Origin of the sequence: Citrobacter sp. Cs237 (genome assembly GCF_030332325.1) — a bacterium.
Lineage (GTDB): Bacteria > Pseudomonadota > Gammaproteobacteria > Enterobacterales > Enterobacteriaceae > Citrobacter_A > Citrobacter_A sedlakii.
Genome location: NZ_JAOWIB010000106.1, coordinates 578,752 through 694,094, shown reverse-complemented (window position 1 = coordinate 694,094; position 115,343 = coordinate 578,752). Strand labels below are relative to the sequence as shown.

The following is a 115,343-nucleotide window of genomic DNA, read 5'->3' as shown; positions in this document are numbered from 1 at the left end:
AGCGCCGACATCACGCTCGTTGCCAAACTCCCCCACAAGCGCCGCGTAAAGCCCGCCGTTTGAGTTACTCATCGCCGCAATGATTGCCACGCCGCTTAAGCCGAAGATCCCCTCCGCACCGAACAGATGCTCAACGCCCAGGCCAATCGCAATGGCGACCAGCAGTTTGGTCAGGGTTATCGTACCGCCCTGCAACAGCGCCTGAGGTGCGGCTTTCACGCTAATCCCCGCCCCCATACAGAGCAGGAAGGCGCCAATCAGCGGCGCCGCGCCGTTTTTGAACAGCGCGGTGGTGAACCCGCCGATCTCCAGCGCCTGTGGGGCAAAGGTATTGATAATGGCGCCGATCACCAGAGGCACAACCATCATGCCGCCGGGTACGCGTTCTATTGCCTTTTTGATGTTCATGGTCTTCCCGCCTGTTGTTATGTTGTGATTAAATAAAATCATAAAGATTATATTTAATCAAATCTAAAGCACAAACGCGCCAGATCACAGATTCAAAATGATTAATAAAAATCAATAAGGACTTTTACGGTTAAAAAAAAGCCGGACACTGGCGTCCGGCCTTGTGGATGATTGAATTCACTCAGGATTGCGCTAAAAAATCCCGATAAGCCCGCACCACCTGAAGAAAATCCTCCACGCCGCACAGCGACAGGCTCTCTTCATCGTAGTAGTTCATGCCTTCTTCCATCTCATCGCCCGTAAACTCCAGCTGGTTTGCGCGGATCATCACCTCCTCGCCGTCCATCAAGAGCGTGTATTCATGACCCGCCCGCTGCCAGGAACGTTCACTGCCTTTTACCGCGCGTGCGGCCTGTTCCACTTCATCGAGCAACGCCAGGTTATCCTTCACTTCTTCATTAAACCAGTGCCCGACCACTTCGTGGCCCATCGACATACGCACTTTTACCCCACCGGTAACATCGCGCAGAAATTCGTAATCCATAAGGTGTTCCTCTGCAAAGCCCTTGAGCTAATTATCGCAGCAGAGAGGAAGAAAAAAAGCGTGAGAGGCGGGAGGAATGAAAATAAAAAAACCCACCGCCGTTGCGATGGGTTGTCTCAGCCTGTGGGCCTGATAAGCGCAGCCGTCAGATTAACCCGTACCGGATGGCGGCGTAACGCCTGTCCGGCACGGGAAAACCATCAAAACTACACTGCCGTCTGGAAGATCACCCCGTCAGCTTTCTCGGTATACTGAGATAACTGGTCGAAGTTCAGGTAGCGGTAAGTATCGACAGCGGTTTTATCCACCTGCGCCACATAGGTCTGATACTCTTCCGGCGTCGGCAGTTTACCGATCAGCGCCGCAACCGCCGCCAGCTCCGCAGAAGCCAGGAAGACGTTCGCCCCGGTCCCCAGACGATTCGGGAAGTTACGCGTAGAGGTGGAGACCACCGTCGCGCCGTCAGCCACGCGCGCCTGGTTACCCATGCACAGCGAACAGCCCGGAATTTCGATACGCGCACCGCTCTTACCGAAGACGCTGTAATAGCCCTCTTCCGTGAGCTGCGCGGCATCCATGCGGGTTGGCGGCGCGACCCACAGACGGGTCGGCAACTGGCCTTTGTGCGCATCCAGCAGCTTACCGGCCGCACGGAAGTGACCGATGTTGGTCATACAGGAACCGATAAACACTTCGTCGATCTTCTCGCCCTGTACGTCGGAAAGCAGACGCGCATCGTCCGGATCGTTTGGCGCACACAGGATCGGCTCTTTGATATCCGCCAGATCGATGTCGATTACCGCCGCGTACTCTGCGTCAGCATCGGCTTCCAGCAACTGCGGATCCGCCAGCCATTTTTCCATGCCCTGAATACGGCGTTCCAAAGTGCGACGATCGCCGTAGCCTTCCGCAATCATCCACTTCAGCAGGACGATGTTGGAGTTCAGATACTCAATGATCGGCTCTTTGTTCAGCTTGATGGTGCAACCGGCAGCAGAACGCTCGGCAGAGGCGTCTGTCAGCTCGAACGCCTGCTCGACTTTCAGATCCGGCAGACCTTCGATTTCCAGGATGCGGCCAGAGAAGATGTTTTTCTTACCTTTCTTCTCAACGGTCAGCAGACCCTGTTTGATGGCATACAGCGGGATCGCATGAACCAGATCGCGCAGGGTGATGCCCGGCTGCATTTTGCCCTTAAAGCGCACCAGCACGGACTCAGGCATGTCGAGAGGCATCACGCCGGTCGCCGCGGCGAACGCCACCAGGCCGGAGCCCGCCGGGAAGGAGATGCCGATCGGGAAACGGGTATGGGAGTCACCGCCGGTGCCCACGGTATCCGGCAACAGCATACGGTTGAGCCAGGAGTGGATCACGCCATCGCCCGGACGCAGCGACACGCCGCCACGGTTCATGATGAAGTCCGGCAGCGTGTGGTGCGTGGTGACGTCGACCGGCTTCGGATACGCCGCAGTGTGGCAGAAGGACTGCATGACCAGATCCGAGGAGAAGCCCAGGCACGCCAGGTCTTTCAGTTCATCACGTGTCATTGGGCCGGTGGTGTCCTGAGAACCAACGGAAGTCATCTTCGGCTCGCAGTACGCGCCAGGACGGACACCGGTTACGCCGCAGGCGCGGCCAACCATTTTCTGCGCCAGCGAGAAGCCGCGGCTGCTTTCCGCTACATCTTTCGCCTGACGGAACACGTCTGAATGCGGCAGGCCCAGCGCTTCGCGCGCTTTGGTGGTCAGGCCACGACCGATGATCAGCGGGATACGGCCGCCGGCGCGCACTTCGTCGATCAGCACGTCCGTTTTTAACTCAAACGTGGCCAGCAGTTCATTGGTTTCATGGTTACGCACTTCCCCCTTGTACGGGTAAACGTCAATCACGTCGCCCATGTTCAGGTTGCCCACATCCACTTCAATTGGCAGCGCGCCCGCGTCTTCCATGGTGTTAAAGAAGATAGGAGCAATTTTACCGCCGAGGCACAGGCCGCCGCCGCGCTTGTTTGGCACGTGCGGAATGTCATCGCCCATGAACCACAACACAGAGTTGGTGGCGGATTTACGGGAAGAGCCGGTCCCCACGACGTCGCCGACGTAGGCCAACGGGAAGCCTTTTTGCTGCAGGGCTTCGATTTGTTTGATCGGGCCGACCACGCCAGGCTGATCCGGTTCGATACCTTCACGGGCGTTTTTCAGCATCGCTAACGCATGCAACGGGATATCCGGGCGGGACCAGGCGTCCGGCGCCGGGGACAGATCGTCGGTGTTAGTTTCACCGGTGACTTTAAACACGGTAACGGTCATTTTTTCGGCCAGCGGCGGACGGTTCAGGAACCATTCGGCATCCGCCCACGACTGCATCACCTGTTTTGCAAATACGTTACCCGCTTTGGCTTTTTCTTCCACATCGTAGAAGTTATCGAACATCAGCAGGGTATGGGACAGCGCTTTGGCGGCAATCGGCGCCAGCGTGTCGTTGTCGAGCGCGTCGATCAGCGGATGGATGTTGTAACCACCCTGCATGGTGCCAAGCAGTTCGATGGCTTTTTCTGGCGTAACCAGCGGGGAGGTCGTTTCGCCTTTGGCGACGGCAGCGAGAAAACCCGCTTTAACGTAGGCGGCTTCATCGACGCCAGGGGGAACACGGTTGATTAACAGGTCTAACAGGAATTCTTCTTCACCCGCAGGCGGGTTTTTCAGCAGCTCGACGAGCGCGGCCATTTGGGTTGCATCTAAGGGTTTGGGCACAATCCCCTCGGCGGCACGTTCAGCTACGTGCTTACGGTATTCTTCTAGCACGACGGTTCTCCTCGCTCTCATTGTCATAGTGCGGCGCTTTTATCGATGGGCGATTTTCTTCACGCTCCTGTGAGACAGCAGTTAGTAGGGTAAATGCCCGGTACCGCAACGGGCAGAATAACAGGATTTTAGTGGGGTGTTAATCTGTTTACAAAAAAGCAACATAAAAAAGTGGCTGAATCGTTAAGGATGGTCTAATGCGCTTTTCGGTATCCCTTAAAGGGCAGGAAGCACTGTTACGAATGGACACATTATTTTCGATTTTAATAATCACTCAGCTGTAACGATCCCAAGATTAGTCAAAAATTAAACTATCGTCTCTTTATACTCACGCAACACTGCACCTGCGGGTGGCAGCAATTCGACCATAGCGATTTCTTCAGGAATCGGGAGTAAGAAAATGACGTTGCCCTTCAAACCCCACGTGCTGGCGCTGGTCTGTAGCGCTGGGTTATTCGCCGCATCCGGCGTGATGTATGTAAAAAGCCGGACGCCAGAAGCCCCCACTCAGCCGGTTCCTGTCACCGCGCCTGCTCCCGCCGCGCCGGTGGCGAAACCCACATTTACCACCGCACAAATCGATCAATGGGTCGCCCCCGTGGCGCTGTATCCCGATCCGCTGCTGTCTCAGGTGTTAATGGCCGCCACCTACCCGGCAAACGTGGTGCAGGCGGTACAATGGTCGCGTGATAATCCCACATTGCAGGGCGATGCTGCGATTCAGGCCGTTTCCGGACAACCCTGGGACCCGAGCGTGAAATCACTGGTGGCGTTTCCGCAACTGATGGCATTGATGGGAGAAAACCCGGAATGGGTGCAAAATCTGGGCGACGCCTTTCTGGCGCAACCGCAGGATGTGATGGATGCGGTACAGCGACTGCGTCAACTGGCGCAGCAGACGGGTTCACTGAAATCCACGCCGCAGCAAACCGTCACCAGTACGCCAAAGAAAAACGTCGCCACACAGGCCTCGTCAACGTCCCAGACCACGAACGTGCAGTCGACCACGCCGACGGTCATTAAAATTGAACCGGCAGACCCGCAGGTCGTCTACGTACCCAACTACAACCCCACAACGGTGTACGGCGCCTGGCCAAATACGGCTTATCCGCCCGTCTACCTGCCGCCGCCTCCGGGAGAGCAGTTCGCCAGCAGCTTTGTACGAGGCTTCGGTTACAGCCTCGGCGTTGCCACCACTTACGCGCTGTTCAGCAATATTGACTGGGACGACGACGATGACCACCACCATGATGACGATCATCACCATCATGATGATGGTGACTCTCATCATGACGGTTATCAGCATAACGGCGATAACATCAACATTAACGTTAACAACTTCAACCGTATCACCGGGCAGAACCTGAAAGAACAGAATCTGACCTGGCGCCATAATCCGGCATACCGTGACGGCGTTCCCTACCGCAACAGCGCCACCGCACAGCGTTTTCATCAGACCAGCGTCAGCGGTGGGTTAAGCGCAACGCCGCAGCCCGCTCCAGCCAGCCGTGACAGCCAGCGCCAGGCGGCAATGGCGCAGTTGCAACAGCGTCAGACATCTTCACGTGACGTCCAGCGTAACGCCGCCTCGCAGCAGTTAAACCAGATTGCCCAGCGCAATAATTACCGCGGCTACGATACGGATCGCGCCAGCGCTCATCACCAGACGGTACATAAACCGACAGTTGGGCAGCAGCAACAGCACCGTGAAGCGCGTAAAACGAAGGTACAGCAGCACCCGCTTTCAGAACAGCAGAGGGACAACGCGCGTCAGCGAATCGCCTCCGCCACGCCTGAGCAGCGCCAGACGTTCCGGCAACATCATGCCAATGTGTTTAGCGGCAACGACAGCCGTTCGCCAGACTGGCAATCGCAGCAGCGACGCGGTCAGGAAAGCCGTCGTATCAGCCACTTAAGCGATGAGCAGCGCGCCACCGCGCGTGAACATATATCTGAGCATCATGAATTTCGTCGTCGTTGATCGGAGCCGATAATGAAAAATATCTTGTTTAGCGCCCTTCTGTTCTCCCTGCCGCTGATGGGCTATGCGCAGCAGAACTTCGCCTCGCCGGACGAGGCGGCCAACGCCTTCGCCTCCGCAATCGCCAGTAAAAACGACACGCAGCTCACCGCGCTTTTAGGGGATAACTGGCGGCAATTTCTCCCGCCGGAGGGCGCCGACCCGGAAGCGGTCGCGCGTTTTAACCGCGACTGGAAAATCAGCCATCAGGTGGTGCAAAACGACGACGTTGCGCATCTGAACGTGGGGAAAGAAGGCTGGCAGCTTCCTGTTCCTGTCGTGAGGTCCGCAGCGGGATGGCATTTCGATATGGCCGCCGCGCAGGAAGAGATCCTCACGCGCGCCATTGGCCGTAATGAGCTATCGGCTATTCAGGCCATGCGCGCCTATGTGGATGCCCAGTATGATTACTGGCAGCGCAAGCAGATGTTCGCGACCAGACTGATCAGCAGCGAAGGTCAGCAGGATGGGCTTTACTGGCCAACGCGGCCAGGCGAAAGGCCCAGCCCGTTAGGCCCGGCGTTCAGTTCCGATCGTCACGCCGAGGGTTACCATGGTTATCGGTTCCGCGTAATTGCCAACGACAACGACAAAGGTTTTGCCCTTCTGGCCTGGCCCGTCTCGTGGGGAGAGACAGGGGTCATGAGCTTTATGGTGAATCAGGATGATCGGGTGTATCAGGCTGATTTAGGGAAAGAGACGGAGAAGCGCGTTACGGCAATAAATCAATACAGTGAAGATGAACCGTGGAAGCCTGTTAACTAGCAGACACAAAAAAGCGGCTTACAAGCCGCTTTTTATTTGCCCGACGGCACGTTGCTTATCGGGCTTACAATCGAACCGGGAAGATTATTTCTTCTTCGCTTTCGGGTTCGGCAGGTCGGTGATGCTGCCTTCAAACACCTCAGCCGCCAGCCCCACGGATTCGTGCAGCGTCGGGTGAGCATGGATGGTCAACGCGATGTCTTCCGCGTCGCAACCCATTTCGATCGCCAGACCGATTTCACCCAGCAGCTCGCCGCCGTTAGTACCGACAATCGCACCACCAATGACACGATGAGACTCTTTGTCGAAAATCAGCTTGGTCATGCCGTCCGCGCAGTCGGAAGCGATAGCACGGCCAGAAGCAGCCCACGGGAAGGTGGCGGTTTCGTAGCTGATGCCTTTCTCTTTCGCTTCTTTCTCGGTCAGACCGACCCACGCCACTTCTGGTTCAGTGTAGGCGATGGACGGAATCACTTTCGGGTCGAAGTAGTGTTTCTTGCCGGCGATAACTTCAGCGGCAACATGGCCTTCATGGACGCCTTTATGCGCCAGCATCGGCTGACCGACAATATCGCCGATAGCGAAGATGTGCGGCACGTTGGTGCGCAACTGTTTGTCAACGCGGATAAAGCCACGGTCGTCCACTTCCACGCCCGCTTTACCGGCGTCGAGGTTTTTACCGTTCGGCACGCGACCGATCGCTACCAGCACCGCGTCGTAACGCTGGGCTTCAGCAGGCGCTTTTTTGCCTTCCATGGAAACGTAGATACCGTCTTCTTTCGCTTCAACGGCAGTCACTTTGGTTTCCAGCATCAGGTTGAATTTCTTGCTGATGCGCTTGGTGAAGACTTTAACGATATCTTTATCAGCCGCCGGGATCACCTGGTCGAACATTTCAACCACGTCAATCTCTGAACCCAGCGCATGGTACACGGTTCCCATTTCCAGGCCGATGATACCGCCGCCCATAACCAGCAGGCGCTTAGGAACGGTTTTCAGTTCCAGAGCGTCAGTGGAATCCCAGACGCGTGGATCTTCATGCGGAATAAACGGCAGTTGGATCGGACGGGAACCCGCCGCGATGATCGCGTTGTCGAAGTTGATTACGGTTTTGCCGTTTTCACCTTCCACTTCCAGGGTGTTCGCCCCGGTAAATTTACCCAGACCGTTTACCACTTTCACTTTACGGCCTTTGGCCATACCTGCCAGACCACCGGTCAGCTGTGTGATAACTTTCTCTTTCCAGGTACGAATCTTGTCGATATCGGTTTTCGGCTCACCGAAGACGATACCGTGTTCAGCCAGCGCTTTGGCTTCTTCGATCACTTTCGCAACGTGCAGCAGCGCTTTAGAAGGGATACAGCCGACGTTCAGACAGACACCACCGAGGGTGTTGTAACGTTCTACGATTACGGTTTCCAGACCTAAATCAGCGCAACGGAAGGCTGCAGAGTAACCTGCCGGGCCTGCCCCAAGTACCACGACCTGAGTTTTGATTTCAGTACTCATCATGACCTCTTAATTGATTTCCGGCGATCCCTGGTCTTGTCGCCCATCGTCCACCGGGTCGTTCTATCCGCCCGTATTTTACAAAATTGTTAACAATTTTGAAACAACAAAACGGCAACGATTTATCTTTAGCACCAATAACCCCAATGACAACATGAGATTACCAGAAAAAAGCCGGCCGTCGGGCCGGCTTTTTTGCTTACATCACCAGACGGCGAATGTCAGACAGCATATTGTTAATGATGGTAATGAAACGCGCACCATCAGCACCGTCGATCACACGGTGGTCGAAGGAGAGAGAGATCGGCATCATCAGACGCGGCACAAACTCTTTACCGTTCCAGACCGGCTCCATCGCAGACTTGGAAACGCCAAGGATAGCGACTTCCGGCGCGTTGACGATCGGCGCGAAATGGGTGGTGCCCAGGCCGCCGATGCTGGAGATGGTGAAGCAACCGCCCTGCATTTCGCCCGCAGTCAGTTTGCCGTCACGCGCTTTCTTCGAGATCGTGGTCAGTTCACGAGAAAGCTCAGTCACGCTCTTCTTGTTCACGTCTTTAAAGACCGGAACCACCAGACCGTTCGGGGTATCAACCGCAACACCGATGTTGATGTATTTCTTCAGCGTCAGGCGCTGACCGTCTTCAGACAGTGAGCTGTTGAAGCGTGGCATCTGCTCAAGCGCAGCAGCAACGGCTTTCATGATGAACACAACCGGCGTGTATTTGACGTCCAGTTTGCGTTTTTCAGCTTCAGCGTTTTGCTGTTTACGGAACGCTTCCAGATCGGTGATATCGGTCTTGTCGAAGTGCGTAACGTGCGGGATCATCACCCAGTTACGGCTCAGGTTCGCACCAGAGATTTTCTGGATACGACCCAGTTCCACTTCTTCGATCTCGCCGAACTTGCTGAAGTCCACTTTCGGCCATGGCAGCATGCCCGGGATACCGCCGCCAGCGGCTGCAGCAGGTGCAGCTTCAGCGCGTTTCACCGCGTCTTTCACGTACGCCTGAACGTCTTCGCGCAGGATACGACCTTTACGGCCTGTACCCTTCACTTTCGCCAGGTTCACGCCGAATTCGCGCGCCAGGCGGCGAATCAGCGGGGTGGCATGGACGTAAGCGTCGTTCTCAGCGAACTCGGATTTGCCTTCCGCTTTTGCCGCAGGCGCCGCAGCAGGGGCTTCAGCTTTCGCCGCCGGCGCTGCCGCTTCCTGCTTAGCCGGAGCCGCAGCAGGCGCCGCGCCTTCCACTTCGAAGACCATAATCAGAGAACCGGTTTTGACTTTGTCGCCGGTGCTGATTTTGATTTCTTTAACGGTACCCGCGAACGGCGCCGGTACTTCCATCGAAGCCTTGTCACCTTCTACGGTGATCAGGGACTGCTCGGCTTCAACCTTGTCGCCGACCTTGACCATCACTTCGGTCACTTCAACTTCGTCACCGCCGATGTCCGGTACGTTAACGTCTTTCGCGCCGCCAGCCGCAGCCGGCGCAGCAGCCGGAGCCGCTTCCGCTTTTGCTGGCGCCGCAGCGCCTTCAGCACCCGCCACCTCGAAGACCATGATCAGAGAGCCAGTGGACACTTTGTCACCGGTGTTGATCTTGATCTCTTTCACGGTACCTGCGAACGGCGCCGGTACCTCCATCGAAGCTTTGTCGCCTTCAACGGTGATCAGAGACTGTTCCGCCGCAACGGTGTCGCCCACTTTGACCATGATTTCGGTGACTTCAACTTCATCACCGCCGATGTCCGGCACGTGAACGTCTTTCGCAGCCGCAGCAGCAGGCGCCGCCGGGGCCGCTTCTTTCTTCTCTTCTGCCGGAGCAGGCGCAGCGTCAGCTGCACCGTCGGCGGAATCGAAAATCATGATCAGTTTGCCGGTCTCGGTTTTGTCGCCAACGGAGACTTTGATCTCTTTGACGATGCCAGCCTGCGGAGACGGAACTTCCATAGAGGCTTTGTCGCCTTCTACGGTGATCAGCGACTGTTCAGCTTCAACTTTGTCGCCAACCTTGACCAGGATCTCGGTGATTTCAACTTCATCTGCCCCGATGTCCGGTACTTTGATTTCGATAGCCATTATTCTTTTACCTCTTACGCCAGACGCGGGTTAACTTTTTCTGCATCGATGTTGAATTTGGTAATTGCATCCGCAACCACTTTCTTATCGATTTCGCCACGTTTAGCCAGTTCGCCCAGTGCCGCTACCACCACGTAGGACGCATCCACTTCGAAGTGATGACGCAGGTTTTCACGGCTGTCAGAGCGACCGAAACCGTCGGTACCCAGTACGCGGTAATCATCTGCCGGTACATAAGTACGAACCTGTTCAGCAAACAGTTTCATATAGTCAGTTGATGCGACAGCCGGTGCGTCGTTCATCACCTGAGCGATATACGGTACGCGCGGGGTTTCCAGCGGGTGCAGCATGTTCCAGCGCTCACAATCCTGGCCGTCACGCGCCAGTTCGGTGAAGGAGGTCACGCTGTATACATCAGAACCCACGCCGTAATCTTTCGCCAGGATCTCTGCCGCTTCACGGACGTGACGCAGGATAGAACCCGAGCCTAAGAGCTGAACTTTACCTTTGCTACCTTCGAGGGTGTCGAGTTTATAGATACCTTTGCGGATACCTTCCTCAGCGCCTTCCGGCATAGCCGGCATGTGGTAGTTTTCGTTCAGCGTGGTGATGTAATAGTAAACGTTCTCTTGTTTTTCACCGTACATGCGCTCCAGACCGTCATGCATGATGACCGCCACTTCGTATGCGTAAGCCGGATCGTAAGAGATACAGTTCGGGATAGTCAGAGACTGAATATGGCTGTGACCATCTTCATGCTGCAAACCTTCGCCGTTCAGGGTCGTACGACCGGAAGTACCGCCAATCAGGAAGCCGCGCGCCTGCTGGTCGCCCGCTGCCCAGCACAGGTCGCCGATACGCTGGAACCCGAACATGGAGTAATAGATGTAGAACGGGATCATCGGCAGATCGTTAGTGCTGTAAGAGGTCGCAGCAGCCAGCCAGGAAGAACCTGCGCCCAGCTCGTTGATACCTTCCTGCAGGATCTGACCTTTCTCGTCTTCTTTGTAGTACGCAACCTGCTCACGGTCCTGCGGGGTGTACTGCTGGCCGTTCGGGCTGTAAATACCGATCTGACGGAACAGACCTTCCATACCAAAGGTACGCGCTTCGTCGGCGATGATCGGAACCAGACGATCTTTGATCGACTTGTTCTTCAGCATCACGTTCAGGGCGCGAACGAAAGCGATAGTGGTGGAGATCTCTTTGTTCTGCTCTTCCAGCAGCGCGCCAAAATCTTCCAGGGTCGGCAGTTCCAGCTTCTCGGTGAAGTTCGGCTGGCGGCTCGGCAGGTAGCCGTGCAGCGCCTGACGACGTTCGTGCAGGTACTTGTGCTCTTCAGAACCTTCCGGGAAGGTGATGTACGGCAGTTTTTCAATGTCAGCATCGGATACCGGCACGTTGAAACGATCGCGGACGTAGCGAACGCCGTCCATGTTCATTTTCTTCACCTGGTGGGCGATGTTTTTACCTTCGGCAGAGTCGCCCATGCCGTAACCCTTAATGGTGTGGGCGAGGATGACAGTCGCTTTGCCTTTGGTTTCCTGCGCTTTTTTCAGTGCAGCGTAGACTTTCTTCGGATCGTGGCCGCCACGGTTCAGGGCCCAGATCTGCTCATCAGTCCAGTCTGCCACCAGCGCGGCGGTTTCCGGATACTTGCCGAAGAAGTGCTCACGCACGTACGCGCCGTCTTTTGATTTGAAGGTCTGGTAGTCGCCGTCAACGGTTTCGTTCATCAGTTGGATCAGCTTACCGCTGGTATCTTTACGCAGCAGCTCATCCCAACGACCGCCCCACATGACTTTAATCACGTTCCAGCCCGCGCCGTCGAAGATGCCTTCCAGTTCGTTAACGATTTTGCCGTTACCGGTGACCGGGCCGTCCAGACGCTGCAGGTTACAGTTGATGATGAAGACCAGGTTGTCCAGTTTTTCGCGGGTCGCGATGGTGATAGCGCCTTTGGATTCCGGCTCGTCCATTTCACCGTCGCCCAGGAAGGCGTAAACGGTCTGTTTGGAGGTGTCTTTCAGGCCACGGTGTTCCAGATATTTCAGGAATTTAGCCTGGTAAATAGCGCCGATTGGACCCAGCCCCATAGAGACGGTCGGGAACTGCCAGAATTCCGGCATCAGTTTCGGGTGCGGGTAGGAAGACAGGCCGTTGCCATGCACTTCCTGACGGAAGTTATCCATCTGCTCTTCGGTCAGACGGCCTTCCAGGAATGCGCGTGCGTAAACGCCCGGCGAGATGTGGCCCTGGAAATACACCAGGTCGCCGCCATCCTGCTCGTTGCGGGCGCGGAAGAAGTGGTTGAAGCAAACGTCATATACGGTTGCGGAAGACTGGAAGGATGCCATGTGGCCGCCCAGCTCGAGGTCTTTTTTAGACGCACGCAGTACCGTCATGATGGCGTTCCAGCGGATAGCAGAACGAATACGACGCTCCAGCTCCAGATTGCCCGGGTATTCCGGTTCATCTTCAACGGCAATAGTGTTGATGTAATTGCTTGCCCCTGCACCTGCCGCCACTTTCACGCCGCCTTTGCGGGCTTCGGAAAGCAGTTGGTCGATCAGATACTGAGCGCGCTCAACACCTTCTTCACGGATGACCGATTCGATCGCCTGTAGCCAGTCGCGAGTTTCGATCGGATCCACGTCATTTGGGAAACGTTCTGACATGGGTTATTCCTTATCTATCTAATACGTTGAGTTATCTGGAACCTGTCCCATTAAACTTTCGTCGGAAAGCTTAATAAGACAGGTTCTGCGTTTAGTTGCCGCGCACATTTTTGCGCTTTATTAACAACATCTTCTGGTAAACGAGCTGCCAGAAAAAACTAATTCTTGCGCTGTTCCAGACGGCGTAAGGCGCGTTCACGACGACTTTCCTCACGGCTTCTGTCCAGCAATATCTCTTCGATAAACGCCAGGTGGCGATGCGATGCTTCGCGCGCCTCCTCGGGGTTACCGGCCATGATCGCTTCGAAAATACGGGTGCGGTGACTGCTCACCAGCGGAAGCATCTCGCGACGCGAATAGAGTAATTCGAAGTTTTGCCGGACATTCTGGGCCAACATCGGCTCCATACACCTTAGCAGATGGAGCAAAACCACATTGTGTGCCGCTTCGGTGACAGCAATTTGATATTGCAGAACCGCATCGGACTCAGCGTCCAGGTCACCCGACTCCTGCGCCAGCTCAATCGCATGGTGCAGTTCGCGAATCCGCGTTTTGTCTTCGTCCGTGCTGCGCAGCGCCGCGTAATAGGCCGCAATGCCTTCCAGCGCGTGGCGCGTCTCGAGCAGGTCAAACTGGGATTCAGGATGATCGGAGAGCAATTCTACCAGTGGGTCGCTGAAGCTCTGCCACAGGCTGCTCTGAACAAAAGTGCCGCCGCCCTGGCGACGAAGCAACAGGCCCTTCGCTTCGAGACGTTGGATCGCCTCACGCAGGGAGGGACGGGAGACGTCGAACTGTTTCGCCAGTTCGCGTTCCGGTGGGAGTTTTTCGCCGGGGCGCAAGGTGCCCTCAAGAATCAAAAACTCCAGCTGTTGCTCAATCACATCGGATAATTTTGGTTGGCGGATTTTGCTGTAGGCCATGATGTCCTGTCTTAAGCCATTTGCCCGGAGTCAATTGGTCTTACCAATTTCATGTCTGTGACGCTAAAGTAACAAAGTATTCACCTTCTGTCCATACAGGTTTTGATTGAAATCAGGAAACCACGCACATTTTAACAACATTACAGAAATAACGTTTCAAACATGTAACTATGCACAAATGTTAAATTTACCGACCCCGCGCCAGTTTTAACCTTATTGAAACGAAATAAAATCCAAATTGAACCGATTCACTCGCATATTCATGCAAATAAAATAAATCATTACGCAATTTGTTGGGCTGAGATATGGCGTGTGAGATTAACGAAGGGCTGTTACATCTGCTTTCTTTTTATGCACCTCGTCATCAACCATTCATAAAGCAGGTGCATTCGCCTGCGCATACCATTATTCTTATCCAGACAAAAGAGTTCCGGCGACATTTCATTAAACACAACTGTAAACAAAAAAATACAACAAACGGAATTGTTAACTTACACACGCATCCTGCGTCGTTACTACATAAACGCTCATCACAGAAAGAGCGCACCACACACGAGGTTTCATGATGGACAGTCAGCAGCACGGCGAGCAGCTTAAGCGCGGGCTAAAAAACCGCCATATCCAGCTAATCGCGCTGGGCGGCGCAATCGGGACAGGCCTGTTCCTGGGAAGCGCCTCCGTTATCCAGTCAGCCGGTCCCGGTATCATTCTGGGTTATGCGATCGCAGGGTTTATCGCTTTTCTGATCATGCGTCAGTTAGGGGAAATGGTAGTGGAGGAGCCGGTTGCCGGTTCGTTCAGCCACTTTGCCTATAAGTACTGGGGCAGTTTTGCCGGTTTTGCCTCCGGCTGGAATTACTGGGTGTTGTATGTGCTGGTCGCGATGGCGGAACTGACCGCCGTCGGTAAATACATCCAGTTCTGGTATCCGGAGATCCCGACCTGGGTCTCGGCGGCGGCCTTCTTTGTGCTGATCAACGCGATCAACCTGACCAACGTGAAAGTGTTCGGTGAAATGGAGTTCTGGTTCGCCATTATTAAAGTGATCGCCGTGGTGGCGATGATTCTGTTCGGCGGCTGGCTGCTGTTCAGCGGCAACGGCGGCCCGCAGGCTACCGTGCGCAACCTGTGGGAACAGGGCGGCTTCCTGCCGCATGGCTGGACCGGGCTGGTCATGATGATGGCGATCATTATGTTCTCCTTTGGAGGGCTTGAGCTGGTGGGGATCACCGCGGCGGAAGCCGATAACCCGGAGCAAAGCATTCCGAAAGCGACCAACCAGGTTATCTACCGTATTCTGATCTTCTATGTTGGCTCACTGGCAGTGCTGCTTTCCCTGCTGCCGTGGACGCGCGTAACCGCTGACACCAGCCCATTTGTCCTTATCTTCCACGAGCTGGGCGACACCTTTGTGGCGAATGCGCTGAACATCGTGGTGCTGACCGCGGCGCTGTCGGTGTATAACAGTTGCGTCTACTGCAACAGCCGAATGTTGTTTGGCCTTGCGCAGCAGGGCAACGCGCCAAAAGCGCTGCTTTCCGTCGACAAACGCGGCGTGCCGGTCAATACCATTCTGGTTTCTGCGCTGGTCACCGCACTGTGCGTACTCATTAACTATATGGCGCCGGAGTCGGCGTTTGGCCTGCTGATGGCACTGGTGGTTTCCGCACTGGTCATTAACTGGGCGATGATTAGTCTGGCGCACATCAAGTTCCGTCGCGCGAAACAGCAACAGGGCGTTAAAACGCGCTTCCCGGCTCTGCTCTATCCGCTCGGAAACTGGGTTTGCCTGCTGTTTATGGCTGCGGTACTGGTAATTATGTTAATCACGCCGGGAATGGCTATCTCAGTCTATTTGATCCCCGTATGGCTGCTGCTCCTGGGCGTCGGTTATCTGTGCAAGCAGAAAACGGCGAAGACCGCCAAAGCGCATTAATTCTCTTCCCCTCGCCCGCCCGCCGGGTGAGGGGTGTTATCTGCTTCACACTTTCCTGCCAATAGCTATTTCGTCCATATCAGCGGCGCTATCCTGCAACGCAATTATTCACTCGCAGACGAATAATTCACTCCATCACCTGATGGGGAGACGTCTCAATGGAAAAGGGTAAACTTTCGGTACGAGAGAAGATTGGTTATGGCATGGGCGACGCCGGATGTAACATCATCTTTGGCGCCATCATGTTGTTTGTTAACTATTTTTATACGGATATTTTTGGTCTGGCACCCGCATTGGTGGGCGTACTGTTACTGTCTGTGCGCGTCATTGACGCGGTCACCGACCCGGTGATGGGCGCCATCGCCGATCGCACCCAAAGTCAATATGGTCGTTTCCGCCCCTGGCTGCTGTGGATCGCTTTCCCCTATGCGCTGTTCAGTATCCTGATGTTCACCACCCCAGACTGGACGTATAACAGCAAGGTTATCTATGCGTTTGTCACCTATTTCCTGCTGTCGATCACTTATACCGCTATCAATATCCCCTATTGCTCGCTAGGCGGCGTGATCACCAACGATCCTAAAGAACGCGTGGCCTGCCAGTCTTATCGCTTTGTGTTAGTCGGTATCGCGACGTTGCTGCTGTCGCTTACGCTGCTGCCAATGGTCGACTGGTTTGGTGGCGGCGACAAAGCCAAAGGCTACCAGATGGCGATGACCGTGCTGGCGATTATCGGCATGTGCATGTTCCTGTTCTGCTTTGCCACCGTTCGCGAACGCGTCCGCCCTGCCGTTCCCACCCACGATGACATGAAAAACGATTTTAAAGACGTGTGGAAAAACGATCAGTGGGTGCGCATTTTGTTGCTGACGCTGTGCAATGTCTGCCCGGGCTTCATTCGGATGGCGGCGACCATGTACTACGTGACCTGGGTGATGGGACAAAGCACCCACTTCGCCACGCTGTTTATCAGCCTGGGCGTGGTTGGCATGATGATCGGCAGTATGCTGGCGAAAGTGCTGACCGACCGCTGGTGCAAGCTGAAAGTGTTCTTCTGGACCAACATCGCGCTGGCCCTCTTCTCCTGCGCGTTTTACTTCTTCGACCCGAAAGCCACCACGTTGATTGTCGTGCTCTATTTCCTGCTGAATATTCTGCATCAGATCCCGTCGCCGCTGCACTGGTCGCTGATGGCGGACGTTGACGACTACGGCGAATGGAAAACCGGCAAGCGTATCACCGGCATCAGCTTCTCCGGTAATCTCTTCTTCCTGAAGCTGGGCCTGGCGATCGCCGGGGCGATGGTAGGCTTTCTGCTCTCCTGGTACGGCTATGACGCTGGCGCGAAAACCCAGAGCGACACGGCAATCAACGGCATCGTACTGCTGTTTACGGTGATCCCAGGCGTCGGTTATCTCATTACCGCGGGCGTGGTTCGTCTGCTGAAAGTCGACCGTGAACTGATGAAACACATACAGGACGATCTGGAAAAGCGCCGCACCAATTACCGCGAGCTTAACGAATATCAGGAACTGAAAGCCGCTGAAAGCGTAAGGAAAGCCTAATGCAAGACTGGCCAAACCCCTTTATTGAGCAACGCGCCGATCCGTTTATTCTGCGAGACGGCTGCGACTACTACTTTATTGCCTCGGTGCCGGAATATGATCGGCTGGAAATCCGACGGGCGAACCCCCTGGAGGGCCTGCGCAGCGCGGAACCGGTTATCGTCTGGCGTAAACCGGAAACCGGCCCGATGTGCGAGCTGATCTGGGCGCCGGAAATTCACCGCATCAACGGTAAGTGGTATATCTATTTCGCCGCTGCCCATACCCAGGCGCTCGACAAACTGGGGATGTTCCAGCACCGGATGTACGCGCTGGAATGTGCGGATGCCGACCCGCTCACTGGCGTCTGGTACGAAAAAGGCCAGATCAAAACGCCGTTTGACACGTTTGCGCTCGATGCCACTACCTTTCATCATCAGGGAAAACAGTGGTATCTGTGGGCGCAAAAATCCCCGCATATCGCCGGTAACTCCAACATTTACCTTGCCGAGCTGGAAAACCCGTGGACGCTCAAGGGCGAGCCGGTGATGCTCAGCAAACCGGAATATGACTGGGAGTGTCGGGGCTTTTGGGTCAACGAAGGTCCGGCGGTGCTCACGCATGGCGACAGATTGTTCATTAGCTACTCCGCCAGCGCAACGGACGAGAACTACTGCATGGGGCTTCTGTGGATTGATATGAACGCCGATCCGAAAAACCCGGCGAACTGGCATAAATCGCCGCGTCCGGTCTTTGCCACCAGCTATGAAAATCGTCAATACGGGCCGGGGCATAACAGCTTTACGCAAACGCCGGAAGGGGAAGATGTGCTGGTATATCACGCGCGCAACTACACCGAAATCGAGGGCGATCCGCTCTACGATCCCAACCGTCATACCCGTCTGAAGCTGGTTCGCTGGGACGAAAACGGAATGCCGGATTTTGGTATTCCGCCCGCGGATACTCTCTGACACGCAGCCCGGCGGCGCTACGCTGTCGGGCAATGTAGGCCGGATAAGCGCAGCGCCATCCGGCAAAATCTGACGCTACACCAGCGCCCCGTAAATGGTCAGGAAAGCGATCGCCACTACCACCACCAGCGACGTTTTCTTGGCCATCGATACCGCCGCTTTCGGCGTCTCGACCTTATCGGTATGCGGTTCCCGCGCCAACGAGAACTGCGCCAGTCGGGTTAACACCTGGTACTGCGCGGTATGCATGTCGGCCAGCGAGGCAAACCACGCAGGAAGCGCTTTCTCTCCGTGCCCGATCAAGGCGTAAACCACGCCTGCCAGACGCACCGGGATCCAGTCCAGCACGTGAAGAATGGCGTCAATACCCGACTGCAAACGCTCATGCGGCGTCAGGTAACGCGCCAGCCACGACTGCCATGAGCGCAGAAAAGCATAGCCCACCAGCAGCACCGGCCCCCACTGACCGCCGACGATCAGCCAAAACAGAGGCGCGAGATAGAAACGGAAGTTAATCCACAGCAGCGCGTTTTGCAGTTCACGTAAAAACTCGCGCTCATCGCAATCCGGCGGGACGCCGTGGATCAGGGTGAGCTCACTGGCCATTGCCTTACGGGCGTGGGCGTCATCGCGCGAAGCCGCCTGGAGATAGGCGTGGTAATGCATCCGCACTTTCCCGGCGCCAATGCACAGCAGCCCCAGCAGGATCCACGCCAAAATCGTCGGCACATTGAACAACAGCCCCTGAAGCGCGCGTAAAAGCAGGAATGCGACCGCCATCGCAATAAACGTCATCCCCAGCGTGCGCGCCATCGAAAAACGCGTAATGCGCCGAAATAACGCTTCCAGGCGGTGATCGAGCTGCCAGTGCTCACCCAGTTTGAACAGGCGCTCAACAAACAGCACCAGTAGAGTCGTAAACAGCGTCATGTCATCTCCTTATCTGACGAGGGGGTGACCAGAGCGCGAAACCTCGCCCAGTCAAAAGCGGGGCCGGGATCGGTCTTGCGATCAGGCGCAATATCACAATGTCCGGTTATGTTATCGGCAATCGCCGGGTAATACGTTATCAGCGTGCGCGTAATGGCCGCCAGCTGTTGGTACTGCGCATCGGTGTAAGCCAGCGTATCGGTGCCTTCCAGCTCAATGCCAATCGAAAAATCATTGCAGCGCTCGCGACCACGGTAACGGGAAACGCCAGCGTGCCACGCGCGTTTATCGAAAGGAACATACTGAACGATTTCACCGTCACGGCGAATCAGACAATGTGCGGAAACACGAAGATGCGCGATTTCCGCAAAAAAGGGGTGAGCGGTGGGATCAATTGTTCCAGTGAATAGCGCATCGATCCACGGGCCGCCAAATTCGCCGGGCGGCAGGCTGATATTGTGCACCACCAGCAGAGAAGGATGATCGTCATCCGGGCGGCAATCATAATGAGGAGAAGGGACGCGCCGCGCCTCTGCCAGCCAGCCCTTGTCTAACAACATGCAGGATCTCCTTTTGAGTGGTGCTTATAGCCGCTTCAGAGTAGCATGTTTCTACCTTATGATTCGTTAGCAATTTGGAGTTTTATCATGCCGCCTCGCCGTTATAACCCTGACTACCGACGTGACGCGCTGTTGGAACGCATTAATCTGGATATCCCTGCCACTGTCTCCCAGGCGCTGCGCGAAGATTTAGGTGGAGAAGTGGATGCCGGCAACGACATTACGGCACAACTTTTGCCGGAAAATACCCGCTCTCACGCGACCGTTATCACGCGTGAAAATGGCGTTTTTTGTGGCAAACGCTGGGTGGAAGAAGTGTTTATTCAACTGGCTGGCGATGATGTCACTGTTACCTGGCACGTCGATGACGGCGACAGCATCCTCGCGAATCAACCGCTGTTCGAGCTGGACGGTCCTTCCCGGGTATTGCTCACGGGTGAGCGTACCGCGCTGAACTTCGTACAAACCCTTTCCGGCGTCGCGAGCGAAGTGCGTAAATATGTCGAACTGCTGGCGGGGACCAAAACTCAACTGCTGGACACACGTAAAACGCTGCCAGGACTGCGCACCGCATTGAAATACGCCGTGCTGTGCGGCGGCGGCGCCAATCACCGCCTGGGCCTTTCCGATGCCTTTTTAATCAAAGAAAACCACATTATTGCTTCCGGATCCGTTCGTCAGGCGGTGGAAAAAGCCTTCTGGCTGCACCCGGATGTGCCGGTGGAAGTCGAAGTTGAAAATCTTGATGAGCTGGATGAAGCGCTGAAAGCGGGCGCAGACATCATCATGCTGGATAATTTTGAAACCGAGCAGATGCGTGAAGCGGTTAAACGCGCCCACGGGCAAGCGCGACTGGAAGTTTCCGGCAACGTGACGGACAAAACGCTGCGCGAATTTGCGCAAACCGGTGTCGATTTCATTTCCGTCGGCGCGCTCACTAAGCACGTGCGCGCGCTGGACCTTTCGATGCGTTTCCGTTAACCCTCTTTGCCCGGTGACGCTGTCGCTCACCGGGCCTGTCTGGCGCTTTTCTCGAGCCGCCTCGTAAATCCCTTGTCCTGTGATGAAACGCTGACAACTTCCTCTGAACCCTGATTCCCGTTTCTCTTTTTGATGCTCGCGTGTCTTTATCCCGTTTGCCAAAGTGACCGCCACTGACTCAAGGAGCGAACAATGGATAAACAACGTGGATTTACCCTGATCGAACTGATGGTGGTCATCGGCATTATCGCCATTCTCAGCGCCATCGGCATTCCGGCGTACCAGAACTATCTGCGCAAGGCTGCACTCACAGACATGCTGCAAACCTTCGTTCCCTACCGCACCGCCGTTGAACTCTGCGCGCTGGAGCATGGCGGCGTCGCGACCTGCGATGCCGGGAGTCACGGCATTCCCTCACCCACTACAACGCGCTATGTCTCAGGAATGAGCGTGGCGAAGGGCGTGGTATCACTCAGTGGTCAGGAGAGCCTGAACGGTCTGAGCGTCACGATGACGCCGAACTGGGATAACGCAAACGGCATTACGGGCTGGACGCGTAACTGCACTATTCAGAATGACGGTGCGTTACAGCAGGCTTGTGAAGATGTTTTTCGTTTTGACGGCAACTAAGGAGCAGCGATGAATACCACTCAACTTACCGCCCTTTGTCAGCGTCATAACAGCATCTTACTTGATGCAGACAGTGACGTGGTACACGTCGCCGTCGTGGACACGCCGTCTCATGAACTGCTCGACGCTTTGCATTTTGCGACGACAAAACGCATTGAGATCGCCTGCTGGACACGCCAGCAAATGGAAGGGCATTTGCATCATCCGCCACAAACGCTGCCTGCGGTCGTACCGGAAGCCAGCCTCAGCGCGGCAGCATTGCTGGATAAAACCCTTCAGGCGGCGATGACTAAACGCGCATCCGACATCCACATTGAGCCTGCGGAACACCATTTCCGCATTCGACTGCGTGTTGACGGGGTGTTATACAACCTGCCCACTGTCGCCAAAGAAACGGGATTAGCCCTGACGGCCCGCCTGAAGGTGTTAGGTCAACTGGATATTGCTGAACACCGCCTGCCGCAGGATGGGCAGTTCACCGTCGGGCTGGCCGGTTCCACCGTCTCGTTTCGTATCGCTACGTTACCCTGTCGTCATGGCGAAAAGGTTGTTTTGCGTTTGTTGCACCAGGTTAGTCAGGCGCTGGATGTCACCGCCCTGGGGATGCACGACTCGCAGCTTTCGGCGTTCATTCATGCCTTGCAACAACCCCAGGGGCTGGTGCTGGTGACCGGACCGACGGGCAGCGGAAAGACGGTGACACTGTACAGCGCTCTCCAGATGCGAAACGCCACGGAGGTGAATCTGTGCAGCGTTGAAGATCCAGTGGAAATCCCGCTGGACGGCATCAACCAGACGCAGATCCATCCGCGTGCGGGGCTCACCTTTCAGGGCGTCTTACGGGCGCTGTTACGCCAGGATCCCGATGTCATTATGGTCGGAGAGATCCGCGACGGCGAAACAGCCGAAATCGCCATTAAAGCCGCGCAAACGGGTCATCTGGTGCTTTCCACGCTGCACACCAACTCCAGCTGCGAGGCACTGATCCGCTTGCAGCAAATGGGAGTGGCGCGCTGGATGCTCTCCTCCGCCTTAAATCTTGTGGCGGCGCAACGGCTGGTCAGAAAGCTCTGCCCTCACTGTCGACGGCTGACTAACGACCCGATCCGTTTGCCGCAGACATTATGCCCAACCGCGTTGCCGCGCTGGCAGGCGGTAGGCTGCGAGCACTGTTATCACGGCTTTTATGGGCGTACGGCGCTGTTTGAAGTCCTACCCGTTACCGCTGAACTGCGCCAGCACATCGCCAGTGGCGCGCCCGTTGAAGCACTGGAAGGTTATGCCCGACAAGCCGGTATGCTCACGCTTTTTGAAAGCGGCTGCCGCGCCGTCGACCAGGGGTTAACGACCTTTGAAGAACTGGTACGCATTCTGGGGATGCCCAATGAGCAGTAAAACGCTTTGGCGATGGCAAGGCATTGACAGCGATGGCTTACCTGGCGAGGGCGCATTATGGGCCGAAAGCCAGGCTTTACTGCTGCTGGCGCTCGAACAGCGCAAGATAACGCCACTGCGCGTGAAGCCGCTGCGCGTTAACCGCGCGCTGTGGCGCGCCGGGAAATGTTCGGAAGTGATTCATCAACTCGCCACGCTGCTGAAGGCGGGCCTGACGCTCTCCGACGGGCTGGCGCTTCTCGCCGGACAACAACCGGGAAAACAGTGGCAAGCGCTGTTGCAGAGCCTGGCGCACGAACTGGAGCAGGGTACGCCCCTCTCCAGCGCGCTGGCGCAATGGCCAGATGTTTTTCCTCCGCTGTATCAGGCGATGATTCGCACCGGTGAACTGACCGGAAAGCTCGACGAATGCTGCTTCGAACTGGCCCGGCAGCAAAACGCCCACAAACAGTTAAGCGATAAGATCAAGAAAGCGTTGCGTTATCCCTTTATCATTTTGGCGATGGCTTTCTTTGTGGTGTTGGCCATGTTGCACTTTGTCTTACCCGAGTTTGCCGCCATTTACCGGACCTTCAACACGCCCCTACCGGCGCTGACGCAGGGGATCATCACGTTCGCCGACTGGAGTGCAAACCAGGGCTGGTTGATTTTACTGCTGAGCGGCGGAGTCATTGCGGCAAACAGCGCGGTGAAGCACCGTTCCTCATGGCTGATAACGCGCCAGCGCTGGCTGCTGCGCATACCGGTAATGGGTCGCCTGCTCAGGGGGCAAAAACTCACGCAGATTTTTACCATTCTCGCGTTAACACAACGCGCAGGGATCGCATTTTTACCGGCGCTGGAGAGCGTACGGGAAAGCCTGCAATGTCCCTACTGGTCCCAGCGACTGGCGCAAGTCCAACGTGATATCAGTCACGGTCTTCCGGTCTGGCAGGCATTTCAAAATGCGCAAGTCTTCAGCCCGCTGTGCCTGCAACTGATTAGAACAGGTGAAGTTTCCGGTTCACTGGACACGATGCTGCATAATCTTGCCCGGCATCATAGTGAGAACACGCTGGCGCTGGCCGACAGTCTCGCCGCATTGCTGGAACCTGCTTTGCTGGTCATTACAGGGTTAATTATTGGCACGCTGGTGGTTGCCATGTATCTGCCGATATTCCGTCTGGGGGATGCGATGAGCACAGTAGGCTGAAGCGGTTGGAGAGCGGGAACAGAACTCAAAGCCGGATTAGGCATTCATGCCTAATCCGGCAAACGGAAAGGATTACAGGCTGTTGAAAATGCGGTTTTCCTGTTCCTGTACGCGGATAAAGGTCGTGCGTTTGGTCAGTTCTTTAAGACGCGATGCGCCAACGTAAGTACAGGCAGAACGCAGGCCGCCGAGGATATCACGGGCAGTGTTTTCCACCGGGCCACGCAGAGGAAGCTTAACGGTTTTGCCTTCCGCTGCACGGTACTGTGCAACGCCGCCAACGTGACGGGTCATGGCCGATTCGGAACTCATCCCGTAAAACAGCATGAACTTCTCGCCATTTTCTTCAACGATCTTGCCGCCGCTCTCTTCATGCCCTGCCAGCATACCGCCAAGCATCACGAAGTCAGCGCCGCCGCCAAAGGCTTTAGCCACATCACCCGGCATAGTGCAACCGCCGTCACTGACAATCATTCCGCCCAGACCGTGCGCCGCATCAGCGCATTCGATCACCGCAGAAAGCTGCGGATAACCAACACCGGTTTTGACGCGCGTGGTGCAGACAGACCCCGGCCCGATCCCGACTTTGACGATATCGGCGCCGGAGAGGATCAGTTCTTCGCACATCTCGCCCGTCACAACGTTACCGGCGCAGATCGTTTTCGTCGGCCAGGCTTCACGCGCTTTTGACACGAACTGAACGAAGTGCTCAGAGTAACCATTAGCCACATCAATGCAGACAAAGTTCAGCGCCGGGCTTAATGCCAGAATCTGTTTGGTTTTCTCAAAGTCCGCGTCAGAAGTACCGGTAGAGACCATCACGTGTTTCAGCACGTTGGCAGGCGCTTCACCGATAAACGCGGACCACTCTTCAACGGAGTAATGCTTATGGACGGCGGTCAGAATATCGAATGAGGCAAGCGCGGTCGCCATCTCGAACGTCCCGACGGTATCCATATTGGCGGCAATGACAGGTACGCCAGACCAGGTCTGACCTGAGTGTTTGAAGGTAAACTGACGTTCCAGCTCAACATCGGAACGGCTTTTAAGAGTAGAACGCTTAGGGCGGATAAGAACGTCTTTAAAACCTAACTTCAGATCTTCTTCAATACGCATGTGCGGATTCCTGGGGTTAAGGGCTATAAGTATGAGAGCGCAACTCCAGTGACGCTATCATACGCACTAATCAGTGCCGCGCAAGACTGCGAAATTCTCTTTTTTTACGCTACAATCCCATAAATTTACCTGGTGAAAGGCGGGACAGCTTTAGCGCCATTTCACTCTGATGCGATCAATATTCAACCAATTGATTATTAAAATAAATGACCGGGAACTGAGCTTATGAGGTATACAGTGGCCTTAACGGGCGGCATTGGCAGCGGCAAGAGTACCGTCGCCAACGCGTTCGCTGACCTCGGAATTCAGATTGTTGATGCAGATATAATTGCCCGCCAGGTCGTCGAGCCTGGCCAGCCCGCGCTGGCCGCTATTGCCGACCACTTCGGTCAGGCGTTACTCGACGCAGACGGTAGGCTACAGCGTCGTCTGCTACGCGAGCGGATCTTCGCCAATCCGCACGAGAAAGTCTGGCTAAATGCCCTGCTGCACCCGCTTATTCAGCAGGAGACGCAGCGCCAGTTTCAGCAGGCGACATCCCCTTATGTACTTTGGGTTGTTCCTCTGCTGGTTGAAAATGGCCTGACGACCAAAGCGAACCGCGTTCTCGTGGTCGACGTGACGCCCGAGACGCAGCTTTTACGCACCATGCAGCGCGACGATGTTACCCGCGCACATGCCGAACAGATTCTCGCCGCCCAGGCAACACGTGAAGCGCGCCTTGCCGCGGCAGACGATGTTATTGATAATAACGGCGCACCAGAGTCCATCAGGTCGGATGTCGCCCGCCTGCACGCGCTGTATTTACAGCTTGCGTCGCAGTTTGTCTCACAGGAAAAACCGTAATGCACACCCACGTCCTTTTTGAACACCCGCTCAATGAAAAAATGCGTACATGGCTGCGCATTGAGTTTTTAATTCAACAACTTTCGGTTAATCTCCCCATCGCCACCCATGCGGACGCACTGCATTTTTTTCGCAATGTCGGGGATTTGCTGGACGTGTTCGAACGCGGGGAAGTGCGTACAGAATTGCTGAAAGAGCTTGAACGCCAGCAGCGTAAACTTCAGGCATGGATAGAAGTACCCGGCGTCGATCAAAGCCGTATTGAAGCACTGCGCCAGCAGCTAAAAACGACGGGAACTGTTTTGATTTCCGCGCCGCGTATCGGGCAGTTTTTACGCGAAGATCGGTTAATTGCGCTGGTTCGCCAGCGCCTGAGCATTCCTGGCGGCTGCTGCAGTTTTGATTTACCCACGCTGCACATGTGGCTGCATTTGCCACAGGCTCAGCGTGACGCACAAGTGGATGCCTGGCTTGCCAGCCTGAATCCGCTAAACCAGGCGCTGACGCTGATCCTCGATCTCATTCGCAACTCCGCGCCGTTCCGCAAACAGACCAGCCTGAACGGTTTTTATCAGGATAACGGCGAAGATGCTGATTTATTGCGTCTCAATTTGCCGTTCGAATCTCTGCTTTATCCGCAAATTTCCGGTCACAAGAGCCGTTTTGCCATTCGTTTTATGCCGCTTGATAGCGAACACGGCGTGGTACCTGAGCGCCTCGATTTTGAGCTGGCCTGCTGTTAAGGAGTAAAAATGTCAGAAACGATCACCGTCAACTGCCCTACCTGCGGTAAAACGGTCGTCTGGGGTGAGATTAGCCCGTTTCGCCCGTTCTGTAGTAAACGCTGTCAGTTAATCGATCTGGGAGAATGGGCCGCCGAGGAAAAACGCATTCCGAGCAGCGGCGATTTGTCAGACAGCGACGACTGGAGCGAAGAAAAACAGTAACCGTTGCCTGGAGGTCGGATGGCGCAATTCAGTGTGCTTATCCGGCCTACAAAAGTGTTTAACTCTGAAAAGCGTGTTTTAGCTTCGCAATGACCGGTTCGTTAGCGGGTGGAAAATCATCTTCCCTGAGCGCCTCAATGGCAACCCACTTGCCTGGTTGACCTTCCTTGCCCCACGGCTCTCCCTGCCAGGCTTCCACCAGCCAGAACCACAGGGTGACATGCCGGTCCGGAAATTGATATTCCAGCTTTTCAAACAGCGTGACGGTCGTCGGGGTAATCCCCACTTCTTCCTGTAACTCCCGGCTCAGGGCTTGTTCCGGCGTTTCACCCGTTTCAAACTTTCCTCCGGGAAATTCCAGCTTATTCGCCATATGCGCATCAGCGGCGCGCTGGGTGATAAAAATTTCATTTTGCGGATTACGGATAATCCCGACCGCGATGTGCAGTGTTTTCATCTTGTCGCATCCATAAAAAAGGCGCAGTCTCCCGCGCCTTTTTGTTGGTCACTTACCGTTAACCGGATAAACGTAGCGTTACCCGGCAATGATGCCTGGGCTCAGCTCAGGCGGCCATGGCACTGTTTGTATTTCTTGCCGGAACCGCACGGGCACGGATCGTTACGGCCAACTTTGCGTTCGCCGGTTTGCGCTGCCAGATCAGCCGCCGCCGCGCTATCGTCGTCCTGATGGCTCAGCTGTTGCATCTGCGCCAGACGTTCCGCTTCTTCGCGACGCTGCTGCTCCATCGCTTCCACTTCTTCCGGCATACGTACCTGGACCTTACTCAGCGTGCTGATCACTTCATACTTCAGCGATTCCAGCATCGCGGCGAACATCGCAAAGGACTCACGCTTATATTCCTGCTTCGGATCTTTCTGTGCATAGCCGCGCAGGTGGATACCCTGACGCAGATAGTCCATCGCCGCCAGGTGTTCTTTCCACAGGGAGTCGAGCGTCTGCAACATCACGCCTTTTTCGAAGTGACGCATCATCTCAGCGCCGACCACTTCTTCTTTACGCTGATACACCTCGATAGCCTGCGCAAGAATACGCTCGCGCAGGGTCTCTTCGTGCAGTTCCGGCTCTTTATCCAGCCACTCCGCGATCGGCATGTCCAGGTCGAAGTCATTTTTCAGACGTTCCTGCAGGCCAGGGATATCCCACATTTCTTCCAGCGACTGCGGCGGAATGTAAGCATCGATGGTTGCTTTAAACACATCCTCGCGAATGCTGTTAATGGTTTCGCTCACATCAGAGACATCCAGCAGTTCGTTACGCTGGGTGTAGATCGCGCGACGCTGATCGTTAGCAACGTCATCGTATTCCAGTAACTGTTTACGAATGTCGAAGTTACGGCTTTCCACTTTGCGCTGGGCGTTAGCAATAGCTTTGGTTACCCACGGATGCTCGATGGCTTCACCCGGTTTCATGCCGAGCTTACGCATCATGCCGGACACGCGGTCAGAGGCGAAGATACGCATCAGCGCATCTTCCATTGACAGGTAGAAACGGGAAGAACCCGCATCCCCCTGACGGCCCGAACGACCGCGCAACTGGTTATCGATACGACGGGATTCATGACGCTCTGTACCAATAATATGCAGACCGCCCGCAGCCAGTACGGCATCATGACGCACCTGCCAGTCTGCTTTGATCTGCGCAATTTGTTCTGGCGTCGGATTTTCCAGCGCGGCGAGTTCCGCCTGCCAGCTGCCGCCCAGCATGATATCCGTACCACGACCCGCCATGTTGGTCGCGATGGTCACGGCTGCCGGATACCCCGCCTGGGCAACGATAGCCGCTTCGTTGGCGTGGAACTTGGCGTTCAGGACGTTATGTTTGATGCCCGCTTTCGTCAGTTCATTAGACACCACTTCCGATTTCTCAATCGAGATGGTCCCCACCAACACCGGCTGGCCTTTTGCGGTACGCTCTTTAATATCTTCAATGATGGCCTGAATTTTTTCCGCTTCGGTCATGTAGACCAGATCCGGCATATCTTTACGGATCATCGGACGGTTGGTCGGCACCACCACGGTGTCCAGCTTGTAAATGGAGCTGAATTCGAACGCTTCGGTATCTGCCGTACCGGTCATACCGGCCAGTTTTTCATACAGACGGAAGTAGTTCTGGAAGGTAATCGAAGCCAGCGTCTGGTTCTCGTTCTGAATGTCCACGCCTTCTTTGGCTTCAACCGCCTGGTGCAGACCATCAGACCAGCGACGCCCCTGCATAGTACGCCCGGTGTGTTCGTCAACGATAATGACTTCACCGTCTTTAACGATGTAATCAACGTCGCGGGTAAACAGCGCGTGCGCGCGCAGCGCGGCGGTAACGTGATGCATCAGCATGATGTTGCCCGGAGAGTACAGCGACTCGCCTTCATCCATAATGCCTTCTTTTACCAGCAGTTCTTCAATCAGCACCAGACCGCGTTCGGTCAGGTTAACCTGGCGCGCTTTTTCATCCACCGAGAAGTGTCCCTCACCCTGGAAGGTGTCGGAATCCTCTTTTTCCTGACGAATCAGGTGTGGGATGATTTTGTTCACTTTCTTGTACATTTCCGAGCTGTCTTCAGCCGGACCGGAAATGATCAGCGGAGTACGCGCTTCGTCGATCAGGATGGAGTCAACCTCATCCACCAGCGCATAGTGCAGTTTGCGTTGGACGCGTTCTTCAGGGCTGAACGCCATGTTGTCACGCAGGTAGTCAAAACCGTATTCGTTATTGGTGCCGTAGGTGATGTCAGCGGCGTAGGCTTCGCGCTTGGCGGGCGCAGGCATACCCGGCAGGTTAATGCCGACGGTCATGCCGAGGAATTCAAACAGCGGACGGTTGTTTTCGGCGTCACGCTGCGCCAGATAATCGTTCACTGTCACCACGTGTACGCCCTTTCCGCTCAGCGCGTTCAGGTAGGCGGGCAGCGTCGCGGTCAGGGTTTTACCCTCGCCGGTACGCATTTCTGCGATGCAGCGATCGTTCAGAACCATACCACCGAGCAACTGCACGTCGAAGTGACGCATACCGAATACGCGCTTGCTCGCTTCACGCACCACGGCGAACGCTTCCGGGATCAAGCTTTCCACGCTAGCGCCTTTCTCGAGACGCGCACGGAACTCTCCGGTCTTGGCTTTCAGCTCTTCGTCGGTGAGTTTTTCCATTTCCGGTTCCATGGCGTTGATCACGCCGACCACTTTACGCATACGACGCAGCGTGCGATCGTTACGGCTACCGAATACTTTAGTTAACAATTTGATTAGCATATTAAAATCTCAAACGCCCCGCACAGCGGAGTCATAATTATCAGAGGAAGGTTTTCTGTTTTTAGCTGAGGCGTTGAGGACCGGCACGAATACCCTGCGCCTGGCTTATCCAGGCAGGAACAGTAAAGACGGCCAGCGGCATGAAATGGGCGTACGCGACGCGCTGCGGAGCCGCAGCGGGCGTGCCTTCCTGAGTCAGCAGCGCGCTGAGCGTGTTCAGTAAGGCTAAATGATGCGCCTGAAGCGGCGACGGCTCTTCGACCACGGGCAATGCCTGCGGCGCCATGGCGAAGGAGAGATGGCGGATAACGGTGCGGATGGCGTGCTGATGCCAGTAATCGACAGTAAAATTAGGCCGACGGTTGGAGGCTTCCAGCAAAGCAAGCTGGCTGAAATTAACGCTGACCTGTTGATCGTGGCGACTGGCCGCCGCTTTAGCTGGCGTGTTGGGTTCCGCGGCATTGCTGAGCGCAGGCAGGCCAAGACTCGCCGCGACCATCCCTAATAAGAGATGCGGCCAGAAATAGCGTCTACCTAACTGTCGCCAACGCGTCAGTATTCCACTCACGTTAAAGCCATCCCATAAATGTTATTCAAACGTTTTTTGCGCACAAATCTTATCATTAATGCTCAGGTACTACAGCAGTATTGATGAGAAGATACGGTTAAAAACGCTTAAGAAACCAGCGTTCGCACAGCATTTTAGTGCAGAATGAGTTTTGACATTGAAGAAAGTCTGTTACCCATACCGGCCCGCTCAACGAGCAAAAAAAAACGACTGGCTTACCTGGCCGGAGAGAGTGCCAGATTTACCAGTCGAATTTATGCGACAACGCGTGTCGTTATGCCAGTACGGTCGATGGTGCTTTGAAAGCCAACGGCAGTTCTGCGTCGTCTTCGAAGGTCACATATTCCCAGGCTTCCTGTTTTGCCAGAACAGCCTGCAACAATTTGTTATTCAATGCATGACCGGACTTATACGCGGTAAATGCACCAATAATGTTGTGACCACACATGAACAAGTCACCAATCGCGTCAAGCATTTTGTGACGAACGAATTCGTCTTCAAAACGCAGGCCGTCTTCGTTCAGTACGCGATAATCGTCAACAACGATGGCACAATCGAAGCTGCCGCCCAGGCACAGGCCGCGGGACTGCAGATATTCGATATCACGCATGAAGCCGAAAGTACGCGCGCGGCTGATCTGACGCATAAACGCGTCAGCAGAGAAGTTCATCGCATAGCGCTGCGTGCTGGAGTCGATCGCCGGATGGTTAAAGTCGATGGTGAAATCCAACGTAAAACCATTGTATGGCTTGAACTCAGCCCACTTGTCGCCATCTTCGACGCGAACGGTCTCTTTGATGCGAACAAATTTCTTCGCGCTTTTCAGTTCTTCGATACCGGCGTCAAGGAGCAGGTAGACGAACGGCGCAGCGCTGCCATCCATGATCGGGATTTCCGGAGCATCGACTTCAATAACGATGTTATCGATACCTAAACCCGCCAGCGCCGCATTCAGGTGCTCAACGGTTGAAATCCGTACATCATGCTCGTTGACCAGACACGTACAGAGCATGGTATCACGCACAGATTTGGCATCGGCCGGAAAATCTACCGGTGGATTCAAGTCGGTGCGACGATAGATGACCCCGGTGTTGGCCGGCGCAGGGCGTAAGGTCAGGGTGACTTTCTTGCCGGTATGTAAACCGACGCCAGTCGCCTGAACGATACGTTTAAGTGTCCTTTGTTTGATCATCGTATAATCTCGCCAAATTACCTATCCAACCGAAGTGTACTATACATTCGGTGGGCCAGTTTAGCACAAAGAGCCGCGAATCCCAACTTCCAGCTAATTCTTAATCAGCTTGCTTACGCAGGAAGGCAGGAATATCCAGATAATCCGGCTCTTTCGCGGTCTGCGGCGTATTGTCGTTTACCACTTTTGCGGCTGGCTTCTGCTCCTGGGTCAGCGGCGCCATGCCGTGCTGCTGGTAACGATCCAGTACCGGCTGCTGTACCTGTTTGTTGGTCACCAGCGTGATTTCCGGACGTTTGTCCATACCAATTCCGGTCGCCACGACGGTAACGCGCAGTTCGTCGTTCATATCCGGGTCCAGAGAAGTACCGATAACCACGGTCGCGTTATCCGAAGCAAACGCACGGATGGTGTTCCCCACGGTTTCAAACTCATCCAGACGCAGGTCGAAGCCCGCGGTGATGTTAACCAGCACGCCGCGCGCGCCAGACAGATCGATATCTTCCAGCAGTGGAGAAGAAATCGCCATTTCAGCCGCTTCTTCCGCGCGGTCTTCACCGCTTGCCACGCCGGAGCCCATCATCGCGTAGCCCATTTCGGACATCACCGTGCGCACATCCGCAAAGTCGACGTTCATCAGACCCGGACGGGTGATCAGCTCTGCGATACCCTGCACCGCGCCTTTCAGCACGTCGTTCGCCGCGCCAAACGCGTCAAGCAGAGAAATACCGCGACCCAGCACTTTCAGCAGCTTGTCGTTCGGAATGGTGATCAGCGAGTCCACATGCTTGGACAGCTCAGTGATCCCCTGCTCCGCAAAGGCCATGCGCTTTTTGCCTTCAAAGTTGAAAGGCTTGGTCACCACGGCAACGGTCAGAATGCCTAAATCTTTTGCGACTTCAGCAACCACTGGCGCGGCGCCGGTACCGGTACCGCCGCCCATGCCCGCGGCGATAAACACCATGTCTGCGCCATCCAGCGCGGCACGCAAGGCTTCACGGTCTTCATCCGCAGCGTTGCGCCCCACTTCCGGGTTTGCGCCGGCGCCCAGACCTTTGGTAATTCCGCTACCAATCTGAATGGTCTGGCCAACCGCAGTTTTACGTAACGCTTGCGCGTCAGTGTTCACTGCGAAGAATTCGACACCCTCAATGCGCTCGCGCACCATGTGCTCAACGGCATTACCACCGCCGCCACCGACGCCGATGACTTTAATCACCGCGTCGTTGGTTAATTCCATTGGTTCAAACATAATCTCTCTCTCCGTTGTGCCTGTCGCCTGAGACCGTAATTTTCGCCGGTCTCATAAAAAAATTAAAACTCTTTACGCAGCCAGCTGTTGATACGCTTGATCCACGAGCCGACCGAAGCTGTTACGCGTTTTTCAACTTCAGCTTCACCATTTAAGTGGGACTCTTTCCCGTAGTGAAGCAGCCCCACCGCCGTCGAGTAATACGGCTCCTGAGCGTAATCCGTCAGACCAGTAATATTCAGCGGCGCACCGATACGCACCTGCGTATGGAACACGCGCTGGGCGCAGGCAGCAAGACCTTCGATCTGCGCTGCGCCACCGGTTAACACAATCCCCGCCGCAAGATGATGTTTCACCCCCTGCTGGCGAAGCTGTTCCTGTAATTGCAATATTTCTTCGTTGACCAGGTTGAGCAGCTCGGTGTAGCGCGGCTCAATAACCTCCGCCAGCGTTTGTCGTTGCAGACTGCGCGGCGGACGACCGCCCACGCTCGGCACTTCAACGCTTTCGTCTTTACCGACGATGGAACCCAACGCGCAGCCATGGCGAACTTTGATCGCTTCGGCGTCGCTTGGCGGCGTACCGAAAGCGTAGGCAATGTCGCTGGTGACCACGTTACCTGCATAAGGTATCACCTTGGTATGGCGCAACGCCCCGCCAGTATAAACGGCGATATCCATTGTACCACCCCCGATATCCACGACGCAGACGCCCAGTTCACGTTCATCTTCCGTCAATACGGAATAGCTGGCCGCCAGGCCGGCAAATATCAGTTGGTCAACTTTCAGGCCACAACGTTCAACGGCTTTCACAATGTTTTTTGCCATATCGTTGTGGCAGGTGATCAAATGCACTTTCGCCTGCATTCGCACCCCGGAAAGACCGACAGGATTTTTGATGCCTTCCTGATAGTCAATCGCATATTCCTGCGGAATCACGTGCAGCACACGGTGCTCATCGCGTACGCGCACCGACTTCGCGGTATGCACGACGTTTTCCACGTCTTCCTGCGTCACTTCTTCTTCGGAAATCGGCACCATGCCGATTTCATTCTGACAGCTAATGTGCTTGCCGGAAAGCGCCAGATACACAGAAGAAATCTGGCAATCCGCCATCAGTTCTGCCTGGTCGATAGCGCGCTGTACGCACTTCACTACCGACTCAAGGTCATTAACCCCGCCTTTATCCATACCGCGCGACGGGCAACTGCCCACGCCAATGATATTGACCATACCGTCGGGCAGAACTTCCCCTACTAAAGCGGCAACCTTCGCGGTGCCAATCTCCAGTCCAACTACCAGTTTTCTGTCCGTCGCCTTGATCATTGTTGTTCTGCCTGTGCCTGATTCTGTTGCTGAGTAGATTCCTCAGGCGGTAAGGGCGCCCACCCTACTGCCGCACCTGAGTCATAACGCAAATCAACGTAGCTAATCCGTTTGCCATCGGTTTGCGCCTGCTGCTGTAAAACCGGATAGAGTTCTACAAAGCGAGCCAAACGTTTCATCGTGTCGCCCCTGCCAAGGTTGAGCTTAATATCGTTATTCAGCGTCAACTGCCAGGAACGACGTGCGGTCATCGCCGCTTCCTTCAGAGTAAATCTGTCTTTCGCCAGTATCTGTTCCATCTCGCGATAGCCCTGCAACACTTCACTTGCGCTGCCTTCCGGGCCATACAGCATCGGCAGGACCTGTTTGCTGGTACGTTCTGACGGCACGCTGAAAGCATTTCCTTCGGCGTCCACCATATGCTGATCATTCCAACGCGCTATCGGCACATATTCAACCAGATGAATCTTCAATTCATCGGGCCATTGCTTTCTGACGCTGGCCTGCTTGATCCACGGCAGGCGTTCAATCTGGTTCTGAATGATATTGACATCCTGCGTCATGAAGGTGCCGGGCGCGCCCAGCGCCAGAATTGACTGCCGGATATCATCATTTTTCGTGTAGTGCCGCTCGCCGGTTAACACCAGTTTTGACAGCGGTAAACGCTGCGCGTCTTCCATCCAGCCCAACACCACCCAGCCGCTGACAAACACGGTACACAGCACCGTCAGCAGAAATAAAATTCCTGCAAGACGCGTTCCATTATTGCGACGTGATGAAGACACCTCTTCGTCACTGTTTCGCGTGTTCAGCGCCGCCTGCGACATATCAGTCCGCCAACTCCAGAATACGTACCACTAACTGCGAGAAGCTCATCCCGGCCTGTCGCGCCGCCATCGGCACCAGACTGTGGCTGGTCATACCCGGTGAGGTATTCGCTTCCAGCAGATAAAACTGCCCATCGCTATCCAGCATGGCGTCAATACGCCCCCAACCTTCGCAACCTAACGTTGACCATGCTTTTTGCACTAAAGCGCGCAAATGGGTCTCCTGATCGGATTCCAGACCCGCCGGGCAGAAATATTGTGTCTCATCAGACAGATACTTCGCCTCATAATCATAGAAGGTTCCGGCGGGTTGGATACGTATCGACGGTAAAATTTCTTCACCCAGTATCGCGACGGTAAATTCCGGTCCGCTAAGCCATTTTTCAATCAATACTTCTTCATCATGCTGAAATGCCAGCGCTAAGGCGCTATGTAAACCATCATATTCCGAAACCTTCGACATGCCGACGCTGGAACCTTCGCGGCTGGGCTTCACGATCAGCGGTAAACCGAGCGCAGAAATTTCCGTGACGACCGCCTCGCTGAGGCCTTTCTCAAACTGGGCGCGAGTCAGCGCCACCCATGGCGCAACGGGTAACCCCGCGCCCTGCCACAGCAATTTACTGCGCAATTTATCCATGGAGATGGCAGAAGCCATCACGCCGCTGCCGGTATACGGCAGGCCGATCAACTCCAACAATCCCTGTAACGTACCGTCTTCGCCTCCACGACCGTGCAGCGCGATAAAGACTTTCTGAAACCCCATCGCTTTCAGTTGCGTCACGTCGGTCTCTTTCGGATCGACAGGATGCGCATCCACGCCGCCTTCACGCAGCCCGGCGAGCACCGCCGCGCCGGAATTCAGCGACACGTCACGTTCAGCGGATGTCCCTCCCAGCAGGACCGCGATTTTATCAGCCATGATGCTCGTCCTCCTGAATTTGCGGCTTCAGTTTGATTTCAGCTAAGGAACGCGCGATTTTGCCGATATTTCCCGCACCCTGCACCAGAATTAAATCATTGCCGGTTAAGACCGGCGCCAGCATTTCAGCGACCTGCGCCGGATCGGGAACCAGAATCGGGTCGATCTTACCGCGCCCGCGAATCGTGCGGCACAGCGAACGGCTGTCAGCGCCCGGAATCGGCGTTTCCCCGGCGGCATACACATCCAGCATCAACAGTGCGTCAACCTGAGTCAGCACGTTGGCAAAGTCGTCGTACAGATCGCGGGTACGCGTAAAGCGGTGCGGCTGAAACAGCATCACCAGGTTTTTATCCGGCCAGCCCGCGCGAGCGGCTTTGATAGTCGCGTCCACTTCCGTCGGGTGATGACCGTAATCATCCACCAACATCGCCGTTCCGGCCTTGCCATTTACTGGCTCAAGCGGGAATTCCCCGAGGAAGTCGAAGCGGCGACCGGTGCCCTGGAAACTTTCCAGCGCACGTAAAATAGCGTCGTCGGCAATGCCCTCTTCCGTCGCCACCGCCACGGCAGCCGCGGCGTTCAACGCATTATGACGCCCCGGAGCGTTCAGGGTTACACGCAGCTCAGGCATCCCCTGACGCAGCAACGTAAAATGCCCCTGCGGACCGATCTGCTGATAATCTTCCACGCGAACGTCAGCATCATCGCTAAAGCCGTAAGTCGTGGTCTGACGCCCGACGCGCGGCAACAGCTCGCGGATCACCGGGTCGTCAACGCACATCACCGCACGACCATAAAACGGCAGGTTATGCAGGAAATTAATGAACGTCTGCTTTAAATTTTCGAAGTCGCCATGGTAGGTATCCATATGATCGGCTTCGATGTTAGTGACAATCGCCACCATCGGTTGCAGGTGCAGGAACGATGCGTCGCTCTCATCTGCTTCCGCAATCAGATAACGGCTATGCCCGAGACGCGCATGCACGCCCGCCGCTTTCACCAGACCGCCGTTGACAAAGGTGGGGTCCAGGCCCGCTTCCGCGTATATGCTGGAAACCATCGCGGTGGTGGTCGTTTTGCCGTGCGTCCCGGCAATTGCGATACCATGACGAAAACGCATCAGCTCCGCCAGCATCTCCGCGCGGCGGATCACCGGTATGCGCGCTTCATGCGCCGCCACGATCTCCGGGTTATCGGCGGAGATCGCGCTGGAGACCACCACCACGCTGGCGTCGAGCACGTTTTCCGGACGATGGTTAAAGTAAATCGTCGCTCCCAGGTTGGTAAGCTGCTGCGTCACCGGGTTTGGCGCTAAGTCGGAACCACTGATCTGATAACCTTCGTTAGCCAGAACTTCGGCAATACCGCCCATACCGGCACCACCGATGCCGACAAAGTGAATGTGCCGAACGCGACGCATTTCGGGCACGATGGAACGCAGTTTTGCCAGTTGTTGTGTATTCATTCTTTACGCCATTAACTACTTCAAAAAATTCGTGCAGCGCAACACGCGCTGCGAGGGTTAAGCCCGGGCTGCCAGGCTGACTTCTTTCGCCACCCGTTCAGTGGCATCCGGGATGGCCGTCGCGCGCGCGCGTTGCGCCATCTCCAGTAATACGCCCCGATCCCACCCGGACAGGGTGTTCACAACGGCATCCACGGTAAACTGCGGCTGCTCAAGGATTTTAGCGGCGCCCGCTTTTTCCAGCGGTAGCGCATTCCAGTACTGCTGTCGGTCTTTGTGCTGGAAAGGCACAAACAGCGCGGGTAAACCGGCTGCGGCGATCTCACTGACCGTCAGGGCGCCTGAACGACATACCACCACATCGGCCCATGCGTAAGCGGCGGCCATATCATCTATAAATTCAGTCACTTTATGCTGCGGTTGCCCGGCGCTGGCGTAAGCCTGTTCGACCGTCTGCTGCCCACCTTTTCCGCTTTGATGCCAGATGGTCACGGCATTACCGAGTTTCGCGGCAACCTGCGGCAGCGTTTGATTCAGTACGCGCGCCCCCTGGGAACCACCGACCACCAGTATGCGAATCGGGCCAACACGCCCTGAAAGGCGATCCTGCGGCAGCGGTAACGCCAGCACGTCAGTCCGAACCGGGTTCCCTACCACTTCCGCATTCGGGAACGCGCCCGGGAAAGCCTGCATAACCTTGGTGGCAATTTTCGCCAGCCATTTATTGGTTAGCCCGGCAATGCCGTTTTGTTCGTGCAGCACCACCGGAATACCCAATGACCACGCGGCAAGGCCGCCGGGGCCGGAAACATAGCCGCCCATCCCCAGCACCACGTCAGGCTTAAATGACTTCATGATCGCGCGCGCCTGACGCCACGCATTGAAAATACGCAGCGGCGCGGCCAGCAGCGCGTTGACGCCTTTCCCGCGCAGCCCGGAGATGCGGATGAAATCAATGTCAATTCCGTGCTTTGGAACTAAATCCGCTTCCATACGGTCTGCGGTGCCCAGCCAGCGAACATCCCAGCCCTGAGCCATTAAATGGTGCGCGACCGCCAGCCCCGGGAACACATGTCCGCCGGTACCGCCCGCCATCACCATCAACCGCTTCGCCTGACCCCTCATCGTAAACCTCGTGTAAACGCCTGGGCTTTTTCCAGACGTGTTTCATAATCAATTCGCAGCAACATCATGATTGCCGTCGACATAATCAACAGACTCGAGCCACCGTAGCTGATAAGCGGCAGCGTCAGACCTTTGGTTGGCAGCATCCCCGCCGCGGCCCCCACGTTAACCAGCGCCTGGAAACTAAACCAGATCCCGATAGAGCAAGCCAAAAAGCCGGAAAAGCGGTGGTCAATCTGTAACGCCTTACGGCCAATCGACATCGCGCGAAAAGCGACGAAGAATACCATTAAAAGTGCCAGTACCACACCGATATAACCCAGCTCTTCCCCAATAATGGCGAAGATGAAGTCGGTATGCGCTTCCGGCAAATACTCCAGTTTCTGTACTGAGTTACCCAGCCCTTGTCCCCAAACTTCCCCGCGACCGAACGCCATCAGAGACTGAGTGAGCTGATAACCGCTACCGAATGGGTCTTCCCACGGGTTCCAGAAAGAAGTCACGCGGCGAATACGATACGGTTCTGCGAGGATCAGCAGCACGACCGCCGAAATCCCCATGCCGATGATGGCGATGAACTGCCACAGCTTCGCCCCGGCCAGAAACAGCATCGCCAGCGTGGTGACGAACAGCACCACAACGGTGCCGAGGTCAGGCTGCGCCAGCAGCAAAACCGCCAGTACGAGGATCACGCCCATCGGCTTTAAAAAGCCGCGCAGGTTGTTCCGCACTTCGTCGACCTTGCGCACCAGATAGTTCGCCAGGTAACAGAACAACGACAGCTTGGTGAATTCCGCCGGCTGAATACGCAGCGGCCCGAGCGCAATCCAGCGCGATGCCCCGTTCACCGAGCTGCCGACCACCAGTACGATCAACAGCATGATGATCGAGGCGATCAGCATCGTGGTGCTGTAGCGCTGCCAGAACTCCATCGGCAGGCGTAGCGTGATCATCGCCAGACAAAATGCCAGTAAAATATAGAGCGCGTCACGTTTGGCAAACAGGAACGGATCGCCCGCCAGACGCTGGCCTACCGGCATAGATGCCGAAGTCACCATCACGAAACCGATCGCCGCCAGGCCAAAAGTCAGCCACAGCAGCATACGGTCGTACATCACCAGGCTGTCGGTGTCTTTATCCCGCGAGCCCATCACCCAGCCTTTCAGCGCCGCAAAGATCCAGCCCAGGATGCCAAATCCCGGCAGGCGCGGCAGTCTCAGGCGAGGGAGAGATAAACGCATCAACCTAACTCCTTCGCCAGACGGGTAAAGACATCACCCCGTTGCTCAAAATTCTTAAACTGGTCGAGGCTGGCGCAGGCCGGAGAGAGCAGAACCATATCACCCGACTTCACGCGCGGCGCCAGCAGGCGCATTGCTTCTTCCAGGGTTTCTGTCTGTTCGGCGATCTCCGGACGCAGCGCGGCAAGCTGCGCCCCATCGCGACCAAAGCAGTACAGCCGCACGCGATCGCCGTCGAGGTAGCGCGCAAGCGACGAAAAATCCGCCGACTTGCCGTCGCCGCCCAGCAGCAGATGCAGTGTGCCATCAACGTGCAGCCCGTTCAGCGCCGCCTCGGTACTGCCCACGTTGGTGGCTTTCGAATCGTTGATCCAGCGCACCCCGTTGTGCTCCAATGCCAGCTGGAAGCGATGCGCCAGGCCGGTAAAGGTGGTCAGGGCTTTCAGGCTGCTGGCGCGCGGTAAACCTGCGGCGTCCGCCAGCGCCAGCGCCGCCAGGGCATTGGTATAATTGTGCTGCCCGCTGAGTTTCATCTCTTTCACGTTCAGCACTTTTTCGCCTTTCACCCGCAGCCAGGTTTCGCCCTGCTGGCGGTTAAGGTGGTAGTCACCCATGTTTACGCCGAAGCTGACGCAACGCGCATCGGCGCCGCGCACCGGCATAGTCAGCGCATCGTCAGCATTGACGACGCACACTTTGGCGTTCTCATAGACGCGCAGTTTCGCCGCGCGGTACTGCTGCAGACCAAACGGGTAGCGATCCATATGATCTTCAGTCACGTTGAGGATCGTCGCCGCCACCGCCTGCAGACTGGAGGTGGTTTCCAGTTGGAAACTGGACAATTCCAGAACGTACAGTTCGCGCTCGGCATCCAGCAGCATCAACGCGGGCAGGCCGATATTGCCGCCGACGCCGACGTTTACGCCTGCCGCTTTCGCCATCTCGCCCACCAGCGTGGTGACCGTACTTTTACCGTTCGAGCCGGTAATCGCCACAATCGGCGCCTGCGCTTCACGGCAGAACAGTTCAATATCGCCGACAATTTCCACGCCTGCGTCGGCGGCGGCGCTCAGCGCCGGGTGCGCCAGGGCAATACCAGGGCTGGCGACAATCAGATCCGCCGCCAGCAGCCAGTCTTCATTCAGGCTGCCAATGTGGCGCTCAACCGCTTCGGGTAGTTTATCCAGCCCCGGCGGCGTCGCCCGGGTGTCCATCACGCGAGGAGTCACGCCGCGGGCAAGAAAAAAGTCCACGCAAGAGAGTCCGGTAAGCCCCAGACCGATAATGACGACGTTTTTGCCCTGGTAATCAGCCATGATTAACGTACCTTCAGCGTTGCCAGGCCAATCAGCACCAGCATCAGCGAAATAATCCAGAAGCGCACAATCACGCGCGGTTCCGGCCAGCCTTTCAGTTCATAATGGTGATGAATCGGCGCCATGCGGAAAATACGCTGTCCGCGCAGTTTAAAGGAGCCGACCTGCAGGATCACCGACAGGGTTTCCACGACAAACACGCCGCCCATAATCACCAGCAGGAACTCCTGACGCAGCAGCACAGCAATAATCCCCAGCGCGCCGCCCAGCGCCAGCGAACCGACATCGCCCATAAAGACCTGCGCCGGATAAGTATTGAACCACAGGAAACCTAATCCCGCGCCGACTATCGCCGTACAGACGATTACCAGTTCCCCCGCATGACGCAGATACGGAATATGCAGATAGTTAGCGAAATTCATGTTACCGGTCGCCCACGCCACCAGGGCAAATCCCGCGGCGACGAAGACGGTAGGCATAATGGCTAAGCCATCCAGACCGTCGGTCAGGTTCACCGCATTCCCCGTCCCCACAATCACGAAATACGCCAGCAGGACGTAGAACAGGCCCAACTGCGGCATGACGTCTTTAAAGAACGGCACCACCAGCTCGGTGGCAGGCGTATCTTTTCCGGCGAGATACAGGGCGAAAGCCACACCCAGCGCAATCACCGACATCCAGAAATACTTCCAGCGGGCAATCAGCCCTTTGGTGTCTTTACGCACCACTTTGCGGTAGTCGTCAACAAAACCAATAATGCCGTAGCCAATCAGCACAACCAGTACACACCAGACGTACGGGTTGGACGGATAAGCCCACAGCAGCACGGAAATCACAATCGCCGTCAGGATCATAATGCCGCCCATCGTCGGCGTCCCACGCTTGCTGAAGTGAGATTCCGGACCGTCGTTACGCACGACCTGACCGAAGGAGAGCTTTTGCAAACGGGCAATCATGCGCGGGCCCATCCATAAGGAGATGAACAGCGCGGTCAGCAGGCTGACGATGGCGCGAAACGTCAGATAGGAAAAGACGTTGAAGCCGGAATAATATTTGACCAAATGTTCGGCCAGCCAAACTAACATGTTCCATTCTCCTGTAATGCGCGTACTACCTCTTCCATGGCGGCACTACGTGAACCCTTCACTAAAATGGTAATGATCTGTTGCTCTGCAATCAGCGCCTTCAAACGGGCGATCAGCGCGGATTTGTCCGCGAAATGCTCGCCTGTGCCGCTGGCCTCGCTGATGGCATGGCTCAGTTTTCCTGTACTCAGTACACTGTCGATCCCCGCCGCGCGCGCGGCAGTGCCGACCTGCACATGGCACGCTTCGCTTTCTGCGCCCAGCTCCGCCATATCGCCCACCACCAGTACGCGGTAGCCCGGCATTTCGGCCAGGACCTGTACGGCGGCGGTCATCGATCCGACGTTAGCGTTGTAGGAATCATCCAGCAGCAGCTTGTTTTCTGCCAACTGAACCGGGAACAAACGTCCCGGCACCGCTTTCAGATCCGCGAGGCCGGATTTGATCGCCTCAAGCGGCGCGCCGACAGCCATCGCCAGCGACGCTGCCGCCAGCGCATTGGCGATGTTGTGACGCCCCGGCAGCGGCAACAGCACATCAATGCCCCCCACCGGCGTCTGGAGGGTGAACTCCGTACCGTGCGAGGTCACATGGATGTTGGTCGCGGTAAAATCGCTGTTGGCGGCATTCGGGGAAAAGCGCCAGACTTTACGGTCGCCAATCACGCTTTGCCAGTTCAGCCAGTCGTTGTTATCGGCGTTCATAATGGCAATGCCGTTTTCCGGCAGGCCGGTATAGATTTCGCCTTTCGCCTTCGCCACGCCCGCCAGAGAGCCGAAGCCTTCAAGATGCGCGGCTGCCAGATTATTCACCAGCGCCGCTTCTGGTCGCGTCAGGCTGACGGTCCACGCAATTTCGCCCTGGTGATTGGCGCCTAATTCAATAACGGCAAAGTCATATTCTTCGGTTAACCGCAGCAGCGTCATCGGTACGCCGATATCATTATTAAGATTGCCTGCGGTGTATAAGGTTTTGCCACACTGGCTCAGAATAGCGGCGGTCATCTCTTTGACGGAGGTTTTGCCGGAGGAACCGGTCAGCGCGACTACGCGAGCCGGTACCTGCGCGCGAACCCATGCGGCCAGTTCGCCAAACGCCAGACGGGTGTCCTGAACGATAAGCTGCGGCAAGTCACAGTCCAGCGGACGGCTGACCAGCAGCGCCCCCGCTCTGCCCTCTTTCGCCTGGGCGGCAAAATCATGGGCGTCAAAGCGTTCGCCTTTCAGCGCCACAAACAGGCAGCCCGGCGTCAGTTTGCGGGTATCGGTGGTCACGGCGTCGAGGGTCAGATCGTCCCCTTTCAGTTTGCCGTTAAGGATGCCGGCAAGTTGACTGAGCGTTACGCTAATCATGCGATAACCCCCAGCAGCCGCGCTGCGGTTACGCGGTCAGAATAGTCGAGACGCTGCGTGCCGATGATTTGGTAATCTTCATGACCTTTACCCGCTACCAGCACCACGTCGTTTTCTTTCGCCTGCATAATGGCGTTCGTGACCGCCTCGGCGCGGCCTTCCATTACCCGGGCGTGTCCGGCATCGAGCATTCCCGCCAGAATGTCATCGATAATAGCGCGCGGTTCTTCGGTACGTGGATTGTCGTCGGTAACGACAACCACATCGGCAAACTCTTCCGCGATCGCCCCCATCAGCGGACGCTTACCTTTGTCGCGATCGCCGCCACAGCCAAAGACGCACCAGAGCTGACCGGTACAGTGCAGACGCGCCGCCTGTAACGCTTTTTCCAGCGCATCCGGGGTGTGGGCGTAGTCAACCACCACGGTGGTTTTACCCGGCGCGCTGAACACTTCCATGCGACCGCAAACCGGCTGCAAACGCGCGGCGGTTTTCAGCAGTTCGCTCAGTGGATAGCCCAGCGCCAGCAGCGTCGCCAGCGCCAACAGCAGATTACTGACATTAAAGGCGCCCATCAGACGGCTTTCGATTTCGCCTTCACCCCAGCTTGAAGCAAAGCGAATCGTCGCGCCGCTATCGTGATAGTTCACGTCGACTGCCTTCAGCCAACGGCCATGGCAGTTCGGGTTGATGTGGTCCTCCATCGAGACGGCAACCGCGTCCGGCAGATTTGCCAGCCAGCGGCGACCCACTTCGTCATCCGCGTTGATAATGGCCTGACCATAATGATGCGTGGAGAAAAGCAGCCATTTTGCCGCTTCGTACTGTTCCATGTCACCGTGATAGTCCAGGTGATCGCGGCTGAGATTGGTAAAGACGCTCGCGGCGAATTTCAGCGCCGCCACGCGATGCTGAACCAGACCGTGCGAAGAGACTTCCATTGCGCCAAAGGTGGCGCCTTCATCGACCAGTCCCGCCAGGACATGCTGCACATCTACCGCCGACCCGGTGGTATTTTCAGTCGGGATCACTTTCCCCAGCAGGCCATTGCCGACGGTGCCCATCACCGCGCTGGTTTCGCCCAACAGTTGGCTCCACTGCGCCAGCAATTGCGTGGTGGTGGTTTTACCGTTGGTGCCGGTCACGCCAACCAGACGCATGTTTTCAGAGGGTTCGTGATAAAAGCGACCAGCCAGTGCAGATAAACGTTCGTTCAGTTGGCTCAGATAGATGACCGGTACGCCGTGCATTTCACGAACTTCGCCGTCGGTCGCCTCTTCTTTCGCTTCTGCAATAATGGCAGCCACACCTTGCGCTATCGCCTGCGGGATATATCGACGCCCGTCCGCCTGATGACCTTTCACTGCCACAAAGAGATCGCCCGAAGCAGCCACGCGGCTGTCGAGTGTCATCTCTCGCAGTTCTCTCGCAGGTAAACCTGGTACCCACGGAGCAAGAAGGTCGCGCAAATTACGATCTGCCACCTGTTCCCTCGCCTTGATTAATTACGAATTCACTTTTTTCGCCCGTGGCCAGCGCATCCGGCTCGATGTTCATGGTGCGCAGTACGCCGCCCATGATGGCACCAAAGACCGGCGCGGACACGGCGCCGCCGTAGTATTTACCCGCCTGCGGATCGTTGATAACAACAACCAGCGCAAAGCGCGGCTGACTCGCAGGCGCAACGCCCGCGGTATAAGCAATGTATTTGTTGATGTAGCGGCCATCCGGTCCGACTTTTTTCGCCGTCCCGGTTTTAATCGCGATGCGATAACCTTTAATTGCCGCTTTCACGCCGCCACCGCCCGGCAGGGCCACGCTTTCCATCATATGTACGACGGTGCGCACGATGGATTCCGGGAAGATGCGTTCTCCCGGAACAGGGGGATCAACTTTGGTGATCGACAGCGGACGGTAAACCCCGTAGCTGCCGATGGTTGCGTAGACTCGCGCTAACTGTAACGGCGTTACCATTAGCCCGTAGCCGAAAGAGAAGGTGGCCCTCTCTATGTCAGACCACCGTTGTTTTTGAGGATATAAGCCACTGCGTTCTCCGACCAACCCCAAATTGGTCGCTTTTCCCAGCCCAAAACGTGAGTAAGTGTCTACTAACGCTGAGGACGGCATCGCTAACGCCAGCTTAGAAACACCGACGTTACTCGACTTCTGTAGAACCCCGGTCAGGGTCAATTCGCTGTAGCGCGCCACGTCTTTGATTTCGTGACCGTTAATTCGATAGGGAATGGTGTTGAGCACCGTGTTCTCGTTGACGATACCCCGCTGGAGCGCCGTCATGACCACCATCGGTTTGACGGTGGAACCCGGTTCAAAAACGTCGGTAATGGTCCGGTTACGCATCGCGTCTTTCGGCGTACCGCTGAGGTTGTTCGGGTTGTAGGACGGGCTGTTAGCCATCGCCAGGACTTCGCCGGTGTTTACATCCACCAACACCGCGCTGCCGGATTCCGCTTTGTTAAACGCCACCGCGTTGTTCAGCTCGCGATAAACCAGCGCCTGCAGGCGCTCATCAATACTCAGCGCCAGGTTGTGCGCCGCCTGGCTGTCGGTGGAGGAGATATCCTCAATCACGCGGCCATAGCGGTCTTTACGCACCACACGTTCGCCAGGCTGGCCGGTCAGCCATTTGTCGAAGCTTTTTTCGACGCCTTCGATACCCTGGCTGTCAACGTTGGTGAACCCGATGAGGTGAGCGGTCACTTCGCCGGAAGGGTAGTAGCGACGTGATTCTTCACGCAAATGAATGCCCGGTAGCTTCAGCTTTTTGATGTAGTCGGCCATATCCGGGTTGAGCTGACGCGCCAGATAGATAAAGCGCCCTTTCGGGTTGGCGTTAATGCGGGCAGCCAGCTGATCGAGCGGGATATTAAGCGCGGTGGAGAGCGCTTTCCAGCGATCCCCGACGCTGACGCCACCCGCGTCATGCACTTCTTTCGGGTCCGCCCAAATCGCTTTCACCGGCACGCTGACCGCCAGCGGACGCCCGGAGCGGTCAGTGATCATACCGCGGGAAGTGGCGACTTCCTGGACGCGCAGCGAACGCATGTCGCCCTGACGCACCAGCATATCCGGGGCGATAATCTGCAACCAGGCCACGCGGCCCAGCAGAAAACCCAGCGCCAATAAAATGCAGCCGCAAAGCAACGCAAAACGCCAACTGATAAAGTTGGTTTGTTCTTCCTGGCGTTTCGCTTTTATACGCGTCATGCTTCAAGCTGCCTCTGCGTTGGCTGCGCACACGTCTCCTGGTCGCTTACGTGTGTAAGCGCCTGGAGATTCATGTGCTTGCTGCCTTGATGCATCATGAATGCTTTTGCGTAGCGTGTTTCCTGCATTGCTTTCATGCGTCGCGCTGTTCCTTATTTTTGGACTACGATATTTTCTTGTGAGGGATCAACATGCTGCATTTGCAGCTTTTCCGTTGCGATCCGTTCCACCCGGCTATGGTCGCCGAGCGCGTTTTCTTCAAGGATCAGGTTGCGCCATTCAATATCCAGCGCATCACGCTCCAGAACCAGTTGTTCACGCTGCGCGGTCAGTAACCGCGTATGGTGAGCGGTCGTTACCACCGTCACCGCCGTCACAATGATGCAAATGAACAGGCAGAGTGGCAGCTTCCCGAATCGCAAAAGATCGTCACCGATCACGCCAGGCAAGGCATGGCGCTCGTTGCTTCCTATCGATCCCTTCACTTTGCTAAGGGCTTCTGTCACTCTGCTGATCATGCGTTCGTCCTCTCTGCAATGCGCAGAACTGAACTACGGGCACGAGGATTTTCTGCGACCTCTTTTTCACCCGGCATCAACTTGCCTAACGCTCTTAACTCACGGCCGCCCAGTTTACTGAGCTGCGCTTCCGTCATCGGGATCCCGGCGGGCACTTTCGGACCGCGGCTTTGCTCGCGCATAAAGCGTTTCACAATGCGATCTTCCAGCGAGTGGAAGCTGATGACAGAAAGCCGCCCACCCGGGGCCAGCACGCTGAGCGAGCTTTTTAGCGCCTGCTCTATCTCCTCCAGTTCACTGTTTACCCAGATGCGCACCGCCTGGAAGGTACGGGTCGCGGGATGTTTGAATTTGTCCTTCACCGGTGTTGCCGCCGCGACCACCTCCGCCAGCTCTTTGGTACGGGTCATCGGCTGCTCGCGGTTACGTTCAACGATGGCGCGAGCGATGCGCTTCGCAAAACGCTCTTCGCCAAAGGTTTTCAGTACCCAGGCAATATCCGCTTCTTCCGCGGTTTGCAGCCACTCGGCGGCGGACTGGCCGCGCGTCGGGTCCATCCGCATGTCCAGCGGGCCGTCGCGCATAAAGGAAAAGCCACGTTCAGCATCGTCGAGCTGCGGTGAAGAGACGCCAAGATCGAGAAGAATCCCGTCGATCTTGCCGGTAAGATCGCGCTCGCCGACATAGTCAGCCAGCGCCGAAAAAGGTCCATGAATGATGGAGAAGCGCGGATCATTGATGGTTTGCGCAACGGCGATCGCCTGCGGATCGCGATCGATTGCCAGCAAGCGCCCTTCTTCGCCAAGCTGCGAGAGAATGAGGCGCGAGTGGCCACCGCGACCAAATGTCCCATCAATGTAGATGCCATCTGGACGAATGTTCAGGCCGTTGACGGCCTCGTCGAGCAGCACCGTGGTGTGTTTAAAGTTTTCCATCATCTTATAGAGACAAGTCCTGCAGGCGTTCCGACAACGTCCCGGTAGCGCTCTGCTCTGCGTCGATATCTTCCTTGACCTGTTGATACCAGGTCGTTTCATCCCACAGTTCAAATTTGTTGAACTGTCCAACCAGCATCACTTCTTTCGTCAGACCGGCATGTTGCCGGAGAACAGGCGCTATCAGCAGGCGACCGGCGCTGTCCATCTGACATTCGCTGGCATGACCCAACAGCAGGCGCTGCACGCGGCGTTCTACCGGGTTCATGCTCGACAGACGCGATAATTTTTGCTCGATAATTTCCCATTCAGGCAGGGGGTAAAGCAGCAGGCATGGGTGATGGATGTCAATGGTGCAAACCATTTGACCGGTAGCGTTCTCGATCAGTTGATCCCGGTAACGGGTGGGCACGGCTAAGCGCCCTTTACTGTCGAGATTGACTAACGTTGCTCCCCGGAACATGCCAGCTCAACCCCTTATCACCACTTTGCCCCACAAATTCCCACTGAAAGGAGTTTACGGAGCGGAGGAAAAGCTTGTCAAGCGAGTCACAACGCTTACCAGAGTAAAAAACCCAATGTTTACGGCTAATATCAGCGTTGATTAAATTCTGTCCAACGAGCGAAGCAAATTAACGTCATGAATATTTGTAAGAAAAAATCCAAATACCCCTCCTCGTTTTTAAACGAACTTCTCTTCTCCTAAAGAAAATATAAAGTGTCAGTTTGCGACGCGAGCGGCATTTTAGGACATATTGCACTGCGAATACAGTCCCTGTTTAGCGCGGTTAACGCCGCGCGCCATCAAGCCAGCCGAGACTTTCGTAAAGAAGAAAAGGAAAGTGTCTGTTAATTCGGCAATTCGCGACAAACCTGTAACAAAAAAATACAAAACGGGCCGCGGTAAACGCTGTAATTACCCTTCGGGCCCGCACATGCGTTTAAAAAATCGTTTATTTGCCGTCGGGTGAGATAATACTAAGGAATAATCTTAATTCTGCTGGGGGTATTGTCTGGAAGGCATATTTCCCGCAGACCAGATTAACGCGAACGCCACCTGGACTGCGGTAAGGTTATCAGTTGCGGCTGAGAACGCCGCGACGGTACAGGTTACGTTTGATTCGCGTTAAGCCAGGCTTCGGTTTGCGCGGTTCGTCGAGACTCGCCAGCACGATCTCCAGCACGCGTTCCGCCACGTCGCGATGACGCTGCGCTACCGCCAGTACCGGGCACTGCAGGAAATCCAGCAGCTCATTATCGCCAAAGGTTGCAATGGCCAGATCGGAAGGCAGCTTGCCGTCGCGACGCAACGTCACATCCATCACGCCCTGCAGCAGAGCGAAGGACGTGGTGAACAGCGCCTGCGGCATCGGGTGTGTTTCCAGCCATTTTTCAAACAGCTGCGCAGCCGCTTCACGCTCGTAGCTATTGGCGTACAGAAAGTGAACCTCACGCGGATCGTCTTTCCAGGCGCTGCGAAAACCCTGCTCCCGCAGGAAACTCACGGACAGCTCCGGCAACGCGCCGAGATAAAGTACCGTTTCAGCGGGGAATTTACGCAACTCTTGCGCCAGCATTTCCGCATCGTCCTGGTCGGCGCCGACGACACTGGTGAAATGTTCACGATCCAGCGCGCGATCCAACGCCACAATCGGGAAGGAGTCATTCGCCCAGCGTTGATAGAACGGATGCTCCGGCGGCAGCGAGGTGGACACGATGATCGCGTCAACCTGACGCTGCAAGAGATGTTCGATGCAGCGCATTTCATTGTCCGGCTGATCTTCCGAACAAGCAATCAGCAGTTGATAGCCGCGCTGACGCGCCTGGCGCTCAAGATAGTTTGCAATGCGGGTGTAGCTTGTGTTCTCAAGATCGGGGATCACCAGCCCGATTGAGCGCGTGCGTCCAGCGCGCAGCCCGGCAGCCACGGCGTTCGGGTGGTAATTATGCTCGCGTACCACTGCCATGACTTTTTCGACAGTCTTGTCGCTCACGCGGTATTGCTTTGCTTTTCCGTTTATCACGTAGCTTGCAGTCGTTCGCGAGACACCGGCCAGCCGAGCGATTTCATCCAGTTTCACAATTGCCCCTTGCATAAAAAGTACAAACCATAACCATTGTAACGGCATGGATTAGTTTCATTAACATTCAAGCGCAGAATAATGACTGCGGCAACCGCTTTTGTTCCGGGTTTCCGCTGATTTCGCAAAAAAAAGCCCAACTTTAACCGTTGGGCTTGCGGATCAAGAATAAAGGTAGAGCGGTTAAACGTTAACGTCACGCTTCCACCCAGGCGTTAGCGCATGATTTTATCGCCGCGCGACAACCCCACGACGCCGGAGCGGGCCACCTCGACAATTTTAGCCACTTCGCGCAGCGTCGCCAGAAACGCGTCCAGCTTATCGCTGGTTCCTGCCAGTTGCACTGTGTAAAGGGTGGGCGTGACGTCAATAATCTGTCCGCGGAAGATTTCCGTGTTGCGCTTCACTTCCTCCCGGCCATAGCCGCTGGCCTGAAGCTTCACCAACATAATTTCCCGTTCAACGTGCGCCCCCTGCCCCAGTTCACTCACCCGCAGGACATCGACCAGCTTGTGCAGTTGTTTTTCGATCTGCTCCAGCACTTTTTCATCGCCTACCGTCTGGATGGTCATGCGGGAAAGCGTAGGATCGTCCGTTGGCGCAACGGTCAGGCTTTCAATGTTGTATCCGCGCTGGGCAAAGAGGCCAATAACGCGCGACAGCGCGCCGGACTCGTTTTCCAGCAGTACTGATAATATCCGGCGCATAATCAGGTTCTCTCCGTTTTGCTTAACCACATTTCGTCCATCCCGCCGCCGCGAATCTGCATCGGATAAACGTGCTCGCTGCCATCGACGTTAACGTCGACAAACACCAGACGGCCGCTCTGCACCTGGGCCAGCGCCTCGCTTAGCGTGTCCTCCAGCTCTTCAGGACGGGAAATCCGAATTCCGACATGCCCGTAGGCTTCCGCCAGACGGACAAAATCGGGTAGCGACTGCATATAAGACTGAGAATGGCGACCGGAGTAAATCATGTCCTGCCACTGTTTCACCATTCCCAGATAGCGGTTATTCAGGTTGAGCACCAGCACCGGAAGTTCATACTGAAGCGCGGTCGACAGTTCCTGGATATTCATCTGGATACTGCCGTCGCCGGTAACGCACACGACCGTTTCGTCCGGCAGCGCCATTTTTACGCCCAGCGCGGCTGGCAGTCCAAAGCCCATCGTGCCGAGGCCGCCAGAATTGATCCAGCGACGCGGTTTGTCGAAAGGATAATACAGGGCGGCGAACATCTGGTGTTGTCCGACATCAGAAGTGACGAACGCATCGCCACGGGTCAGACGCCAGATAGCCTCAATGACCGCCTGCGGCTTGATGCTTTCGCTGTGGGTATCATATTTCAGGCACTGGCGGGCGCGCCAGCGCTCAATCTGCTGCCACCAGTCACGAATATCATCCAGCGGTTGTTGCGCGGTTTCCTGAGGCAGGAGTTCCAGCATCTGCTCCAGCACCAGACGCGCATCCCCCACGATAGGAATGTCTGCCGTCACCGTCTTGGAGATAGACGTCGGGTCGATATCGATGTGCAATACCGTTGCATTCGGGCAATATTTCGCCAGATTATTGGTGGTGCGATCGTCGAAACGGACGCCAACGGCAAAAATCACATCGGCATTATGCATCGTCATGTTGGCTTCGTAAGTGCCATGCATGCCGAGCATCCCCAGCGCCTGACGATGGGTCGCCGGGAAAGCGCCCAGCCCCATTAATGAGGAAACGACCGGCAGATTGAGTGTTTCGACAGCCTGACGAAGCGGCGCATAGCAGCCCGCCGTCACCGCCCCGCCGCCGACATACACCACCGGTTTTTTCGCCGCGACGAGCGTTTGCAGCGCGCGTTTGATCTGTCCCTTATGGCCGCCGGTGGTGGGGTTATAAGAACGCATACTGACCGAATCAGGCCAGCTATACGGCAGTTTATTTGCCGGATTGAGAATGTCTTTGGGTAAGTCGACCACCACTGGCCCTGGTCGGCCGCTCGCTGCCAGCCAGAAGGCTTTTTTCAGCACCTGAGGGATATCTTCTGTCTGCTTAACCAAAAAGCTGTGCTTCACTACCGGGCGGGAGATCCCCACCATGTCGCACTCCTGGAAGGCGTCGTAGCCGATTAGCGAGGTCGCCACCTGGCCGGAAAGAATGACCAACGGAATGGAATCCATATAGGCCGTGGCGATGCCGGTAATGGCATTGGTGGCGCCCGGACCTGAGGTCACCAGTACGACTCCCACTTCTCCCGTCGCCCGCGCCAGGCCATCAGCCATATGCACAGCAGCCTGTTCATGGCGGACCAGCACGTGATCGATGCCGCCAACCGTATGCAATGCATCATAAATATCGAGGACTGCGCCCCCGGGATAACCGAATACCTGCTTAACGCCCTGATCGATGAGCGATCGGACGACCATCTCGGCTCCAGACAACATCTCCATGGCCTGCCTCACTGAATGACGAATAACGCGTGTTATTAAGTACAAAACACATTAACCGCTCGTTACTGCGCAGGCAATTCACTATCGGTTTTCTGACAGAAGGGAAATAAGAACAAACGAAACGAAAGCGCCAAAGAAACGGGAAATTACACCAAATATGATTCTTTCGTTAATGAATAATCGCTTAAACCGGAAGGCTTGCAGAGAATCATCAATTTTTTGATCGATATGCCACCGCGCGCGCCAATCAATTCAGCATATAATTTCACAAAGAATGAAATAAAAAGAATAAACCGGATGTCTACACCCGGTTTATTTTGCCTACGCTTAGCGCTTGCAAACAGACGCCAGCAGTTCTTCCATCCATTGATGGCCCTTGTCCCGGCCTGCCGCTTCATGCCAGGAGAGATAACAGGTTCGACTATTGAGTTTTAACGGCAGCGGCAGCACTTGCAGATCCAGCGAATCAGCAAACTCATCCGCCAGCCAGCGCGGCGCAATCGCCACTAACTGAGTCTGCGAAACCACATTAAGCACGCTAATTAATGCCATTCCCTGATAGGCAATGCAGGATTGTTTATCCGCAGTGTCATACCAAGGCTGGCTGAACGAGGCAAAACGGTCCAGAGACACAACGGCATGCTGTTCATTATAAACATCGCTTTCCAGTAATGGACCGCTAATACGCGGGTGCTTACGGCTGGCGACGAGAACCATTTCATCTTTAAACAGAGGGATACTGGTAAATTCAGGGCGACGGAATTCCTCATAACTAATAACGAATTCGGTTTCCTGATAACGTAATTGATGCTCTGTATTTTGATTTAATGAAGATTTGAAAACGACATGAATATTCGGCGCAATCTGCTCAACACGATTATAAATCAGGGAGGTAAGCACATTGTCCAGCGGGCTGCAGACGCAAAGATTAAACACGCGTTCACTGCTGGCCGGTTCGAAACCGGAACCCGGTAATTCATTTTGCACTAATTGCAACGCCTGGCGAACCGCGCCAAAAAGCTGGAAGGCGCGTGCGGTCGGTTGGATCCCACGGCCATAGCGCACAAACAGTTCGTCGTTGAACATCACTTTCAGACGCGCAACCGCGTTGCTTACCGCGGGCTGCGACATCCCAAGGGCATGAGCGGCGCGCGTAATATTTTGTTCCTGCATCACCGCATCGAAGACTGTCAACAGATTAAGATCAACCATACGAAGCTGCGGCTTTTCCATCTCTATAAGAGGTGTATGAGGTTTATCATTTTTTACTTCTGGCATACTTAACTCCACTGTCACGCTTACTCCCTTTTCCAGCCGGAATGCAGAGAAATAATCTCAGAAAATATGATTTACCATGCATATAAAATAAGAAAAAGGGTACGGATAAAAATTAGGAAAACATAAAGATGCAAAAACAAAACACGAATAAACAGCGCAGGCGCGATGTGGCATCCTTCACGACACGACGAATCAATAAGTTTTAATGACGCGTGCAATATAAACATAAGCCAGACAAATAAACAATCATGTGTTTTATGAATAATACTTTAAGTATTAATTAAATGTTTATATTACTCTGTCGTTAATTCTTAACATTAGCTTATCAATAAACGGTTTTCAGTAAATGTTAATTTATTCATTGTCGTTATAACAGCCTAAAAATCATAGAGATAACCAATCTTTTTCGAACGGTGCACATCCCGTATTTCTCTCACTAATTGAAAAAAAATATGCTTAAGTATGACAAAAGATGAAAATTATGTACGCGCGCTACGCGTTTATTCCAGAAGAGGGGCAAAAGTTCAGCACAATTAGCTAAAGCAACGGGTGAGATTTCTTCTCGCCGTGGCGGCCTTTTTGGCAAACGGGGTTGACATCAGCAGCGGTATCCAGTACCACTAAAAGCATATCGCATTCGCCTGGAGTTAAACTTAATGATACGTATTGCCCGCTTTAACGGTCTACTACTACTAAACGCATTTTCGTTGCGCGGTAGACTGGTGAGCGGCATTCAGCATTAAGTCAGCATCCAGTTAGAAAAAAAACCCGCGCCGTTGCGCGGGTTTTTTTATGCTCGAAGCAAGGCGCCCTCAAGACCAAGGACCTAAACCATGAGCCAGCAAGTCATTATTTTCGATACCACTTTACGCGACGGAGAACAGGCGTTACAGGCAAGCCTGAGTGTGAAAGAAAAACTGCAAATTGCGCTGGCCCTCGAGCGCATGGGCGTAGACGTAATGGAAGTTGGCTTTCCGGTTTCCTCACCAGGCGACTTTGAGTCTGTGCAGACCATCGCCCGCCAGGTGAAGAACAGTCGGGTTTGCGCCTTAGCCCGCTGTGTGGAAAAGGACATCGACGTTGCGGCAGAGTCGCTGAAAGTGGCCGAGGCCTTCCGGATTCATACCTTTATCGCCACCTCGCCAATGCATATCGCCACCAAGCTGCGCAGTACGCTGGATGAGGTGATCGAACGCGCGGTGTACATGGTGAAACGCGCACGTAATTACACCGACGACGTTGAGTTCTCCTGTGAAGACGCGGGCCGTACGCCTGTCGCCGATCTGGCGCGGGTGGTGGAAGCCGCCATCAACGCAGGCGCCAGAACCATCAATATTCCCGACACCGTTGGCTATACCATGCCCTTCGAGTTTGCCAACATTATTTCCGGTCTGTATGAACGCGTGCCCAATATCGATAAAGCCATTATCTCCGTCCATACACACGACGATTTAGGTTTAGGGGTTGGCAACGCGCTGGCCGCCGTGCATGCGGGCGCTCGCCAGGTGGAAGGCGCAATGAACGGCATTGGTGAACGCGCCGGCAACTGCTCTTTGGAAGAAGTGATCATGGCGATCAAAGTGCGCAAGGATATTCTGAACGTCCACACCCGCATTAATCATCAGGAGATCTGGCGCACCAGCCAGTTGGTCAGTCAAATCTGCAATATGCCCATCCCGGCGAACAAAGCGATTGTCGGTAGCGGCGCCTTCGCCCACTCCTCCGGTATTCACCAGGACGGCGTACTGAAAAATCGTGAAAACTACGAAATCATGACGCCGGAATCGATCGGCCTGAATCAGGTGCAGTTGAACCTGACGTCCCGTTCCGGACGCGCGGCGGTAAAACACCGCATGGATGAGATGGGTTATAAAGAAAGCGAGTACAGCCTGGACGATCTGTACGACGCGTTCCTGAAACTGGCGGATAAAAAAGGCCAGGTATTCGATTACGACCTGGAAGCGCTGGCATTCATCAATAAACAGCAGGAAGAACCTGAACATTTCCGCCTGGACTACTTCAGCGTGCAGTCTGGCTCAAACGATATCGCGACCGCCTCGGTGAAACTGGCTTGCGGTAATACTGTAAAAGCTGAAGCGGCAAACGGTAACGGCCCGGTCGACGCCATTTACCAGGCGATCAACCGTATTACCGATTACCACATTGAACTGGTGAAATACGGCCTGTCCGCTAAAGGACACGGTAAAGACGCGCTGGGCCAGGTGGATATCGTCGCTCACTATAACGGTCGCCGCTTCCATGGCGTCGGTCTGGCGACAGACATCGTAGAATCCTCCGCCAAGGCGATGGTGCACGTACTGAATAACATCTGGCGCGCCGCTGAAGTCGAAAAAGAATTGCAACGCAAAGCTCAGAACAACGAGAACAACAAGGAAACCGTGTGATGTCGAAGAATTACCATATTGCTGTTTTGCCGGGTGATGGAATTGGCCCGGAAGTGATGGCGCAAGCCCTGAAAGTCCTGGAAGCGGTTCGCGGCCGGTTTGATATGCGTATTACCACCAGCCACTACGATGTCGGCGGAGCCGCCATTGATAATCACGGTCAACCGCTGCCAAAAGCGACCGTAGAAGGCTGCGAGCAGGCCGACGCCGTGTTGTTCGGCTCCGTGGGTGGCCCAAAATGGGAACATTTGCCGCCAGATCAACAGCCGGAGCGCGGCGCCCTGCTGCCGTTGCGTAAACACTTCAAATTATTCAGCAATCTGCGTCCGGCGAAACTGTATCAGGGGCTGGAAGCGTTCTGTCCTCTGCGCGCCGACATCACGGCAAATGGCTTTGACATCCTGTGCGTACGTGAACTGACTGGCGGCATTTACTTCGGCCAGCCGAAAGGCCGCGAAGGTAGCGGTCAGCATGAAAAAGCGTTCGATACCGAGGTGTATCACCGTTTTGAAATTGAGCGTATTGCGCGCATCGCCTTTGAATCCGCCCGCAAGCGCCGCCGTAAGGTAACGTCTGTTGACAAAGCCAACGTCCTGCAAACGTCTATTTTGTGGCGCGAAATCGTCAACGACGTCGCTAAAGCGTATCCGGACGTTGAGTTGGCGCACATGTATATTGATAACGCCACCATGCAGTTGATTAAAGACCCGTCTCAGTTCGACGTATTGCTGTGTTCCAACCTGTTTGGCGACATCCTGTCTGACGAGTGCGCAATGATCACCGGCTCCATGGGAATGTTGCCGTCCGCCAGCCTGAACGAGCAGGGCTTTGGTCTGTATGAGCCAGCAGGCGGCTCCGCGCCGGATATCGCCGGAAAAAATATCGCGAACCCTATCGCGCAGATTTTGTCGCTGGCGCTGCTGCTGCGCTACAGCCTGGATGCGGATGAGGCGGCAACCGCCATTGAACGCGCTATCAACCGCGCATTAGAAGAAGGCATCCGCACCGGCGATTTAGCCCGTGGCGCCGCTGCCGTTGGTACCGATGAGATGGGCGACATCATTGCACGCTATGTCGCGGAAGGGGTGTAATCATGGCTAAAACGTTATACGAAAAATTATTTGATGCGCACGTGGTGTACGAGGCGCAAAACGAAACCCCGCTGTTATACATCGACCGCCATCTGGTGCATGAAGTAACCTCCCCGCAGGCGTTCGATGGCCTGCGCGCGCATGGTCGTCCGGTTCGTCAACCGGGTAAAACCTTCGCGACGATGGACCATAACGTCTCGACGCAGACGAAAGACATCAACGCCTCCGGTGAAATGGCCCGTATCCAGATGCAGGAACTGATCAAAAACTGCAACGAGTTCGGCGTTGAGCTGTACGATCTGAATCACCCGTATCAGGGCATCGTTCACGTGATGGGGCCGGAACAGGGCGTTACCTTACCGGGCATGACCATCGTCTGCGGCGACTCCCATACCGCCACGCACGGCGCGTTTGGCGCGCTGGCGTTCGGCATCGGCACCTCGGAAGTTGAACACGTACTGGCGACGCAGACCCTGAAGCAGGGGCGCGCGAAAACCATGAAGATTGAGGTCAAGGGCCGCGCGGCGCCGGGTATCACGGCGAAAGACATCGTGCTGGCGATTATCGGTAAAACTGGCAGCGCAGGCGGCACCGGCCACGTCGTGGAGTTCTGCGGCGACGCGATCCGCGCCCTGAGCATGGAAGGCCGTATGACCTTGTGCAACATGGCGATTGAGATGGGCGCGAAAGCGGGTTTGGTCGCCCCGGATGAAACCACCTTCAACTATGTGAAAGGCCGTTTGCACGCCCCGAAAGGCAAGGATTTTAATGATGCGGTTGCGTACTGGAAAACGCTGCAAACCGATCCGGACGCCCGCTTCGATACAGTTATCACCTTACAGGCTGAAGAGATTGCGCCACAGGTCACCTGGGGCACCAATCCGGGCCAGGTGATGTCGGTAACCGACATGATCCCCGATCCGGCTTCTTTCGCCGATCCGGTTGAGCGGGCAAGCGCAGAAAAGGCGTTGGCCTATATGGGGCTGAAGCCTGGCGTGCCGTTAACGGAAGTAGAGATCGATAAAGTATTTATCGGCTCCTGTACCAATTCACGTATTGAAGATTTACGCGCCGCCGCGGAAGTGGCGAAAGGACGGAAAGTGGCGCCAGGCGTTCAGGCGCTGGTGGTGCCAGGGTCCGGTCCGGTAAAAGCGCAGGCGGAAGCGGAAGGTCTGGATAAGATCTTCATTGAAGCGGGCTTTGAGTGGCGTTTACCGGGCTGCTCAATGTGTCTGGCGATGAACAATGACCGTCTGAATCCGGGCGAGCGCTGCGCCTCAACCAGCAACCGTAACTTTGAAGGCCGTCAGGGCCGCGGCGGACGTACCCATCTGGTCAGCCCGGCAATGGCCGCCGCTGCCGCCGTCACCGGCCATTTCGCCGACATTCGCAGCATTAAATAAGGAGACCACCATGGCAGAGAAATTTACCCAACATACCGGCCTGGTTGTCCCCCTGGATGCCGCCAACGTCGATACCGACGCCATCATTCCTAAACAGTTCTTACAGAAGGTTACCCGCACCGGTTTTGGCGCGCACCTGTTTAACGACTGGCGCTTTCTCGATGACAAAGGCGAGCAGCCGAATCCGGCGTTTGTGCTCAACTTCCCGGAATATCAGGGCGCGTCTATTCTGCTGGCGCGGGAAAACTTCGGCTGCGGTTCATCCCGTGAACACGCCCCCTGGGCGCTGACCGACTATGGCTTCAAAGTGGTGATCGCACCGAGCTTCGCCGATATCTTTTACGGCAACAGCTTTAACAACCAGCTGCTGCCGGTGAAGCTGAGCGATGAAGAGGTCGATGAGCTGTTCACACTGGTGCAGGCGAATCCGGGGATTTATTTTGAGGTGGATCTGGAAGCGCAGGTCGTTAAGGCGGGCGAAAAGCGCTACAGCTTTACTCTTGATGCCTTCCGCCGTCACTGCATGCTGAACGGTCTGGACAGCATCGGTCTGACGTTACAGCACGAGACGGCTATCGCCGCTTACGAAGACAAGCAGCCCGTGTTTATGCGCTGATTGTCCTCCTGCGATACGCTTTTAGTTCACAGCGGCTTCGCGCTATCCGGCCCACAAACGCCCTTCCTGTGGGCCGGATACTCTCTCCTCAGACATCCTTCACCTGGCTGGTCATATACAGCGTTACCACAGAGATCGCCGCAATCACCCAGTAAACGGCATAATGCCCGACGCTCTGCGCCACCGCCCCCTGAATCACTCCCGCGAGGATCACGCCGGTTGAGATGCTGTTGGTGAAGAGCGTCGTCGCCGACCCCGCCCTGCCCGGCATCAGATCCTGAAACCAGAGCATCCCAATTCCGGCGACGATCCCGATGAACACCGCGTTGAACACCTGGAGAATCAATAGCGCCGCGTGGCTGTGAAAGACAATCAGACCGAGATAAAACAGCACGCCCGCCGCTACTGCAGTCACCATCATCCGGCGCTTGCCAAAGCGTTTGACATAAAAACCAGCGAGGATCATCGCGGGAATTTCCAGCCCTGCCGCGGTCCCCATCAGGATCCCGGCAAGCTTATCCGGCAACCCCAGCTCAGCGCTGATCCATAGCGGCATATCAATGATGTACATGGTGTTGCAGGTCCACATTAGCGTGGAGGCGATAAACAGCATGCGAACGTTGTTGTCCTGCCAGCCGCTAACCCGGGTGACAGGTACATCGGCCGGTTGTTCAACCCGCGCCACCGATGGCAGCATAAAGGCGATCAGGACAAAGCTCAGCGCAAAAATTCCGGCAGCAATAGAAAACATCACCGTAAAGCCGTAGTTAAGCGCCAGCATAAACGCCAGCGGCGGGCCGATCACCCAGGCCAGGGAAAGCTGCGCACGCATCACCGAACTGAACATCACCACTTCCCGCGCCGAACTGTCGGCGTATTCCCGCGCCAACGCAAACAGCTGCGGCATCGCGGTATTCGCCAGCGACGCCAGCAATACGCCGCAGGTGATCAGCGTCAGGTAATGACGGTTAAAAGCAAACAACAGGGCGTTGCCAATGGCCATCAGGCAACAAAACAGAATCAGTCTGCGCCGGTCGCCCTGGCTGTCGGAGCGCTTTGCCAGCGCGAGACTGACGCCAATCCCGGCGATGGCGTTGACGGTGTAAAACAGCCCCACCCAGAACGGCTGCGCCCCCACTTCACGGCTCAGGAAAAGGCTCAACGTCGGCGCCTGTAGCGCGCCCGCGATGCCCATCATAAAGGCGACCAGCATAAATGCCGCATAAACACCGTTGAGACGTCGTCCCATCGTCATGATCCAGAGCATAAACCTTTCCTTAGCGCGCAGCGGAAACGAAAAAAGCCAGCAGATAATACCTGCTGGCGGGGTGAATAACACCAATACTCAGTCACACATGATGTCTGCCAATCCGGGGTCGCGATGTCACTCCCACTGCATCAGTTCTTCCAGCATCTTTAAGCGCTGCGGTGCGCTCAGGCAAGCCAACCAGGACAACTTTTCTGTCGCGGAAAAATACTTCAGATAGAACTGGCGCATTGTTGACCCCTTCATCGTGCTTCATCGGGATTCATTATTGGCCTAATATAGGGATAATAAAATTGCTGAGTTTTTCGCTGGAGTTCCCCTTTTATGTCTTCTGGTCGTCTGCAACAACAATTTATCCGTTTGTGGCAATGCTGCGACGGCAAAACCCAGGACACCACGCTCAACGAGCTGGCGGAACTGTTGAACTGCTCGCGTCGCCATATGCGCACCCTGCTGAACACGATGCAGTCGCGCGGCTGGCTGACGTGGGAAGCGGAAGTGGGCCGTGGCAAACGCTCTCGTCTGACGTTCCTCTACACCGGACTTGCCCTCCAGCAGCAGCGCGCGGAAGATCTGCTTGAACAGGATCGGATCGATCAACTGGTGCAACTGGTGGGCGACAAAACCGCCGTTCGCCAGATGCTGGTGTCACATCTTGGACGCAGCTTCCGCCAGGGGCGTCACATCCTGCGCGTCCTGTATTATCGTCCTTTGCAAAACCTGCTGCCGGGTACGGCGCTGCGGCGCTCAGAAACGCATATCGCCCGTCAAATCTTTAGCGCCTTAACCCGGGTAAATGAGGAAAATGGGGAACTGGAAGCCGATATTGCGCATCACTGGCAGCAAATTTCCCCGTTACACTGGCGTTTTTTTCTGCGTCCGGGCATTCATTTTCACCACGGTCGCGAACTGGAAATGGACGACGTGATCGCTTCGCTCATACGAATTAACACCTTGCCACTGTACTCGCACATTTCCCGCATCAATTCGCCAACGCCATGGACGCTGGATATTCACCTGTCGCAGCCTGACCGCTGGCTTCCCTTACTGCTGGCGCAGGTGCCCGCGATGATCCTGCCGCGCGAATGGGAAACGCTGAACCATTTCGCCAGTCATCCTATTGGCACCGGCCCCTATGCGGTAATGCGCAACACGCGTAATCAGTTAAAAATTCATGCTTTTGATGATTTCTTTGGCTATCGGGCGCTAATCGATGAAGTTAACGTCTGGGTGCTGCCGGATATCGGCGATGAACCGACCGGCGCGCTGACGCTGGAAGGCCCCACTAACGATGAAAAGGCCATTGAAAGCCGGCTGGAAGAAGGCTGCTATTACCTGCTGTTTGACGCCCGCACCCACCGTGGCGCAAATCAGGAGGTCCGGGGGTGGATCAGTCGCGTCCTGTCGCCGAGTAATCTGCTCTACTATGCCGACGAGCACTATCAGCGCCACTGGTTTCCCGCTTATGGCCTGCTACCTCGCTGGCATCATGCCCGTCCGGGCCACGGCGAAAAACCTGCCGGGCTGGAGTCCCTCACCCTGACCTATTACCACGATCATATCGAACACCGGGTCATTGCGCAGATCATGAGCCAACTGCTGGCGGAACATCAGGTAAAGCTGAATATACAGGAGATCGACTACGATCAGTGGCACACCGGAGACATTGAAAGCGATATCTGGCTGAACAGCGCCAACTTCACCCTTCCACTCGACTTTTCGCTGTTCGCGTATCTCTGTGAAGTTCCGCTGTTGCAGCACTGCATTCCGCTGGACTGGGAGGCGGACGCCGCCCGTTGGCGCACCGGTGAGATGAACCTGGCGGCCTGGTGTCAGCAACTGTTAGCCAGTAAAGCGATCGTCCCGTTGATTCACCACTGGCTGATCATCCAGGGACAGCGCAGCATGCGCGGTTTACGTATGAACACGCTTGGCTGGTTCGACTTTAAATCGGCATGGTTTGCGCCACCAGACCCGTGATTGCTGCATAGCAACAAAATCATTACACTAACGGCGTTCTCAACGGGGTGCTGATAAACATACACAACGTCATTCAGGATGAGGTGTACAGGCTGAGAAAATACCCGTCGAACCTGATCCGGATAACGCCGGCGAAGGGATTTGAGGCTACCGCTCAAAATCCTTTGCCACCCATCTATTGAGGTGCAAAGTGCTTAAAAAATGTCTTCCCCTGCTGCTCCTGTGCGCAGCGCCCGTGTTCGCCAAACCTGTGCTTACCGTTTATACCTATGATTCGTTTGCCGCCGACTGGGGTCCCGGCCCGGCGGTCAAAAAAGCGTTCGAGGCTCACTGCGATTGCGAACTGAAATACGTGGCGCTGGAAGATGGCGTATCGCTGCTCAATCGCCTGCGTATGGAAGGGAAAAACAGCAAAGCCGACGTGGTGTTGGGGCTGGACAACAACCTGCTGGAAGCCGCCACGCAGACCGGGCTGTTCGCTAAAACCCCGATCCATACCGATGCCGTAAACGTCCCTTTCACCTGGAATAACGACACGTTTATTCCTTACGATTACGGTTGGTTTGCCTTCGTCTATAACAAGACAACGCTAAAAAATCCGCCAAAAAGTTTGAAAGAGTTGGTAGAAAGTCCGGAAAAATGGCGTGTGATCTATGAAGACCCCCGCACCAGTACGCCGGGTCTTGGCATGCTGCTGTGGATGCAGAAAGTGTATGGCGATAAAGCGCCGGAAGCCTGGCAAAAGCTGGCGGCGAAAACGGTCACCGTCACCAAAGGCTGGAGCGAAGCGTACGGTCTGTTCCTGAAGGGAGAAAGCGATTTGGTGCTGAGCTATACCACCTCTCCCGCGTATCACCTCATCGAAGAGAAAAAGGATAACTACGCGGCGGCAAATTTCAGCGAAGGGCATTACGTGCAGGTGGAAGTGGCGGCGCGCACCGTCGCCAGCAAGCAGCCTGAGCTGGCGACGACATTCCTGCGCTTCATTCTCACGCCTGCCTTCCAGAGCGCCATCCCGACCGGCAACTGGATGTATCCGGTTACCACCACCCCACTGCCCGCCGGGTTTGAGACGTTAACCAAACCAACCACCACGCTGGAATTCACGCCAGCTGAAGTGGCAAACCACCGTCAGGCCTGGATTAGCGAATGGCAACGCGCCGTCAGCCGCTAATTCCCGGCTGGCTTCTGCCCGGTCTTAGCGCCGCCACGCTGATGGTGGCGGTCGCGCTGGCCGCATTTCTGGCGCTGTGGTTTAACGCGCCGCAGGGGGAATGGTCCTCGCTCTGGCAGGACAGTTATCTGTGGCACGTGGTGCGCTTTTCCTTCTGGCAGGCGTTTTTGTCAGCTGTGCTGTCGGTCTTCCCGGCGATATGGCTTGCCCGCGCGCTCTACCGGCGTCGTTTTCCCGGCCGTCTGGCGCTGCTGCGCCTGTGCGCGATGACCCTGATCCTCCCGGTGCTGGTGGCGGTATTTGGTATCCTTAGCGTCTATGGACGACAGGGTTGGCTGGCTTCGCTCTGGCAGACGTTCGGGCTGGAATGGACCTTCTCTCCTTACGGTTTGCAAGGTATCCTGCTGGCCCACGTTTTTTTCAATATGCCTATGGCAAGCCGACTTCTGCTGCAGTCGCTGGAAAATATTCCCGGCGAACAGCGTCAGCTCGCCGCCCAACTTGGTCTTCGCGGCTGGCATTTTTTTCGTTTCGTCGAGTGGCCGTGGTTGCGCCGTCAAATCCCGCCGGTCGCCGCCCTTATCTTTATGCTCTGTTTCGCCAGCTTTGCCACCGTGCTATCGCTCGGCGGCGGGCCACAGGCGACCACTATCGAGCTGGCGATTTATCAGGCGCTGAGCTATGACTACGATCCGGCGCGCGCGGCGATGCTGGCGTTGATCCAGATGGTCTGCTGCCTGGCGTTGGTGCTGCTGAGCCAGCGCTTAAGTAAAGCCATCGTTCCCGGAACCACGCTGGTGCAGGGGTGGCGCGATCCGGACGACCGCCTGCACAGTCGGATTAGCGATACGCTGCTTATTCTCCTCGCGTTACTGTTGTTACTGCCGCCGCTGCTGGCGGTGATTGTTGATGGCCTCAACCGCCATCTGTGGGACGTACTGGCGCAACCGATCCTGTGGCAGGCAATGTGGACCTCGCTGCGCATCGCCCTGGCGGCAGGCCTGCTGTGCGTGATCCTCACCATGATGCTCCTGTGGAGTAGCCGCGAACTGCGGGCCCGTCAGCATGTGCTGGCAGGGCAAACGCTGGAACTGAGCGGAATGCTGATCCTCGCCATGCCCGGCATTGTGCTGGCGACCGGTTTCTTTTTGCTGCTCAATAACAGCATTGGTCTGCCGGCGTCGGCGGACGGCATCGTGATCTTCACCAATGCGCTGATGGCGATCCCTTATGCGTTAAAGGTGCTGGAAAACCCCATGCGTGACGCCGCCTCCCGCTACTCAATGCTGTGCCAGTCGCTGGGGATTGAAGGCTGGCGGCGGCTCAAGGTCGTGGAGTTACGCGCTCTGAAACGCCCGCTTGCCCAGGCGCTGGCTTTCGCCTGTGTGCTTTCCATCGGTGATTTTGGCGTGGTGGCGCTGTTCGGTAATGACGATTTTCGGACGCTGCCGTTTTATCTGTACCAACAAATCGGCTCGTACCGCAGTCAGGACGGCGCCGTGACCGCACTGTTACTGCTGTTGCTGTGCTTTATGCTTTTTACCGCTATCGAGAAATTACCAGGACGACATGCTAAAACTGACTGATATAACCTGGCTTTATCATCATCTGCCAATGCGCTTTACGCTTTCCGTGGCCCGGGGCGAGCAGGTAGCCGTTCTGGGGCCTAGCGGGGCGGGGAAAAGTACGCTGCTGAACCTGATCGCCGGTTTTCTTACTCCTGCCAGCGGCACGTTGATGATTGAGGGCGACGATCATACCGCTACTCCCCCTTCTCGTCGTCCGGTGTCGATGCTATTTCAGGAAAATAACCTGTTCAGCCATCTGAACGTGCAGCAAAACATTGGGCTGGGGCTGGATCCGGGGTTGAAGCTCAGCGCCCTACAGCGCGAGAAACTGATGCATATCGCGCGGCAAATGGGCATCGACAACCTGATGCGCCGCCTGCCCGGCGAACTGTCCGGCGGTCAACGTCAGCGCGTTGCGCTGGCGCGCTGTCTGGTACGCGATCAGCCCGTGCTGCTCCTTGATGAGCCGTTTTCCGCTCTCGACCCCGCCCTGCGTCAGGAGATGCTGGCATTAGTCAGCGATGTCTGTCACAACCGACAGTTAACGCTGCTGATGGTTTCACACAGTGTGGAGGACGCCGCCCGTATCGCCCCCCGCTCCGTTGTCGTGGCCGATGGGCGAATCGCCTGGCAAGGCAAAACCGATGAACTGGTCAGTGGGAAAGCCAGCGCCTCGGCATTGCTGGGAATTAAAGGGTGATGGTTGTCATGGACGCTTCGCTTTCCCGGCCTACAGTGAAACACATCTGTAGGCCAGATTACGCGAAGCCATCCTTCAGCCAGAATCAGACGCCGACCACCTTCAGCAGGATATCCACGTAGACTGGCATTAGCGGATGACGAATCAGCATCACCAGCGCAACAATCCCCAGCGCCAGCACGCCAGGCGCGAGCCACAGCAAACGCGCTTTTGGGAGAAACGCAGTTAACCGGTCGGTTGCCGCTTTTCCACTTCGCCACAGGCGCCAACACAGCCAGCCGCCAACCCATAACAGGAGCGCCGTTGCCAGCAGTAGCCATTTAAACTCGCCGCTCTGCATTCCCGCAGGAATATCGATCGCCGCACCCGCCAGTATCCCCGGCAGAAAGTAAAACGGCGGCCAGAGCAGACAGCCGATGATATTGGGGGTGATAAATTTCGAGACCGGCAGATCCAGCATTCCTGCCACCATCGGCACCAGCGGACGCGTCGGCCCGACAAACCGTCCGACCAGGATCGTAAACATACTATGTTGATGCAGCGCATGTTCGGTTTTATCCAGCAGCGCCTTGTTTTTCTTAAGGAATGACCAGCGATGCAGCGGCTTTTTAAAGCGCCATCCCAGCCAGAATGAGATCCAGTCGCCGAGCAGGCAACCCACAATCCCCGCCAGCCACGCGTGCCAGAAATTAAGCTCGCCGCTACCGATTAGCGCGCCCAATCCGGCCATCAGTACGGTGCCGGGTAAAATCAGACCGACCAGCGCCAGCGATTCCAGAAAGGCCACCAACACCACGGCTATCAAAGCGTACATGGCGGACTGCAGAATGAAGTGTTCCAGAAATGCTTGCATAGTTCGTCCGTCAGTTTTACGAAACAGGGATTCTGCAAACCCCTCGCTGCTTCGTCAAGCCATCAATTGTCTGAATAGTTACAGCTTATGACACCTTCACTGACACATCATTCACTTTTTCCTCACATCCCGCGCGGAACTCACTCGGGCTGGCGCCGGTGCATTTTTTAAAGACCCGGGAGAAATAAAGCTGGTCGTCAAAACCTACGTTACGTCCGACGGTGGCTATTGGCATACGCGTAGTGCTGAGCAGCAGTTTCGCCTGGCTGATACGCTGGTCCTCGCGCCAGCTCAGCACGCTGATCCCCAACTGCTGGCGGAACAGATGCGAGAGACGCGACGGCGACAGGCAAACATGCTGGGCAACGCTGGCGATATCAAAATGGCTGTCGGCGAGATGGTCGCTAATATACTGGCAGGCGTCGCGCACGCGGTTGTCCATTGGCGGATGCAGCGAGGCGTTTATCGCCTCCATACGGCGTAACAGGAGCTGTTCCAGCAGGTTAATCGCCAACAGTTCGGAATAGCGTCCTTCCCCCTGCCCGGCGCTGATGATCTGACCGAACAGTTCATTGAAGTGTGGCTGATGGGCTTCGTCCGGGCGGAAAAAACCGGTCTGGGCGAAAATCGGCGGCCAGGCCAGCCATTCTTGCCAGTAGGCGCGCGGACGGAAGTAAACCCACTGGTGATACCACTGGCTGGCATCCGGGTGACGTCCATAGTGATGAATTTCACCCGGTGGAAACAACAAAATATCGCCGGGGCGGCAAACAAACTGCTTCCCCTGATTATTAATCACACCCTCTCCACGAATGGTGAGATTGAGAATATAGCCTTTCATCCCCAGCGGGCGATCGATGAAGAAATCGAGATAGCCGTTGGCGTCGATGGGCGTTAACCCCGCCACCAGATGCGCGTTAAACGAGTAGCCGGGCAGGAGGGGATCATTTTGCGGTTCAGCCATAATTTCACGACTCCCGAAGTTCGGTGAGGAAACAAATTGTCCATATTACGTAAAAGGGTGTTATCTGCGCCCTGCTTTGCCCTGGCGTTGTTGCTGGCAGAGCATCAACTCCGCTTTTTCACAGCATTTTGTAACAAAACTGCGCGGTCAGAGCGATAAAATCTGATAACAAAAGTGTCTATAACTACGGCAGAAATGTCCACATTGAATATTTGCACGGCGTCACACTTTGCAATGCTATAGCATTTTTATCCATAAGATTAGCGGATCCTGCCTGACGGTTTTTATCTCCACTCACTACTGTTTCTCCATACCCGTATTTCTGGATGGAGTAAGACGATGGCGATTGCAATAGGCCTCGATTTTGGCAGTGATTCAGTGCGAGCGCTGGCGGTGGATTGCGCCACCGGCAGCGAAGTGGCAACCAGCGTTGAATGGTATCCCCGCTGGCAAGAAGGGCGCTACTGCGATGGCCCGAACAACCGGTTTCGCCATCATCCGCGTGACTACATTGAATCAATGGAAGCCGCGCTAAAAAGCGTTCTCGCTGAACTGAGCGCCGCGCAACGCGCAGAGGTGGTCGGAATTGGCGTCGACAGCACAGGTTCCACCCCTGCCCCGATTGACGCCGACGGCAATGTCCTGGCCCTACGTCCGGAGTTTGCTGAAAACCCAAACGCGATGTTCGTTTTGTGGAAGGACCACACCGCGGTGGAAGAGGCGGAGGCCATTACCCGTCTGTGCCATACGCCGGGCAAAGCGGACTATTCCCGTTATATCGGCGGTATTTATTCCAGCGAATGGTTCTGGGCGAAAATCCTCCACGTCACCCGCGAGGACAGTGCCGTCGCACAGGCCGCCGTGTCGTGGATAGAGCTTTGCGACTGGGTGCCCGCCCTGCTTTCTGGCACTACCCGTCCGCAGGATATCCGCCGCGGGCGCTGTAGCGCCGGACATAAATCGCTGTGGCATGAAAGCTGGGGCGGCCTGCCGCCCGCCAGCTTCTTTGACGAGCTTGATCCCCTCATTAACCAGCATTTGCCCTACCCGTTATTCAGCGAAACCTTCACAGCCGACCTGCCGGTTGGCACGCTGTGCGCGGAATGGGCGCAGCGTCTCGGCCTGCCGCAGAGCGTGGTGATCTCCGGCGGCGCGTTCGATTGCCATATGGGCGCTGTGGGCGCAGGCGCGCAGCCGAACGCGCTGGTAAAAGTGATCGGCACGTCAACCTGCGACATTCTGATTGCCGATAAGCAAAGCGTGGGCGATCGCGCGGTGAAAGGGATCTGTGGTCAGGTTGACGGGAGCGTCGTCCCCAATTTCATCGGGCTCGAAGCCGGACAGTCCGCCTTTGGCGATATCTATGCCTGGTTTGGCCGCATTCTCGGCTGGCCGCTTGAGCAGCTTGCCGCCCAGCATCCTGAGCTAAAAACGCAGATCAAAGCCAGCCAGAAGCAACTGCTGCCCGCGCTCACCGAAGCGTGGGCCAACAATCCTTCGCTCGATCACCTGCCGGTGGTACTCGACTGGTTCAATGGACGCCGTACGCCAAACGCCAATCAGCGTCTGAAAGGGGTCATTAGCGACCTGAATCTGGCGACGGACGCCCCGGCGCTGTTCGGCGGTCTGATTGCCGCCACCGCCTTCGGCGCGCGCGCCATTATGGAGTGCTTCACTGAACAAGGCATTGCGGTGAATAACGTCATGGCGCTGGGCGGTATCGCCCGTAAAAACAAGGTCATTATGCAGGCCTGCTGCGACGTCCTGAATCGCCCGTTGCAGATCGTCGCCTCCGATCAGTGCTGCGCGCTGGGCGCGGCGATCTTTGCCGCCGTGGCGGCAAAGGTGCATGCCGACATCCCTGCCGCTCAACAAAAGATGGCGAGTGCGGTGGAAAACACGCTGCAACCCCGCCCTGAACAGGCGCAGCGCTTCGAACAGCTTTATCGCCGCTACCAGCAGTGGGCGGTGAGCGCCGAGCAACATTATCTTCCGACTGCCGCCCCGGTCATCAACGCACCGGCTCACCAGGCAACCCTGACTCATTAAGGACACGACAATGACAATTTTTGATAACTATGAAGTGTGGTTTGTAATCGGTAGCCAGCACCTTTACGGGCCAGAAACGCTGCGTCAGGTCACTCAGCACGCCGAACACGTCGTTAATGCTTTGAACAGCGAAGCCAAACTGCCGTGCAAACTGGTATTGAAGCCGCTGGGCACCACGCCGGATGAGATCACCGCCATTTGCCGCGATGCAAATTACGACGATCGCTGCGCGGGTTTGGTGGTCTGGCTGCATACGTTCTCTCCTGCGAAAATGTGGATCAATGGACTGACGACGCTTAATAAGCCGCTGCTTCAGTTCCACACTCAGTTCAACGCCGCCCTGCCGTGGGACAGTATTGATATGGACTTTATGAACCTGAACCAGACCGCACACGGCGGTCGCGAGTTCGGTTTCATCGGCGCGCGTATGCGTCAGCAGCATGCCGTAGTCACCGGTCACTGGCAGGATAAGACGGCACAGGATCGTATCGGCTCGTGGATGCGTCACGCGGTCTCAAAACAGGATACGCGTCATCTGAAGGTCTGCCGTTTCGGCGATAACATGCGCGAAGTGGCGGTCACTGACGGCGATAAGGTCGCCGCACAGATCAAGTTCGGCTTCTCGGTGAATACCTGGGCGGTGGGCGATCTGGTGCAGGTGGTTAATTCCATCAGCGACGGCGATATCAACGCGCTGATCGACGAGTATGAAAGCCGCTATACCCTGACGCCTGCTACGCAGATCCACGGCGAAAAACGGCAGAACGTGCTGGAAGCGGCGCGGATTGAGCTGGGAATGAAGCGTTTCCTCGAACAGGGCGGCTTTCACGCGTTTACCACCACTTTTGAAGATTTGCACGGCCTGAAACAGCTCCCGGGACTGGCCGTACAGCGTCTGATGCAGCAGGGCTACGGCTTTGCGGGCGAAGGCGACTGGAAAACCGCCGCTCTGCTTCGCATCATGAAGGTGATGTCAACCGGTCTGCAGGGCGGCACCTCATTTATGGAGGACTACACCTACCACTTCGAGAAAGGCAACGATCTGGTGCTTGGCTCGCACATGCTGGAAGTGTGTCCGACCATCGCGGTGGAAGAAAAACCGATCCTCGACGTGCAGCATCTCGGCATTGGCGGTAAAGACGATCCCGCGCGTCTGATCTTCAACACCCAAACCGGTCCGGCGATTGTCGCCAGCCTGATCGACCTGGGCGATCGCTACCGCCTGCTGGTGAACTGCATCGACACCGTCAAAACGCCGCACTCGCTGCCGAAACTGCCGGTCGCCAATGCGCTGTGGAAAGCGCAGCCGGACCTGCCTACCGCCTCTGAAGCGTGGATCCTGGCGGGCGGCGCCCACCATACCGTCTTCAGCCACGCGCTGGATCTGAACGATATGCGCCAGTTTGCTGAAATGCACGATATCGAAATCGCCGTTATTGATAACGAAACCCGCCTGCCCGCCTTTAAAGACGCGCTGCGCTGGAATGAAGTGTATTACGGATTCAAACGTTAACCAGGTAATTGCCTGATACGCCTCACTTATCCGGCCTGCTCAAGGTATAGGCCGGATAAGGCGTTTACGCCGCCATCAGGCAAGGAGACAAACATGTTAGACGATCTTAAACGCCAGGTGCTGGAAGCGAATCTGGCTTTGCCGCAGCATAATCTGGTGACGCTCACCTGGGGGAATGTCAGCGCCGTTGACCGCGAGCGCGGCGTGTTCATCATCAAACCGTCCGGCGTTGAATACAACGCGATGACCGCCGGGGATATGGTGGTGGTCAGCCTTGCGACAGGTGAAGTCGTGGAAGGAACGAAAAAACCGTCTTCCGATACCCCCACACACCGCCTGTTGTATCAGGCTTTTCCATCAATTGGCGGTATCGTACACACGCATTCCCGCCACGCAACCATCTGGGCACAGGCCGGACAGCCGATCCCTGCCACCGGTACCACCCACGCCGACTATTTCTACGGTACGATCCCCTGCACGCGTAAAATGACCGATGCGGAAATTAACGGCGAGTATGAATGGGAAACCGGCAATGTGATCGTGGAAACCTTCGAAAAACAGGGCATTGATGCCGCCCAGATGCCGGGCGTACTGGTACATTCTCACGGCCCCTTCGCCTGGGGTAAGAATGCTGAAGATGCGGTGCATAACGCCATAGTGCTGGAAGAGGTCGCCTACATGGGGATTTTCTGTCGCCAGCTTGCCCCGCAGCTACCCGATATGCAACAAACCCTGCTTGATAAACATTATCTGCGCAAGCATGGCGCAAAAGCCTATTACGGCCAGTAACACGCCGTTGCGCGTCCAGACAGAGACGCGCAACTTATTTATTCGGGAAGATATTCGGCGAATCGACTTTTGAATAAACAATTATTCGCGCTGATATATTCTATCGCATTATCAAAATAACCGCGTATTTCCTCCCCTTCCAGAGAATGAAAAAAGACGTAATCAACGATCGTTGACTGCCACCGTTGCCCGTGTAAAAAATAATTAATCACCGTATCGCGATGGCCATTTCGACGATCGTGACCTTGCCAATGGAAAAACGCATTTCCATCTTCAATAGTTTCAGTACGCCAAATCTGCCCTGTCCATGTTTTATACTCAATATATTTACTGACGGTGTTCACCGACGGCCTTGAAACCAGCGTATTTACAAAAACATAGTTATGATAATTATTCTGATGTATTCGAGTAAATTCATTCATATACCCACTCCATGAAAAAGAAAACGCCCGTTCCCTAAGCTGAACAATAATCATCCACTTAAAACAAAATGATAACAGAGAGATATTCCCGACGAAATCGAACCGCATCCTTTTTATTTAGCAATAGATAAATTTAAATATATATTATATTTTATCGATAGGTTACCCAAATATATATTATATTCAGTCAAAGCAATCGGGCATTTCAAAAGAAAGTTTTACACTTACGTTTAATGAAAACAAATAAAAATTGCTAAATTTTGCTATTCCGAGAAACAAGTAACAAAATCAAACAGGCACTAATCTGAATTATATATAATGTCCTCATTCAGACTTTATAACGGTTGCATTCGTCAATTACTGTACAAAATAACAGTATTCTTTTTCAAACCAGGTTATACTGAAGACACATAAGCGAACAGGTATACAGCGTGGCGCAGGCAGGTTTTATTTTAACCCGACACTGGCGGGATACGTCGCAGGGAACAGAGGTCTCATTCTGGCTGGCTACAGACAGCGGACCTTTGCAGGTGACGCTTGCCCCTCAGGAATCCGTCGCCTTTTTCCCAGAACAGCAGACGCCACGGGTAAAATCACTTCTGGCCGCCGAAAACGGCTATCGCCTGGCGCCGCTTCGTCTCAGAGATTTTCATCGCCAACCGGTGTCTGGTCTTTACTGCCGTTCGCACCGACAGCTAATGCGTCTGGAAAAGCTGCTGCGGGAAAATGGCGTCACGGTGTACGAAGGCGATGTGCGTCCGCCAGAGCGTTACCTGATGGAACGGTTTATCACCTCCCCGGTGTGGGTAGAAGGCGAAGCGCGTCACGGCGCAATCGTCAATGCGCGTCTCAAGCCGCATCCTGACTATCGTCCGCCGCTGAAATGGCTCTCACTGGATATCGAAACCACCCGCCACGGCGAACTGTATTGTATTGGCCTGGAAGGCTGCGGCCAGCGCACCGTGTATATGCTTGGCCCGGCGAACGGCGACGCTTCCACGCTCGACTTCCAGCTTGAGTACGTCGCCAGCCGCCCACAGCTTCTGGAAAAGTTGAATGAATGGATTGCCCGCTATGACCCGGACGTCATCATCGGCTGGAATGTCGTGCAGTTCGATCTGCGCATGCTGCAAAAGCACGCCGAGCGCTACCGCGTTCCGCTGCGCTTTGGCCGCGACAACAGCGAACTGGAATGGCGCGAGCACGGGTTTAAAAATGGCGTATTCTTCGCTCAGGCCAGAGGTCGACTCATTATCGATGGCATAGAAGCGCTGAAGTCAGCCTTCTGGAACTTCTCGTCATTTTCCCTTGAGTCCGTCTCGCAGGAATTACTCGGCGAAGGCAAGTCGATTGATAACCCGTGGGATCGTATGGATGAAATCGACCGCCGGTTCGCTGAAGACAAACCCGCGCTCGCCACCTACAACCTGAAAGACTGCGAGCTGGTCACCCGGATCTTCCATAAAACCGAGATTATGCCGTTTCTGTTGGAACGCGCCACGGTCAATGGTTTACCTGCCGATCGCCACGGCGGTTCGGTCGCTGCCTTTGGACACCTCTATTTCCCGCGAATGCATCGGGCAGGTTATGTTGCGCCCAATCTCGGCGAGGTTCCCCCGCACGCCAGTCCAGGCGGCTACGTGATGGATTCACGCCCCGGTTTGTACGACTCTGTGCTGGTGCTGGATTACAAAAGCCTGTATCCGTCAATTATCCGCACCTTTTTGATCGACCCGGTGGGTCTGGTCGAAGGGATGGCGCACCCGGATCCCGCGCACAGCACCGAAGGTTTCCTTGACGCCTGGTTTTCACGGGAAAAACACTGTCTGCCAGAGATCGTGACAACGATCTGGCAAAGTCGCGACGAAGCCAAACGTCAGGGGAATAAACCGCTTTCCCAGGCGCTCAAAATCATTATGAATGCCTTTTACGGCGTGCTCGGCACCACCGCCTGTCGATTCTTCGATCCCCGGCTGGCCTCGTCAATTACCATGCGTGGCCATGCGATCATGCGCCAGACCAAAGCGCTGATTGAAGCGCAAGGTTATAATGTGATCTATGGCGACACAGACTCCACGTTTGTCTGGCTGAAACGCGCCCACAGTGAAGCAGACGCGGCGGAAATTGGCCGCTCGCTGGTTGATCACGTCAACGCCTGGTGGAAGCAGGAACTGCAGCGGCAAAACCTCAACAGCGCGCTTGAGCTGGAGTACGAGACGCATTTTTGCCGCTTTTTGATGCCGACCATTCGCGGTGCGGATACCGGCAGTAAAAAGCGCTATGCCGGGCTTATCCAGGAAGGCGATGCGCAACGGATGATCTTTAAAGGGCTGGAGACCGTGCGTACCGACTGGACGCCGCTCGCGCAGCAGTTCCAGCAGGATCTGTACCTGCGAATTTTCCGTCATGAACCCTATCAGGACTACGTGCGGGAGACGATCGCTAAACTGATGGCCGGTGAGCTTGACGATCGGCTGGTTTACCGCAAGCGGCTGCGTCGTCCGTTGAGCGAATACCAGCGCAACGTTCCGCCGCATGTCCGCGCGGCGCGGCTGGCGGATGAAGAAAACCTGAAGCGGGGTCGTCCAGCGCAATACCAGAACCGTGGCACCATAAAGTACGTCTGGACGATTAACGGCCCGGAGCCGCACGATTACCAACGTTCGCCGCTGGATTACGAGCATTACCTGACGCGCCAGCTGCAGCCCGTCGCTGAAGGTATCCTGCCTTTCATCGACGATAATTTTGCTACACTACTGACAGGACAATTAGGGTTATTTTGACGCGTGACGAATCCGCCGCCATCCATTACCATAGCGCCCTTTCCATTCCTGGACCCAAATAATCTTGCTGCCCACTTAGCGACTATCCCGGTAGGCGCCAGGCATGGCGGCAGGGTCGTTATACTCACCATAATTCGAGTGACGGGCTGGCGACGACGCCGCAAATCCGCAGACGCTTCCTGAGGGTAAGTGACGGGAGTGAGCGAGTCGCGCCAACGCATCTGCAGCCTGAAGTATGTCGAGTATTGCCTGCAATTAAAGATATAGAGCCGAACAAAATATGCCTTTTACACTTGGTCAACGCTGGATCAGCGATACAGAAAGCGAACTGGGACTTGGAACCGTTGTCGCCATGGATGCGCGTACCGTCACCCTGCTTTTCCCTTCTACCGGCGAAAACCGTTTGTATGCGCGCAGTGACTCCCCTGTAACCCGCGTGATGTTCAACCCTGGCGATACCATTACCAGCCACGAAGGCTGGCAGCTGCAAATCGATGAAGTAAAAGAAGAAAAGGGTTTGCTCGCCTACATTGGCACCCGTCTGGACACCGAAGAAAGCGGCGTAATGCTGCGCGAAGTCCTGCTGGACAGCAAACTGGTGTTCAGTAAACCCCAGGATCGCCTGTTTGCCGGACAAATCGATCGCATGGACCGCTTTGCGTTGCGCTACCGCGCGCGTAAATTTCAGAGCGAGCAGTACCGCATGCCGTGGAGCGGCCTGCGCGGTCAGCGTACCAGCCTGATTCCACACCAGCTAAACATCGCCCATGACGTGGGTCGCCGCCACGCGCCACGCGTTCTGCTGGCGGATGAAGTCGGTTTAGGCAAAACCATTGAAGCCGGCATGATCCTTCATCAACAACTGCTGTCCGGCGCGGCGGAGCGCGTACTTATTATCGTACCCGAAACCTTACAGCATCAGTGGCTGGTTGAAATGCTGCGCCGTTTCAACCTGCGCTTCGCCCTGTTCGATGATGAGCGTTACGCCGAAGCACAGCACGACGCTTACAACCCGTTTGAAACGGAACAGTTAGTGATCTGCTCGCTCGATTTCGCCCGCCGTAACAAACAGCGCCTGGAGCATCTGTGCGACGCCGAATGGGATCTCATGGTCGTTGACGAAGCGCACCATCTGGTCTGGAGCGAAGACGCGCCAAGCCGCGAGTATCTGGCGATTGAGCAACTGGCAGAACGCGTGCCTGGCGTTCTGCTGCTGACCGCCACCCCGGAGCAACTGGGGATGGAAAGCCACTTTGCCCGTTTACGTTTACTCGATCCGAGCCGCTTCCACGACTTCGCCCAATTTGTCGAAGAACAGAAGAACTACCGCCCGGTCGCCGACGCCGTCGCCATGCTGCTGGCAGGTAACAAACTCAGCAATGACGAACTGAATATGTTGGGCGAGCTTATCGGCGAGCAGGATATTGAGCCGCTGCTGCAAACGGCAAACAGCGACCGCGACGGCGCGCAAAGTGCCCGACAGGAACTGGTCTCCATGCTGATGGACCGCCACGGCACCAGCCGCGTCCTGTTCCGTAACACCCGTAACGGCGTGAAAGGTTTTCCGAAACGCGAGCTGCATACCATTAAGTTGCCGCTGCCGACGCAGTACCAGACGGCGATTAAAGTGTCCGGCATCATGGGCGCCCGCAAAAACGCGGAAGACAGAGCGCGCGACATGCTGTATCCGGAACAAATTTATCAGGAGTTTGAAGGCGATACCGGCACCTGGTGGAACTTCGACCCGCGCGTAGAATGGCTGATGGGCTATCTGACCAGCCATCGCTCGCAAAAAGTACTGGTCATCTGCGCCAAAGCGACCACCGCGCTGCAACTGGAACAGGTGCTGCGTGAACGCGAAGGCATCCGCGCCGCCGTGTTCCACGAAGGCATGTCGATTATTGAACGCGACCGCGCCGCCGCCTGGTTTGGCGAAGAAGACAGCGGCGCCCAGGTGCTGCTGTGCTCTGAAATCGGTTCTGAAGGTCGTAACTTCCAGTTTGCCAGCAACCTGGTGATGTTTGATCTACCGTTTAACCCGGACCTGCTTGAACAGCGTATTGGTCGTCTCGACCGTATTGGTCAGGCCCACGATATTCAGATCCACGTGCCTTTCCTGGAAAAAACCGCCCAGTCGGTGCTGGTACGCTGGTATCACGAAGGACTGGACGCGTTTGAACATACCTGCCCGACCGGTCGCGCCATTTACGATGCGGTCTACAACAACCTGATTGGTTACCTGGCGGCGCCGGAAGAGACGGACGGATTCGACGATCTGATCAAAACCTGCCGCGAGCAGCATGAGGCGCTAAAAGCACAGCTGGAACAGGGGCGCGACCGCCTGCTGGAGATCCATTCCAACGGTGGCGAGAAAGCGCAGCAACTTGCCGAAAGCATTGAAGAGCAGGATGACGACACCAGTCTGATCGCCTTTGCCATGAACCTGTTTGATATCGTCGGCATTAACCAGGACGATCGAGGCGAAAACCTGATTGTGCTGACGCCGTCCGACCATATGCTGGTGCCGGACTTCCCGGGCCTGCCGGAAGATGGCTGCACCATCACCTTTGAACGTGATGTGGCGCTGTCGCGGGAAGACGCGCAGTTTATTACCTGGGAGCATCCGCTGATTCGTAACGGCCTGGATCTGATCCTCTCCGGCGATACCGGTAGCAGCACCATTTCGCTGCTGAAGAACAAGGCGCTGCCGGTCGGCACGCTGTTGCTGGAACTGGTATACGTCGTCGAGGCGCAGGCACCGAAGCAGCTTCAGCTTAACCGCTTCCTGCCGCCGACGCCGGTGCGCCTGTTGCTGGATAAAAACGGTAATAACCTGGCCGCGCAGGTGGAGTTCGAAACCTTTAACCGTCAGCTGAGCGCCGTTAACCGTCACACCGGCAGCAAACTGGTTAATGCGGTGCAGCAGGATGTGCATGCGATTCTGCAACAGGGCGAAGCGCAGGTTGAGAAATCTGCCCGTGCGCTGATTGACGCCGCGCGTCATGAAGCCGATGAAAAACTGTCGGCAGAGCTTTCGCGTCTGGAAGCGCTGCGCGCCGTCAATCCAAACATCCGCGACGATGAGCTGGCGGCGATTGAGAGCAACCGTCAGCAGGTGCTGGAAAGCCTGAACCAGGCCGGATGGCGACTTGATGCGTTACGTCTGATTGTCGTTACGCATCAGTAACGGAGCTGAAGATGGGAATGGAGAACTACAATCCGCCGCAGGATCCCTGGCTGGTGATTCTGTACCAGGATGAACACATTATGGTGGTCAACAAGCCGAGCGGCTTGTTGTCCGTGCCGGGGCGTCTTGACGAGCATAAAGACAGCATCATGACGCGCATCCAGCGCGACTATCCACAGGCAGAGTCGGTGCACCGACTGGATATGGCCACCAGCGGCGTGATTGTCGTTGCGTTAACCAAAGCGGCGGAACGTGAACTGAAGCGCCAGTTTCGCGAGCGCGAGCCAAAAAAACAGTACGTCGCGCGGGTGTGGGGACATCCTCAGCCCGCCGAGGGGCTGATTGATCTACCGCTTATTTGCGACTGGCCAAACCGGCCAAAGCAGAAGGTCTGCTACGAGACCGGTAAAGCGGCGCAAACCGGGTATGAAGTGGTGGACTATGCGGCGGATAACAGCGCCCGCGTGGTGCTCAAACCCATTACCGGACGCTCGCATCAGCTTCGCGTCCATATGCTGGCGCTCGGTCATCCGATCCTCGGCGATCGCTTTTACGCCACCCCGGAAGCGCTGGCAATGGCGCCGCGACTGCTGTTGCACGCCGAAACGCTCACCATTACCCATCCCGCTTACGGCAACAGCATGACGTTTAAAGCGCCTGCCGATTTTTAACTGTGCTTATGTGCTTACCGGATGGCGCAGCTCCATCCGGTAAACGACTCACTTAAATCCTTTCTGGTCTTTGATTAATTCATATGCTTTCTGAATTTCCTGCGCTTTCTGCTTCGCCATCTCCATCATTTCTGGCGGTAACCCTTTAGCGACCAGTTTGTCCGGGTGATGTTCGCTCATGAGCTTACGGTAGGCGCGTTTGATGGTGGTTGCATCATCAGAGGGCTTCACCCCCAGCACGTTACAGGCGTCCTCCAGCGTCGGACCGCGCTGCGTCTGCTGCCAGCCACCGCCGGATTGCTGCTGGTAACCACCGCCAAACTGCGCGCCGCCCTGCATCATACGCAGGAATTGCTCAAACTGAACGCGGGAAATGCCCAGCTCTTCGGCAATCACATACAGCACTTCGCGTTCGTTCGGGTGCAGCGAGCCGTCGGCAAATGCCGCCTGGATTTGAATCTCCAGAAACATACGAATCAGGTCGAAACGACCAAAACAGACGCTACGAAACTGACGCATTTTTTCACGCAGTGGGTAATTGTCTGATTTTCCGACGCGGAACGCGTTTTGCGCCGCAGATCGCGATTCGCCATGTAAATTCATTCGATCCATAAGCACATTTGCCACATGGATATCCGCTTCGGTCACCCGTCCTTTTGATTTCGTTAAGTGCCCCATCACCTCAAAGGTAGTGGCAAAAAACAGCGCCTGACGCTCACGCTGGTTGGCAAACCACGCCATTTTTCGGCTGCGGGCTTTGTCAAACATATGGCCGATTAACAGCCCGAGAACCACGCCCCAGAAGCCGCCGCCCATCATCAGAGCCACGGCCACGCCAATAATTTTTCCCCAGTACTGCATAAACTCCCCAATTTGTCTCACGCCTGGTGAGGTTATGTCCCGCAAAATAAGCCGCTTTTTACCGTTTCACGGCAACGGTCAATTGTGGGACATCGCCTATAATTTGCATTATCATACCTGTCATTCACAGCCGTGACTAACACCACAGACGCTATCCCGGCAGGATTAACACTAGCACTACGAACATGAGTAAGTTAGGCTGTGGCGGTTTGTCACGCGCGACGCTACTGATGATGGAACAATAAAATACAACGTATGAAAAAACGTATTCCCACCCTCCTGGCCACCATGATTGCCACCGCCCTGTACAGTCAGCAGGGTCTGGCAGCCAGCCTCGCCTCACAATGTATGTTGGGCGTGCCAAGCTATGACCGTCCTCTGGTACAGGGCGAGACGAATGAACTCCCTGTCACCATTAATGCCGATCATGCGAAAGGAAATTATCCCGATGACGCGGTGTTTAGCGGCAATGTGGACATCATGCAGGGCAACAGCCGTCTGCAGGCCGATGAGGTGCAGTTGCATCAGAAAGCCGCGCCAGGCCAGCCTGAGCCAGTACGCACCGTCGATGCGCTCGGTAACGTCCATTACGACGACAACCAGGTGATCCTCAAAGGGCCGAAGGGCTGGGCAAACCTGAACACAAAAGATACCAACGTCTGGGAAGGTGATTACCAGATGGTGGGCCGTCAGGGCCGCGGTAAAGCCGACCTGATGAAACAGCGCGGGGAAAACCGCTATACCATTCTTGAGAACGGCAGCTTCACCTCCTGTCTGCCGGGTTCTGATACCTGGAGCGTGGTCGGTAGCGAAGTGATCCACGACCGTGAAGAACAGGTTGCGGAAATCTGGAACGCCCGCTTTAAAGTGGGTCCGGTTCCGATTTTTTACAGCCCGTACCTGCAATTGCCGGTGGGGGATAAGCGTCGCTCAGGTTTCCTGATCCCGAACGCGAAGTACACGTCGAAAAACTATTTCGAGTTCTATCTTCCTTATTACTGGAACATCGCGCCAAATATGGACGCGACGATCACGCCGCACTACATGCACCGTCGCGGCGGGATAATGTGGGAGAACGAATTCCGCTATCTGACGCAAGCGGGCGCAGGCCTGATGGAGTTTGACTATCTGAACTCTGACCGCGTCTATGACGATGAGCATCCCAAAGACGATAACTCGCGCCGCTGGCTGTTTTACTGGCAGCATTCCGGGGTGATGGATCAGGTGTGGCGCTTCAATGTCGACTACACCAAAGTCAGCGATCCTACCTACTTTAACGATTTCGATAACAAATACGGTTCCAGTACCGACGGTTACGCCACGCAGAAATTCAGCGTCGGTTACGCGGTGCAGAACTTTGATGCTACCGTGTCGACCAAGCAGTTCCAGGTTTTCGATACACAAAACAGCGACAGCTATTCTGCGCAACCGCAGTTAGACGTTAACTATTACCATAACGATCTGGGTCCCTTCGATACGCGTATTTATGGTCAGGCGGTGCATTTTGTGAACACCAACGACAACATGCCGGAAGCGACACGTTTGCACCTGGAGCCAACCATCAATCTGCCGCTGTCAAACAAGTGGGGAAGCCTCAACACCGAAGCGAAACTGATGGCGACGCACTACCAGCAAAAGAACCTCGAGAATTATCCGCAATATGATGATTCGGTGAACCGCGTTATGCCGCAGTTCAAGGTTGACGGCAAAATGGTATTCGAACGTGATATGAACATGCTCGCGCCGGGATACACCCAGACGCTGGAGCCGCGCGCGCAGTATCTGTACGTGCCGTATCGCGATCAGAGCAAAATTTACAACTACGACTCCTCTTTGCTGCAGTCTGACTATACCGGCCTGTTCCGCGATCGCACCTATGGCGGCCTGGACCGTATCGCCTCGGCGAACCAAGTCACGACCGGCGTCACATCCCGCGTATATGATGACGCGGCGGTTGAACGTTTTAACGTTTCTGTTGGTCAAATCTACTATTTCACCGAGTCTCGCACCGGCGATGACAACATTAAGTGGGAGAATGACGACCAAACCGGCTCTCTGGTATGGGCAGGCGACACATACTGGCGTATTTCTGAGCGCTGGGGACTGCGTGGCGGTATTCAGTACGATACCCGTCTGGACAGCGTCGCGACCAGCAGTTCCAGTATCGAATACCGTCGCGACGAAGACCGCCTGATACAGTTGAACTACCGTTACGCCAGCCCGGAATATATTCAGGCGACGTTACCGAGAGACAGTGAGGATAAGCGCTGGGAATCTGCGCAGTACAAAAACGGTATCAACCAGGTGGGCGCTGTCGCCAGTTGGCCGATCGCCGACCGCTGGTCTGTCGTTGGCGCTTACTACTACGATACCAACGTGAATAAACCTGCCGACCAGATGTTGGGTCTGCAATACAACTCCTGCTGTTACGCGATCCGCGTCGGTTACGAGCGTAAGCTGAACGGCTGGGAAAACGAAAAAGAACACGCGGTATATGACAATATTATTGGATTCAACATCGAACTTCGCGGTCTGAGCTCCAACTACGGTCTCGGCACGAAAGAGATGCTGCGCTCCAACATATTGCCGTATCAAAGCACTCTGTAATAGATTGATTTACCACGTAATCCGCAGTGCGGTTAATTGAAATGGAAAAAGTATGAAGAACTGGAAAACGCTGCTTCTCGGTATCGCCATGATCGCGAATACCAGTTTCGCTGCCCCGCAGGTGGTCGATAAAGTCGCAGCCGTTGTAAATAACGGTGTGGTGCTGGAAAGCGACGTTGATGGCTTAATGCAGTCTGTCAAACTGAACGCGAGTCAGGCCGGTCAACAGCTTCCGGACGACGCCACGCTGCGTCACCAGATCCTGGAACGTCTGATTATGGACCAGATCGTCCTGCAGATGGGTCAGAAGATGGGCGTAAAAATCTCTGATGAGCAGCTTGATCAGGCGATTGCCAATATCGCCAAACAGAACAACATGACGCTGGATCAAATGCGTAGCCGCCTGGCCTACGACGGGTTGAACTATTCGACCTACCGTAACCAGATCCGTAAAGAGATGATCATTTCTGAAGTGCGCAACAACGAAGTGCGCCGTCGTGTCACTATTCTGCCGCAGGAAGTCGAGGCGCTTGCGCAGCAGGTGGGCAACCAGAACGATGCCAACACCGAGCTGAACCTCAGCCATATCCTGATCCCGCTGCCGGAAAATCCGACCTCTGATCAGGTGAATGAAGCGGAAGCGCAGGCGCGCTCGATTGTCGATCAGGCGCGTAACGGCAATGACTTCGGCAAACTGGCGATCACCTACTCTGCTGACCAGCAGGCGCTGAAAGGCGGCCAGATGGGCTGGGGTCGTATTCAGGAACTGCCAGGCATTTTCGCTCAGGCGCTGAGCACTGCGAAGAAAGGCGACGTGGTTGGCCCGATTCGCTCCGGGGTAGGTTTCCACATCCTGAAAGTGAACGATATGCGTGGTCAGAACCAGAGCATTTCGGTGACCGAAGTTCATGCCCGTCACATTCTGCTGAAGCCGTCGCCAATCATGACCGATCAGCAGGCTCGCCAGAAACTTGAGCAGATTGCGGCAGACATTAAGAGCGGGAAAACCACCTTTGCCGCCGCAGCGAAAGAGTTCTCCCAGGATCCGGGTTCCGCCAACCAGGGCGGCGATTTGGGCTGGGCTGCGGCAGATATTTTCGATCCGGCCTTCCGCGATGCGTTAACCCGTCTGAACAAAGGCCAGATGAGCACGCCGGTACACTCTTCCTTCGGCTGGCATCTGATCGAACTGCTGGATACGCGTAACGTCGATAAAACCGACGCCGCGCAAAAAGATCGCGCTTACCGCATGCTGATGAACCGTAAGTTCTCGGAAGAAGCGGCAACCTGGATGCAGGAACAGCGCGCCAGCGCCTACGTTAAAATCCTGAGCAATTAATGACGGTTGCTCAACGCGTTGTCATTACTCCCGGCGAACCCGCCGGGATCGGCCCGGATCTGGTGGTTCAACTGGCGCAACGCGACTGGCCGGTTGAACTGGTCGTTTGCGCCGACGCCGCGATGTTAACAGACCGGGCAAACCAGCTCGGTCTACCGCTTTCCCTCCTCCCTTATTCTCCCGATACGCCAGCCAAAGCTCAGACCGCCGGTACGCTGACATTGCTGCCGGTGGCGTTGCGCGCGCCGGTCATCGCAGGACAGCTCACCGTGGAAAACGGTGAATATGTTGTGCAGACGTTGGCGCGCGCCTGTGACGGCTGCGTGGAGGGAGAATTCGCCGCGCTGATTACCGGCCCGGTGCACAAGGGCGTTATTAACGATGCGGGCATCCCGTTTACCGGGCACACCGAGTTTTTTGAAGCACGTTCGCAGACACAAAAAGTCGTGATGATGCTGGCCACTGAAGCGCTGCGCGTCGCGCTGGCAACCACGCATTTGCCGCTTCGCGACGTCGCCGATGCCATTACGCCTGCGCTGCTTCATGAAGTGATCGGCATTTTGCATCACGATTTACGCACCAAATTCGGTGTCGCCGAGCCGCGGATCCTGGTCTGTGGCCTGAATCCACATGCCGGTGAAGGCGGCCACATGGGAACCGAAGAGATCGACACGATCGTTCCGGTGCTGGATACGCTGCGCGCGCAGGGGATGAAACTGACCGGCCCGTTGCCCGCAGATACGCTGTTTCAGCCGAAATATCTGCAACATGCGGACGCGGTGCTGGCAATGTACCACGATCAGGGTCTCCCCGTGCTAAAATACCAGGGATTTGGCCGCGGGGTGAATATCACGCTGGGCCTGCCCTTTATCCGTACGTCGGTAGACCACGGCACTGCCCTTGAACTGGCGGGCCGGGGTGATGCTGACGTCGGCAGTTTTATTACGGCGCTTAATCTCGCCATCAAAATGATTGTTAATACCCAATGAATAATCGAGTCCATCAGGGCCACTTAGCCCGTAAACGCTTCGGGCAAAACTTTCTCAACGATCAGTTTGTGATCGACAGCATTGTTTCCGCCATCAACCCGCAAAAGGGTCAGGCGATGGTTGAAATCGGCCCCGGTCTGGCCGCGCTGACGGAGCCGGTTGGCGAACGTCTTGACCAACTGACGGTTATTGAACTTGACCGCGATCTGGCAGCGCGTCTGCAAACCCATCCGTTTCTGGGGCCAAAGCTGACCATTTATCAGCAGGATGCCATGACGATGAACTTCGGCGAACTGGCGGAGAAAATGGGCCAACCGCTGCGCGTGTTCGGCAACCTGCCGTATAACATCTCCACGCCGCTGATGTTCCACCTGTTTAGCTATACTGATGCCATTGCCGATATGCACTTTATGTTGCAGAAGGAAGTGGTCAATCGTCTGGTTGCAGGACCCAACAGTAAAGCGTATGGTCGATTAAGCGTCATGGCGCAGTATTACTGCAACGTGATCCCGGTGCTTGAAGTGCCGCCGTCCGCCTTCACGCCGCCGCCTAAAGTCGATTCCGCCGTGGTGCGCCTGGTGCCGCATGCGACGATGCCGTATCCGGTCAACGATATTCGCGTGTTAAGCCGCATCACCACCGAAGCGTTTAACCAGCGCCGTAAAACGATCCGCAACAGCCTCGGCAATCTGTTCAGCGTCGAGGTTCTGACGGAGCTGGGCGTCGACCCGGCGATGCGAGCGGAAAATATCTCTGTCGCGCAGTATTGCAAGATGGCGAACTATCTGGCCGAAAACGCGCCGTCGAAGGAGAGCTAAGCATGATCAATTCGCCCCGAGTGTGTGTTCAGGTACAAAGCGTCTATATTGAGGCGCAATCTTCACCTGATGATGAACGTTACGTTTTTGCCTATACCGTAACCATCCGCAATCTGGGGCGAGCGCCAGTGCAGCTATTGGGACGCTACTGGTTAATTACCAATGGTCATGGCCGTGAAACCGAAGTCCAGGGAGAAGGCGTGGTGGGCGTTCAGCCGCACATTGATCCTGGCGAAGAATACCAGTACACCAGCGGTGCGGTGATTGAAACGCCGCTGGGCACTATGCAGGGTCATTACGAGATGATTGATGAGAACGGCGTCGCCTTTACCATCGATATCCCTGTTTTCCGACTCGCCGTTCCAACACTCATTCACTAAAACAATAGCTATGGCAACATACCTTATTGGCGACGTTCACGGTTGCTACGATGAACTGATCGCATTGTTAGACCAGGTAAAATTTACCCCCGAATCCGATACCCTCTGGCTTACCGGTGATTTAGTCGCTCGCGGCCCCGGCTCGCTGGACGTGCTGCGCTATGTGAAGTCACTCGGCGACTGCGTGCGCCTGGTGCTGGGCAATCACGACCTTCATCTGTTGGCGGTGTTTGCCGGAATAAGCCGTAACAAACCCAAAGATCGGTTAGGCCCCCTGCTGGAAGCGCCCGACGCTGACGAATTGCTGAACTGGCTGCGCCGCCAGCCGCTGTTACAGATCGACGAAGAGAAAAAGCTGGTAATGGCCCATGCGGGGATTACGCCGCAGTGGGATCTGCAGACGGCGAAAGAGTGCGCGCGCGATGTCGAAGCCGTGCTATCGAGCGACTCTTATCCTTTCTTCCTTGATGCGATGTACGGCGACATGCCGAATAACTGGTCGCCAGCGCTGACAGGACTGGCGCGTCTGCGTTTTATCACTAACGCCTTTACCCGTATGCGGTATTGCTTCCCGAACGGTCAACTGGACATGTACAGCAAAGAGTCACCCGAAGACGCGCCCGCGCCGCTAAAGCCGTGGTTCGCCATTCCCGGTCCGGTAAGTGAGGAATACAGCATCGCCTTTGGGCATTGGGCCTCGCTGGAAGGCAAAGGTACGCCGGAAGGGATTTATGCGCTGGATACCGGCTGCTGCTGGGGCGGAGAGTTGACCTGTCTGCGCTGGGAAGACAAGCGTTATTTTGTCCAGCCGTCGAATCGTCAGATGGATATGGGCGAAGGCGAAGCGGTCAACGCCTGACGATGCGTGCCGGATGGCGTTGCGCTTATCCGGCCCACACGAGATTGACCTGTCGCAGACAACCCTCCGGCATAAAGCGGATTAACGACGCTCCAGGATCTCGAAGCAATAGCTGTGAGAGTTCTGTGCATCGGCATCGTGAAATTCGCTGAACACCGATTCCCAGTCGTCCGGATCGTAATCCGGGAAGTGCGTGTCCCCTTCCACCTCCGCGTCGATATGCGTCAGGTACAGCTTGTCCGCTTTCGGCAGGAACTGCTCATACACGCGTCCACCGCCAATCACCATAATCTCTGGCGCATCGCCGCAGGCAACCAGCGCTTCATCAACGGATTTTACCCACTGAACGCGGTCGTCTGTGCCCGGCTGGCTGCTGATGACTATATTTTTACGTCCCGGCAGCGGACGTCCGATGGATTCCCAGGTATGGCGTCCCATCACTACAGGCTTATTTAAGGTATTGCGTTTAAACCAGGCGAGATCGGCAGGCAGATTCCACGGCATGGCGTTTTCCATGCCAATAACGCGATCTACCGCTAACGCAGCAATCAGACTGATCATTTATTCATTCCCGGATACAAAAAAATTGTCGCCACTATACGTAAAGAGCAATCTTTCGTCGACTGACGAAAAGAGGAAGAACACGAAAATTTTCCGTTCTGCTGGCGAGTCCACGTCTTGCGGGTGGACTCGCTGCATTACAGTAATTTAAAAACAGCGACTTAGTAGTAAAGTTTGCGGTACATCACACTTTTACCCCGGTTGACGGTTTAACGTCCGGCTCATCGGCGATGTCGCCGGTGTGCTTGCCTTCCTCCGTTCCCTGCCAGCCGTGACGCTGTACCAACGACAAATGTTCACGGTCCTCGGTGATGATTTCGCTGAGCATCGCGCTGGTACGTTTATACACTGCCGCACGAGAAGTGGTATCGTTTTCGCCCTTCGCCATCTCCTCAACCATTCGGGTGTTATAGCGGCGGAACAGATCGGCGCGCTCGCGTGCCTCGTAGCGTCCCAGCCCGAGATTTTCCAGCGCCAGCCGTCCGGTTTTCAACGCACCTTCAAAGGTTTCACGCTCAGGTTGCTCCACCCCGGCCTGACGCAGACGAATGTAGTGATCGACATCACGCGCGCGGGCGATAATCTGCAAATTCGGGAAATGCGCTTTGACCATTTCCGTCAGCGCCAGGCTGGTTTGCGGATCGTCAATGGCGTTGATTAGCACTTCCGCTTTCGCCGCCCCGGCGGATTCCAGCAGATCCATTCGCGTTGCGTCGCCATAAAACACCTTCATGCCGAATTTGCGCAGCGTTTCAATATGGTCCGGGTCATGGTCGAGGACCACCATTTTTACCCCGCTGGAGAGCAGCAAACGGCCGGTAATCTGCCCGAAGCGCCCAAAGCCGGCAATAATCACCCGCGGCTGTTCCTCATCGATTTCATCCGCTTCGCGTTCTTCCCCGGCGGCATTTTTCTCCAGACGGGTAAGGATGACGAGGAAGATCGGCGTCGCGGCCATAGAGAGCGCCACCGCCAGCGTCAGCGCTTTCGCCCATTCCGGATCCAACACGCCCGCCATCTGCGCCGCGCCAAACACCACAAACGCGAACTCGCTGCCCTGTCCCAGCAGCACCGCGAACCAGCGACGCTGTTTATTCGGCACCTTCAGCGGGCGGGCAATCAGCCATAACATGCCGGTCTTAATAACCAGAAAGCCCACCAGCAGAATGATAATGCGCAAAGGATTATCAATAAGCGTGCCGAAGTCTATCGACATGCCGACGCCGATAAAGAACAGCCCAAGCAGCAGGCCTTTAAACGGTTCAATATCGCTTTCCAGAGCGTGACGATACTCCGAGCTTGCCAGCAGTACACCTGCCAGAAACGCGCCCATCGCCATTGACAGCCCCACTTCTTCCAGCAACAGACCGAAGCCGAACACCAGAAACAACGCCACGGCGCTGAACACTTCACGCAAACCAGAACGCGCGACAAAGCGCAGCGCCGGACGCGTGACATAGCGCCCGAGCAAAATCACCAGCGCCAGCGCGCCGACCACCTTCAGCGCTGACAGCGCAAACGCGCCCAGCGTTGTTGACGCGCCGCTGGCTGCCAGCAGGGGGATCATCGCCACCAGCGGAATAGCCGCAATATCCTGAAACAGCAGCACCGCAAAGGCGCTGCGCCCCATCTGCGAGACGGTAAGATTTCGCTCATTCATTGCCTGCATCGCTATCGCCGTGGAGGAGAGCGCCAGGGTCAGGCCGATCAGCTCCGCCACCTGCCAACGCAGGCCGAGGAACATACAGAACAGGCCGATCAGCCCGCCGCACACGACCATCTGTAGCGCGCCGCCGCCAAACACCGAGGCCCGGAGCTTCCAGAGACGCTGGGGATCCAGCTCAAGGCCAATGACAAACAGCATCAGCACCACGCCGATTTCCGCAAAGTGCAGTATCGACTCTGCGTCAGTGACCAACCGAAGCCCCCAGGGACCAATGATGCACCCGGCAATCAGATAGCCGAGCACCGACCCCAGACCGAGCCGCACCGCAATCGGGACAATCAGTGCCGCGGAACCGAGATAAATCAGCGCCTGTATCAGCGTATGGCTATCCATTGTGCGCCTCCTGCCACTCCAGCAAACGTTGTTTGTAACGCCGCGCCTGCGCTTGCAGGGTTTCATCATCGCAGATAAACGTGCAGTGCATCGCAAACGGCGGGAGCCAGTTGAGACCACAATAAAGCGCCGTCGCCTGGAGAGGTTGTGAAAGCACCGCAAATCCCGGATGCGAGCCGATCTCGAAATGATTCTCGCCCCCGCCGGTCGTAACCGCCCATATCAACTGTTTCCCCTGCAACGCCGTGCCGCCGTGACCGTAGGCCCAGCCGTGAGAGAGCACCTTATCCATCCACAGTTTGAGCAAAGGCGGCACGCTGTACCACTGCATCGGATGCTGCCAGATAATCAGATCGGCACGGGAAAGCGCCTCCTGTTCAGCGGCGATGTCGATATTGAAGTCGGGATAAAGTTGATACAGCGAACGTACTTCAACCCCTTCCAGGGTCCTTGCCTGTTCAAGCATCCGTCTATTCGCATGCGAATGCTGCGGATAAGGATGCGCGTAAATAATGAGGATCATGTTTAGCCTGTTTTTTTAGTGCTCTGTTTTGTAACAGAGTGTAGTCACTAATCGAACAGGCTAATAGTGAATATAATTGAGCAGCCTAATGGATAAAACTGAATTAGTTATCCAGCTCGCTCATGTTTTTCACCTGGTCACGGTTAATTTGTTCCGTCTGACCGGTTTCGGCGTTTTTGTAAGATACCAGCCCGGTGTCGTCATCCACCTGTGGTTTGCCGTCGGTGACAATGGTTCTGCCGTCGGTGGTGCGTACCGCCTGGTTTGAGGAACAGCCCACGACGGTGAAGACGGTTGCTGCGGCCAAAATAGACGCGATCAGTCGATGCTTTTGCATGGTGTTCTCCCTGCTTTTCAGTCATTTTCTGTTACTTACCCGTTAACTGTAGCCTAAGGGGTTGACGCTGAACGCAAATGCAGAACACTCTGAATGGCGTCGTTAGCGCAGCGGTGACCTGCGGAGGGTCATAGTGCTGGTTTCAGCCAACGTCAGGCCACGGGTTTCAGGGGCGAAGGCAATGGAGATTAACAGCCCAACCAGCGAAATTCCGGCGCCCATCAACATGACGTGACTGATGCCGTATTTTGTAATGAAGATCGGCAGCGCCCAGGTCGAAAGGATAGTGCCAATACGGCTCAACGACATGATGACGCCGACCGCCGAGGCGCGAATATCGGTAGGAAACAGCTCATTCGGATATAACCACTGAAGGTTTCCCGGCCCGCCGGAAAAAAAGGCGTAAACCGCAAACGCCGTGACCACCAGCCCAATCCCCATTTCCGGTATCAGCCCCAACACCGCTAACGCCAGCGTCATCATTACAAAACTGCCGATCAGCAGGGGTCGTCGACCCGCGCTGTTGAGCCAGAACATGGGAGGAATGCAGCCCAGCATAAAGAACAGACTGATGACCACGTTGCCCAGCGCGGCGCTTTTCCCGGCCCCCAGTCCCAACAACCCCACAATCTGCGGACCAAAGGTGTAAATGGCAAACATCGGGATCACCTGACAGGTCCAGATAGCCGCGACAAACAGCACAAACGGGAAGTGACGACGATTAAAAAGCTGTAAAAAGCGCGTTTCCTGCGGCGGTTCTTCTTCAAACGCTACCGGCTCGCCAAACAGCTTAATCATCATCGCTTCACACTCTTTCACCCGCCCCTTGCGCAGTAACCAGCGCGGCGACTCAGGCAGATCGAAGCGTCCGACCAGGATCAAAATACAGGGTATGGCCGCGCTACCCAGCATCCAGCGCCAGCCGCCCTCCACGTCATACAGCCAGTAACCAACCAGATCGGCACAGGTCGCGCCGACATACCACATGGCGGCAATAAAACTGATGGAGAACGCCCGCTGACGAGTGTTAGAAAACTCGGTAATCATGGAGGTGGCAATCGGATAATCCGCGCCGATCACCACACCGATCAACACCCGCATCACCAGCAGTTCCGCTGGGGTGGAAACAAACATGGTCGCCAGCGATATCACCCCAATCGCGATGATATCGATAAGAAACATTTTTCGGCGCCCGACCTTGTCAGAGATATAGCCAAACAGCGAGGTTCCGACGAACAGCCCGGCCAGGGTGCCAGCGCCGAGCAGCCCCAGCCACCCGGCGTCGAGTTTGAGCGCTGGCGTAAGTTGCTCAAGCGCAACGCCAATTATCACCAGCACATACCCGTCGAGGAAGGGACCTCCGCTTCCCCACAGCATGATCCTGCGGTGAATGGATGAAAATTTTATGTCCTCAAAATTCCGTGGCTGTTGCATGAGCATATCCTGTGTAAACATCCTGCCTGATGACCCTTCGCATCGCCATCCGGCGCCCGGTTTAGCCGTAGCGAAATTCCACACCAAAGGTGCCGCGCGGGTATTCCCATTTCTCCAGCGCCGTCCCCAGCCCGAGGATGCGGCAGGTACCGCATTCCAGGCATCCCGCATAGTCAAAACGCACGCTGCCGTCATCCTGTTTTTTGTACAGCCCGGCAGGGCACGCCTTGACCAGTACATCCAGCACCTGCTGATTCGCATCGCTTTTCACGATGATGTGCGGATGCTCCTCATCGACATTGAATTTATTGACGCCCAGTTTGACGTCCACATTGACGGGAGAAGTCATAATGCGGTCACTCCTTTCAGACCATCTTTCATCAGATTGATGAAGCCTACGTTTTTCGCGTGACGCAGGATTTTCTTACGCAGCGGCACCGGCGCGCTGCCGTCGACGGTGAACAGGTCGCGGGCGATCCCCACCGCCATTTCCGGGTAGCGGGTAAACATCCGGGGATTATCCAGCAGCGCGGGCAAACGCTGATACATCCGCATATCCCGTAGCGGGCCGTCTTCCAGGTACTGGCGATACGTTGCCAGCCCCTGACGGCTAAAATCATTGCGCAGCCTCGCCGAGAGCACCGCTTTTGCCGCCGCTTCGCCAGCGGCAACGGCTAAATCCATACCGCGAATGGTGAATCCCAGGTTCAGGCACATTCCTGCGGCATCGCCGGCAATCAGCACACCGTCGCCTACCAGTTCAGGCTGCATGTTCATCCCGGCTTCCGGTACGACATGCGCCGCATATTCAACCAGCTTGCCGCCAGCTATCAGCGGCGCGACGGCCGGATGCTGTTTAAAATCTTCCAGCATTTGCGGAACCGATTTTTTCGCCTCCTGTAAATGATGAAGGCCACATACCAGCCCCAGCGAAAGCGTACTTTCATTGGTATAGAGGAAGCCCCCGCCCATCAGGCCATCGGTAGGCGAACCGGCGAACAGGCAGGCCGCGCCTTCGTTGCCCTGGAGCTGAAAACGATCCTCAATAACCGCTTTCGGCAGTTCGATCAGCTCTTTCACCCCCACCGCGACGTGCGCAGCGTCGACCCGTTTCGCCATCCCCAGCTTTTCCGCGAGCAGGGAGTTCACCCCGTCGGCGAGGATCACCACATTTCCTTCAATGATCTCGCCGTCGGCTTCAACGCCCACCACTTTGCCATCGCGCTGTACCACGTTATCCACGCGGATCCCGGCAATCAGCTGTGCGCCCGCCGCTTCGGCCTGATCCATCAGCCAGCCGTCAAACCGGCTGCGCAGCACCGAATAAGAAACCTCTGCTGGCGAAGCGCTTTCCGCGTTGAGATAGTCCACCGTCATCGCACCGCGATCGGTCATAAAGGACAGTTTTTCATGAGTGATGACGCGCTCAACGGGAGCCTGCTGCGCAAACCCCGGGATAATGCGCTCGAGACTGTGCGCGTAAATGCGCCCGCCGGTGACATTCTTCGCGCCCGCCGAATTCCCACGTTCGATAACCAGCACTTGCGCCCCTTCCCGGGCAAGCACCAATGCCGCAACGGACCCGGCGAGCCCTGCCCCTACGATAATGGCGTCAAAGATATCTTCAGACATACATCCTCCCTGCTGGTGTGGATTAGCGCGCCAGAGCGGCGGTCAGCGCAGGAAGGATCTTCAGCGCATCGCCGACAATGCCGTAGTCCGCGTACTGAAAGATCGGCGCATTTTTGTCTTTGTTAATGGCAAAGATGGTCTGCGCGCCGTTCGCTCCAACCATGTGCTGGATCTGCCCGGAGATCCCCACCGCCAGATACAGCTCGGGTTTCAGCATCAGATTAGAGATCCCGACATAGCGCTCATGCGCCATCCACTTCTCGTTTTCCGCAACCGGACGAGAGCAGGCCAGTTCGGCGCCGATGGCCTGACATAGCGCTTGTGCCAACGCGATATTCTCCTGGCTGCCGATGCCGCGCCCCACGCTGACCACCAGCCGCGCTTTGTCGAGGTCGACGCGCTGGCTCTGACGCGCCTCGGTGGCGGTACGGGTTACGCTTGTCTCCGGCGCCTGCCATGCCACAACATGCGTCTCGCCGCTGCGTGACGCGTCCGGCTGCGGCGCGTCAAACGTCCCGCTATTGAGCGTGATCACCGCGAAAGGCGATGTCACGGTCTCGTTCCCTATCGCCAGGCCGCCATACACCATATGTTTGACCTGTGCATGACCGTCCTGGCAGAGTACGTCGCTGGCGTCGTTTGAGACCGCCGCGGCGAGACGATGGCCCAGCTTAGCCGCCAGTAGCTTGCCGCGACGGGTATTGGGCAGCAAAACCAGTCCGGCGTCGCCCTGCTGACGGATGGTCTGCGCAATGACGTCCGCATAATCCTCCACCATGCGGTCGTCCGGTTTCCCCTGCAACAGCCACACGCGCTCCGCACCGCACTGCAACGCCGTTGTCTCCTCGTCGGCGTGCTGCACAAACGCATTCACTTGTTCACCTAAAATCCGCGCGCCGCCGATCAGTTCCGGCAGGCGTGAAGTCATATCGCTGAAAACCCAGACGCTGGAAAACTTGCTCATAACATCCCCTTTTAATTAATCATCTTGCGCAAACTGTCGGCAAATGCGGCGATCTGCTCTTCACCATCGCCTTCAATCACTTTGCGCAGGCGTTCTCGTTGCTTCGGCGCGGCTACTGTTTGTGAGGAACGCGCTTCCCCTGCGTTAAATCCAATATCCGCCGCAGACCAGACCTGAACCGGTTTTTTCGCCGCGCCCAGAATGGCCTTCATAGACGGGATTTGCGGAGAGTTAATGTCAGTGGATACCGCCACCACGGCAGGAAGCGGGATGCAGAGGGTTTCGATTTCGTCTTCCAGCTCACGCTCAACGGTCAGCGTGCTGTCGCTCAGCGAGAGGATCTTGCTGACGCCGTTAACCGCCGGAATGTTGAGGATTTCGCCGACCAACAGACCAACCTGCTGCGCGTACAGATCGGACGATCCGTCGCCGCAAATCAGCAGATCGAACCCCCGCTTTTGCGCTGCGGCCGCCAGAGCGCTGGCCGTCTGTTGCGGGAGCGCCTGTTCAAACGGGTCGTCAATGACCACTACCAGCTCATCCGGACCGCGCGACAGCACGTCTTTGCGTCCCTTCGCATTGGTTAGCGCTTTACCGCCCACGCTCAGGGCGATAACCTGCGCGTCGCTGACCTGCTGTTTAAGCTGGCAGGCGGCTTCAATCGCATTCAAATCGTACTGGCTGATTTTGCTTTCGGCTTTGCTGATATCCAGGGAACCGTCAGCATTATTAATCGAAATATCCTGTTCATCAGGTACGCTTTTATAGCAAGTCAATATCTTCATTGCATCTCCAGAAGTCATGAATATCGGCGGTGTTAATTACAGATAGCACGCACGTTAATTCCGAAATAAAACCATAATCACCATTATTGAAAATGTCACACACTGATGATTTCAACTTTCAATATTGTTAACCGCTTCACCAATATTGAACACAAGCGAATACAACAGCTAATTTTCAATATTGTTTTACGGATCACCAATATTGAACGCCGACGGGTATAAAAAGCGCCAAACACACCATTAACTTATTGATTAAAAATAAAAATATCAATATCAACACCCCAGGGCAGCCCGTCTGAAAAGTGTGATGAGGGTAACAGAACACAGCCACGCGAATACCCATTATGAGTTATTCGCTCACGCGCCCCGAGGTTAAATGACCATCAACAACTATGTAATAAAAATAGAACAATTGGGAACGAATAATACATTCATTTTTAAACTGGAATTAGCGCATGAAAAATGAAAAGAGAAAGTCCGGCATTGAGCCAAAGGTTTTCTTTCCACCATTAATCATTGTCGGAATACTTTGCTGGCTAACGGTTCGCGATTTAGACGCAGCGAATATTGTTATTAATGCCGTCTTCAGTTATGTCACCAATATCTGGGGATGGGCCTTCGAATGGTATATGGTCGTCATGCTTATCGGCTGGTTCTGGCTGGTATTTGGCCCCTACGCCAAAAAGAAACTTGGCGATGAGAAACCGGAGTTCAGCACTGCCAGCTGGATCTTTATGATGTTCGCCTCCTGTACCTCTGCCGCTGTGCTGTTCTGGGGCTCGATTGAGATTTACTACTATATCTCGACCCCGCCGTTTGGCTTTGCCGCTCACTCAACCAGCGCGAAAGAACTGGGCCTCGCATACAGCCTGTTCCACTGGGGACCGCTGCCGTGGGCGACCTACAGTTTCCTTTCTGTCGCCTTCGCCTACTTCTTTTTTGTCCGCAAAATGGACGTGATCCGTCCCAGCTCCACGCTGGCGCCGCTGGTGGGGGAAAAACATGCCAAAGGGCTGCTCGGCACCATCATTGATAACTTCTATCTCGTCGCGCTGATTTTCGCGATGGGCACCAGCCTGGGCCTTGCGACGCCGCTGGTCACGGAATGTATGCAATACCTGTTCGGGATCCCGCATACCCTGGAGCTGGACGCCATTATTATCACCTGCTGGATCATCCTCAACGCGATTTGCGTGGCCTGCGGCCTGCAAAAAGGGGTGCGTATCGCCAGCGACGTGCGCAGCTATCTGAGCTTCCTGATGCTCGGCTGGGTGTTTATCGTCAGCGGCGCCAGCTTCATCATGAACTACTTCACCGATTCGGTGGGCACGCTGCTGATGTATCTGCCGCGTATGTTGTTCTATACCGATCCTATCGCCAAAGGTGGCTTCCCTCAGGGCTGGACCGTTTTTTACTGGGCGTGGTGGGTGATTTACGCCATTCAGATGAGCATCTTCCTGGCGCGCATTTCCCGTGGACGCACCGTGCGCGAACTGTGTTTTGGGATGGTGTTAGGGCTGACCGCCTCCACCTGGATCCTGTGGACCGTGCTGGGCAGCAACACCCTGTTATTGATGGATAAAAACATCATCAACATTCCGCAGTTGATAGAGCAACACGGCGTGGCGCGCGCCATTATCGAAACCTGGGCCGCGCTGCCGTTCAGTACCGCCACCATGTGGGGGTTCTTCATCCTCTGCTTTATTGCCACCGTAACGCTGATTAACGCCTGTTCGTATACCCTGGCGATGTCGACCTGTCGCGAAGTGCGCGACGGCGACGAGCCGCCGCTGCTGGTGCGGATCGGCTGGTCGGTGCTGGTGGGCGTCATCGGTATTGTGTTGCTGGCGCTTGGCGGCCTGAAGCCGATTCAAACCGCCATCATTGCCGGCGGCTGCCCGCTGTTCTTCGTCAACATTATGGTGACCCTCTCCTTTATTAAAGACGCCAAAGCGCACTGGAAAGACAACTCAATTACCCCTAACAGATCAAGAGGTTGAAAGATGGATTTTAACTTGAATGACGAGCAGGAACTGTTTGTCGCCGGTATTCGCGAACTGATGGCCAGTGAGAACTGGGAAGCCTATTTTGCCGAGTGCGACCGTGACAGCGTGTATCCGGAGCGCTTTGTTAAAGCGCTGGCGGAGATGGGTATCGACAGCCTGTTGATCCCGGAAGAACATGGCGGGCTGGAAGCGGGGTTCGTCACCGTTGCCGCTGTCTGGATGGAGCTGGGACGTCTCGGCGCGCCTACCTATGTGCTGTACCAGTTGCCGGGCGGTTTTAACACTTTCCTGCGCGAAGGCACGCAGGAGCAGATCGATAAGATCATGGCCTTCCGGGGGACAGGCAAACAGATGTGGAACTCGGCAATCACCGAACCGGGAGCGGGATCGGATGTGGGCAGCCTCAAAACCACCTATACCCGTAAAAATGGTAAGGTTTATCTCAACGGCAGTAAGTGTTTTATCACCAGCAGCGCCTACACGCCCTATATCGTGGTGATGGCCCGGGACGCCGCGTCGCCTGACAAACCCGTTTATACCGAATGGTTTGTCGATATGACGAAACCCGGCATCCAGGTGAATAAACTCGATAAGCTCGGCCTGCGGATGGACAGTTGCTGCGAAATTAACTTCGATGACGTCGAACTGGATGAAAAAGACAGGTTCGGGCGGGAAGGCAACGGTTTTAACCGCGTGAAAGAAGAGTTCGATCATGAACGGTTCCTGGTGGCGCTCACCAACTACGGTACGGCGATGTGCGCCTTTGAAGATGCAGCGCGCTACGCTAACCAGCGCGTACAGTTTGGCGAAACCATCGGTCGCTTCCAGCTGATTCAGGAAAAATTTGCTCATATGGCCATCAAGCTCAATTCGATGAAAAACATGCTGCTGGAAGCCGCGTGGAAGGCTGATAACGGCACGATTACTTCGGGAGATGCGGCGATGTGCAAATACTTCTGCGCCAACGCGGCGTTCGAGGTGGTGGACAGCGCAATGCAGGTACTGGGCGGCGTTGGAATTGCCGGTAATCATCGTATTAGCCGCTTCTGGCGGGATCTGCGCGTGGACCGCGTTTCCGGTGGGTCTGACGAAATGCAGATCCTGACCCTCGGTCGCGCGGTACTGAAGCAATACCGTTAATCATTATCGGGTGTTTTTCCTGGCCGGATAAGGCGTTCACGCTGTTATCCGGCCTACGGGACATCTACAACTGCCAGGAGCATAGGTATGAATCGTCTCCCCATGCCCACCTTTGGCCCGCTTGCCGGGCTGCGGGTGGTTTTTTCCGGCATCGAAATCGCCGGACCGTTCGCCGGACAATTGTTTGCTGAATGGGGCGCGGAGGTTATCTGGATTGAAAACGTGGCCTGGGCCGATACCATTCGCGTCCAGCCTCACTATCCGCAGCTTTCGCGCCGTAATCTCCACGCGCTGTCGCTGAATATTTTCAAAGATGAGGGGCGGGAAGCGTTTCTCAAATTAATGGAAACCACCGATATCTTTATTGAAGCCAGCAAAGGCCCGGCATTTGCCCGCCGCGGTATTACCGATGACGTCCTGTGGCGGCATAACCCGAAGCTGGTTATCGCCCATTTATCCGGCTTTGGTCAGTACGGCAGCGAAGAGTACACCCACCTGCCAGCCTACAACACCATTGCCCAGGCGTTCAGCGGCTACCTGATCCAGAACGGCGACGTCGACCAGCCGATGCCCGCCTTCCCGTACACCGCCGACTATTTCTCCGGCATGACCGCCACCACCGCGGCGCTGGCGGCGTTGCATAAAGCGCGTGAAACCGGCAAAGGCGAAAGTATTGATGTCGCAATGTACGAAGTCATGCTGCGTATGGGTCAATATTTCATGATGGATTATTTCAACGGCGGCGAGATATGCCCGCGCATGACCAAAGGTAAAGATCCCTACTACGCTGGCTGCGGACTGTATAAGTGCGCCGACGGCTACATCGTGATGGAGCTGGTCGGTATTACGCAAATCGCCGAATGCTTTAAGGATATTGGTCTGGCGCACATTCTGGGCACACCGGAGGTTCCGGAAGGCACACAGTTGATTCACCGGATCGAATGCCCTTACGGACCGCTGGTAGAGGAAAAACTCGATGCCTGGCTGGCGACACGCACCCTCGCCGAGGCTCAGGCACGCTTCGCCGAGCTGAATATCGCCTGCGCCAAAGTGCTGACAATTCCGGAACTGGAAGGTAACCCGCAGTACATTGCCCGGGAATCCATTACCCAATGGCAAACGCTGGATGGCCGCAGTTGCAAAGGGCCAAACGTGATGCCGAAATTCAAAAATAACCCTGGAAAAATCTGGCGCGGCATGCCGTCACACGGCATGGATACCGCCGCCATTCTGCATAACATCGGCTACAGCGACGCTGAAATTCAGTCACTGGTCAGTAAAGGTCTGGCCAAAGTAGAGGATTAACCCGAACGCGCTAACCGGCATTTCCGGTTAGCGCCTGAATAAATGGACAGAGGTGCTATGGATATCGTTGGCGGACAACACTTACGCCAGATGTGGGACGATTTGGCCGAACGGCATGGCAGTAAAACGGCGCTGATTTGTGAATCCAGCGACGGGGAGATACGACAGTACAGCTACGCGTCGCTCAATGAGGAGATCAATCGCACAGCGAATCTGTTCCACGCCTCAGGCATTCGCAAAGGGGATAAGGTTGCCCTGCATCTGGATAACTGCCCGGAATTTATCTTTTGCTGGTTTGGGCTGGCAAAAATCGGCGCTATCATGGTGCCGATCAACGCCCGCCTGCTGCGTGACGAAAGCGCGTGGATCCTGCAAAACAGCCAGGCCAGGCAGATCGTCACCAGCCCCGCGTTTTTGCCGATGTACCGCGAGATCCAGCGTGAAGGCGAAACGCAGTTAACCCTTATCTGGGTGGTTGGCGAAAACGTCGGGACCGAACCCGGCGTGAGTCACTTTTCACTGCAAAAAGATCGCCAGCCGGGCGCCTTGCAGGAAACGGTACCGCTGTCTACCGACGACACCGCAGAGATCTTATTTACCTCCGGCACCACGTCACGACCAAAGGGGGTGGTGATCACCCATTACAACCTGCGCTTTGCCGGATACTACTCCTCCTGGCAGTGCGCCCTGCGTGAAGACGATATTTACCTGACGGTGATGCCTGCGTTTCATATCGACTGTCAATGCACCGCCGCCATGGCAGCATTCTCGGCAGGCGCGACGTTTGTGCTGATTGAAAAATACAGCGTCCGCGCCTTCTGGCAGCAGATCCGAAAATACCGCGCGACCGTCACAGAATGCATCCCAATGATGATCCGCACGCTCATGGCGCAACCCGTCACACCGCAGGACAACCAACATTGTCTGCGGGAAGTCATGTTCTACCTTAACCTTTCGGAACAGGAGAAAGACGCCTTTGTCACCCGTTTCGGCGTGCGCCTGCTGACCTCCTATGGCATGACGGAAACCATCGTCGGCATCATTGGCGACCGCCCCGGCGATAAGCGACGCTGGCCGTCGATAGGCCGTCCGGGATTTTGCTACGAAGCGGAAATTCGCGACGAGCAGAACCGTGCGCTGCCCGCTGGCGAGATTGGCGAAATCTGCATCAAGGGGGTGCCGGGCAAAACACTCTTTAAAGCCTATTACGCCAGGCCCGACGCCACGGCGAAAGCGTTCGACTCCACCGGCTGGTTACACACCGGCGATTCCGGATATCGCGACGAAGACGGCTTTTTCTATTTTGTCGACCGGCGCTGCAACATGATTAAACGCGGCGGTGAAAACGTCTCCTGCGTTGAGCTGGAAAATATCATTTCCGCACATCCTAAAATTCAGGACATCGTGGTGATTGGTATTCAGGATGCGATTCGCGACGAAGCCATTAAAGCCTTCGTCGTACTTAATGAAGGCGAAACGCTGACGGAAGAAGAATTCTTCCATTTCTGCGAACAAAATATGGCGAAATTCAAAGTGCCCTCTTTTATGGAAATAAGAACTGACCTGCCCCGTAACTGTTCAGGAAAAATAATCAAAAAGAATCTGAAATAACCCTGCTGGCGGGAAATGCCCGCCAGTTACTTTATTTTCTGGAGATGAACCATGAGTGAATCTTTACGTTTGACCCGTAACGGACCTGTTCTGGAAATCATTCTGGATCGACCTAAAGCCAATGCGATCGATGCCAAAACCAGCTTTCAGATGGGGGAGGCTTTTCTGCAATTTCGTGACGATCCCGAACTGCGCGTCGCGATCGTCACCGGCGCGGGGGAGAAATTCTTTTCCGCAGGCTGGGACTTAAAAGCCGCCGCAGAAGGTGAAGCGCCGGACGCCGACTTTGGCCCCGGCGGTTTTGCCGGACTAACGGAATGCTTTGATCTCGATAAACCGGTGATTGCCGCCGTGAACGGCTATGCCTTTGGCGGCGGTTTCGAACTGGCGCTGGCGGCGGATTTTATCGTCTGCGCCGAAAACGCCAGCTTTGCGCTGCCGGAAGCGAAACTGGGCATTGTGCCAGACAGCGGCGGCGTGTTGCGTCTGCCAAAACGGTTACCCCCGGCCATCGTGAATGAAATGGTAATGACCGGCAGACGAATGGATGCCGCGGAAGCGCTGCGCTGGGGGATCGTCAACCGCGTGGTCAGCCAGCAGGAATTGATGGACAGCGCGCGCGAACTGGCGCAAGAACTGGTCAACAGCGCGCCGCTGGCCATTGCCGCGCTGAAGGAGATCTCTCGTACCACCAGTGAAATGCCGGTCGAGGAAGGGTATCGTTTTATCCGCAGCGGCGTGCTGAAGCACTATCCGTCGGTCCTGCATTCAGAGGATGCCCTTGAAGGGCCGCAGGCATTTGCGGAAAAACGCGCCCCGGTATGGAAAGGCCGTTAACGCCTGATGGCACAGCATTTATCCGGCCTGTGATGTTCGCCATCCCCAGGCCGGATACGTCGTTTATACCGCCATTCGATACGGCGGCTCTCCGCCTTACCGCCGCAAACTCTTTGACAGCATCATCTGCCATTTCTGCTCACGGTTCAGTTCTGACGGTGGAACCGCCGGGATACGGGGCGCTCTGCTGGCCACCTTTTCCTGCGCGCGCTGTCCCAAACGCGCGTAAAGCTGCGGCGCGATATGGGTTACCCGCACCAGACGCTGGCACTGACAGCCCCGTCCTTCCAGTTGGTTAGGGATGGTCTTAGTCTCACAATGAATTTCCCCCACTTCCGCGAGAATATAAGAGACGGTATTAATTGCTTTGCAGTGATCCATATTAAACTGCTTTGCAATCTCTTTTGCGCTGACCCAACGCTTTTCCGCCATGACCCAGTCGGCAATCATCAAATAAAGTGGTTTTTCAACATACTCTTCACACATAAGCACACCATTTCACAAATTAAAAATCGTGTTGTGTCCTGTCCATCATATTCCCGACAAGACCCTATTAAAATTGTGGATATAAGGGATAGTATGCAACTTGCCGGGTCATGAGTGTGATCCAAATCTTGCTTGTTACATTCACATTTCTGCTATTGCAGTATATTTCGTCAGGAAACGACTGATTGCATAAAAAAACGGCTCCGTTTCCGGAACCGTTTTTAAGACCGTGGAACATCAGGGTCGGTTATTTTTTAATTTGCGCGTGCATTTCCTGTACGGAGATCACTTTCTCCGTGGCGTCAGCATTAAGCGCCATCGCGGTGGCGAAACCGCCGTTCAGGGTGGTGTCGTAATGCACCTTGTACTGCAACGCGCTGCGGCGAATGACGCGGGAATCTTCAATCGCGCGACGCCCGGCGGTGGTGTTAATGATGTAGGTGTACTCGCCATTCTTGATACGGTCCTGAATGTGAGGACGGCCTTCATGCACTTTGTTTACCAGACGCGGGTTAATACCGGCTTCACCCAGTACGATCGCCGTACCGTGAGTCGCATCCAGCTCAAAGCCCTGCTTCAGCAGCTTCGCGGCAAGGTCTACCACGCGTTCTTTATCGCCTTCGCGAACGGAGAGCAGCGCACGGCCTTGTTTTTTCATCGTGGAGTTACTGCCCAACTGCGCCTTGGCGAACGCTTCCGCAAAGGTGCGCCCCACCCCCATCACTTCTCCGGTAGAGCGCATTTCCGGCCCTAACAGCGGGTCAACGCCAGGGAATTTGTTGAACGGCAGCACCACCTCTTTCACCGAGTAGTAAGGCGGAATAATCTCTTCTGTCACCCCCTGCTCGGCCAGCGATTTGCCCACCATTACGCGCGCCGCCACTTTCGCCAGCGGTACGCCGGTGGCTTTGGAGACGAACGGTACGGTACGCGCGGCACGCGGGTTCACTTCAATCAGGTAGACTTCGTTGTCCTTGACCGCAAACTGGACGTTCATCAGACCGCGAACCTGCAACTCGAAGGCCAGCTTCTGCACCTGCTGGCGCATCACGTCCTGTATTTCCTGGCTCAGGGTGTAGGCTGGCAGCGAACAGGCGGAATCGCCGGAGTGAACGCCTGCCTGCTCGATGTGCTCCATGATGCCGCCAATCAGCACCCTTTCACCATCGCAAATCGCATCCACATCCACTTCAACCGCATCGTCGAGGAAGCGGTCAAGCAGCACCGGCGCGTCGTTGGAGACGCTGACCGCGGTCTGGAAGTAACGACGCAGATCCGCTTCGTCATAGACGATTTCCATCGCCCGTCCGCCAAGCACGTAAGAAGGACGCACCACCAGCGGATAGCCGATCTCTTTCGCTTTTTCTACCGCTTGTTCAATGGCGGTGACAGTCGCGTTCGCCGGCTGTTTCAGCTTCAGACGGTCAACCGCATGCTGGAAGCGTTCACGGTCTTCCGCCCGGTCAATGGCGTCCGGGCTGGTGCCGATAACCGGTACGCCCGCGGCTTCCAGCGCGCGCGCCAGCTTCAGCGGAGTCTGGCCGCCGTACTGGACGATAACCCCTTTCGGTTTTTCGATACGCACAATTTCCAGCACGTCTTCCAGGGTAACCGGCTCAAAGTACAGGCGGTCGGAGGTGTCGTAGTCGGTGGAGACCGTTTCCGGGTTACAGTTGACCATGATGGTCTCGTAACCGTCTTCGCGCAGCGCCAGCGAGGCGTGTACGCAGCAGTAGTCGAACTCAATGCCCTGGCCGATACGGTTTGGACCGCCGCCCAGCACCATAATCTTGTCGCGGTCGACGGACGGGTTCGCTTCACATTCGTCTTCATAGGTGGAGTACATGTAGGCGGTGTCGGTGGCGAATTCCGCCGCGCAGGTATCCACGCGCTTGTAGACCGGGTGCAGGTCGTACTGGTCGCGCAGCTTGCGGATTTCCGCTTCGCGTACGCCCGCCAGTTTCGCCAGACGCGCATCAGCGAAGCCTTTGCGCTTAAGCTGGCGCAGGAAGTCGGCGGTCAGGCCATTGATGCCCAGCTCCGCGACTTTTTCTTCCAGACGGACCAGCTCTTCAATTTGCACCAGGAACCAGCGGTCGATGTTGGTCAGGTTGAAGACGCCGTCTACGGAAAGTCCCGCACGGAACGCGTCAGCGATATACCAGATACGATCCGCGCCAGCGTCTTTCAGCTCGCGGCGAATTTTGGTCAGCGCTTCCGGATCGTCGAGACTGACTTTCGGGTCGAAGCCGGTCGCGCCCACTTCCAGCCCGCGCAGCGCTTTCTGCATCGATTCCTGCTGGGTGCGGCCAATCGCCATCACTTCGCCCACCGACTTCATCTGGGTGGTCAGGCGGTCATTGCTGCCAGCAAATTTTTCAAAGTTAAAGCGTGGGATTTTAGTCACCACGTAGTCGATAGACGGCTCGAACGAGGCCGGGGTACGCCCACCGGTGATGTCGTTCATCAGTTCGTCAAGGGTGTAGCCCACCGCCAGTTTCGCCGCCACTTTCGCAATCGGGAAGCCGGTGGCTTTAGAGGCCAGCGCCGACGAACGTGACACGCGCGGGTTCATCTCAATGACAATCAGGCGACCATTCTTCGGGTTCACCGCAAACTGAACGTTAGAACCGCCGGTTTCAACGCCGATTTCACGCAGCACAGCCATCGAGGCGTTACGCATGATTTGGTATTCTTTGTCGGTCAGCGTCTGGGCAGGCGCAACGGTGATCGAGTCGCCGGTGTGGATGCCCATCGCGTCGAAGTTTTCGATGGAGCAGACGATGATGCAGTTGTCGTTTTTATCACGCACCACCTCCATCTCATACTCTTTCCAGCCGATCAGCGATTCATCAATCAGCAGCTCGTTGGTAGGGGAAAGATCCAGACCGCGCGTACAGATTTCTTCAAACTCTTCGCGGTTGTAGGCGATACCGCCGCCGGTGCCGCCCATCGTAAAGGACGGACGGATGATGCACGGATAACCGACGTCGGCGGCCACCGCCAGCGCTTCTTCCATGTTATGGGCGATACCGGAACGCGCGGTGTCGAGACCGATTTTTTTCATCGCGATGTCGAAACGGCGACGGTCTTCGGCTTTATCGATCGCGTCGGCGGTTGCGCCAATCATGGTCACGCCGAACTCTTCCAGCACGCCCTGACGCTCCAGCTCCAGCGCGCAGTTCAGCGCCGTCTGGCCGCCCATCGTCGGCAGCACCGCGTCCGGACGCTCTTTTTCGATGATTTTACGCACGACTTCCCAGTGAATCGGCTCGATGTAGGTCGCATCGGCCATTTCCGGGTCGGTCATGATGGTCGCCGGGTTAGAGTTGACCAGGATAACGCGGTAACCCTCTTCACGCAGGGCTTTACACGCCTGCGCGCCGGAGTAGTCAAACTCGCACGCCTGACCGATAACAATCGGACCCGCGCCCAGAATCAGGATACTTTTTATGTCTGTACGTTTTGGCATGGCTCTCTTAACTCCTGATTATTTCGCGGACTGACGGTACTGCTCAATTAACTCGATAAAGTGGTCGAACAACGGCGCGGCGTCGTGCGGACCTGGGCTGGCTTCCGGGTGCCCCTGGAAACTAAACGCTGGCTTATCGGTGCGATGAATACCTTGCAGGGTATGGTCGAAAAGGGACTTATGGGTTACGCGCAGGTTCGCCGGCAGCGTAGCTTCATCGACGGCAAAGCCGTGATTCTGCGCGGTAATCATTACGGTATTGTTGTCGATATCTTTTACCGGGTGGTTGCCGCCGTGGTGACCGAATTTCATCTTCACGGTCTTCGCGCCGCTCGCCAGCGCCAGGAGCTGATGACCGAGGCAGATACCGAATACCGGCACATCGGTTTCGAGGAATGTCTGGATTGCGTCGATAGCGTAGTCACACGGCGCCGGGTCGCCAGGGCCATTTGAAAGGAAGATGCCGTCCGGGTTCATTTTCAGAACATCTTCCGCTGAGGTTTTCGCGGGCACCACCGTCAGGCGGCAGCCTCTGTCCACCAGCATGCGCAGGATATTGCGCTTGGCGCCAAAGTCATAGGCGACCACGTGGAACGGCAGTTCGTCTTGTTGTTTTGCTTCCGGCAGGTCATTTGCCAGCGTCCAGCTTCCCTGGGTCCAGCTATACGCTTCCGCCGTGGTCACTTCTTTCGCCAAATCCATCCCGTTCAGGCCCGGGAAGGCTTTCGCTTTTTCCAGCGCCAGCTGCGCATCCGGATTATCGCCCGCGATGATGCAGCCGTTTTGCGCGCCCTTTTCACGTAACAGACGCGTCAGCTTACGGGTATCGATATCAGCAATCGCCACGATGTTATGGCGTTTCAGGTAAGACGAGAGGTCTTCGGTGTTGCGGAAGTTGCTGGCGATCAGCGGCAGGTCACGAATGACGAGGCCTTGCGCATGAACCTGAGAAGATTCTTCATCAGCAGCATTGGTGCCGACATTGCCGATATGGGGATAAGTAAGAGTAACGATTTGGCGGGAATAGGAAGGATCAGTGAGGATTTCTTGATAACCGGTCATTGAAGTATTGAAAACGACTTCCCCAACCGCCGAACCTGTTGCCCCTATGGCCCGACCGTGAAACTGGGTTCCGTCTTCCAGAACCAATAGCGCTGACTTAATCAAAACACCCTCCAGAGAATATTCACTCACTTTATTTGCATACTAATTCATTTATACGCGATGAATCAATGCAAATTTGCTTACCTTGAATTTCTGGCAAACGGCGGCATTCTGGAGATAAGGCAGCTAAAAGTCAACTTAAAGGCAGTATTTTTTATATTCTTTTGCAACCTGGAGATAAAAAGGACGGATTAACGGGCAAAAAGAGCAACTAACCTGGTTGAGAAAACGCTTGCGCAGCAAGAAGAATATAAAAAATGGCGGTAGCGCTGGAAAAGTGGACCATCTGGTCAAAATTTACATTTCAGCCACAATATTTGATAATAAAAAGTAGAATTTCAGGCATTACAAGAAAAATTTAACGGTAAGACGCTAAAATAAAAGGGCAATAAAATATTGCCCTATGTAATCAACACATTAAGATTACAATAACCACATCACGAAGGGTAATAACACATCATAAACTGTGTAAATTCAGGACATCTCGCATATCAAAAAGGCCGCTTTGCTTTGTACTGACCCAAAGCGCCGATCTTACCGCGCCGTTGGCAAATGTCATACGGCTGGAGGCCTTATGGGTAATCTCGATACGCTCGCCAATATCGGCAAACATCGCAGTGTGTTCACCAACAATGTCGCCCGCACGCACGGTAGCAAAGCCAATGGTACCCGGCACACGCTCGCCGGTGTAACCTTCACGGCTGTACACGGCGCACGCTTTCAGATCTTTATCCAGCGCATGCGCTATTGCCTCGCCCATCGCCAGCGCGGTGCCGGACGGCGCGTCAACCTTATGGCGATGGTGCGCTTCAATAATTTCGATATCGGTATAATCGCCCATGACTTTTGCCGCCTTCTCCAGCAGCTTCAGCATAACGTTTACCCCAACGCTGAAATTTGCCGCGAAGACAATGCCGATGTCAGCTGCCGCCTCACGAATCGCCTGTTTGCCTGCGTCATCAAAACCGGTGGTGCCAATGACCATGCCTTTGCCGTGTTGACGACAAAATGCCAGATGATTCAACGTGCCTTCCGGGCGCGTAAAGTCGATGAAAACATCAAAATCGTCGGTTACCGCCTCGAGGCTGCATTGTACAGTCACTCCCGTTTTGCCGACGCCCGCCAGCTCACCGGCATCGGCGCCCAGCAATGACGATCCTTCGCGCTCCAGCGCCGCACCAAGCGCAACGCCTTCCATTTCAAGGGCTGCCTGAATCAGCTGGCGGCCCATACGGCCCCCCGCGCCCGCTATCGCGACGCGGACCTGTGCATCATGCATAGTTATTCTCTTACGTTAAAATGATGTAAATCGTTTTCAGATTAACCAGCCCGAGACAAAGCCGCCATCTGAAATCGCCGATAATTAGAATTTTATGATAAACAGGAGGGAGTATCAGTAAAAGGCATGATACTCAGCGAAAACCGCATGACTCTCTGATCACCAGCGCGGGCGGCAGAATGATTCGTTTCGGCGGCTCATCGTTCCCCTGGATGCGGCTGTACAACAGCTCACCCGCTTTGCGACCAATCTCTTTTGCCGCAACCGAAACGGTTGTCAACGCGGGCTGCACCAGCGCCGCTTCGGTGATATCGTCAAATCCCACCAGCGCAAAATCGTTCCCCGGTTCCCGTCCCATTTTACGCAGCGCCTGCATAACCCCTAGCGCAACGATATCCTGATAACAGACAGCGGCGGTGATCTGCGGATAGCGGGTAAGTAATGATTCCGCCACTCTGGCGCCGTCGATCTGACTGGCTTCGGCGGCAACGATCCAGTCCGGATTCGGTGAGATCCCCCACTCCATCAGCGTACTGGTGAATCCCCCCATTCGCTGCGCCCGACTGCCAGAGCTTGGGCTACCGCCGATAAAAGCGATATTCTTATGCCCCAACCTGAGTAAATGCGTCGTCGCCATCTGAGTACCGAGGAAGTTATCGGTGCCCACAAAGTCAAAATCAGGATCGCTGAGCGGGCGGACCACCATTATGGCGGGGATATTGCGTCTTTTCAGCGCGGCAAAAAACGAGACTGGCGTTTCCCGCGCTGCGCAAAGCACCATGCCGCAGGCGTTGTTTCGCATCAGGGAATCCACAAATTTTTGCTGCCGCTCGCCGGATTCTTCACTGTTCGCCAGAAACAGCAGCAAGTCATGCCGTTCCATCTCATGGCTCAGCCCGGCGGTCATCTCGCCGTAGAACGGGTTGGTGATGTCATGCAGCAACAACCCTACCTGGTTACTACTCCGGTTGCGTAGATTCGCGGCCGTTTGATTGTAAACATAGCCAGACTCGTCCAGCGCTTTCAGCACTCGCTCACGCGTGGCCTGCGATATACGCCCCCGGTTGCGCAGTACCATCGAAACGGTCGCCGTCGACACCCCTGCGCGCTTCGCGACCTGCGCTAACGTGACTGTTGTCATGATTTCTCCTTGTGAAACGCCAGTTAATCGAATAACCCCAATCTGGCGCCTCTGGCCTGTGATACTCATCACACGGACGGCGCATGATCCCGGTTTGTTTCCGATTATGGCGGGTTAATCGCGTTAACCATGCTTTGAATTTAAGGTTAATCGATTAATCTTAATCCAGCGATTACGGAGACTCAACATGCAGACTACCTATAATAAATTCCCTGAGGTTGTCGTTCAGGGTTATGACACCCAGGCCTGGCAAGGCTGGGATTCTATTACTTCTGTGCTCAACACCAGGGTTTCAGGTTTGACAAAACGCGTGCTGGTCGTGGATTGCTATCCGGGCGTGCGCTCAGATGAGCTGGAACAACGGCTTCTGGCCACCTTAAATGCCGCGTTGGTGGTGAACATCGAATCTGCCCGCCTCGGAAAAGAGGCATTACACGATCTTCTGGCCCGCAACCTGACCGATGACCGGGTGTTCGGCGTTCTTTCCTGCCATCAACTTGTTGAGTTTTTTGATCCTGACAAACTCAATCAGATTCGCCAGCGCATCGCCTCGGTAGCAGAGGGCCTGGTCGTCGTATATGGTCCCGGCGCAGCGCTGGCGCATCCCGGCGATATCCTCGTCTATGCCGATCTCCCTCGCTGGGAAATCCAGCAGCGTATGCGCCATCACGGGCTGAGCAACTGGGGGGCGGAAAATCCGGACGAGGATATTCTCCGTCGCTACAAACGCGCTTTTTTCATTGAATGGCGTGTCTTTGACAGACACAAAACGCCACTGCTCAAGCGCGCCGACTTTTTGCTTGATTCCACCGTTGAAAACGCGCCTGCCATGGTCAGCGGCGATGCGCTACGCGCTGGCCTGCAGCAGACCACTACCCAGCCGTTTCGCGTTGTTCCTTTCTTTGACCCCGGCGTCTGGGGCGGTCAGTGGATGAAGCAGCAGTTTGATCTCGATCCTGCGGCACCCAATTACGCGTGGTGTTTTGATTGCGTGCCCGAGGAAAACAGCCTGTTACTGCGTTTTGGCGCCGTACGGATCGAGATCCCCTCTCAGGATTTAGTTTTGCTTTACCCGCGTCCCCTTCTCGGTGAGAAGGTCCATGCCCGCTTCGGCGCGGAATTTCCGATTCGTTTTGATTTTCTCGACACCATCGACGGGCAGAATCTCAGCTTTCAGGTTCACCCGCTGACGGAATATATCCAGCAGCAGTTCGGGATGCACTATACCCAGGATGAAAGTTATTACATTCTCGCCGCACAGCCCGGCGCGGTGGTGTATCTGGGCACCCAAACGGGCATTGAGCCGCAGGCGATGCTGGACGACCTGCGCGCCGCGGAACGTGGAGAAAAAACGTTCGACGATGCGCGTTTCGTAAATCAGATCCCAGCCCGCCAGCACGATCACTTTCTCATCCCGGCAGGCACCGTTCACTGTTCCGGCGCGGGCACCATGGTGCTGGAAATCAGTGCGACGCCGTATATCTTCACCTTCAAACTGTGGGACTGGGGACGCTTAGGTTTAGACGGTTTGCCCCGGCCTGTGCATCTTGAACACGGCGAGCGCGTTATTGACTGGCAGCGGGATACGCAGTGGGTCTACGACAATCTGGTTAACCGCATTGAACCCATTGCGCAAGGGGAAGGCTGGAGAGAAGAACGCACCGGCATGCATGAGCGAGAGTTTATCGAAACGCGTCGCCACTGGTTTACCGCGCCGGTAATCCATCACACCCGGGGTGGCGTTAACGTTCTGAATCTGGTGGAAGGGGCAGAGGCGATTGTCGACAGCCCCAGCGGTGCGTTCGCCCCATTTACCGTTCACTACGCTGAGACATTTATCATTCCGGCGGCCGTAGGCGAATACCGGATTACGCCGTCTGGCAACAGTGTCGACCGGCCATTTGCCACCATCAAAGCCTGGGTAAGAGGATAACCGTATGATCAACATTCTTGTCGCCACTCACGGACCGCTGGCAGAAGCGCTCCTCGCCAGTGGCCGTATGGTTTACGGCGAATTACCGCACGTCCACACCGTTACGCTGAGCGACCAGGCCGGGATTGAAGGATTTAAAGAGAGCTTTGCGAAAGCCCTGGCCGATGCCGGGCAAAACGCGGATGGCGTGCTGGTACTGTGCGATATGCAAAGCGGCACGCCCTGGAATGTCGCCTGCCAGCATGCATTCTCTGCCCGGACCTTACCGCCTGTCGCCGTTGTCGCAGGCGTTAATTTTCCCATGCTGCTGCAAAGCGAAGAGATCTGCCACTTAACGGACGTGCATGCCGCCGCAGCCGAGCTGCTGGCGTTAACCGTACCGACGTTGATTAAAGCCGCCCCGGTTTTAACCGTTCAGTCAGATGATTTTTAAAGGAAACCACCATGAGTATTTCTTTTGTACGTATTGATGACCGCGTTATCCATGGGCAGCTCGTGACACGTTGGGCCAGAGAGCTGCCCTGTGACGGCATTGTCGCGATCGACGACGCCGTTGCGGCCGATCCTCTGCTCTCATCAGTCATGAAAGGCGCGGTTCAGGACACTAAAGTCTGGTTATTTGATACGGCGACCGCGATTGAGAAGTTGCCAAAGGTTATCGCCAGTGAGAAGCGTTATTTCGTGATTGGCAAATCGCCCGTCACGTTAAAGCGCCTCGAAGAGGCAGGCATCAGCCTGCAGAACAGCAATGGCAAAATCAACGTCGGCCCGATGAGCGCCCGCGCCGGCACCACCACCATCGGCCCTAACCAGTCGGTCAATCCAGACGAAATCGCCGCGTTTGACTGGCTAACGCAGCGCGGACATCAGGTGGAGTTCCGCCTGGTGCCGGATGCCGGTTTCTACAGCTGGCAGGACGCACGCCAGAAGCTGAAATAAGGAGGGGACGATGATTTTCGAAGCGACGTTAATCGGTATTCTGTGCTATCTCGGCGCCCTCAGTAGCCCCTGGCTTCTTGGGCTGACGGGCGGCTGGTATCTGATCACCCGACCGCTGATTTCCGGTATGCTGGTGGGGATCATCCTCGGCGATATGAAAACCGGCATCATCATTGGCGTTGCGGTTCAGGCCGTGTACATCGCCATGGTGACGCCCGGCGGCTCCATGCCCGCCGATCTTAACTTTGTGGCTTACCCGGCGATTGCCCTTGGGATCCTGTCCGGAAAAGGCCCTGAAGTGGCGGTCGCGCTGGCGGCAACGATCGGTATCGCCGGAACCATCCTGTTTAATGCGATGATGGTGCTTAACTCTTTCTGGAACCATCGGGCCGACGTGGCGCTGGAGCGCGGCGACGAGCGCGGCATCTACCTGAACAGCGCCATTTGGCCACAGGTGACAAATTTTATTTTACGTTTCGTTCCGACCTTTATTGCCGTTTACTTCGGCGCACAGTATATCAGCGGCTTTATGGACAGCTTACCAGGCGTCGTGCTGTCAACGATGAACGTACTGGGCGGCATTCTGCCCGCCGTGGGGATCGCCATCCTCCTCAAGCAGATCATTAAAAACTACACCATGTTGATCTATTTCCTCGTGGGTTTTGTCTGCATCGTTTTCTTAAAACTGAACATGGTCGCGCTGGTGATCGTCGGTTCGCTGCTGGCGTTGATTCACTATAACTACAAGCCGGAAGCGCCGCAGGCGGCTAATGCGGCGTCCGCCGCGACAGATGATGAGGATGAATTCTGATGGAAGAACGTTCCCTGACCCGTAAAGATCTCCGGCGCTGCTGGCGAGCATGGATGATGCACAACCTCTCCTCAATGAGCTTTGAACGTCTGGAGTCGTTTGGCTTTTGTCTGAGCATGCTGCCGGTCGCGAAAAAGCTCTATCCGGATGCCGCGCAGCGTACCGAAATGCTGCGACGCCACGCCTCGTTCTACAACACCGAACCGCAGATTGGCGCTATCGTAAACGGCATGGCGCTGGGGCTGGAAGAGAAAAAAGCTAATGGCGAACCCATTGACGGCGAGACCATTAACACCCTAAAAGTCGGCCTGATGGGCCCAATTGCCGGTATTGGCGATTCCATGATCCCAGGGATGTTGATTCCCATTCTGTTGAGTATCGGCATGGCGCTCGCCGCAGGGGGAAATATACTGGGGCCGCTTTTTTATACCGTCGCCTGGCTGGCGATCATCATTCCCGGCTCCTGGTTCCTGTTTTTGAAAGGTTACAAAATGGGTTCTGGTTCGGTTGAGATGCTGGTGAGCAGTAAATCTACCCGCCTGCGCGAAGCGTTGTCGTTACTGGGCGTGTTTGTCATGGGCGGCGTTGCGGCAAGCTACGTGAAGTTAGGCACCGGGCTGGAATTTATCACGCAGGATGGCGTAAATATTCATGTTCAACAGATGCTGGATGGCATCTTCCCTCAGCTCCTGCCGCTGGTCGTGGTGCTTGGCACCTGGTATTTGATGGCGAAGCGCGGCGTCTCGCCGGTAAAAGCGATGATACTGCTTCTGGTGCTGGCGGCGCTGGGAGTCGCAACAGGCCTGTTTGCGGGTTAAATCCGCGTGATGGCATAAAGAGCGTCAACGCAAAACGAATGGCCGGGGCGATGCCCCGGTTTTTTATGGATGAAACTGCGTCCAAAGCTCGGCGACTTTATCCGGACGGGAAATAAACTGGAAGCGCGCCGGTTCGTCAATAAACTGCTGATAGATTGGCGCGGAGCTAAGCCCAAACTCCGTATAGTGCCGGGGCGTCACGACCTGTAACCGGCCAGCGATATAGCGCGGATTATGCTGCCAGACGACGTTTTTTCCCTGTAGCAGCGGGTACCATGCCAACCCTTTATGTGCCCTGACTGCCTCATATTCAAAGCCATATTCACGGTCACACCAGGCGCCAAAAGTGAGTGGCGTATCAGGATCGGCGGAGATCGTGGCATGACCCCAGCCTGGCGGCACCAGTACTTTCTCGCCCGGTCCGGCGAGCACCGCGAAGCAGCGGCCTGGATCGTCATCGACATACTCTTGCATATAAACGATCGCTTTTCCCTGCCAGATCTCATAGAGCTCCGGCGGCGACCAGCCGCTGTGCTGGCTGATCCGATGAACATGCCCCTGACTTCGAATCGGCTCCTCACCCAGTCGTCCTGCCGCGTAGGTCACCACGCCAAACAGCAGCATCCGT

Annotated in this window: 97 protein-coding genes and 1 riboswitch (2 of these 98 only partly in view); of the genes, 43 read left to right on the top strand and 54 right to left on the bottom strand. The window is 55.6% G+C overall.

All coding sequences use genetic code 11. From position 1 onward, the window contains the following. The 3 genes from OGY07_RS16645 to acnB form a co-directional block, all read right to left on the bottom strand. Nucleotides 1-408, bottom strand: partial view of a 2-keto-3-deoxygluconate permease 1 gene (locus tag OGY07_RS16645; RefSeq protein ID WP_042289988.1) — the beginning only. The gene continues 546 nt to the left of window position 1, outside the view; 408 of the gene's 954 nt are visible here — the first part of the coding sequence; its start codon is at nt 406-408; its stop codon lies off the left edge, out of view. 181 nt (nt 409-589) lie between these two features. Continuing rightward, on the bottom strand, nt 590-952 hold the full coding sequence (gene yacL, locus OGY07_RS16640) for a protein YacL (protein ID WP_286601794.1): 363 nt from the start codon (nt 950-952) through the stop codon (nt 590-592). Nucleotides 953-1,158: 206 nt separating this feature from the next. Further along, nucleotides 1,159-3,756, bottom strand: coding sequence for a bifunctional aconitate hydratase 2/2-methylisocitrate dehydratase (acnB, locus tag OGY07_RS16635; protein ID WP_286601792.1), 2,598 nt, complete (start codon nt 3,754-3,756; stop codon nt 1,159-1,161). 400 nt (nt 3,757-4,156) lie between these two features. On the opposite strand from acnB, the gene OGY07_RS16630 reads away from it, so the two are divergent. Both OGY07_RS16630 and OGY07_RS16625 read left to right on the top strand, forming a co-directional pair. Continuing rightward, a complete protein-coding gene (locus OGY07_RS16630) occupies nt 4,157-5,737 on the top strand; it encodes a DUF3300 domain-containing protein (protein ID WP_286601790.1) in 1,581 nt (526 codons plus the stop codon). A gap of 12 nt (nt 5,738-5,749) precedes the next feature. Next, nucleotides 5,750-6,541 (top strand): DUF2950 family protein, encoded by a 792-nt coding sequence (locus OGY07_RS16625; RefSeq protein ID WP_286601789.1) that lies wholly within the window; start codon nt 5,750-5,752, stop codon nt 6,539-6,541. 84 nt (nt 6,542-6,625) lie between these two features. Here the strand turns inward: OGY07_RS16625 and lpdA are convergent, their stop codons facing one another. The 4 genes from lpdA to pdhR all read right to left on the bottom strand — a co-directional run bounded on the left by lpdA (nt 6,626) and on the right by pdhR (nt 13,734). After that, complete coding sequence (gene lpdA / locus OGY07_RS16620; RefSeq protein ID WP_042290330.1) at nt 6,626-8,050, bottom strand: dihydrolipoyl dehydrogenase; 1,425 nt, start codon at nt 8,048-8,050, stop codon at nt 6,626-6,628. A 199-nt stretch (nt 8,051-8,249) separates the two neighbouring features. Then, the gene (gene aceF / locus OGY07_RS16615; RefSeq protein ID WP_200034895.1) at nt 8,250-10,133 is read right to left on the bottom strand and encodes a pyruvate dehydrogenase complex dihydrolipoyllysine-residue acetyltransferase; all 1,884 of its coding nucleotides are present in this window, start codon (nt 10,131-10,133) and stop codon (nt 8,250-8,252) included. Between the two features lie 14 nt (nt 10,134-10,147). Further along, nucleotides 10,148-12,811 (bottom strand): pyruvate dehydrogenase (acetyl-transferring), homodimeric type, encoded by a 2,664-nt coding sequence (aceE, locus tag OGY07_RS16610; RefSeq protein WP_042290001.1) that lies wholly within the window; start codon nt 12,809-12,811, stop codon nt 10,148-10,150. A gap of 158 nt (nt 12,812-12,969) precedes the next feature. Next, nucleotides 12,970-13,734, bottom strand: a complete 765-nt coding sequence (gene pdhR / locus OGY07_RS16605) for a pyruvate dehydrogenase complex transcriptional repressor PdhR (protein ID WP_042290003.1) — start codon at nt 13,732-13,734, stop codon at nt 12,970-12,972. Between the two features lie 562 nt (nt 13,735-14,296). Between pdhR and aroP the strand changes: the two genes are divergently transcribed. The 3 genes from aroP to OGY07_RS16590 all read left to right on the top strand — a co-directional run bounded on the left by aroP (nt 14,297) and on the right by OGY07_RS16590 (nt 18,185). Further along, nucleotides 14,297-15,670 carry an aromatic amino acid transporter AroP gene (gene aroP / locus OGY07_RS16600; RefSeq protein WP_286601785.1) on the top strand — a complete coding sequence of 458 codons (1,374 nt, stop codon included), beginning with the start codon at nt 14,297-14,299 and terminating at the stop codon, nt 15,668-15,670. A gap of 158 nt (nt 15,671-15,828) precedes the next feature. Further along, entirely contained in the window at nt 15,829-17,235 is a 1,407-nt protein-coding gene (locus OGY07_RS16595) for a glycoside-pentoside-hexuronide (GPH):cation symporter (RefSeq protein ID WP_286601783.1), read from the top strand. Next, a complete protein-coding gene (locus tag OGY07_RS16590; protein ID WP_286601781.1) occupies nt 17,235-18,185 on the top strand; it encodes a glycoside hydrolase family 43 protein in 951 nt (316 codons plus the stop codon). The genes OGY07_RS16595 and OGY07_RS16590 overlap by 1 nt, the downstream gene beginning before the upstream one ends. A 75-nt stretch (nt 18,186-18,260) precedes the next feature. On the opposite strand, the gene ampE is transcribed toward OGY07_RS16590, so the two are convergent. After that, nucleotides 18,261-19,115, bottom strand: coding sequence for a beta-lactamase regulator AmpE (ampE, locus tag OGY07_RS16585; protein ID WP_060570721.1), 855 nt, complete (start codon nt 19,113-19,115; stop codon nt 18,261-18,263). After that, nucleotides 19,112-19,675 carry a 1,6-anhydro-N-acetylmuramyl-L-alanine amidase AmpD gene (gene ampD / locus OGY07_RS16580; RefSeq protein ID WP_060570722.1) on the bottom strand — a complete coding sequence of 188 codons (564 nt, stop codon included), beginning with the start codon at nt 19,673-19,675 and terminating at the stop codon, nt 19,112-19,114. The genes ampE and ampD overlap by 4 nt, the downstream gene beginning before the upstream one ends. An 87-nt stretch (nt 19,676-19,762) precedes the next feature. Here ampD and nadC point away from each other — a divergent pair, with 87 nt between their 5' ends. The 4 genes from nadC to hofC all read left to right on the top strand — a co-directional run bounded on the left by nadC (nt 19,763) and on the right by hofC (nt 23,873). Continuing rightward, nucleotides 19,763-20,656 (top strand): carboxylating nicotinate-nucleotide diphosphorylase, encoded by an 894-nt coding sequence (gene nadC, locus OGY07_RS16575; protein ID WP_286601779.1) that lies wholly within the window; start codon nt 19,763-19,765, stop codon nt 20,654-20,656. A 192-nt stretch (nt 20,657-20,848) separates the two neighbouring features. Beyond that, nucleotides 20,849-21,286 (top strand): prepilin peptidase-dependent pilin, encoded by a 438-nt coding sequence (ppdD, locus tag OGY07_RS16570; protein WP_286601777.1) that lies wholly within the window; start codon nt 20,849-20,851, stop codon nt 21,284-21,286. 9 nt (nt 21,287-21,295) lie between these two features. Beyond that, on the top strand, nt 21,296-22,681 hold the full coding sequence (gene gspE / locus OGY07_RS16565) for a type II secretion system protein GspE (RefSeq protein ID WP_286601775.1): 1,386 nt from the start codon (nt 21,296-21,298) through the stop codon (nt 22,679-22,681). Continuing rightward, complete coding sequence (gene hofC, locus OGY07_RS16560; protein WP_286601773.1) at nt 22,671-23,873, top strand: protein transport protein HofC; 1,203 nt, start codon at nt 22,671-22,673, stop codon at nt 23,871-23,873. Before gspE ends, hofC begins: the two co-directional genes overlap by 11 nt. 72 nt (nt 23,874-23,945) lie before the next feature. On the opposite strand, the gene OGY07_RS16555 is transcribed toward hofC, so the two are convergent. After that, complete coding sequence (locus OGY07_RS16555; protein WP_042290026.1) at nt 23,946-24,989, bottom strand: GMP reductase; 1,044 nt, start codon at nt 24,987-24,989, stop codon at nt 23,946-23,948. Between the two features lie 225 nt (nt 24,990-25,214). Between OGY07_RS16555 and coaE the strand changes: the two genes are divergently transcribed. The 3 genes from coaE to yacG are packed head-to-tail and all read left to right on the top strand — an operon-like array spanning nt 25,215 to nt 26,782. Further along, nucleotides 25,215-25,835 (top strand): dephospho-CoA kinase, encoded by a 621-nt coding sequence (coaE, locus tag OGY07_RS16550; protein WP_286601771.1) that lies wholly within the window; start codon nt 25,215-25,217, stop codon nt 25,833-25,835. Further along, entirely contained in the window at nt 25,835-26,578 is a 744-nt protein-coding gene (gene zapD, locus OGY07_RS16545; RefSeq protein ID WP_042290030.1) for a cell division protein ZapD, read from the top strand. The genes coaE and zapD overlap by 1 nt, the downstream gene beginning before the upstream one ends. A gap of 9 nt (nt 26,579-26,587) precedes the next feature. Next, nucleotides 26,588-26,782: a DNA gyrase inhibitor YacG gene (gene yacG, locus OGY07_RS16540; RefSeq protein ID WP_042290032.1), complete on the top strand. Its 195-nt coding sequence runs from the start codon at nt 26,588-26,590 to the stop codon at nt 26,780-26,782. A gap of 58 nt (nt 26,783-26,840) precedes the next feature. Here yacG and mutT read toward each other — a convergent pair whose 3' ends face one another. From mutT to leuO, 23 genes are all read right to left on the bottom strand, one after another. Continuing rightward, nucleotides 26,841-27,239 carry an 8-oxo-dGTP diphosphatase MutT gene (gene mutT / locus OGY07_RS16535; protein ID WP_286601766.1) on the bottom strand — a complete coding sequence of 133 codons (399 nt, stop codon included), beginning with the start codon at nt 27,237-27,239 and terminating at the stop codon, nt 26,841-26,843. Between the two features lie 101 nt (nt 27,240-27,340). Continuing rightward, complete coding sequence (gene secA, locus OGY07_RS16530; protein ID WP_286601764.1) at nt 27,341-30,046, bottom strand: preprotein translocase subunit SecA; 2,706 nt, start codon at nt 30,044-30,046, stop codon at nt 27,341-27,343. A 61-nt stretch (nt 30,047-30,107) separates the two neighbouring features. After that, on the bottom strand, nt 30,108-30,614 hold the full coding sequence (gene secM / locus OGY07_RS16525; protein ID WP_286601762.1) for a secA translation cis-regulator SecM: 507 nt from the start codon (nt 30,612-30,614) through the stop codon (nt 30,108-30,110). A gap of 274 nt (nt 30,615-30,888) precedes the next feature. Then, a complete protein-coding gene (gene lpxC, locus OGY07_RS16520) occupies nt 30,889-31,806 on the bottom strand; it encodes a UDP-3-O-acyl-N-acetylglucosamine deacetylase (RefSeq protein ID WP_042290041.1) in 918 nt (305 codons plus the stop codon). Between the two features lie 100 nt (nt 31,807-31,906). Beyond that, nucleotides 31,907-33,058 carry a cell division protein FtsZ gene (gene ftsZ, locus OGY07_RS16515; protein ID WP_042290043.1) on the bottom strand — a complete coding sequence of 384 codons (1,152 nt, stop codon included), beginning with the start codon at nt 33,056-33,058 and terminating at the stop codon, nt 31,907-31,909. A gap of 62 nt (nt 33,059-33,120) precedes the next feature. After that, nucleotides 33,121-34,383, bottom strand: a complete 1,263-nt coding sequence (gene ftsA / locus OGY07_RS16510; protein WP_042290046.1) for a cell division protein FtsA — start codon at nt 34,381-34,383, stop codon at nt 33,121-33,123. Next, nucleotides 34,380-35,210 (bottom strand): cell division protein FtsQ, encoded by an 831-nt coding sequence (ftsQ, locus tag OGY07_RS16505; RefSeq protein ID WP_286601758.1) that lies wholly within the window; start codon nt 35,208-35,210, stop codon nt 34,380-34,382. The genes ftsA and ftsQ overlap by 4 nt, the downstream gene beginning before the upstream one ends. Nucleotide 35,211: 1 nt before the next feature. Continuing rightward, on the bottom strand, nt 35,212-36,132 hold the full coding sequence (locus OGY07_RS16500; RefSeq protein WP_060570728.1) for a D-alanine--D-alanine ligase: 921 nt from the start codon (nt 36,130-36,132) through the stop codon (nt 35,212-35,214). Next, nucleotides 36,125-37,600, bottom strand: a complete 1,476-nt coding sequence (gene murC / locus OGY07_RS16495) for a UDP-N-acetylmuramate--L-alanine ligase (protein WP_042290051.1) — start codon at nt 37,598-37,600, stop codon at nt 36,125-36,127. The genes OGY07_RS16500 and murC overlap by 8 nt, the downstream gene beginning before the upstream one ends. 57 nt (nt 37,601-37,657) lie before the next feature. Next, nucleotides 37,658-38,725 carry an undecaprenyldiphospho-muramoylpentapeptide beta-N-acetylglucosaminyltransferase gene (murG, locus tag OGY07_RS16490; protein WP_286601753.1) on the bottom strand — a complete coding sequence of 356 codons (1,068 nt, stop codon included), beginning with the start codon at nt 38,723-38,725 and terminating at the stop codon, nt 37,658-37,660. Continuing rightward, nucleotides 38,722-39,966: a cell division protein FtsW gene (ftsW, locus tag OGY07_RS16485; protein ID WP_042290057.1), complete on the bottom strand. Its 1,245-nt coding sequence runs from the start codon at nt 39,964-39,966 to the stop codon at nt 38,722-38,724. Before ftsW ends, murG begins: the two co-directional genes overlap by 4 nt. Then, nucleotides 39,966-41,282 carry a UDP-N-acetylmuramoyl-L-alanine--D-glutamate ligase gene (gene murD, locus OGY07_RS16480; protein WP_200034930.1) on the bottom strand — a complete coding sequence of 439 codons (1,317 nt, stop codon included), beginning with the start codon at nt 41,280-41,282 and terminating at the stop codon, nt 39,966-39,968. The genes ftsW and murD overlap by 1 nt, the downstream gene beginning before the upstream one ends. Before the next feature lie 2 nt (nt 41,283-41,284). Then, nucleotides 41,285-42,367: a phospho-N-acetylmuramoyl-pentapeptide-transferase gene (gene mraY, locus OGY07_RS16475; RefSeq protein ID WP_012904478.1), complete on the bottom strand. Its 1,083-nt coding sequence runs from the start codon at nt 42,365-42,367 to the stop codon at nt 41,285-41,287. Beyond that, a complete protein-coding gene (gene murF, locus OGY07_RS16470; RefSeq protein ID WP_286601749.1) occupies nt 42,361-43,719 on the bottom strand; it encodes a UDP-N-acetylmuramoyl-tripeptide--D-alanyl-D-alanine ligase in 1,359 nt (452 codons plus the stop codon). Before murF ends, mraY begins: the two co-directional genes overlap by 7 nt. Next, on the bottom strand, nt 43,716-45,203 hold the full coding sequence (gene murE / locus OGY07_RS16465; RefSeq protein ID WP_042290063.1) for a UDP-N-acetylmuramoyl-L-alanyl-D-glutamate--2,6-diaminopimelate ligase: 1,488 nt from the start codon (nt 45,201-45,203) through the stop codon (nt 43,716-43,718). The genes murF and murE overlap by 4 nt, the downstream gene beginning before the upstream one ends. Then, a complete protein-coding gene (gene ftsI / locus OGY07_RS16460) occupies nt 45,190-46,944 on the bottom strand; it encodes a peptidoglycan glycosyltransferase FtsI (RefSeq protein WP_042290065.1) in 1,755 nt (584 codons plus the stop codon). Before ftsI ends, murE begins: the two co-directional genes overlap by 14 nt. 152 nt (nt 46,945-47,096) lie before the next feature. After that, nucleotides 47,097-47,462 carry a cell division protein FtsL gene (gene ftsL, locus OGY07_RS16455; protein ID WP_012904474.1) on the bottom strand — a complete coding sequence of 122 codons (366 nt, stop codon included), beginning with the start codon at nt 47,460-47,462 and terminating at the stop codon, nt 47,097-47,099. Then, nucleotides 47,459-48,400, bottom strand: a complete 942-nt coding sequence (gene rsmH, locus OGY07_RS16450; RefSeq protein WP_042290070.1) for a 16S rRNA (cytosine(1402)-N(4))-methyltransferase RsmH — start codon at nt 48,398-48,400, stop codon at nt 47,459-47,461. The genes ftsL and rsmH overlap by 4 nt, the downstream gene beginning before the upstream one ends. Nucleotide 48,401: 1 nt before the next feature. Next, nucleotides 48,402-48,860 carry a division/cell wall cluster transcriptional repressor MraZ gene (gene mraZ, locus OGY07_RS16445; RefSeq protein WP_042290072.1) on the bottom strand — a complete coding sequence of 153 codons (459 nt, stop codon included), beginning with the start codon at nt 48,858-48,860 and terminating at the stop codon, nt 48,402-48,404. A gap of 613 nt (nt 48,861-49,473) precedes the next feature. After that, a complete protein-coding gene (cra, locus tag OGY07_RS16440; RefSeq protein WP_042290334.1) occupies nt 49,474-50,478 on the bottom strand; it encodes a catabolite repressor/activator in 1,005 nt (334 codons plus the stop codon). A gap of 215 nt (nt 50,479-50,693) precedes the next feature. Continuing rightward, nucleotides 50,694-51,185, bottom strand: coding sequence for an acetolactate synthase small subunit (gene ilvN, locus OGY07_RS16435; protein WP_042290075.1), 492 nt, complete (start codon nt 51,183-51,185; stop codon nt 50,694-50,696). A gap of 2 nt (nt 51,186-51,187) precedes the next feature. Continuing rightward, nucleotides 51,188-52,912: an acetolactate synthase 3 large subunit gene (gene ilvI, locus OGY07_RS16430; protein WP_060570735.1), complete on the bottom strand. Its 1,725-nt coding sequence runs from the start codon at nt 52,910-52,912 to the stop codon at nt 51,188-51,190. 327 nt (nt 52,913-53,239) lie between these two features. Further along, nucleotides 53,240-54,190, bottom strand: a complete 951-nt coding sequence (gene leuO / locus OGY07_RS16425; RefSeq protein WP_211934768.1) for a transcriptional regulator LeuO — start codon at nt 54,188-54,190, stop codon at nt 53,240-53,242. A 656-nt stretch (nt 54,191-54,846) separates the two neighbouring features. Between leuO and leuL the strand changes: the two genes are divergently transcribed. From leuL to leuD, 5 genes are all read left to right on the top strand, one after another. Next, nucleotides 54,847-54,933 carry a leu operon leader peptide gene (gene leuL, locus OGY07_RS16420; protein ID WP_042290080.1) on the top strand — a complete coding sequence of 29 codons (87 nt, stop codon included), beginning with the start codon at nt 54,847-54,849 and terminating at the stop codon, nt 54,931-54,933. A gap of 90 nt (nt 54,934-55,023) precedes the next feature. After that, nucleotides 55,024-56,595: a 2-isopropylmalate synthase gene (leuA, locus tag OGY07_RS16415; RefSeq protein ID WP_181821984.1), complete on the top strand. Its 1,572-nt coding sequence runs from the start codon at nt 55,024-55,026 to the stop codon at nt 56,593-56,595. Next, complete coding sequence (gene leuB / locus OGY07_RS16410) at nt 56,595-57,686, top strand: 3-isopropylmalate dehydrogenase (protein WP_286601742.1); 1,092 nt, start codon at nt 56,595-56,597, stop codon at nt 57,684-57,686. Before leuA ends, leuB begins: the two co-directional genes overlap by 1 nt. A 2-nt stretch (nt 57,687-57,688) precedes the next feature. Continuing rightward, nucleotides 57,689-59,089 carry a 3-isopropylmalate dehydratase large subunit gene (gene leuC / locus OGY07_RS16405; RefSeq protein ID WP_286601740.1) on the top strand — a complete coding sequence of 467 codons (1,401 nt, stop codon included), beginning with the start codon at nt 57,689-57,691 and terminating at the stop codon, nt 59,087-59,089. A gap of 10 nt (nt 59,090-59,099) precedes the next feature. Then, a complete protein-coding gene (gene leuD, locus OGY07_RS16400) occupies nt 59,100-59,705 on the top strand; it encodes a 3-isopropylmalate dehydratase small subunit (protein ID WP_286601738.1) in 606 nt (201 codons plus the stop codon). 88 nt (nt 59,706-59,793) lie between these two features. Here leuD and OGY07_RS16395 read toward each other — a convergent pair whose 3' ends face one another. Further along, nucleotides 59,794-60,972, bottom strand: coding sequence for a sugar efflux transporter (locus OGY07_RS16395; RefSeq protein ID WP_042290091.1), 1,179 nt, complete (start codon nt 60,970-60,972; stop codon nt 59,794-59,796). A 117-nt stretch (nt 60,973-61,089) separates the two neighbouring features. Beyond that, nucleotides 61,090-61,203, bottom strand: a complete 114-nt coding sequence (sgrT, locus tag OGY07_RS16390; RefSeq protein ID WP_042290093.1) for a glucose uptake inhibitor SgrT — start codon at nt 61,201-61,203, stop codon at nt 61,090-61,092. 93 nt (nt 61,204-61,296) lie between these two features. On the opposite strand from sgrT, the gene sgrR reads away from it, so the two are divergent. The 4 genes from sgrR to thiQ all read left to right on the top strand — a co-directional run bounded on the left by sgrR (nt 61,297) and on the right by thiQ (nt 66,394). After that, nucleotides 61,297-62,952 (top strand): HTH-type transcriptional regulator SgrR, encoded by a 1,656-nt coding sequence (gene sgrR / locus OGY07_RS16385; RefSeq protein WP_286601734.1) that lies wholly within the window; start codon nt 61,297-61,299, stop codon nt 62,950-62,952. A 33-nt stretch (nt 62,953-62,985) separates the two neighbouring features. After that, nucleotides 62,986-63,110, top strand: a riboswitch (TPP riboswitch). 32 nt (nt 63,111-63,142) lie between these two features. Further along, nucleotides 63,143-64,126 carry a thiamine ABC transporter substrate binding subunit gene (gene thiB / locus OGY07_RS16380; RefSeq protein ID WP_286601731.1) on the top strand — a complete coding sequence of 328 codons (984 nt, stop codon included), beginning with the start codon at nt 63,143-63,145 and terminating at the stop codon, nt 64,124-64,126. Next, nucleotides 64,102-65,712, top strand: coding sequence for a thiamine/thiamine pyrophosphate ABC transporter permease ThiP (gene thiP, locus OGY07_RS16375; protein WP_181821986.1), 1,611 nt, complete (start codon nt 64,102-64,104; stop codon nt 65,710-65,712). The genes thiB and thiP overlap by 25 nt, the downstream gene beginning before the upstream one ends. Further along, nucleotides 65,696-66,394, top strand: coding sequence for a thiamine ABC transporter ATP-binding protein ThiQ (gene thiQ, locus OGY07_RS16370; RefSeq protein WP_042290102.1), 699 nt, complete (start codon nt 65,696-65,698; stop codon nt 66,392-66,394). The genes thiP and thiQ overlap by 17 nt, the downstream gene beginning before the upstream one ends. An 85-nt stretch (nt 66,395-66,479) precedes the next feature. Here the strand turns inward: thiQ and OGY07_RS16365 are convergent, their stop codons facing one another. Both OGY07_RS16365 and araC read right to left on the bottom strand, forming a co-directional pair. Beyond that, complete coding sequence (locus OGY07_RS16365; RefSeq protein WP_042290105.1) at nt 66,480-67,247, bottom strand: DedA family protein; 768 nt, start codon at nt 67,245-67,247, stop codon at nt 66,480-66,482. 85 nt (nt 67,248-67,332) lie between these two features. Further along, nucleotides 67,333-68,211 (bottom strand): arabinose operon transcriptional regulator AraC, encoded by an 879-nt coding sequence (araC, locus tag OGY07_RS16360; RefSeq protein WP_042290107.1) that lies wholly within the window; start codon nt 68,209-68,211, stop codon nt 67,333-67,335. A gap of 339 nt (nt 68,212-68,550) precedes the next feature. Between araC and araB the strand changes: the two genes are divergently transcribed. The 3 genes from araB to araD all read left to right on the top strand — a co-directional run bounded on the left by araB (nt 68,551) and on the right by araD (nt 72,562). Beyond that, the gene (gene araB / locus OGY07_RS16355) at nt 68,551-70,260 is read left to right on the top strand and encodes a ribulokinase (RefSeq protein ID WP_042290110.1); all 1,710 of its coding nucleotides are present in this window, start codon (nt 68,551-68,553) and stop codon (nt 70,258-70,260) included. Between the two features lie 10 nt (nt 70,261-70,270). Continuing rightward, entirely contained in the window at nt 70,271-71,773 is a 1,503-nt protein-coding gene (gene araA / locus OGY07_RS16350; protein ID WP_181821987.1) for an L-arabinose isomerase, read from the top strand. A 93-nt stretch (nt 71,774-71,866) separates the two neighbouring features. Next, nucleotides 71,867-72,562: an L-ribulose-5-phosphate 4-epimerase gene (gene araD, locus OGY07_RS16345; RefSeq protein WP_181821988.1), complete on the top strand. Its 696-nt coding sequence runs from the start codon at nt 71,867-71,869 to the stop codon at nt 72,560-72,562. Nucleotides 72,563-72,600: 38 nt separating this feature from the next. Here araD and OGY07_RS16340 read toward each other — a convergent pair whose 3' ends face one another. Further along, nucleotides 72,601-72,984, bottom strand: a complete 384-nt coding sequence (locus tag OGY07_RS16340) for a DUF4751 family protein (RefSeq protein WP_042290118.1) — start codon at nt 72,982-72,984, stop codon at nt 72,601-72,603. Between the two features lie 431 nt (nt 72,985-73,415). On the opposite strand from OGY07_RS16340, the gene polB reads away from it, so the two are divergent. The 3 genes from polB (at nt 73,416) to rluA (ending at nt 79,625) form a co-directional block, all read left to right on the top strand. Further along, on the top strand, nt 73,416-75,767 hold the full coding sequence (gene polB / locus OGY07_RS16335; RefSeq protein WP_286601721.1) for a DNA polymerase II: 2,352 nt from the start codon (nt 73,416-73,418) through the stop codon (nt 75,765-75,767). 280 nt (nt 75,768-76,047) lie between these two features. Further along, nucleotides 76,048-78,954, top strand: coding sequence for an RNA polymerase-associated protein RapA (gene rapA / locus OGY07_RS16330; protein WP_286601719.1), 2,907 nt, complete (start codon nt 76,048-76,050; stop codon nt 78,952-78,954). Between the two features lie 11 nt (nt 78,955-78,965). After that, nucleotides 78,966-79,625 (top strand): bifunctional tRNA pseudouridine(32) synthase/23S rRNA pseudouridine(746) synthase RluA, encoded by a 660-nt coding sequence (gene rluA / locus OGY07_RS16325; protein ID WP_042290127.1) that lies wholly within the window; start codon nt 78,966-78,968, stop codon nt 79,623-79,625. 48 nt (nt 79,626-79,673) lie between these two features. Here rluA and djlA read toward each other — a convergent pair whose 3' ends face one another. Then, a complete protein-coding gene (gene djlA, locus OGY07_RS16320) occupies nt 79,674-80,486 on the bottom strand; it encodes a co-chaperone DjlA (RefSeq protein ID WP_042290130.1) in 813 nt (270 codons plus the stop codon). A 255-nt stretch (nt 80,487-80,741) separates the two neighbouring features. Here djlA and lptD point away from each other — a divergent pair, with 255 nt between their 5' ends. The 6 genes from lptD to apaH are packed head-to-tail and all read left to right on the top strand — an operon-like array spanning nt 80,742 to nt 87,478. Further along, nucleotides 80,742-83,093 carry an LPS assembly protein LptD gene (gene lptD / locus OGY07_RS16315; RefSeq protein WP_286601716.1) on the top strand — a complete coding sequence of 784 codons (2,352 nt, stop codon included), beginning with the start codon at nt 80,742-80,744 and terminating at the stop codon, nt 83,091-83,093. A gap of 52 nt (nt 83,094-83,145) precedes the next feature. Next, entirely contained in the window at nt 83,146-84,432 is a 1,287-nt protein-coding gene (gene surA / locus OGY07_RS16310) for a peptidylprolyl isomerase SurA (RefSeq protein WP_042290135.1), read from the top strand. Then, nucleotides 84,432-85,421, top strand: a complete 990-nt coding sequence (gene pdxA / locus OGY07_RS16305) for a 4-hydroxythreonine-4-phosphate dehydrogenase PdxA (protein WP_286601712.1) — start codon at nt 84,432-84,434, stop codon at nt 85,419-85,421. The genes surA and pdxA overlap by 1 nt, the downstream gene beginning before the upstream one ends. Continuing rightward, a complete protein-coding gene (gene rsmA, locus OGY07_RS16300; RefSeq protein WP_042290139.1) occupies nt 85,418-86,239 on the top strand; it encodes a 16S rRNA (adenine(1518)-N(6)/adenine(1519)-N(6))-dimethyltransferase RsmA in 822 nt (273 codons plus the stop codon). The genes pdxA and rsmA overlap by 4 nt, the downstream gene beginning before the upstream one ends. Before the next feature lie 2 nt (nt 86,240-86,241). Then, on the top strand, nt 86,242-86,619 hold the full coding sequence (apaG, locus tag OGY07_RS16295) for a Co2+/Mg2+ efflux facilitator ApaG/CorD (RefSeq protein WP_042290141.1): 378 nt from the start codon (nt 86,242-86,244) through the stop codon (nt 86,617-86,619). 10 nt (nt 86,620-86,629) lie between these two features. Beyond that, the gene (gene apaH / locus OGY07_RS16290; RefSeq protein ID WP_042290143.1) at nt 86,630-87,478 is read left to right on the top strand and encodes a bis(5'-nucleosyl)-tetraphosphatase (symmetrical) ApaH; all 849 of its coding nucleotides are present in this window, start codon (nt 86,630-86,632) and stop codon (nt 87,476-87,478) included. An 81-nt stretch (nt 87,479-87,559) separates the two neighbouring features. On the opposite strand, the gene folA is transcribed toward apaH, so the two are convergent. From folA to OGY07_RS16245, 9 genes are all read right to left on the bottom strand, one after another. Beyond that, nucleotides 87,560-88,039, bottom strand: coding sequence for a type 3 dihydrofolate reductase (folA, locus tag OGY07_RS16285; protein WP_042290144.1), 480 nt, complete (start codon nt 88,037-88,039; stop codon nt 87,560-87,562). A 184-nt stretch (nt 88,040-88,223) separates the two neighbouring features. Further along, nucleotides 88,224-90,098, bottom strand: coding sequence for a glutathione-regulated potassium-efflux system protein KefC (gene kefC, locus OGY07_RS16280; protein WP_286601708.1), 1,875 nt, complete (start codon nt 90,096-90,098; stop codon nt 88,224-88,226). Then, nucleotides 90,091-90,621 (bottom strand): glutathione-regulated potassium-efflux system oxidoreductase KefF, encoded by a 531-nt coding sequence (gene kefF / locus OGY07_RS16275; RefSeq protein ID WP_286601706.1) that lies wholly within the window; start codon nt 90,619-90,621, stop codon nt 90,091-90,093. The genes kefC and kefF overlap by 8 nt, the downstream gene beginning before the upstream one ends. A 103-nt stretch (nt 90,622-90,724) precedes the next feature. After that, nucleotides 90,725-90,958, bottom strand: a complete 234-nt coding sequence (locus tag OGY07_RS16270; RefSeq protein ID WP_042290152.1) for a YgdI/YgdR family lipoprotein — start codon at nt 90,956-90,958, stop codon at nt 90,725-90,727. A 102-nt stretch (nt 90,959-91,060) separates the two neighbouring features. Continuing rightward, complete coding sequence (locus OGY07_RS16265; RefSeq protein WP_181821996.1) at nt 91,061-92,392, bottom strand: MFS transporter; 1,332 nt, start codon at nt 92,390-92,392, stop codon at nt 91,061-91,063. Between the two features lie 61 nt (nt 92,393-92,453). After that, nucleotides 92,454-92,741, bottom strand: a complete 288-nt coding sequence (gene fixX / locus OGY07_RS16260) for a ferredoxin-like protein FixX (protein WP_042290155.1) — start codon at nt 92,739-92,741, stop codon at nt 92,454-92,456. Continuing rightward, nucleotides 92,738-94,024 carry an FAD-dependent oxidoreductase FixC gene (gene fixC / locus OGY07_RS16255; RefSeq protein ID WP_181821997.1) on the bottom strand — a complete coding sequence of 429 codons (1,287 nt, stop codon included), beginning with the start codon at nt 94,022-94,024 and terminating at the stop codon, nt 92,738-92,740. Before fixC ends, fixX begins: the two co-directional genes overlap by 4 nt. Before the next feature lie 22 nt (nt 94,025-94,046). Next, complete coding sequence (locus OGY07_RS16250) at nt 94,047-94,988, bottom strand: electron transfer flavoprotein subunit alpha/FixB family protein (RefSeq protein ID WP_286601700.1); 942 nt, start codon at nt 94,986-94,988, stop codon at nt 94,047-94,049. 11 nt (nt 94,989-94,999) lie between these two features. Beyond that, on the bottom strand, nt 95,000-95,773 hold the full coding sequence (locus OGY07_RS16245; RefSeq protein ID WP_060570754.1) for an electron transfer flavoprotein FixA: 774 nt from the start codon (nt 95,771-95,773) through the stop codon (nt 95,000-95,002). Between the two features lie 455 nt (nt 95,774-96,228). Between OGY07_RS16245 and caiT the strand changes: the two genes are divergently transcribed. From caiT to caiD, 5 genes are all read left to right on the top strand, one after another. Continuing rightward, complete coding sequence (gene caiT / locus OGY07_RS16240; RefSeq protein ID WP_042290166.1) at nt 96,229-97,773, top strand: L-carnitine/gamma-butyrobetaine antiporter; 1,545 nt, start codon at nt 96,229-96,231, stop codon at nt 97,771-97,773. A gap of 3 nt (nt 97,774-97,776) precedes the next feature. Beyond that, entirely contained in the window at nt 97,777-98,919 is a 1,143-nt protein-coding gene (gene caiA / locus OGY07_RS16235) for a crotonobetainyl-CoA dehydrogenase (protein WP_042290168.1), read from the top strand. 87 nt (nt 98,920-99,006) lie between these two features. Continuing rightward, nucleotides 99,007-100,224 (top strand): L-carnitine CoA-transferase, encoded by a 1,218-nt coding sequence (gene caiB / locus OGY07_RS16230; RefSeq protein WP_042290171.1) that lies wholly within the window; start codon nt 99,007-99,009, stop codon nt 100,222-100,224. Nucleotides 100,225-100,281: 57 nt separating this feature from the next. Further along, nucleotides 100,282-101,835 carry a crotonobetaine/carnitine-CoA ligase gene (caiC, locus tag OGY07_RS16225; protein WP_042290173.1) on the top strand — a complete coding sequence of 518 codons (1,554 nt, stop codon included), beginning with the start codon at nt 100,282-100,284 and terminating at the stop codon, nt 101,833-101,835. 51 nt (nt 101,836-101,886) lie between these two features. Continuing rightward, nucleotides 101,887-102,672 (top strand): crotonobetainyl-CoA hydratase, encoded by a 786-nt coding sequence (gene caiD / locus OGY07_RS16220; protein ID WP_042290176.1) that lies wholly within the window; start codon nt 101,887-101,889, stop codon nt 102,670-102,672. A 96-nt stretch (nt 102,673-102,768) separates the two neighbouring features. Here caiD and caiF read toward each other — a convergent pair whose 3' ends face one another. The 5 genes from caiF to OGY07_RS16195 all read right to left on the bottom strand — a co-directional run bounded on the left by caiF (nt 102,769) and on the right by OGY07_RS16195 (nt 110,214). Next, complete coding sequence (gene caiF / locus OGY07_RS16215) at nt 102,769-103,158, bottom strand: carnitine metabolism transcriptional regulator CaiF (protein WP_042290179.1); 390 nt, start codon at nt 103,156-103,158, stop codon at nt 102,769-102,771. Nucleotides 103,159-103,405: 247 nt separating this feature from the next. Beyond that, nucleotides 103,406-106,630 carry a carbamoyl-phosphate synthase large subunit gene (gene carB, locus OGY07_RS16210; protein WP_042290184.1) on the bottom strand — a complete coding sequence of 1,075 codons (3,225 nt, stop codon included), beginning with the start codon at nt 106,628-106,630 and terminating at the stop codon, nt 103,406-103,408. Nucleotides 106,631-106,648: 18 nt separating this feature from the next. Beyond that, the gene (gene carA / locus OGY07_RS16205) at nt 106,649-107,797 is read right to left on the bottom strand and encodes a glutamine-hydrolyzing carbamoyl-phosphate synthase small subunit (RefSeq protein WP_060570759.1); all 1,149 of its coding nucleotides are present in this window, start codon (nt 107,795-107,797) and stop codon (nt 106,649-106,651) included. Nucleotides 107,798-108,251: 454 nt separating this feature from the next. Next, entirely contained in the window at nt 108,252-109,073 is an 822-nt protein-coding gene (gene dapB / locus OGY07_RS16200) for a 4-hydroxy-tetrahydrodipicolinate reductase (RefSeq protein ID WP_181822003.1), read from the bottom strand. 133 nt (nt 109,074-109,206) lie between these two features. Next, on the bottom strand, nt 109,207-110,214 hold the full coding sequence (locus tag OGY07_RS16195) for a LacI family DNA-binding transcriptional regulator (protein ID WP_042290191.1): 1,008 nt from the start codon (nt 110,212-110,214) through the stop codon (nt 109,207-109,209). Between the two features lie 187 nt (nt 110,215-110,401). Between OGY07_RS16195 and OGY07_RS16190 the strand changes: the two genes are divergently transcribed. Genes OGY07_RS16190 through OGY07_RS16170 form a run of 5 tightly spaced genes read left to right on the top strand, consistent with a single transcriptional unit; the run spans nt 110,402 to nt 114,715 of the window. Further along, the gene (locus OGY07_RS16190; RefSeq protein ID WP_286601691.1) at nt 110,402-112,147 is read left to right on the top strand and encodes a class I mannose-6-phosphate isomerase; all 1,746 of its coding nucleotides are present in this window, start codon (nt 110,402-110,404) and stop codon (nt 112,145-112,147) included. A 4-nt stretch (nt 112,148-112,151) separates the two neighbouring features. Beyond that, complete coding sequence (locus OGY07_RS16185) at nt 112,152-112,580, top strand: PTS sugar transporter subunit IIA (protein ID WP_042290195.1); 429 nt, start codon at nt 112,152-112,154, stop codon at nt 112,578-112,580. Between the two features lie 11 nt (nt 112,581-112,591). Then, on the top strand, nt 112,592-113,086 hold the full coding sequence (locus tag OGY07_RS16180; protein ID WP_042290197.1) for a PTS sugar transporter subunit IIB: 495 nt from the start codon (nt 112,592-112,594) through the stop codon (nt 113,084-113,086). A gap of 10 nt (nt 113,087-113,096) precedes the next feature. Beyond that, nucleotides 113,097-113,897, top strand: coding sequence for a PTS mannose/fructose/sorbose/N-acetylgalactosamine transporter subunit IIC (locus tag OGY07_RS16175; RefSeq protein ID WP_042290199.1), 801 nt, complete (start codon nt 113,097-113,099; stop codon nt 113,895-113,897). After that, nucleotides 113,897-114,715, top strand: coding sequence for a PTS system mannose/fructose/sorbose family transporter subunit IID (locus tag OGY07_RS16170; RefSeq protein WP_042290202.1), 819 nt, complete (start codon nt 113,897-113,899; stop codon nt 114,713-114,715). Before OGY07_RS16175 ends, OGY07_RS16170 begins: the two co-directional genes overlap by 1 nt. A 63-nt stretch (nt 114,716-114,778) precedes the next feature. Here the strand turns inward: OGY07_RS16170 and OGY07_RS16165 are convergent, their stop codons facing one another. Then, nucleotides 114,779-115,343: the 3' portion of a glucose-6-phosphate isomerase family protein gene (locus OGY07_RS16165; protein WP_199956948.1), read on the bottom strand. Its footprint extends 218 nt past the window's final position; the window shows 565 of its 783 coding nt (coding positions 219-783); its start codon lies beyond the right edge, outside the window — the gene reads right to left on this strand; the stop codon is at nt 114,779-114,781.

Coding starts and splice junctions, on each gene's coding strand:
- rsmA (WP_042290139.1), top strand. CDS start 85,418: ATGAATAATCGAGTCCATCAGGGCCACTTAGCCCGTAAACGCTTCGGG.
- caiB (WP_042290171.1), top strand. CDS start 99,007: ATGAATCGTCTCCCCATGCCCACCTTTGGCCCGCTTGCCGGGCTGCGG.
- caiF (WP_042290179.1), bottom strand. CDS start 103,158: ATGTGTGAAGAGTATGTTGAAAAACCACTTTATTTGATGATTGCCGAC.
- araB (WP_042290110.1), top strand. CDS start 68,551: ATGGCGATTGCAATAGGCCTCGATTTTGGCAGTGATTCAGTGCGAGCG.
- OGY07_RS16555 (WP_042290026.1), bottom strand. CDS start 24,989: ATGCGTATTGAAGAAGATCTGAAGTTAGGTTTTAAAGACGTTCTTATC.
- rapA (WP_286601719.1), top strand. CDS start 76,048: ATGCCTTTTACACTTGGTCAACGCTGGATCAGCGATACAGAAAGCGAA.
- aroP (WP_286601785.1), top strand. CDS start 14,297: ATGATGGACAGTCAGCAGCACGGCGAGCAGCTTAAGCGCGGGCTAAAA.
- murG (WP_286601753.1), bottom strand. CDS start 38,725: ATGAGGGGTCAGGCGAAGCGGTTGATGGTGATGGCGGGCGGTACCGGC.
- sgrT (WP_042290093.1), bottom strand. CDS start 61,203: ATGCGCCAGTTCTATCTGAAGTATTTTTCCGCGACAGAAAAGTTGTCC.
- leuC (WP_286601740.1), top strand. CDS start 57,689: ATGGCTAAAACGTTATACGAAAAATTATTTGATGCGCACGTGGTGTAC.
- yacG (WP_042290032.1), top strand. CDS start 26,588: ATGTCAGAAACGATCACCGTCAACTGCCCTACCTGCGGTAAAACGGTC.
- sgrR (WP_286601734.1), top strand. CDS start 61,297: ATGTCTTCTGGTCGTCTGCAACAACAATTTATCCGTTTGTGGCAATGC.
- caiT (WP_042290166.1), top strand. CDS start 96,229: ATGAAAAATGAAAAGAGAAAGTCCGGCATTGAGCCAAAGGTTTTCTTT.
- ppdD (WP_286601777.1), top strand. CDS start 20,849: ATGGATAAACAACGTGGATTTACCCTGATCGAACTGATGGTGGTCATC.
- dapB (WP_181822003.1), bottom strand. CDS start 109,073: ATGCATGATGCACAGGTCCGCGTCGCGATAGCGGGCGCGGGGGGCCGT.
- gspE (WP_286601775.1), top strand. CDS start 21,296: ATGAATACCACTCAACTTACCGCCCTTTGTCAGCGTCATAACAGCATC.
- OGY07_RS16625 (WP_286601789.1), top strand. CDS start 5,750: ATGAAAAATATCTTGTTTAGCGCCCTTCTGTTCTCCCTGCCGCTGATG.
- araC (WP_042290107.1), bottom strand. CDS start 68,211: ATGGCTGAACCGCAAAATGATCCCCTCCTGCCCGGCTACTCGTTTAAC.
- caiC (WP_042290173.1), top strand. CDS start 100,282: ATGGATATCGTTGGCGGACAACACTTACGCCAGATGTGGGACGATTTG.
- leuD (WP_286601738.1), top strand. CDS start 59,100: ATGGCAGAGAAATTTACCCAACATACCGGCCTGGTTGTCCCCCTGGAT.
- leuL (WP_042290080.1), top strand. CDS start 54,847: ATGATACGTATTGCCCGCTTTAACGGTCTACTACTACTAAACGCATTT.
- djlA (WP_042290130.1), bottom strand. CDS start 80,486: ATGCAGTACTGGGGAAAAATTATTGGCGTGGCCGTGGCTCTGATGATG.
- OGY07_RS16365 (WP_042290105.1), bottom strand. CDS start 67,247: ATGCAAGCATTTCTGGAACACTTCATTCTGCAGTCCGCCATGTACGCT.
- thiP (WP_181821986.1), top strand. CDS start 64,102: ATGGCAACGCGCCGTCAGCCGCTAATTCCCGGCTGGCTTCTGCCCGGT.
- OGY07_RS16590 (WP_286601781.1), top strand. CDS start 17,235: ATGCAAGACTGGCCAAACCCCTTTATTGAGCAACGCGCCGATCCGTTT.
- pdxA (WP_286601712.1), top strand. CDS start 84,432: ATGACGGTTGCTCAACGCGTTGTCATTACTCCCGGCGAACCCGCCGGG.
- ilvN (WP_042290075.1), bottom strand. CDS start 51,185: ATGCGCCGGATATTATCAGTACTGCTGGAAAACGAGTCCGGCGCGCTG.
- yacL (WP_286601794.1), bottom strand. CDS start 952: ATGGATTACGAATTTCTGCGCGATGTTACCGGTGGGGTAAAAGTGCGT.
- OGY07_RS16190 (WP_286601691.1), top strand. CDS start 110,402: ATGCAGACTACCTATAATAAATTCCCTGAGGTTGTCGTTCAGGGTTAT.
- mraY (WP_012904478.1), bottom strand. CDS start 42,367: ATGTTAGTTTGGCTGGCCGAACATTTGGTCAAATATTATTCCGGCTTC.
- lpdA (WP_042290330.1), bottom strand. CDS start 8,050: ATGAGTACTGAAATCAAAACTCAGGTCGTGGTACTTGGGGCAGGCCCG.
- ilvI (WP_060570735.1), bottom strand. CDS start 52,912: ATGGAGATGTTGTCTGGAGCCGAGATGGTCGTCCGATCGCTCATCGAT.
- OGY07_RS16175 (WP_042290199.1), top strand. CDS start 113,097: ATGATTTTCGAAGCGACGTTAATCGGTATTCTGTGCTATCTCGGCGCC.
- zapD (WP_042290030.1), top strand. CDS start 25,835: ATGCACACCCACGTCCTTTTTGAACACCCGCTCAATGAAAAAATGCGT.
- OGY07_RS16500 (WP_060570728.1), bottom strand. CDS start 36,132: ATGGCTGATAAAATCGCGGTCCTGCTGGGAGGGACATCCGCTGAACGT.
- coaE (WP_286601771.1), top strand. CDS start 25,215: ATGAGGTATACAGTGGCCTTAACGGGCGGCATTGGCAGCGGCAAGAGT.
- OGY07_RS16265 (WP_181821996.1), bottom strand. CDS start 92,392: ATGCAACAGCCACGGAATTTTGAGGACATAAAATTTTCATCCATTCAC.
- OGY07_RS16195 (WP_042290191.1), bottom strand. CDS start 110,214: ATGACAACAGTCACGTTAGCGCAGGTCGCGAAGCGCGCAGGGGTGTCG.
- mraZ (WP_042290072.1), bottom strand. CDS start 48,860: ATGTTCCGGGGAGCAACGTTAGTCAATCTCGACAGTAAAGGGCGCTTA.
- caiD (WP_042290176.1), top strand. CDS start 101,887: ATGAGTGAATCTTTACGTTTGACCCGTAACGGACCTGTTCTGGAAATC.
- OGY07_RS16270 (WP_042290152.1), bottom strand. CDS start 90,958: ATGCAAAAGCATCGACTGATCGCGTCTATTTTGGCCGCAGCAACCGTC.
- OGY07_RS16180 (WP_042290197.1), top strand. CDS start 112,592: ATGAGTATTTCTTTTGTACGTATTGATGACCGCGTTATCCATGGGCAG.
- leuB (WP_286601742.1), top strand. CDS start 56,595: ATGTCGAAGAATTACCATATTGCTGTTTTGCCGGGTGATGGAATTGGC.
- ampE (WP_060570721.1), bottom strand. CDS start 19,115: ATGACGCTGTTTACGACTCTACTGGTGCTGTTTGTTGAGCGCCTGTTC.
- rluA (WP_042290127.1), top strand. CDS start 78,966: ATGGGAATGGAGAACTACAATCCGCCGCAGGATCCCTGGCTGGTGATT.
- surA (WP_042290135.1), top strand. CDS start 83,146: ATGAAGAACTGGAAAACGCTGCTTCTCGGTATCGCCATGATCGCGAAT.
- ftsQ (WP_286601758.1), bottom strand. CDS start 35,210: ATGTCGCAGGCGGCGCTGAACACGCGAAACAGTGACGAAGAGGTGTCT.
- lptD (WP_286601716.1), top strand. CDS start 80,742: ATGAAAAAACGTATTCCCACCCTCCTGGCCACCATGATTGCCACCGCC.
- rsmH (WP_042290070.1), bottom strand. CDS start 48,400: ATGATGGAAAACTTTAAACACACCACGGTGCTGCTCGACGAGGCCGTC.
- ftsZ (WP_042290043.1), bottom strand. CDS start 33,058: ATGTTTGAACCAATGGAATTAACCAACGACGCGGTGATTAAAGTCATC.
- leuO (WP_211934768.1), bottom strand. CDS start 54,190: ATGCCAGAAGTAAAAAATGATAAACCTCATACACCTCTTATAGAGATG.
- aceE (WP_042290001.1), bottom strand. CDS start 12,811: ATGTCAGAACGTTTCCCAAATGACGTGGATCCGATCGAAACTCGCGAC.
- ftsI (WP_042290065.1), bottom strand. CDS start 46,944: ATGACGCGTATAAAAGCGAAACGCCAGGAAGAACAAACCAACTTTATC.
- aceF (WP_200034895.1), bottom strand. CDS start 10,133: ATGGCTATCGAAATCAAAGTACCGGACATCGGGGCAGATGAAGTTGAA.
- fixC (WP_181821997.1), bottom strand. CDS start 94,024: ATGTCTGAAGATATCTTTGACGCCATTATCGTAGGGGCAGGGCTCGCC.
- carB (WP_042290184.1), bottom strand. CDS start 106,630: ATGCCAAAACGTACAGACATAAAAAGTATCCTGATTCTGGGCGCGGGT.
- apaH (WP_042290143.1), top strand. CDS start 86,630: ATGGCAACATACCTTATTGGCGACGTTCACGGTTGCTACGATGAACTG.
- pdhR (WP_042290003.1), bottom strand. CDS start 13,734: ATGGCCTACAGCAAAATCCGCCAACCAAAATTATCCGATGTGATTGAG.
- fixX (WP_042290155.1), bottom strand. CDS start 92,741: ATGACTTCTCCCGTCAATGTGGACGTCAAACTGGGCGTCAATAAATTC.
- OGY07_RS16595 (WP_286601783.1), top strand. CDS start 15,829: ATGGAAAAGGGTAAACTTTCGGTACGAGAGAAGATTGGTTATGGCATG.
- kefF (WP_286601706.1), bottom strand. CDS start 90,621: ATGATCCTCATTATTTACGCGCATCCTTATCCGCAGCATTCGCATGCG.
- OGY07_RS16395 (WP_042290091.1), bottom strand. CDS start 60,972: ATGCTCTGGATCATGACGATGGGACGACGTCTCAACGGTGTTTATGCG.
- OGY07_RS16630 (WP_286601790.1), top strand. CDS start 4,157: ATGACGTTGCCCTTCAAACCCCACGTGCTGGCGCTGGTCTGTAGCGCT.
- thiQ (WP_042290102.1), top strand. CDS start 65,696: ATGCTAAAACTGACTGATATAACCTGGCTTTATCATCATCTGCCAATG.
- mutT (WP_286601766.1), bottom strand. CDS start 27,239: ATGAAAACACTGCACATCGCGGTCGGGATTATCCGTAATCCGCAAAAT.
- murD (WP_200034930.1), bottom strand. CDS start 41,282: ATGGCTGATTACCAGGGCAAAAACGTCGTCATTATCGGTCTGGGGCTT.
- OGY07_RS16245 (WP_060570754.1), bottom strand. CDS start 95,773: ATGAAGATATTGACTTGCTATAAAAGCGTACCTGATGAACAGGATATT.
- OGY07_RS16170 (WP_042290202.1), top strand. CDS start 113,897: ATGGAAGAACGTTCCCTGACCCGTAAAGATCTCCGGCGCTGCTGGCGA.
- leuA (WP_181821984.1), top strand. CDS start 55,024: ATGAGCCAGCAAGTCATTATTTTCGATACCACTTTACGCGACGGAGAA.
- ampD (WP_060570722.1), bottom strand. CDS start 19,675: ATGTTGTTAGACAAGGGCTGGCTGGCAGAGGCGCGGCGCGTCCCTTCT.
- ftsL (WP_012904474.1), bottom strand. CDS start 47,462: ATGATCAGCAGAGTGACAGAAGCCCTTAGCAAAGTGAAGGGATCGATA.
- kefC (WP_286601708.1), bottom strand. CDS start 90,098: ATGGATAGCCATACGCTGATACAGGCGCTGATTTATCTCGGTTCCGCG.
- secA (WP_286601764.1), bottom strand. CDS start 30,046: ATGCTAATCAAATTGTTAACTAAAGTATTCGGTAGCCGTAACGATCGC.
- OGY07_RS16250 (WP_286601700.1), bottom strand. CDS start 94,988: ATGAGCAAGTTTTCCAGCGTCTGGGTTTTCAGCGATATGACTTCACGC.
- ftsA (WP_042290046.1), bottom strand. CDS start 34,383: ATGATCAAGGCGACGGACAGAAAACTGGTAGTTGGACTGGAGATTGGC.
- folA (WP_042290144.1), bottom strand. CDS start 88,039: ATGATCAGTCTGATTGCTGCGTTAGCGGTAGATCGCGTTATTGGCATG.
- hofC (WP_286601773.1), top strand. CDS start 22,671: ATGAGCAGTAAAACGCTTTGGCGATGGCAAGGCATTGACAGCGATGGC.
- lpxC (WP_042290041.1), bottom strand. CDS start 31,806: ATGATCAAACAAAGGACACTTAAACGTATCGTTCAGGCGACTGGCGTC.
- murC (WP_042290051.1), bottom strand. CDS start 37,600: ATGAATACACAACAACTGGCAAAACTGCGTTCCATCGTGCCCGAAATG.
- OGY07_RS16340 (WP_042290118.1), bottom strand. CDS start 72,984: ATGAATGAATTTACTCGAATACATCAGAATAATTATCATAACTATGTT.
- araA (WP_181821987.1), top strand. CDS start 70,271: ATGACAATTTTTGATAACTATGAAGTGTGGTTTGTAATCGGTAGCCAG.
- ftsW (WP_042290057.1), bottom strand. CDS start 39,966: ATGCGTTTATCTCTCCCTCGCCTGAGACTGCCGCGCCTGCCGGGATTT.
- OGY07_RS16185 (WP_042290195.1), top strand. CDS start 112,152: ATGATCAACATTCTTGTCGCCACTCACGGACCGCTGGCAGAAGCGCTC.
- caiA (WP_042290168.1), top strand. CDS start 97,777: ATGGATTTTAACTTGAATGACGAGCAGGAACTGTTTGTCGCCGGTATT.
- araD (WP_181821988.1), top strand. CDS start 71,867: ATGTTAGACGATCTTAAACGCCAGGTGCTGGAAGCGAATCTGGCTTTG.
- apaG (WP_042290141.1), top strand. CDS start 86,242: ATGATCAATTCGCCCCGAGTGTGTGTTCAGGTACAAAGCGTCTATATT.
- murF (WP_286601749.1), bottom strand. CDS start 43,719: ATGATTAGCGTAACGCTCAGTCAACTTGCCGGCATCCTTAACGGCAAA.
- nadC (WP_286601779.1), top strand. CDS start 19,763: ATGCCGCCTCGCCGTTATAACCCTGACTACCGACGTGACGCGCTGTTG.